This window comes from Amycolatopsis sp. CA-128772 (genome assembly GCF_002904295.1).
Taxonomy (GTDB): Bacteria; Actinomycetota; Actinomycetes; order Mycobacteriales; family Pseudonocardiaceae; genus Amycolatopsis.
In genome coordinates, this window is the sequence record NZ_PPHG01000048.1 from 1 (window position 1) to 102,996 (window position 102,996).

Sequence of the window (102,996 nt, forward strand, 5' to 3'; positions counted from 1 at the left end):
CACCGCGCCGGCGGAGGACACCCAGGTGTTCGCGGCCGTCGGGACCGAGGAACCGCAGGTCGACGCGCTCACCGGGGAGGCTCCGGCGCGGCCGGCGCCGCGGCGGAAGCAGCGGGACACCGGGATCGCGAAGCCGACGTCGGAAGCCGAGGTCGTCGAAGACCCGGAGCCGGCGGAGCAGGCCGCGGGTTCGAAGGTGCAGAAGCCGTACCTGGTGGCGGGCGCGCTGGTGCTGGTGGCGCTGATCCTGGGCGGGCTGGCGTACTGGTTCCACGCCAAGGAGCAGGAGATCTCCTCGGCGACGAGCAACACGGCGCTGCTGGACGTCGCGAAGACGGCCCAGGTCAAGGACGCGGTGTCGAAGGCGGCCGAGGCGCTGTTCTCCTACGACTACAACAACATCAAGAAGACCGAGGACGCGGCGAACGACCTGCTGGCCAACGACGACGTCAAGAACAAGTACAACTCGCTGATGGGCGAGGTGAAGCGGCTGGCCCCGCAGCAGAAGATGATCGTGACGTGCAAGGTGACGCGCGCGGCGGTGATCATGCTGAACGGCGACCTGGCGAAGGTGATGGTGTTCGTCGACCAGACGTCGACCCGCACGGACACTAAGAAGACGACCGCGGGGACGGCCCAGCTCCACCTGAACGCCCAGCTGCAGGGCGACAAGTGGAAGATCACCGACATGGACACGTACAACGCGCCCAAGGTTCCGGCGGCGCCTTCGCCTGCGCCTTCGCCGTCGAAGTAGGTCAGCTCGCGAATCGGAGGGTTTCCTCGGCCTGCGCGTAGGCGGCGATGGCGACCTCCAGCGCCACCCTCGCTTCGCGGAGCTGATGGCGGACCAGCCCGCCGCGGCGTGCGCAGCTGGGCTCGGGGATGCCACGCATTCGAGCTGGAGAGCTACGGCGGGAGCCGGTGCGCGAACGTCGACCGTCCCGAGGGGCTGTTCGGCACCGGGCTGGTACCGGACACCCTCGACGTGGACGCCACGCTGCGGAAGGTCCTGGATGAGGGCCTGCCGCCGAGGCTGTCCGGCGCGCGGTCGATGGCGATCGGCGGAGTCCCGCACGGCCTCCCGACCGGCCGCGGCACGACGGTCTTCGTCGTCGAGGACGCCTGCGTCCCGGCCGGCCCGATGGCGACGCCGGCGGAGCTGGACCTGCGCGGCTACCCCGTCCACGCCCCCGACGGAGTGGTGGTGGCGTTCCTGCTCGGCACGCTCCTGGCCGGGCAGCGGGACCGGCTCCTGGCCACCGTCCGGGTGAACGATTGAACTCGCCGGAACGACTGACTCACTCCGCGTCGTCTGATAAGTTGACCTGTTGACGCAGAGTGTGCAGGCACTCACGGGGACTTCGGGGAGGAAGTTCTGCAATGCCTGATTTCGCGCGAGAGGTGACGGGGTCGGCGGGCTACCGGGTCCCGGTGGACGACCCGTCGGTGAAGGGCGCCCACGCCCGGGACATGATCGTGCTCCAGGAACGGCTGCGCCAAGCCGACGAGGGAGGCGGTTCGGGTGGCGGGTTCAGGCTGGACGTGGAGCAGATGCAGACCCTGCTGCCCCAGTGGAAGGACCTCCGCGACACCCTCGGCAACCTCCGGGCGAGCGGTGAAGAACTCCGGGCGGTGAGGTCGCCGGCCGACGATGAAGCCAGTAGGGTAAACAACACCGCGGCGAAGACTCACGCCGAGCTGTATCGAAACAGCATCAAGCGGCAGTGGGAATATGCATCGCAGTATGTGCTATCGCTCGAGAAAATGATCGATAGATACCGGCGGGATGATGAATCGTCGGCCGACTCGTTCAACGTCATGGGGACTGATCTATGAAGCGGCGCGAGCTGACCATGGTGCTGTCGGTGGCGGTTCTGTTGACAGGTTGCTCGAGTGGGGTGACCGGCCACGCAACGCCGTCGACGAGCACGCTTACCTCGGTGCCTGCTCCGGGAGGCGATCCGGATGTTCCGAAGGTGGTGCAACCGCTCGACACTGCGCGGTACGAGCAGGACCCGTGTGCCGCACTCACAAAAGACCAGCTCGCCCAACTGCGCATTACGATTTCACCGGAGCCCGATCCGAGCAACCTGGGTCCGGGTTGTGACTGGAACGCGTTTGACGAGGTTGGATTCAGACTGGACTCCAAATTGTTGACCAGTGGCAGCAATCTCGCCAATATCTATAAGCTGCAGAAGCAGGGGGAATGGTCCTACTTCAAGGCTATTGCCGACGTATCGGGGTATCCCGGCGTGCTGGTGGATGACGATAACCCGCCGAAAAACACGTGTCAGTTGATGGTCGGCCTGCGAGACGACCTTGTCTACAGCGTTCAGATATCGGTGAGTCCGGACTCCCAGATCAACGGCGATCCCTGCCCGACCTTGCAGAAGGTCGGCGAGATGGCCGTTTCGACCATGAAGGCCGGTGCGTGATGACCGAATACACCGCGCAGCAGGTCGTCGACTTCCTCAAATCGGGCGATGGCCCCGGCAGCCTCTTCGAGTCGAGCCGGACCGCTGAGGAGATGGCCGCCAAGCACGTCGAAGCCCGGGACATGATGGCCCGCCTCCAGTCCGCCATGAGCGAGGCCTGGACCGGCAACGCCGCGGGCCAGGCCCAGGCCGGGGCGGGGCCGCTGCTCGCCGCGTCCGAAGTCAGCGCGGTGCACCTGAGCGCGGCGCGCGAGGCGCTCGTCACGCAGGGCAGTGACTACGCCGACCTGAAGAACAAGGTCGGGGACGGCCCCGGTCCGCAGCCGGGTGAAGACTTCCTCAGCCGTCACCTGCCGATGCTCACGAACAAGGACGAAGAAATCGCCGGCTGGAACGCCAAGGCTCAGGAGGTCGTCCAGCACTACGGCACGTACTTCGGGCAGAGCGGCGACAACACCGCGGGCCTGCCCAGCGACTACGGAGACCTCACCCTCCCGGCCGGCGGCGCCGACATCGAGCACGCCGGGAAGCCGCCCGCGGTCACGCCACCCGGCGGGCACGACGACCGGACCGCCGGCACGCGCCAGGTCCAGCCGGTCGACCACCGGGAGACCCCGATCCCCGGTCAGGACATCTCCTGGCAGCAGCAGCGCCCCGGCGCGACCGATCCGCACACCACGACCGGGTCCACCGGGCCCGGTCAGAACGACACGACGCACACCTCGGGACTGTCGCCGGTCGCGAGCACCGGCGACAGCCCGAATCGGCCGGGCTATCCGAGCCTCCCCGGCGGCGGCTTCGGCCGGGACGGGGGCTCCGGCGACATCAACGCCCGGCTCGGCACCGGTGTGCCCGGACTGCCGGGTACGGGCGGGCCGGGCACAGGCGGTCCCGGTCGCGTCGGCAGCGGCGGTGAGCCCGGCGGCGGACGCACCGGCACGGGCCCGGGGAGCCCCCGCGGTGGCGGCGGTGAGCCCGGCGGCGGACGCACCGGCACGGGCCCGGGGAGCCCCCGCGGTGGCGTCGGTGAGCCCGGCGGCGGACGCACCGGCACGGGTCCGGGAAGCCCACGCAGCGGGGTCGGTGAGCCCGGCGGCCGCAGCGGTACCGGGCGGTTCGGTGAACCGGGAATGTCGCGCGCCGGCGTGACCGGAGCTGCCGGCAAACCCGGCGCCGGTGGCCTGGGCGGGCCGCTGGGCCGGGGCGAGAAGGAAGAGGACAAGGAGCACAAGCGGCTGGACATCCTCCAGGAGCCCGACCCCGACGAGCTGTTCGGCGGCTTCCCCGACGGGATGAAGCCGGTGCCTCCGACCATCGGCGCCTGATGCCCGTTCGGCACGAAGCCGTCCTCAACGCGCGGAGCGTGCACTGGGCGGCCGAGCGGCTGGGGCTCGTGCTGCCCGCCGTCCTCGCGCCCGAACCGGTGTGGCGCAGCGCGGAGGCGGAGGCCGAACGCGCGGAGGCCGCCCGCGAGGAGCTGGCCGCGGAAGGCCTCCTCGACCGGGACGAGCCCGGGGAGGACCTCGAAGACAGCCTGCGGCTCCTCTGCCGGGCACCAGCCGAGGTGTCCGCGTACGTGCAGACCGAAGAGCTGACCTACCGGCTGCACGCCGCCGCCGGGAAGCGGTCCGGCGCGTTCGCGTGCTACCTCCCGCGTGAAAGCCGGCTTCTGCTGAGCCCGGCACGGCTCGAAGCCCTCGCCACGATCGTGGCCCGCGAACTGCCCGAGCACCCGCCCGCCCGGTCGGTCTCCTATTCGGTCCCGGTCACCGACCTGACCACCGGCGAACCCCACGGCCAAGCGGCCCGCGTCGCGGCGATCTTCGCCCAGGCCCGGTACGCGGGCGGGCAGCTGTCGGTCGGCGTCCGGGACCACCGCGGCCACCGGCGCGGCGAGCCGGTCACCTTCGTGGACACCGAGCAGGGCCGGTGGCTCAGCCATCTTTCGGCGGACGGCCGGTTCGTGACCACGGTCGGCGGTTCCGACGGCGTCCTGGTCGCCAAGCTGGAAGAGCAGCAGCGCGAGCTCGGCTGACGGCTCAGTTCCTGCGGAGGGCGAAGCGTGCTTTGCGGGCGTGCTTGGCGAGCTTGTGGTCCGGGTGCTCCTGGGCGATCACGTCGACCAGGTGAAGCCGGACCGGATGGTCCGCCGCGCCCCGAGTTCGTCCATCGCCGCGAGGTGATCGGTCATGCCCAGGCACATTTCTTCGGCGGTCAGCGTTTCGGCCGCTGTCTCGTCGCGCTCTACCAGCCAGGCCGCGGTGAGCGCACCGGCGATGCCGCCGTTCGCCCGGATGGCCTGCGCGCAGAGAACATCGAGTGGGGCGGTGGCGAGTTCGCCGAGGATCGGTGCGTCGGCACCCTCGGCGCGGAGCATCCGGTTCAGCGCCCGCAAAGCGAGGGGAGTCAAGCGCACGAGCGTCGGGTCGGGTCCGGGGCGGCCGGTCAGCTCGGCGAGCTTGGCCAGCACCAGCCCGCACGCTTCGGCTCATCGAGGAAGCAGGCCGAGCCCCCGTTCGGCGACGCCGTCCAGTTCCGCCACGTAGCGCCGCAGACCGGCCAGGGCTGCGCTGCGCTCGGCGGCGGCCAGTCCCTCGGCCGCAGAAGGCAGGCGCACAGGAGGAAGCTCGGGGAAGTCGTTGGCGTCGAGTTCGCAGTACTCGCACATGCGGACCACTCCGGCAGGCCCGGACTACCCACGTTGGTAATGGCTCCCACCGGGCGGCGTAGGTGAGTCTGGACAGGCCCGGTACGCGACGACGTCGGTGAGGAAACCATGCTCAAGGTGGCTCTGATCGGTGCGGGGCTGATTGCCCGGCTGCACCTGGAAGCCTGGCTCGGCGCCGGGGCCACCGTGCGGGTGCACTCCGACGACGGCCGGGCCGCCGGCCTGGCGGAGGAGTTCGGGGTCACGGCGGCAGGCTCGCTGGCCGAGGCGCTGGACGGCGCCGACGCCGTCGACATCTGCACACCGACCGGCAGCCACCACGAGATCGCCATGGCCGCCATCGCCGCCGGGGTCGGGGTCGTCTGCGAGAAGCCGCTGACCGCGGACGCCGCCGAGGCCGCCGAGATCGTGGCCGCCGCCGAACGGGCCGGGGTGCGCCTCTACCCCGCCCACGACGTGCGGTTCGCCGAGCCCTACGCGCGGCTGCACGAACTCGTCGCGAGCGGGCAGCTGGGGGACGTCGCTCTCGGGCGGTTCTCCTTCTCCGCCTACCACCCGCGGCCCTGGACCGGGACCGCCTCCGCGCGCTCGGGGGGCATCCTCACCGATCAGCTGCTGCACGGCGCCGATCTCGCCCACTGGGTCTTCGGGGACGTCGTCCGGGTGCACGCCTGCTACCAAGGGGACATCGCCACGCCCGCGCCGGAAGGCGCCGTCGCCACCGGGACCGTCGTGCTGACCCACGCCGGCGGGGCCATCAGCCAGGTCGTGAGCCGGTGGACCGCCACCCCGAAGCCGCCCGTGCGGGTGACGTTCCACGTCTCCGGGACCGGCGGGGCCGTCAGCTACGACTCCGAGTGGCCGCAGGAGGTCCGGGTCGTCGACGGCGAAACCACGAACTTCGGCTACTACGGGCCGTCCGTGTTCGCCACCGAGATGCGGGAGTTCGCCACCGCGTTCGCCGGTGGTCCCGAGCCGCGGATCGGGGCGAAGGACGCGCTGGCCGCGGTCCGGATCACCCAGGCCGCCGCCGAGTCCGCGTGGACCGGGCGGGCCGTCGAACTGCCCGTGGAGGGAGCAGCGTGAAGGTCGCCATCCTGTCGTCCGCGCCCGAGGTCTACGCCGAGGGCCTGCGGAACGTCGAAGTCATTGCCACGGCGGGCTGGGACGCGTTCGAGCCGGTTCTGCGGGCGGCCGAGGCGGGCGCCCGGGTGCTGTGCGAATACCCGTCGGCGGCCAAAGAAGCCGACCTGAAAGCCATCGTTGACGCCGGCGGCGACCGGCTCACCTTCGCGTCCCCGGCCTGCCACGGCGAGGCGTTCACCGTGGTGCGCAGGGGAATCGCGGACGGCGGCATCGGGGAACTGACGACGATCCTCGGCTCGCTGGCCACGAATGCGGACGGCGGGGTGCTGGGTGCCGCCGCGCCCCACCTGCTCGACCTGGCGGACGCCGTCCTCGGCGGCGAGCCCGCGCAGCAGGTGTACGCACAGACCAACACCGTCCTCAATGGACACGGCGCGGAAAGCGCGTCGGTGCTCACCGTCCGGTACCGGAGCGGGAAGGTCGCTTCGTTCGACCTCCGCCGGGACCCGGCTGGGACAGACCGGCCTGCCGTCACCTTCATCGGGGACAAGGCGAGCGTGCAGTACGACGCCGGCCCGAAGCTGCTCGACGGCGTCGGCCCCTTCGGTGGGGAGGATCTGGTTTCCCTGCTGCTGAGGGACTTCCTGAGCGAAGGGGACACACCGGGGCCGGACGGCGAGGCTGCGCTGCGGACGTTCCGGATCGTCCAGGCGGCCTACGAATCGGCGCAGACCGGGCAGCCCGTCGACCTGGCCTGAATACGGCTCCACGGGGGCTTCTTTCCTTTCCAGGGAAGGAAGTCCCCGTTTTCGTGCGCCCGCGGAGTGGCCCGGACTGCTCTACCAGAGTGAGGGATGCCGCCTAGGAGTGGCTCGCCTAGCCTGAATCGAGAATGAAGAGACCGGTCTGTGCTCGGAAAACCGGCGAACAGGTGGAGGCCGCGATGAGTGTTACGCAGGTGAAAATCGCGTTGAGCGGTGGACCGGCCGAACTGGCGGCGACGGAACGCAGCGTACTGGCGTCCGCGCTGGACCGCACGCTCAAGATCCGCCACGGGGCCGGCTACGAACACTTTGTGCACGGCGGGGAGTTCGAGGCCGGCGACATCGCGGTCTTCCGGTGGTCGCACCGCACGAAGATCGCCGAATAGCGCCCGAATCCCTCCCGGAAAGGTTTCCATGACCGACGCAATTTCCTTCGAGGAGCCGTGGGCGCGAATCGACAAGTTCGATCCGCCCGCGATATTCGACACCCTCCGCGAAGAACGGCCGCTCGCGAAGATGGTTTATCCGGACGGGCACGTCGGCTGGATCGTTTCCAGCTACGAGCTGGTGCGCGAAGTGCTCAGCGACCCGCGGTTCAGCCACAGCTGCGAGGTCGGCCACTTCCCGGTGACGCACCAGGGCCAGGTCATCCCGACCCACCCGCTGATCCCCGGGATGTTCATCCACATGGACCCCCCGGAGCACACCCGGTACCGCAAGCTGCTGACCGGTGAGTTCACCGTCCGCCGCACGAGCCGGCTCATCCCGCGCGTCGAAGCCGTGGCCGCCGAGCAGATCGAGGTCATGCGCGCGCACGGGGCGCCGGCGGACCTGGTGGCCGACTTCGCCAAGCCGCTCGTCCTGCGGATGCTGGGCGAGCTGGTCGGGCTGCCCTACGCCGAACGCGACCGGTACGTGCCCGCGGTGACGCTCCTGCACGACGCGGAAGCGGACCCGGCGGAGGCGGCGGAAGCGTACGGGCAGGCGCAGGCCTTCTTCGACGAGGTCATCGAGCGGCGGCGTCAGGAGCCGCAGGACGACCTCATCAGCTCCCTCGTCAACGAGGACCTGACCCTGGAAGAGCTGCGCAACATCGTCACCCTGCTGCTGTTCGCGGGCTACGAGACCACGGAAGGTGCGCTGTCCGTCGGCACCTTCGCGCTGCTGCACCACCCGGACCAGCTGGCGAAGCTGCGCGCGGAGCCGGCGAAGCTCGACGCCGCGATCGAGGAACTCCTGCGCTACATCACCGTCAACCAGTACCACACCTACCGCACCGCGCTGGAGGACCTGAAGCTCGACGGCGAGTTGATCAAGGAGGGCGACACGGTCACGGTGTCGCTGCCCGCCGCCAACCGGGACCCGGCCAAGTTCGGCTGTCCCGCGGAGCTGGACCTCGAGCGCGACACCTCCGGGCACGTCGCGTTCGGGTTCGGCATCCACCAGTGCCTCGGCCAGAACCTCGCCCGCATCGAACTCCGGGCCGGCTTCACCGCGCTCCTGCGGGCGTTCCCCGGCCTCCGCCTGGCCGTCCCGGCCGACGAGGTTCCGCTGCGGCTGAAGGGTTCCGTCTTCTCGGTGGAGAAGCTCCCGCTTTCCTGGTGAGCGTTCTTCCCCTCCGAACGTCCGAAAGGATCTGCGGCACGGTGCGCACCGATCTCATCAAGCCACTTCACGTCGCACTCCTGGAGAACGCGACCCGTCATGCCGGCAAGGTCGCCTTCGCCGACGACCACCGGGCGGTCAGCTACGGCGAGCTCGAGGCGCGGACGCGCCGGCTCGCCGGGCACTTGGCCGCTTTGGGCGTCCGGCACGGCGACCGGGTGGCGATCTGCCTCGGCAACCGCGTGTCCACTGTGGAGAGTTACTTCGCGGTGCTGCGCGCGGGCGCCATCGGCGTGCCGCTCAACCCCGGCGCGGCGACGGCCGAGCTGGAGTACCCGCTGGCCGACAGCGGGGCGGTCGCCGTCATCACCGACGCGACGCAGGTGGCGCGGCTGGAGTTCGCGCCGGACGTCCGGCTGCTCGTGACGGGCGACGACGTCCCGGCGGGCGCCCACGCCTACGACGAGCTCGCCGTCAGCGAACCGGCCGAGCCCGCGCCGGACGACCTCGGGCTCGACGAGCCGGCCTGGATGTTCTACACGTCCGGGACGACCGGCCGGCCCAAGGGCGTCCTGTCGACCCAGCGCAACTGCCTCTGGTCCGTCGCTTCCTGCTACGTCCCGTTCCCCGGACTGTCCGACGCGGACCGGGTGCTCTGGCCGCTCCCGCTGTTCCACAGCCTGTCCCACATCGCCTGCGTGCTGTCGGCGACCGTGGTCGGCGCCACCGTGCGGATCGCGGACGGCAGTTCCGCCGACGACGTCATCCGGCTGCTCCGCGCGGAGGACTCGACGTTCCTGGCCGGCGTGCCCACCACCTACCACCACCTGGTGCGGGCCGCCCGGCAGCGCGGGTTCACCGCGCCGGGCCTGCGGATCGGCCTGGCCGGGGGCGCGGTCCTCGGCGCCGGGCTGCGCAGCGAGTTCGAGGAGACCTTCGGCGTTCCGCTGATCGACGCCTACGGCAGCACCGAAACCTGCGGCGCCATCACGATGAACCCGCCGGACGGCGCCCGCGTCGACGGGTCCTGCGGCCGGCCGGTGCCGGGCGTCGGGGTGCGCGTCGTCGACCCCGACACCGGGATAGAGGTTCCCGCCGGCCAGGAGGGCGAGGTCTGGGTCAAGGGGCCGAACGTGATGGTCGGCTACCACAACAGCCCCGAGGCGACGGCCGCGGCGATGCGGGACGGCTGGTTCCGGACCGGCGACCTGGCCCGCCGCGACGACGCCGGGTACTTCACCATCTGCGGCCGGATCAAGGAGCTCATCATCCGGGGCGGGGCCAACATCCACCCCGGCGAGATCGAGGCGGTCCTGCGCACGGCCGACGGCGTCGCCGACGCGGCGGTCGCCGGTGCCCCGCACGACTCGCTCGGCGAGGTGCCGGTCGCGTACGTCATCCCCGCGCCGGCCGGGTTCGATCCCGCGGCGCTGATCGAAAAGTGCCGCGAACAGCTTTCCGCGTACAAGGTGCCGGAGCGGATCATCGAGGTCGCCCACCTCCCGCGGACCGCGTCGGGCAAGATCCGGCGGGGCCTCCTGGCCGGCGAGCCCGGCGAGCTGCGGTACGTCGCGGCCGAACACGCGGAGGAGGCGCGGCAGGCCGACGAGGCCGTCGCGGCGGCGCTGCGGGCGCGCCTGTCCGGTTTGGACGAACGCGGGCAGCGTGAACTTCTGGAAGAGCTCGTCCGCACCCAGGCCGCCGACGTGCTGGGGCAACCCGTCCCGGCCGGACGCGCGTTCCGCGAGCTGGGCTTCACCTCGCTGGCCGTCGTCGAGCTGCGCAACCGGCTGACCGAGCACACCGGGCTCTGGCTGCCCGCGAGCGCCGTCTTCGACCACCCGACGCCGTCGGCGCTGGCCGCCCGCGTCCGGGCCGAGCTGCTCGGGCTGACGCAGGCCGTCGCCGAGCCGGTGGTGGCGGCCGACCCGGACGAGCCGATCGCGATCGTCGGGATGGCCTGCCGGTTGCCGGGCGGGGTCGCTTCGCCGGAAGACCTGTGGCGGCTGGTGGCCGACGGCGTGGACGCCGTTTCCGGCTTCCCCGGCGACCGCGGCTGGGACCTGGACAACCTGATCGACCCCGACCGGGAACGCGCCGGGACGTCCTACGTCGGCCAAGGCGGGTTCCTGCACGACGCCGGGAACTTCGACGCGGGGTTCTTCGGGATCTCGCCGCGGGAAGCCGTCGCGATGGACCCGCAGCAGCGGCTCCTGCTGGAGACGTCGTGGGAGGCCCTGGAAAACGCCGGGGTCGACCCGATCACGTTGAAGGGCACCGACACCGGCGTGTTCTCCGGCCTGATGAACCAGGGCTACGGGGCCGGCGCGGCCGCCCCGGAGCTGGAGGGTTTCGTCACCACCGGCGTGGCGTCGAGCGTCGCGTCCGGGCGCGTGTCGTACGTGCTCGGGCTGGAAGGCCCGGCGGTCACCGTCGACACGGCGTGTTCGTCGTCGCTGGTCGCGATGCACCTGGCCGCGCAGGCCCTGCGGCAGGGCGAGTGCTCGATGGCCCTGGCCGGCGGGGTCACGGTGATGGCGACGCCGGTTTCGTTCGTGGAGTTCTCCCGCCAGCGGGCGCTGGCCCCCGACGGCCGGTGCAAGGCGTTCGCGGCGGCCGCCGACGGCACCGGCTGGTCCGAGGGTGTCGGCGTGGTCGCGCTGGAGCGGCTGTCGGTGGCGCGCGAGCGTGGTCACCGGGTGCTGGCCGTGCTGCGCGGCAGTGCGGTCAACTCCGACGGCGCGTCCAACGGGCTCACCGCCCCGAACGGCCTGTCGCAGCAGCGGGTCATCCGCCGCGCGCTGGCCGCGGCCGGGCTGGCCCCGTCCGAGGTGGACGCCGTCGAGGCGCACGGGACCGGGACGACCCTCGGTGACCCGATCGAGGCGCAGGCGTTGGTGGCGACCTACGGCCAGGAGCGGGAGACGCCGCTGTGGCTCGGCTCGCTGAAGTCGAACATCGGCCACGCGCAGGCGGCCGCCGGCGTCGCCGGGGTCATCAAGATGGTGCAGGCCCTGCGGCACGAGGTGCTGCCGCCGACGCTGCACGTCGACAAACCGACACAAGAGGTGGACTGGTCCGCCGGCGCCGTGGAACTGCTGACGGAAGCCCGCGAGTGGCCGCGGACCGGACGGCCGCGCCGGGCCGGCGTTTCGTCCTTCGGGGTCAGCGGGACCAACGCGCACCTGATCATCGAGGAAGCACCCGCCCGAGAGCCGGTGGCTGCGCCGGACGCCGCGGTGGTGCCGCTGGTGGTGTCGGCGCGGAGCAGGGAAGCGCTGTCCGGGCAGGCCGGGCGGCTGGCGGCCTTCCTCGAAGGCGATGTCTCGCTGACCGAGGTGGCCGGGGCGCTGGTGGCGCGTCGTGCGGTGCTGGACGAACGCGCGGTCGTCGTGGCCGGTTCGCGTGCGGAAGCCGTGGCCGGGCTGCGGGCGCTGAACCCGGCCGGTCCGGCGACGCCGGGCAAGGTCGTGTGGGTGTTCCCCGGGCAGGGGACGCAGTGGGCCGGGATGGGCCGCGAACTGCTGGACGACTCCCCGGTGTTCGCCGCGCGGATCGCCGAGTGCGCGGCCGCGCTGGAACCGTGGATCGACTGGTCGCTCATCGACGTGCTGCGCGGCGAGGGTGACCTGGACCGGGTCGACGTGCTGCAGCCCGCCTGTTTCGCGGTGATGGTGGGGCTGGCCGCGGTGTGGGAGTCCGTGGGCGTGCGCCCGGACGCCGTCGTCGGCCACTCGCAGGGCGAGATCGCCGCCGCGTGCGTGTCGGGTGCGCTGTCGCTGGAAGACGCGGCGAAGGTGGTTGCCCTGCGCAGCCAGGCCATCGCGGCGGAACTGTCCGGCCGCGGCGGGATGGCGTCGGTCGCACTGGGCGAGGACGACGTGCGCTCGTGGCTGGCGGACGGGGTCGAGGTGGCCGCGGTCAACGGCCCGGCGTCCGTGGTGATCGCCGGGGACGCCGACGCCCTCGACGCGACCTTGGAAACCCTGTCCGGTGAAGGAATCCGCGTGCGGCGGGTGGCGGTGGACTACGCGTCCCACACCCGGCACGTCGAAGACATCCGCGACACCCTCGCCGGGACCCTGGCCGGAATCCGCGCGCAGGCGCCGACAGCGCCGTTCTACTCGACCGTCACGAGCGAATGGGTGCGGGACGCCGGCGTGCTGGACGGCGGCTACTGGTACCGCAACCTGCGCAACCAGGTCCGGTTCGGCGCGGCCGCGAGCACCCTGATCGAGCAGGGCCACACGGTGTTCGTCGAGGTCAGCGCGCACCCGGTGACGGTGCAGCCGCTGAGCGAGCTGACCGGGGACGTCGTCGTCGCCGGGACGCTGCGGCGGGACGACGGTGGCCTGCGCCGGCTGCTGACGTCGATGGGCGAGCTGTTCGCCGCCGGCGTCGACGTGGACTGGACTCCGCTCGCGCCCGCCGGTGGCTGGGTCGACCTGCCGACCTACGCCTTCGACCACCGGCACTACTGGCTCGAGCCGGCCGAACCGGCGCCGGCCGGCGACCCGCTGCTGGGCACGATCGTCAGCACGCCCGGTGCGGACCGCCTCACGGCCGTGGCCCGGTGGACGCGCCGGACGCAGCCCTGGGCGGCGGCCGGCCTGGTCCCGAACGCGGCGCTGGTCGAGGCGGCCATCCGGCTCGGCGACCTGGCCGCGACCCCCGTCCTCGCCGAACTGACCATCGACGCGCCCGTGGTGCTGCCGGCCCGCGGTGGCCGGGACGTCCAGCTGCTCGCCGGCGAACCCGGCGAGCGGGGGCGGCGGCCGATCGAGGTCTTCTCCCGCGAGGCGGACGAACCGTGGACGCGGCACGCCCACGGCACCCTGGCCCCTCCCGCCGCCGCCGAGGCGGCCGGCCCGCCGGCGGCGGGAGACGCCACCGACGTCACCGTGGCCGGCCTGCGGGACGCGGACCGGTACGGGATCCACCCCGCGCTGCTGGACGCCGCCGTCCGCACGGTCGTCGGCGACGACCTGCTCGCGTCCACCTGGACCGGGGTGTCCCTGCTGGCCGCCGGGGCCACGGCCGTGACCGTGACACCGACGGCGACCGGCCTGCGGCTGACCGACCCGGCCGGGCAGCCCGTGCTGACCGTCGAATCCGTGCGCGGCACGCCGTTCGCCGCCGAACCGGGGACCACCGACGCGCTCTTCCGCGTCGGCTGGCCGGAAATCCCGCTGCCCGCCGCCACCGATGCCGGCTTCCTGACTTACGAGGCCACGTCGGTCGAGGAGACGCTGGCGGCGCTCCAGGCCTGGCTGGCCGATCCCGCGGAGACCCGGCTGGCCGTGGTCACCGGGGACTGCGCCGAACCCGAAGCGGCCGCGATCTGGGGCCTGGTGCGCTCGGCGCAGTCCGAGCACCCGGGCCGGATCGTGTTGGCCGACCTCGACGACCACGCCGTGCTGCCCGCCGTCGTGGCGAGCGGGGAACCGCAGGTCAGGGTGCGGGACGGCGTCGCGTCGGTGCCCCGGCTGGCCCGGGTCGCGCCCGAGCGGGACGCGCGGCCGCTCGACCCCGAGGGGACCGTGCTGATCACCGGCGGCACCGGCACGCTCGGCGCGCTGACCGCCCGGCACCTCGTCACCACCCACGGCGTCCGGCACCTGGTGCTGGTCAGCCGGCGCGGGGAAGCTCCCGAACTGCAGGAAGAGCTGACCGCGCTGGGCGCCTTCGTCACCGTCGCCGCCGGCGACGTGGCCGACCGGGCGCAGCTCGAAGCCGTGCTGCGGGCGATTCCGGCCGAGCACCCGCTCACCGCCGTGATCCACACCGCCGGCGTCCTCGCCGACGGCGTCATCACCGAGCTGACCCCGGACCGGATCGGCGCTGTGCGGCGGCCGAAGGTCGAAGCCGCCCGGCTGCTGGACGAGCTCACCCGGGACGCCGACCTGGCCGCGTTCGTGCTCTTCTCCTCGGCGGCGGGCGTGCTCGGCAACCCCGGCCAGGGCGGGTACGCGGCGGCCAACGCCGAGCTGGATGCGCTGGCACGCCGGCGGAACAGCTTCGGTCTGCCGGCCGTGTCCATCGCCTGGGGCTACTGGGCGACGGTCAGCGGGATGACCGAACACCTGGGGGCCGCCGACCTGCGGCGCAACCAGCGGATCGGCATGTCCGGCCTGCCCGCGGACGAGGGCATGGCCCTGCTGGACGCCGCCGTCGGCACCGGTGGCGCGCTGGTGGCGGCCAAGTTCGACGTCGCCGCGCTGCGGGCGACGGCGAAGTCCGGCGGCCCGGTCCCGCCGCTGCTGCGTGGCCTGGCGCCGCTGCCGCGCCGGACGGCCGCCCGGACCGCGTCGCTGACCGAGCGCCTGGCCGGGCTGGGCGAGACCGAGCAGGCCGCAACCCTGCTCGACCTCGTCCGGCGGCACGCCGCCGAGGTGCTCGGCCACGCCGGCGTCGAGTCCGTCCACACGGGACGGACGTTCAAGGACGCCGGCTTCGACTCGCTGACCGCGGTGGAACTCCGGAACCGCCTCGCGGCCGCGACCGGGCTCACGCTGTCCCCGGCGATGATCTTCGACTACCCGAAGCCGCCGGCGCTCGCGGAACACCTGCGGACCAAGCTCCTCGGCGACAGCGCACCGCGGCCGGCCGAGATCGGGACCGCCGCGGCGGCCGACGAGCCGATCGCCATCGTGGCCATGGCGTGCCGCTTCCCCGGCGGCGTGCACAGCCCGGAAGACCTGTGGCGGCTGGTGGCCGACGAGGTCGACGCGGTCACCGAGTTCCCCACCGACCGCGGCTGGGACACCGACCGCGTCTACCACGAGGACCCCGACCACGAGGGCACCACGTACGTCCGCCACGGCGCCTTCCTCGACGACGCGGCCGGGTTCGACGCCGCCTTCTTCGGCATCTCGCCGAACGAGGCCCTCGCCATGGACCCGCAGCAGCGGCTGCTGCTGGAGACGTCCTGGGAGCTGTTCGAGCGGGCCGCGATCGACCCGGCCACCCTGGCCGGGCAGGACGTCGGCGTCTTCGCCGGCGTCAACAGCCACGACTACAGCGTGCGGATGCACCGCGCCGCCGGCGTCGAGGGCTTCCGGCTCACCGGCGGCTCGGCCAGCGTCCTCTCCGGTCGCGTCGCCTACCACTTCGGCATGGAAGGCCCGGCCGTCACGGTCGACACGGCCTGCTCGTCTTCGCTGGTGGCGCTGCACATGGCGGTGCAGGCGCTGCAGCGCGGCGAGTGCTCGATGGCCCTGGCCGGCGGCGTGATGGTGATGGGCACGGTCGAGACGTTCGTCGAGTTCTCGCGGCAGCGCGGCCTGGCCCCCGACGGCCGGTGCAAGGCGTTCGCCGACGCCGCGGACGGCACCGGCTGGTCCGAGGGCGTCGGGCTGCTCCTGGTCGAGCGGCTGTCCGAGGCCCGGCGGAAGGGCCACCAGGTGCTGGCCGTGGTCCGCGGGTCCGCGGTCAACTCCGACGGCGCGTCCAACGGCCTGACCGCCCCGAACGGCCCGTCCCAGCAGCGCGTGATCCGCAAGGCACTGGCCGCCGCCGGACTGTCCACTTCGGACGTCGACGCGGTGGAGGCGCACGGCACCGGCACGACCCTCGGCGACCCGATCGAGGCCGAGGCGCTGCTCGCCACCTACGGCCAGGAGCGCGAGCAGCCCCTGTGGCTGGGGTCGGTGAAGTCGAACCTCGGGCACACGCAGGCCGCGGCGGGTGTCGCGGGCGTGATCAAGATGGTCATGGCCATGCGGCACGGCGTGCTGCCCCGGACGCTGCACGTCGACCGGCCGTCGTCCCACGTGGACTGGTCGGCCGGCGCGGTGGAGCTGCTGACCGAGGCCCGCGACTGGAAGCGCCACGGCCACCCGCGCCGCGCGGGCGTGTCCTCGTTCGGCATCGGCGGCACCAACGCGCACGTCGTCCTCGAAGAAGGTCCGGAACCGGCCGCGGTCGTGACGCCGGAGCCGGCCGAGTACCTCGTGCCGGTGCTCCTCTCCGCGCGTTCGGCGGCCGGGCTACGCGGGCAGGCCGCACGGCTCGCCGGCTTCCTCGGCGCTGACGTGCGCGTCCCCGACGTCGCCCACGCCCTGGCCACGACGCGTGCCCAGCTCGACCACCGCGCGGTCGTCCTCGCTTCCGACCGGGAACAGCTTCGCAGCGACCTCGCCGCCTTCGGTTCCGGTGTCGTGTCCGGAAAGCCGGTCGACGGCAAGCTGGCCGTCCTCTTCACCGGCCAGGGCAGCCAGTGGGCCGGCATGGGCCGCGCGCTCGCCGGGACCTTCCCCGTCTTCCGCGACGCCTTCGAGGCGGCCGGCCACGCCGTGGACGCGCACCTCGGCGGACGTCCGTTGCGCGAGGTCGTGTTCACCGACAGCACGTTGCTCGACCAGACGATGTACACGCAGGGCGCACTGTTCGCCGTGGAGACCGCGCTGTTCCGGCTCTTCGAATCCTGGGGCGTGCGGCCGGACCTGCTCGCCGGCCACTCGATCGGCGAACTCGCCGCCGCGCACGTGTCCGGCGTGCTGGACCTGGCCGACGCGGGCGAGCTGGTCGCCGCGCGCGGCCGGCTGATGCAGGCCCTGCCCGCGGGGGGCGCGATGGTCGCCGTCCAGGCGACCGAGGACGAAGCCGCGCCCCTGCTCGGCGCCGCCGTCTGCGTGGCCGCGATCAACGGCCCGGACTCCGTGGTGCTCTCCGGCACCGAAGACGCCGTGCTCGCGGTGGCGGCCGAACTGGCGGGTCGCGGCCGCAAGACCAAGCGGCTGACCGTCAGCCACGCCTTCCACTCACCGCTGATGGAACCGATGCTCGACGAGTTCCGCGCGGTCGCGGAAGGCCTGACCTACCGGGCCGGTTCGATCCCCGTCGTCTCGACGCTGACCGGGCAGCCGGCCGCGCTCGACACGCCGGACTACTGGGTCGGCCAGGTGCGCAACGCCGTGCGGTTCGGCGACGCCGTCACCACGCTGAGCGGCGAGGGCGCGACGACGTACCTGGAGCTCGGCCCGGGCGGCGCGCTCGCCGCCATGGCCCTCGGCACGCTCGGCGGCTCGGAGCAGAGCTGCGTCGCGACCCTGCGCAGGAACGGCGAGGAGGTCCCCGACGTCCTGACCGCGCTCGCCGAACTGCACGTGCGCGGGGTGGCCGTGGACTGGACGGCCGTCCTCGACCGGCCGGTCACGGCGGTCGGGACCGTGCTGCCCACCTACGCCTTCCAGCACCAGCGGTTCTGGGTCGGCACCGGCGAACCGGGGGAGAGCACGCCCCCGGCGGAGCCGGTCGTGGCCCGGCCGGTGGCGGACGTCCTGGAGCTGGTCCGGGAGAGCGCCGCGGTGGTGCTCGGGCACCGGGACGCGGACGCGTTCGACCTCGACCGGTCCTTCAAGGACCACGGGTTCGACTCCCTCAGCGCGGTCAAGCTGCGCAACCGCCTGCGCGACTTCACCGGCGTGGACCTGCCCAGCACGCTGATCTTCGACTACCCGAACCCGGCCGTTCTCGCGGAGCACCTGCGGGCCGAACTGTCCGGCGAGCGTCCGGCGGCGCCGGCGACGGTGACGCGGGACGTCTCCGACGAGCCGATCGCCATCGTCGGCATGAGCACCCGCCTGCCGGGCGGCGCCGACAGCCCCGAAGAACTGTGGAAACTCGTCGCCCAGGGCCGGGACGCGGTGTCCGGCTTCCCGGTCGACCGCGGCTGGGACCTGGACGGCCTCTACCACCCGGACCCCGCCCACCCGGGCACGAGCTATACGCGTTCGGGCGGCTTCCTGCACGACGCGGCCCAGTTCGACGCCGGGCTCTTCGGCATCTCGCCGCGTGAGGCGCTGGCCATGGACCCGCAGCAGCGGCTGCTGCTGGAGACGTCCTGGGAGGCCCTGGAACGCGCGGGCGTCGACCCGCTGTCCGCCCGGGGCAGCGACGTCGGCGTCTTCACCGGGATCGTCCACCACGACTACGTGACGCGGCTGCGCGAAGTGCCCGAGGACGTCCAGGGCTACACCATGACCGGCACGGCTTCGAGCGTCGCGTCCGGCCGGGTGGCCTACGTGTTCGGCTTCGAGGGCCCGGCGGTCACGGTGGACACGGCGTGTTCGTCGTCGCTGGTCGCGATGCACCTCGCGGCGCAGGCGCTGCGGCAGGGCGAGTGCTCGATGGCGCTGGCCGGTGGCGCGACCGTGATGGCCAGCCCGGACGCGTTCCTGGAGTTCTCGCGCCAGCGCGGCCTGTCCGCCGACGGCCGCTGCAAGGCGTACGCCGAAGGCGCGGACGGCACAGGCTGGGCCGAGGGCGTCGGTGTCGTGGTGCTGGAGCGGTTGTCGGTGGCGCGTGAACGCGGCCACCGGGTGCTGGCGGTGTTGCGCGGCAGTGCGGTCAACCAGGATGGCGCGTCGAACGGCCTGACCGCGCCGAACGGGCCGTCGCAGCAGCGGGTGATCCGCGGCGCGCTGGCTTCGGCCGGGCTCGCACCGTCCGATGTGGACGTCGTGGAGGGCCACGGGACCGGGACCGCGCTGGGTGACCCGATCGAGGTCCAGGCGCTGCTGGCCACCTACGGGCAGGAGCGGGACCAGCCGTTGTGGCTCGGCTCGCTGAAGTCCAACATCGGGCACACGCAGGCCGCGGCCGGGGTGGCCGGCGTGATCAAGATGGTCATGGCCATGCGGCACGGCGTCATGCCGGCCACGCTGCACGTTGACGAGCGCACGAGCCAGGTCGACTGGGCCGCGGGCGCGATCGAGGTGCTGACCGAGGCCCGCGAGTGGCCGCGCGACGGCCGTCCGCGCCGGGCGGCGGTGTCCTCCTTCGGGGCCAGCGGCACCAACGCGCACCTGATCATCGAGGAAGGCCCCGCCGAGGAACCCGTGGCGGGCGAAGAGCCGGCCTCCGTGGTGCCGCTGGTGGTGTCCGCGCGCAGCACCGGTTCGCTGGCCGGGCAGGCCGGCCGGCTGGCCGCGTTCCTCGACGACGAGTCGTTGGCCGGAGTGGCCGGGGCCCTGGTGTCGGGGCGCGCGACGCTGACCGAACGCGCGGTCGTCGTCGCGGGCTCGGCCGGCGAGGCCCAGGCCGGGCTGCAGGCGCTGGCCCGCGGCGAGAACGCGCCCGGCGTGGTGACCGGGACCGCGGGCAAGCCGGGCAAGGTCGTCTGGGTGTTCCCCGGCCAGGGTTCGCAGTGGGCCGGGATGGGCCGGGAGCTCCTGGACACCTCGCCGGTGTTCGCCGAGCGGATCGAGGCATGCGCCGCGGCCCTGGAGCAGTGGACCGGCTGGTCGCTGCTCGACGTGCTGCGCGGCGAGGCCGACCTGCTGGACCGGGTCGACGTGGTGCAGCCGGCGAGCTTCGCGATGATGGTCGGCCTCGCCGCGGTGTGGACCTCCCTGGGCGTGGTGCCGGACGCGGTGCTGGGCCACTCGCAGGGCGAGATCGCCGCCGCGTGCGTGTCCGGGGCGTTGTCATTGGACGACGCGGCGAAGGTGGTTGCGTTGCGCAGCCAGGCGATCGCCGCGGAACTGGCCGGCCGCGGGGGCATGGCCTCCGTTGCGTTGAGCGAAGAAGACGCGGCCGCGCGGCTGGTGCCGTGGGCGGACCGGGTCGAGGTGGCCGCGGTCAACAGCCCGTCCTCGGTCGTCGTCGCCGGCGACGCCGAAGCGCTCGACGAGGCCCTGGCCGCGCTGGCCGCCGACGGCGTCCGGGTGCGGCGGGTCGCGGTGGACTACGCCTCGCACACCCGGCACGTCGAGGCCATCGCCGAAACCCTGGACAAGGCCCTGGACGGGATCACCGCGCAGGCGCCGTCGATCCCGTTCTACTCCACCGTCCTCGGTGCGTGGATCGAGCAGGACGTCGTCGACGGCGGCTACTGGTACCGGAACCTGCGCCGTCAGGTGCGGTTCGGCCCGTCGGTGGCCGAGCTGGCCGGGCTCGGGCACACGGTGTTCGTCGAGATCAGCGCCCACCCGGTGCTGGTGCAGCCGCTGAGCGAGATCAGCGACGACGCCGTGGTGACCGGGTCGCTGCGCCGCGACGACGGTGGCCTTCGCCGCCTGCTGGCTTCGGCCGCCGAGCTGTACGTCCGCGGGGTAGCCGTGGACTGGACGGCCGCGGTGCCCGCGGCCGGCTGGGTCGACCTGCCGACGTACGCCTTCGACCGGCGGCACTTCTGGCTTCACGAGGCCGAAACCACCGAGACCGAAGCCGCCGGAGGCGCGGACGGCGAGTTCTGGACGGCGATCGAACAGTCCGATGTGGACAGCCTGGCCGAGCTGCTCGACCTGGTGCCGGAGCAGCGCGGGGCGCTCAGCACCGTGGTGCCCGTGCTCGCGGGGTGGCGGGACCGGCGCCGCGAACGCTCGACCGCGGAGAAGCTGCGGTACCAGGTCACCTGGCAGCCCCTGGAGCGTGACGTCGCCGGGGTGCCGGGCGGCCGCTGGCTGGCCGTCGTCCCGGCCGGCACCGCCGACGCGCTGCTGACCGAGCTGACCGGCCAGGGACTCGACGTCGTCCGGCTGGAGATCGAGGAAGCTTCGCGGGCGCACCTTGCCGAGCGGTTGCGCGGTGTCCTGGCGGAGCACGACCTCACCGGGGTGCTGTCGCTGCTCGCGCTCGACGGCGGCCCGGCGGACGCCACCGAGATCACCGCTTCGACGCTCGCGCTGGTCCAGGCCCTGGGCGACACGAACGTCGCTGCGCCCCTGTGGTGCCTCACCTCCGGCGCGGTCAACATCGGCATCCAGGACGCCGTCACCGCACCGGCCCAGGCGGCCGTCTGGGGGCTCGGCCGCGCGGTCGCGCTGGAGCGCCTCGACCGGTGGGGCGGCCTGGCCGACCTGCCCGCGGCGATCGACGCGCGCACGGCTCAGGCCCTGCTCGGCGTGCTGAACGGCACCGGCGGGGAGGATCAGCTCGCGGTCCGGCGCTCCGGCGTCTACAGCAGGCGGCTGGTCCGCAAGCCGGTGGCGGAGTCCGCAACGGGCAAGTGGGAACCCCGTGGCACGGTCCTGGTCACCGGCGGTGCCGAAGGGCTCGGGCGGCACGCCTCAGTCTGGCTCGCGAACGCCGGCGTCGAACGGCTCATCGTCACCGGCACCGACGGCGGCGACGAACTGAAGGCCGAGCTGGCCGAGCTCGGCACGACGGTCGACTTCTGCGCCGGCACCGACCGGGACGCGATCGCCGCGCTGGTGGCGGACGCGGAGGTCACCGCCGTGGTGCACGCCGCGGACATCGCGCAGACCAGCTCCGTCGACGACACCGGGCCGGCCGACCTCGACGAGGTGTTCACCGCCAAGGTGACCACCGCGGTGTGGCTGGACCAGCTCTTCGAGGACACCCCGCTCGACGCCTTCGTCGTGTTCTCCTCGATCGCCGGCATCTGGGGCGGTGGCGGGCAGGGCCCGGCGGGCGCGGCGAACGCCGTGCTCGACGCCCTGGTGGAGTGGCGCCGGGCCCGCGGCCTCAAGGCGACGTCGATCGCCTGGGGCGCCCTCGACCAGATCGGCATCGGCATGGACGAGGCCGCCCTCGCCCAGCTGCGCCGCCGCGGGGTCATCCCGATGGCGCCGCCGCTGGCCGTCACCGCGATGGTGCAGGCCGTTGCGGGCAACGAGAAGGCCGTGGCGGTGGCCGACATGGACTGGGGTGCCTTCATCCCGGCGTTCACGTCGGTCCGGCCCAGCCCGCTGTTCGCCGACCTGCCCGAGGCGAAGGCGATCCTGCAGGCCACTCAGGGCGACAGCGAAGACGGCGACACGGCGTCGTCGCTCGCAGACTCGCTGCGGGCGGTCCCGGACGCCGAGCAGAACCGCATCCTGCTGAAGCTGGTCCGCGGGCACGCCTCGACCGTCCTCGGCCACAGCGGCGCCGAGGGCATCGGCCCGCGGCAGGCGTTCCAGGAGGTCGGCTTCGACTCCCTGGCCGCGGTCAACCTCCGCAACAGCCTGCACGCGGCCACCGGGCTGCGGCTGCCCGCGACGCTGATCTTCGACTACCCGACGCCGGAGGCGCTGGTCGGCTACCTGCGCGTCGAGCTCCTCCGGGAGGCCGACGACGGCCTGGAGGGGCGCGAAGACGACCTCCGGCGGGTCCTCGCGGCCGTGCCGTTCGCCCGGTTCAAGGAGGCGGGCGTGCTGGACACCCTGCTCGGCCTGGCCGACACCGGCACCGACGTGGAAACGGCGGCGGAGGCCCCCGAACCGGCCGCCGACGACGCAGAACTGATCGACGCACTGGACATCTCCGGTCTCGTGCAACGGGCCCTCGGGCAGACGAGCTGACCGCCGATGGCGAACGAATCGTGGAGGAAGAACATGTCCGCGCCGAACGAGCAGATCGTTGACGCACTGCGCGCCTCGCTGAAGGAGAACGTCCGCCTCCAGCAGGAGAACGCCGCACTCGCCGCGGCCGCCGCGGAGCCCATCGCGATCGTCTCCATGGCCTGCCGCTACGCCGGCGGGATCCGCGGCCCGGAGGACTTCTGGAAGGTCGTGTCCGAGGGCGCCGACGTCTACACCGGCTTCCCGGCCGACCGCGGCTGGGACGTCGAGGGCCTCTACCACCCGGACCCCGACAACCCGGGGACGACGTACGTGCGGGAGGGTGCCTTCCTGCACGACGCGGCCCAGTTCGACGCGGGTTTCTTCGGCATCTCGCCGCGCGAGGCCCTGGCCATGGACCCGCAGCAGCGGCAGCTGCTGGAAGTGTCCTGGGAGACCCTCGAACGCGCGGGCATCGACCCGCATTCGGTGCGCGGCAGCGACATCGGCGTCTACGCCGGGGTCGTGCACCAGGACTACGCCCCCGACCTCAGCGGGTTCGAAGGGTTCATGAGCCTGGAGCGGGCCCTGGGCACCGCGGGCGGCGTCGCGTCCGGCCGGGTCGCCTACACGCTCGGGCTCGAAGGCCCCGCCGTCACCGTCGACACGATGTGCTCGTCGTCGCTGGTCGCGATCCACCTCGCCTCGCAGGCCCTTCGCCGCGGCGAGTGCTCGATGGCCCTGGCCGGCGGCTCGACCGTGATGGCCACGCCGGGCGGGTTCGTCGGCTTCGCGCGGCAGCGGGCGCTGGCCTTCGACGGGCGCTGCAAGTCCTACGCCGCGGCCGCGGACGGCTCCGGCTGGGCCGAGGGCGTCGGCGTCCTGCTGCTGGAGCGCCTTTCGGTGGCGCGCGAGCGCGGGCACCAGGTCCTCGCCGTCATCCGCGGCAGCGCGGTGAACCAGGACGGCGCGTCCAACGGCCTCACCGCGCCGAACGGCCCGGCCCAGCAGCGGGTCATCCGCAAGGCCCTCGCCGGCGCCGGCCTGTCACCGTCCGATGTGGACACCGTGGAGGGGCACGGCACCGGCACGGTCCTCGGCGACCCGATCGAGGTGCAGGCGCTGCTGGCCACCTACGGGCAGGGCCGCGACCCGCGGCAGCCGCTGCTGCTCGGCTCGGTGAAGTCGATCGTCGGGCACACCCAAGGCGCGTCCGGCGTGGCCGGCGTGATCAAGATGGTCCAGTCGCTGCGGCACGGGAAGCTGCCGGCGACGCTGCACGTGGACGCGCCCACGCCGCAGGTCGACTGGTCGGCCGGCGCCGTCGAGCTGCTGACCGAGACCCGGGAGTGGCCGCGGGGCGACCACCCGCGCCGCGGCGGCATCTCGTCGTTCGGCGCCAGCGGCACCAACGCGCACATGATCCTGGAAGAGGCGCCCGAGGAAGAGCCGGCCGCCGGAGAACCGGCGCCCGCGGGCGTGGTCCCGCTGGTGGTGTCGGCGGCGACGGCGGCTTCGCTGGCCGCGCAGGCCGGTCGCCTGGCTGAGGTCGACGGCGTCCCCTTGGCGGACGTCGCCGGGACGCTGGTGTCCGGCCGCGCGATGCTCAGCGAGCGCGCGGTCGTCGTGGCCGAATCCCACGAGGAGGCCGTGACCGGGCTGCAGGCGCTGTCCCGCGGCGAAAGCGCGCCCGGCCTGCTCGTCGGCCGCGGCTCCGGTGCCCCGGGCAAGGTCGTGTGGGTCTTCCCCGGCCAGGGGACCCAGTGGGCCGGCATGGGCCGGGAGCTGCTGGACGCCTCGCCGGTGTTCGCCGCGCGGATCGCCGAGTGCGAGGCCGCGCTCGGGCGCTGGGCCGACTGGTCGCTGACCGACGTCCTGCGCGGCGACGCCGACCTGCTGGACCGCGTCGACGTGGTGCAGCCGGCGAGCTTCGCCGTGATGGTCGGGCTCGCGGCGGTGTGGGCGTCGCTCGGCGTCGAGCCCGAGGCCGTGGTGGGCCACTCGCAGGGCGAGATCGCGGCCGCGTGCGTGTCCGGGGCACTGACCCTGGAAGACGCGGCGAAGGTGGTCGCGTTGCGCAGCCAGGCGATCGCCGCCCAGCTGGCCGGCCGCGGCGGCATGGCCTCCGTGGCGTTGAGCGAAGAGGACGCGGCCGCGCGGATCGAGCCGTGGGCGGGCCGGGTCGAGGTCGCGGCGGTCAACGGACCGCGGTCGGTGGTGATCGCGGGCGACGCCGAGGCGCTGGACGAAGCCCTCGACGCCCTCGACGACCAGGGGGTCCGGATCCGGCGGGTGGCGGTGGACTACGCGTCCCACACCCGGCACGTCGAAGCCGCCCGCGACGCACTGGCCGAGATGCTCGGCGGAATCCGCGCGCAGGCCCCGGAAGTGCCGTTCTACTCGACCGTCACCGGCGGCTGGGTCGAAGACGCCGGCGTGCTGGACGGCGGCTACTGGTACCGGAACCTCCGCCGTCAGGTGCGGTTCGGCCCGGCCGTGGCCGCGCTGATCGAGCAGGGGCACCGGGTGTTCGTCGAGGTCAGCGCGCACCCCGTGCTGGTCCAGCCGATCAACGAGCTCGTCGACGACTCCGAAGCCGTCGTGACCGGGACGCTGCGGCGCGAGGACGGCGGCCTCCGGCGCCTGCTGGCCTCGGCGGCCGAGCTGTTCGTGCGCGGGGTGACCGTGGACTGGTCCGGCGTGCTGCCGCCGTCCCGGCGCGTCGAGCTGCCGACGTACGCCTTCGACCACCAGCACTACTGGCTGCAGCTGGGTGATTCGGCGACCGACGCCGTGTCGCTCGGCCTGGCCGGCGCCGACCACCCGCTGCTGGGTGCAGTCGTCCCGCTGCCGCAGTCCGACGGGCTCGTCTTCACCTCCCGGCTGTCGCTGCGGACGCACCCCTGGCTGGCCGGGCACGCGATCGGCGGGGTGGTGCTGATCCCGGGCACGGTGTACGTCGACCTCGCCCTGCGTGCCGGCGACGAGCTCGGCTTCGGCGTCCTGGAAGAGCTCGTGATCGAGGCGCCGCTGGTGCTGGCCGAGCGCGGCGGGGTCCGCGTCCAGGTTGCGGTGAGCGGGCCGAACGAGACCGGCTCGCGCGCGGTGGACGTCTTCTCCCAGCGGGACGACGCCGACGAGTGGACCCGGCACGCCACCGGTCTGCTCGGCGCGTCGACGTCCCGGGAACCGGGGCAGAGCTTCGACTTCGCCGCCTGGCCGCCCGCCGGGGCGGAGCCGATCGACGTCGGGACCTTCTACGCCGACCTGGTCGAGCGCGGGTACGCCTACAGCGGCGCGTTCCAGGGCATGCGGGCGGTGTGGCGGCGCGGCGACGAGGTGTTCGCCGAGGTCGCGCTGCCCGACGACCACCGCGAGGACGCCGGCAAGTTCGGCCTCCACCCGGCCCTGCTGGACGCGGCCCTGCACACGAACGCCTTCGCCAACCCCGGCGACGAGCGCAGCGTGCTGCCGTTCGCGTGGAACGGCCTGGTCCTGCACGCCGTCGGGGCGTCGGCGCTGCGGGTGCGGGTCGCCCCGGGCGGACCGGACGCGCTGACGTTCCAGGCCGCCGACGAGACCGGTGGCCTGGTCGTCACCATGGATTCGCTGGTGTCCCGCGAGGTCTCCACCGAGCAGCTGGAGACGGCGGCCGGCGAAGAGCGCGACTCGCTGTTCCAGGTCGACTGGGTCGGCGTGCCCGCGGCCGAAAGCGTGGCCGCGGACCACGCCGAGGTGCTCGAAGCCGCCGGCGGGGAGCCCTTGGAGCTGACCGGCCGGGTGCTGGAAGGCGTGCAGGCGTGGCTCGACAGCGCGGCCGAGGACGCCCGGCTCGTCGTGGTGACCCGCGGCGCCGTCCGCGAAGTGACCGACCCGGCCGGTGCCGCCGTGTGGGGCCTGGTGCGGGCCGCGCAGGCGGAGAACCCGGGCCGGATCATCCTGGTCGACACCGACGGTGACGTGCCGCTGGGTGCCGTGCTGGGCACCGGTGAGCCGCAGATCGCCGTGCGGGGCAACGCTTTCTCCGTCCCGCGGCTGTCCCGCGCGGCCGGCGAAGTGCCGGCCGCGCCCGCCGTGTTCAGTCCGGAAGGGACGGTGCTGCTCACCGGCGGCACCGGCTCGCTGGGCGGACTGGTGGCCAAGCACCTGGTCGCCCGGCACGGCGTCCGGCGCCTGGTGCTCGCGAGCCGTCGAGGGGTGGCCGCCGAAGACCTCCTCACGGAGCTGACCGGGCAGGGCGCGAGCGTGGCCGTGGTGGCTTGCGACGTCTCCGACCGCGACCAGGTGGCCGCGCTGCTGGCCGAACACCGCCCGACCGGCATCGTGCACCTGGCGGGCCTGCTGGACGACGGCGTCATCGGCGCCCTGAACCGGGACCGGCTGGCGGGCGTGTTCGCGCCCAAAGTCACGGCCGCCCTCCACCTCGACGAACTGACCCGCGACACCGATCTCGACGCCTTCGTCGTGTTCTCGTCCGCGGCCGCGCTGATGGGCTCGGCCGGCCAGGGCAACTACGCGGCGGCCAACGCCTTCCTCGACGGCCTGATGGCCGGCCGCCGCGCGGCGGGCCTGCCGGGCGTGTCACTGGCGTGGGGCCTGTGGGAGCAGGCCGACGGCCTGACCGCGCACCTCAGCGCGACCGACCAGGCCCGGATGAGCCGCGGCGGCGTGCTGCCGCTGACCCCGGCCGAGGCCCTGGACATCTTCGACATCGGCCTGGCCGCCGAGCAGGCGCTGCTGGTGCCGATCAAGCTCGACCTGCGAACCCTGCGCAGCCAGGCCACGGCCGGCGGCGAGGTCCCGCACCTGCTGCGCGGCCTGGTCCGCGCGAGCCGCCGCGTCGCGCGGTCCGCCGCCGCGAGCGGCGGCGGGGGCCTGGTCCGCAAGCTCGCCGGCCTGCCCGCGGCGGAGCAGGAAGGCGTGCTGCTGGGCATCGTCCAGGCCGAGGCGGCCGCCGTGCTCGGCTTCAACGCGCCCGAGCTGGCCCAGGGCACCCGCGGGTTCAGCGACCTCGGCTTCGACTCGCTGACCGCGGTCGAGCTGCGGAACCGGCTGAGCGCGGCGACGAGCGTCAAGCTGCCCGCCACGCTCGTCTTCGACTACCCGACGCCGGTCGCGCTCGCCCGGCACCTGCGTGAAGAGCTCGGCGAGACGGTCTCCGGCGCGCCCGCCGCACCGGTGACGACCACCGTCGCGGACGCGGGCGAGCCGATCGCCATCGTCGGGATGGCCTGCCGGCTGCCGGGCGGCGTGATGAGCCCTGACGACCTCTGGCGGATGGTCGCCGAAGGCCGTGACGGCATGTCGGCCTTCCCCGAGGACCGGGGCTGGGACCTGGAGGGCCTGTTCGACTCCGACCCGGAAACCCCGGGCACGGCCTACATCCGCCAGGGCGGGTTCCTGCACGAAGCCGCGCTGTTCGACCCCGGCTTCTTCGGCATCTCCCCGCGTGAGGCGCTGGCCATGGACCCGCAGCAGCGGCTGCTGCTGGAAGCGTCCTGGGAGGCCCTGGAGCGCGCGGGCATCGACCCGACGAAGGCCCGCGGCGACGCCGTCGGCGTGTTCTCCGGCGTCTCCATCCACGACTACCTCGAGTCCCTGAGCAACATGCCCGCGGAACTCGAAGGGTTCGTCACCACGGCTACCGCGGGCAGCGTCGCCTCGGGCCGCGTCTCGTACACCTTCGGCTTCGAGGGACCGGCGGTCACCGTGGACACGGCGTGCTCGTCGTCGCTGGTGGCGATCCACCTCGCGGCACAGGCGCTTCGGCAGGGCGAGTGCTCGATGGCCCTGGCCGGCGGGGTCGCCGTGATGGGGTCGCCGATCGGCGTCATCGGCATGTCGCGGCAGCGCGGGATGGCCGAGGACGGCCGGGTCAAGGCGTTCGCCGACGGCGCGGACGGGACCGTGCTGTCCGAAGGTGTCGGCATCGTCGTCCTCGAACGGCTTTCGGTGGCGCGCGAGCGCGGTCACCGGGTGCTGGCGGTCCTGCGCGGCAGCGCGGTCAACCAGGACGGCGCGTCCAACGGCCTGACCGCCCCGAACGGGCCGTCGCAGCAGCGGGTGATCCGCGCCGCGCTGGCCGGCGCCGGGCTGGCACCGTCCGAGGTGGACGCCGTGGAGGCGCACGGCACCGGGACCGCGCTGGGCGACCCGATCGAGGCGCAGGCGCTGCTGGCGACCTACGGCAAGAACCGCGAGACGCCGTTGTGGCTCGGGTCGCTGAAGTCGAACATCGGCCACACCCAGGCGGCCGCCGGTGTCGCGGCCGTCATCAAGATGGTCCAGGCGCTGCGGCACGACACGCTGCCGCCGACCCTGCACGTCCAGGAACCCACCAAGCAGGTGGACTGGACCGCGGGCGCGGTCGAGCTGCTGACCGAGGGCCGCGAGTGGGCGCGTAACGGCCACCCGCGCCGGGCCGGCGTCTCGTCGTTCGGCATCAGCGGCACCAACGCGCACCTCATCCTCGAAGAGGCCCCCGCCGGCGAGACCGCCGAAGCGGACGTGCCCGACGACGTGGTGCCCGTGGTGGTTTCCGCGCGCAGCACCGGTTCCCTGGCGGGCCAGGCCGGCCGGCTGGCGGCGTTCCTCGACGAGGACGTCCCGCTGACCCGCGTGGCCGGGGCGCTGCTGGCGACCCGCGCGACGCTGACCGACCGGGCCGTCGTCGTGGCGGGCTCGGCCGAGGAGGCCCGGGCCGGGCTGACCGCGCTGGCCCGTGGCGAGAGCGCGACCGGGCTGGTGACCGGCACGGCCGGGCTGCCCGGCAAGACCGTGTGGGTGTTCCCCGGCCAGGGGACGCAGTGGGCCGGGATGGGCCGGGAGCTCCTGGACGCGTCCCCGGTGTTCGCCGAGCGGATCTCCGAGTGCGCGGCCGCGCTGGAGCCGTGGATCGACTGGTCCCTTTTGGACGTGCTGCGCGGCGAGGGTGACCTGGATCGGGTCGACGTGCTCCAGCCGGCGTGTTTCGCGGTGATGGTGGGGCTGGCCGCCGTGTGGGCCTCGGTCGGCGTCGTGCCGGACGCCGTCCTGGGGCACTCCCAGGGCGAGATCGCCGCGGCCTGCGTGTCCGGTGCACTGTCCCTTGAGGACGCCGCGAAGGTGGTGGCGTTGCGCAGCCAGGCGATCGCGGCGGAGCTGTCCGGCCGCGGGGGCATGGCGTCCGTCCAGCTGAGCCACGACGAGGTCGCCGCGCGGCTCGCGCCGTGGGAGGGCCGCGTCGAGATCGCCGCCGTCAACGGCCCGTCGTCGGTGGTGATCGCGGGCGACGCCGAAGCGCTCACCGAGGCCGTCGAAGCCCTCGGCGGCCGGCGGGTGGCGGTGGACTACGCGTCCCACACCCGGCACGTCGAGGACATCCGCGACACGCTCGCCGAGACCCTCGCCGGGATCACCGCGCAGGCGCCGGTGGTGCCGTTCTGCTCGACCGTCTCCGGCGAGTGGATCACCGAAGCCGGGGTCGTCGACGGCGGCTACTGGTACCGGAACCTGCGCAACCGGGTCGGCTTCGGCCCGGCCGTCGCCGAGCTGATCGAGCAGGGCCACGGCGTGTTCGTCGAGGTCAGCGCCCACCCGGTGCTGGTCCAGCCGATCAGCGAACTCAGCGACGACGTCGTGGTCACCGGGACGCTGCGGCGCCAGGACGGCGGCCGGCGGCGGCTGCTGACCTCGATGGCCGAGCTGTTCGTGCGCGGTGTCCCGGTCGACTGGGCCACGATGGCGCCGCCCGCGCGCGTCGAGCTGCCGACCTACGCCTTCGACCACCAGCACTTCTGGCTCAGCCCGCCCGCCGCGGCCGACGCGCCCGCGCTCGGCCTGGCCGGGGCCAGCCACCCGCTGCTGGGGGCGGTGCTCCCGCTCCCGCAGTCCGATGGCCTGGTCTTCACCTCGCGGCTGTCGGTGCGGTCGCACCCGTGGCTGGCCGATGGCGTCCCGAGTGCCGCCCTCGTGGAGCTGGCCGTGCGGGCCGGTGACGAAGCCGGCTGCCCGGTCCTCGAGGACCTGACCGTCGAGACGCCGTTGGAGCTGCCCGGAACCGGTGGCTTGCGGGTGCAGGTCGTGGTGAGCGGCGAGCGCACGGTCGAGGTGTACTCGCAGCGCGAGGGCGACGAGGACTGGACCCGGAACGCCACCGGCCACCTGTCCGCCACGGCCCCGGCGCGCGAGCCCTTCGACTTCACCGTGTGGCCGCCGGCCGGCGCCCGGCAGGTCGATGGCACCTGGCGGCGCGGCGAGGAGATCTTCGCCGAGGTCGCCGTGCCGGAGGACGCCGGCGCGTTCGGCATCCACCCCCTGCTGCTGGACGCGGCCGTGCGTCCGGTCCTCACGGACGACGAACAGCCGGCGGAGTGGCACGGCCTGGTTCTGCACGCCGCGGGCGCCTCGGCCCTGCGGGTGCGGCTCGTGCCCGGGGTGTCCTTCGAAGCGGCGGACGAAACGGGTGGCCTGGTCCTCACCGCGGGTCCGGTGGTGGGCCGGGAACTCTCGGCCGGGAAGACCCGCGCCGGCTCGCTGTACCGGGTCGGCTGGACCGAGGTGTCCAGTGCGGACAGTGCGGTGCCGGCCGGGGTCGAGGTGCTCGAAGCCTTCGGCGGGGAACCCCTGGACCTGACCGCGCGGGTGCTCGAAGCCGTGCAGACGTTCCTCGCCGACGCAGGGGAGGAAGCCCGGCTGGTCGTGGTGACCCGCGGTGCCGTCCGCGACGTGACCGACCCGGCCGGAGCGGCCGTGTGGGGTCTGGTCCGGGCCGCGCAGGCGGAGAACCCCGACCGGATCGTCCTGCTCGACACGGACGGTGAAGTGCCGCTCGGCGCGGTCCTGGCGAGTGACGAGCCGCAGGTCGCGGTGCGCGGCGGGAAGTTCTTCGTGCCCCGCATCGCCCGTGCGGAGCACAGCGGGGAGCCCGTGTTCCGCCCGGACGGGACGGTCCTGATCTCGGGCGCCGGCGCGCTCGGCGGCCTGGTGGCCCGGCGTCTCGTGGAGCGCCACGGCGTGCGGAAGCTGGTGCTGGCGAGTCGTCGGGGGCCGGCCGCCGACGGCGTGGCCGACCTGGTCGCCGAGCTGGCCGCGGAAGTTTCGGTGGTGGCGTGTGACGTCTCCGACCGCGCTCAGGTGGCGGCCCTGCTCGACGAGCACCGGCCCACCGCCGTGGTGCACACCGCCGGCGTCATCGACGCGGGCGTCATCGGGACGCTCGACCGCGAGCGGCTGGCCACGGTGTTCGCCCCGAAGGTCGACGCGGTCCGCCACCTCGACGAACTCACCCGGGACCGGGACCTCGACGCCTTTGTCGTCTATTCCTCGGTGTCCGCGGTGTTCATGGGCGCGGGCAGTGGCAGCTACGCCGCGGCGAACGCGTTCCTGGACGGCCTGATGGCCCACCGCCGGGCGGCGGGCCTGCCGGGCCTGTCGCTGGCGTGGGGCCTCTGGGACCAGAGCACCGGCATGGCGGCCGGCACCGACGAGGCCACCCGGGCCCGGATGAGCCGCCGCGGCGGCCTGCAGATCATGACGCAGGCCGAGGGCATGGACCTGTTCGACGCCGCTCTGGGCTCGAGCGAGCCGCTGCTGGTACCGGCCAAGCTGGACCTGCGCGGGGTGCGCGCCGACGCCGCCGCGGGCGGGGCCGTGCCGCACATGCTGCGCGGCCTGGTCCGGGCCGGCCGGGCGCAGGCCCGCACGGCGTCCACTGTGGACGGCGGGCTGGCCGGCCGGCTGGCCGGGCTGAGCGCGGGCGACCAGCTCACCCTGCTCCTGGACCTGGTCCGCGCGGAGGTCGCGGCCGTGCTCGGGCACGCCGACGCGAACGCCGTCCGCGTCGACACGGCGTTCAAGGACGCCGGCTTCGACTCGCTGACCGCGGTCGAGCTGCGCAACCGGATGCGGACGGCCACCGGCCTGAAGCTGCCCGCGACGCTGGTCTTCGACTACCCGAACCCCCAGGCCCTGGCCCGGTTCCTGCGCGAGGAACTCGGCGGTGCGGCGGAGACGCCGGTGACCGCGACGGCCGCGCCGGCCGACCTCGGCGAGCCGATCGCCATCGTCGGCATGGCCTGCCGCCTGCCCGGCGGCGTCGCCGGGCCCGAGGACCTGTGGCGGCTGGTGTCCGAACGCCGGGACGCGGTGTCGGATTTCCCCACCGACCGCGGCTGGGACCTGGAGAAGATCTACGACCCGGACCCGGCGCGCCCGGGCAAGACCTACACCCGGCACGGCGGCTTCCTGCACGAGGCGGGCCTCTTCGACGCGGGCTTCTTCGGCATCTCGCCGCGCGAGGCGGTCGCCATGGACCCGCAGCAGCGGCTGCTGCTGGAGACGTCCTGGGAGGCGATGGAAGACGCCGGCGTCGACCCGCTCGCGTTGAAGGGCAACGACGTCGGGGTGTTCACCGGCATGTTCGGCCAGGGTTACGTCGCCCCCGGCGACAGCGTCGTCACCCCGGAGCTGGAGGGCTTCGCGGGCACCGGCGGCTCGTCGAGCGTGGCGTCCGGCCGCGTGTCGTACGTGTTCGGCTTCGAGGGCCCGGCCGTGACGATCGACTCGGCGTGCTCGTCTTCGCTGGTCGCGATGCACCTGGCCGCCCAGTCGCTGCGGCAGGGCGAATGCTCGATGGCGCTGGCCGGCGGCGCGACCGTGATGGCGAACCCCGGCGCGTTCGTGGAGTTCTCGCGGCAGCGCGGCCTCGCCGTCGACGGGCGCTGCAAGGCGTTCGCCGCGGCGGCCGACGGCACCGGCTGGGCCGAGGGCGTCGGCGTGGTCGTCCTGGAGCGGCTGTCGGTGGCGCGCGAACGCGGCCACCGGATCCTGGCCGTGCTCAGCGGCAGCGCGGTCAACTCCGACGGCGCGTCCAACGGCCTCACCGCGCCGAACGGTCCCTCGCAGCAGCGGGTGATCCGCCGGGCGCTGGTGAACGCCGGGCTGGCACCGTCCGATGTGGACGTCGTCGAGGGCCACGGCACCGGGACCACCCTGGGTGACCCGATCGAGGCGCAGGCCCTGCTGGCCACCTACGGCAAGGACCGCGACCCGGAGAAGCCGTTGTGGCTCGGTTCGCTGAAGTCGAACATCGGTCACGCGCAGGCCGCGGCGGGGGTCGCGGGCGTGATCAAGATGGTCCAGGCGCTCCGGCACGAGGTGCTGCCGCCGACCCTGCACGTCGACCAGCCGACGCCCGAGGTGGACTGGTCGGCCGGGGCGGTCGAACTGCTGACGGAGGCCCGTGAGTGGCCGCGCAACGGCCGTCCGCGCCGGGCCGGGGTGTCCGCGTTCGGCGTCAGCGGCACGAACGCGCACCTCATCCTGGAGGAGGCCCCCGCCGAAGAGCCGGTGCCCACGCCCGAGGTGCCCGTGGTGCCGGTGGTGGTTTCCGCGCGGAGCACGACAGCGCTGGCCGGTCAGGCCGGCCGCCTCGCCGGGTTCGTGGCGGGCGACGCGCCCCTGGCCGGGGTGGCCCGGGCGCTGGTGACCAACCGGGCCGCGTTGACCGAGCGCGCGGTCGTGGTGGCCAGCTCCCGCGAGGAAGCCGTGACGGGCCTGGAAGCGCTGGCCCGCGGGGAAGACACCGCCGCGGTGGTCACCGGCCGGGCCGGCTCGCCCGGCAAGGTCGTGTGGGTGTTCCCGGGCCAGGGCGCGCAGTGGGCCGGCATGGGCCGCGAGCTCCTGGAGGCTTCGCCGGTGTTCGCCGAGCGGGTCGCCGAATGCGCGGCCGCGCTGGAACCGTGGGTCGACTGGTCGCTGCTCGACGTGCTGCGCGGCGAGGCCGACCTGCTGGACCGGGTCGACGTGGTGCAGCCCGCGAGCTTCGCGGTGATGGTCGGCCTCGCCGCGGTGTGGCAGTCGGTCGGCGTCCGGCCGGATGCCGTGGTCGGGCACTCGCAGGGCGAGATCGCGGCGGCGTGCGTGTCGGGGGCGTTGTCGCTGCAGGACGCGGCGAAGGTCGTCGCGTTGCGCAGCCAGGCGATCGCCACCCGGCTGGCCGGCCGCGGCGGCATGGCGTCGGTCGCGTTGACCGAAGAAGACGCCACCGCGTGGCTGGCGCCGTGGGCCGACCGGGTTCAGGTGGCCGCGGTCAACAGCCCGTCCTCCGTGGTGATCGCCGGGGAAGCCCGGGCCCTCGACGAGGTCGTCGAAGCGCTGTCCGGTCAGGACGTCCGCGTCCGGCGGGTGGCCGTGGACTACGGGTCCCACACCAACCAGGTCGAAGCCATCGAGGACCTCCTCGCCGAGACCCTGGCCGGCGTCGAGGCGCAGGCGCCGGCGGTGCCGTTCTACTCCACGGTCAACGGCGGCTGGATCACCGGAGCCGGGGTCGTCGACGGCGGCTACTGGTACCGGAACCTGCGCAACCGGGTCGGCTTCGGCCCGGCCGTCGCCGCCCTCGCCGAGCAGGGTCACGGCGTGTTCGTCGAGGTCAGCGCCCACCCGGTGCTGGTCCAGCCGCTCAGCGAACTCAGCGACGACGCGGTGGTGACCGGGTCGCTGCGGCGGGACGACGGCGGCCTGCGCCGCCTGCTGACGTCGATGGCCGAGCTGTTCGTGCGGGGCGTCCCGCTCGACTGGACGGCGGTCCTGCCGACCGCGGCCGGCCGGGTCGACCTGCCCAAGTACGCCTTCGAGCATCGGCACTACTGGCTCCGGCCCGCCGAGTCCGCGACCGACGCGGCTTCGCTGGGCCAGGCGGCCGCCGACCACCCGCTGCTGGGCGCGGTCGTCGAGCTGCCGCAGTCCGACGGTCTCGTCTTCACCTCGCGGCTTTCGGTGCGGACGCACCCGTGGCTCGCCGACCACGCGGTCGGCGGCGTGGTGCTCCTGCCCGGCTCCGGGCTGGCCGAACTGGCCGTGCGGGCCGGTGACGAGGCCGGGTGCACCGCGCTCGACGAACTGGTCATCGAGGCCCCGCTGGTCGTGCCCGCCCAGGGTGGTGTCCGGGTGCAGGTCGCGCTGAGCGGCCCGGACGAGACCGGCGTGCGCACGGTGAACGTCTACTCCCAGCGCGACGGCGGCACCGGGAGCTGGACGCGGCACGCCACCGGCCTGCTGTCGTCGGCGCCCGCCGAGGACACCGGCTTCGACTTCCACGCCTGGCCGCCCGCGGGTGCCGAACGCGTCGACGTCGAGACGTTCTACGCCGACCTGGCCGAGCGTGGCTACGGCTACGGGCCGGCCTTCCGGGGCCTGCGTGCGGTGTGGCGGCGAGACGAGGAAATCTTCGCCGAAGCCGCCCTGCCCGAGGACGTCGGCAAGGAGGCGGGCCGGTTCGGCGTCCACCCGGCGCTGCTCGACGCGGCCCTGCAGGCGGCGACGGTCGGTGGCGGGGACGAGCCCGGCGAACCGGTGCTCGCGTTCGCCTGGAACGGCCTGGTCCTGCACGCCGCGGGTGCTTCCGCGCTGCGGGTCCGGCTCGCGCCGAGCGGCCCGGACGCGCTGGCCGTGGCCGCCGCCGACGAGACCGGCGGGCTGGTGCTGACCATGGAATCGCTGGTGTCGCGGCCGGTCTCGGCCGGGCAGCTGGGTGCCGCGGCCGACGCGGGCCACGACGCGATGTTCCGCGTCGACTGGACCGAGCTGCCTTCGGTGCCCCGCGCGGAGCAGCCGGCGTGGGCGCAGGTGGACACCGCCGACGACGTCGTGGCCCTGGCGGAGAAGGCGGACGCGCCACCGGTGGTGGTCTGGGAAGCCACCGGAGACACGGCGCTGGCCGTCAGCTCCCGGGCCCTCGAAATCGTGCAGGTGTGGCTGGCCGCGGCCGCGCTCGAGGAGTCGCAGCTGGTCGTGACGACCCGTGGTGCGGTACCCGCCGGGGGCGACCACACGCTGACCGACCCGGCCGCGGCGGCGGTGTGGGGCCTGGTCCGGTCCGCCCAGGCGGAACACCCGGACCGGATCGTCCTGCTGGACACCGACGGCGAGGTTCCGCTGGATGTGGTGCTGGCCTCCGGTGAACCGCAGCTCGCGGTGCGCGGCCCGGCGGTCTTCGTGCCCCGGCTGGCCCGCGCCACCCGGACCGCGGACGCGCCCGTCGCGTTCGGCCCGGACGGGACGGTGCTGGTGTCCGGCGCCGGCTCGCTGGGCGCGCTGGTGGCCCGGCACCTGGTGACGCAGCACGGCGTGCGCCGGCTGGTGCTCGCCAGCCGCCGGGGCCCGGCCGCCGAGGGCGCGGCCGACCTGGTCGAGGAACTGGCCGAGGCCGACGTGTCCGTCGTGGCCTGTGACGTCTCCGACCGCGAGCAGGTGGCGGCGTTGCTCGCGGCCGTGCCCGACCTGACCGCGGTGGTGCACACGGCCGGCGTCTTCGAGGACGGCGTGATCGACGCGCTGACCCCGGAGCAGCTGGCGCACGTGTACGCGGCGAAGGTCGACGCGGTCCGCCACCTCGACGAGCTGACCCGCGACCGCGACCTCGGCGCGTTCGTCGTGTTCTCCTCGGTCGCCGGCGTCATGGGCGGCGGTGGCCAGGGCCCGTACGCGGCGGCCAACGCCTTCCTGGACGCGGCGATGGCGAACCGCCGGGCCGCCGGCCTGCCGGGCCTCTCCCTGGCCTGGGGCCTCTGGGAACGCAGCAGCGGCATGGCCGCCCACCTCAGCGAGATCGACCACGCGCGGGCCGGCCGCAACGGCGTGCTCGAACTGAGCCGGGCCGAGGGCCTGGCCCTGTTCGACCTCGCCCTGCGGACGGACGAGGCCCTGCTCGTGCCAATCAAGCTCGACCTGGCGGCGATGCGCTCGGGCCCGGTCGGCGTCCTGTTCCGCGGCCTGGTCCGGCCGAGCCGGACGCAGGCGCGCCAGGCGTCCACTGTGGACACCGGACTGGCCGCCCGGCTGGCCGGGCTCGACCCGGCCGACCGCGAGGCGCTGCTCGTCGACCTGGTCCGCGGCCAGGTCGCGGTGGTGCTCGGCTACGACGGGCCGGCGGCGGTCCGCCCGGACACGGCGTTCAAGGACACCGGCTTCGACTCGCTGACGTCGGTGGAACTGCGCAACCGGCTGCGCGAGGCGACCGGGCTGAAGCTGCCCGCCACGCTCGTCTTCGACTACCCCAACCCGCTGTCCGTCGCCCGCTACCTGGGCGCGCGGCTGGTCCCGGAAAGCAACGGGCACAACGGGAACGGGCACGGGGACGGCCGGCTGCGGCAGGTGTTCGCGGCCGAGGACGCGGGCGAGGAGCGGTCGATCGCCGACCTGGGCGTCGACGACCTCGTGCAACTGGCTTTCGGCGACGAGTGATTGGGGCAAGTGGTGAGTGCGTCGTATGAAAAGGTCGTCGAGGCGCTGCGGAAGTCGCTCGAAGAGGTCGGCACGCTGAAGAAGCGGAACCGCCGCCTGGAAGGCGCGTCCCGCGAGCCGATCGCCATCGTCGGCATGGCCTGCCGGCTGCCCGGCGGCATCAGCGGTCCCGCGGATCTGTGGCGGCTGGTCTCCGAAGGCGGCGACGCGGTTTCGGGCTTCCCCACCGACCGCGGCTGGGACCTGGACACCCTGTTCGACCCGGACCCGGACCACCCGGGCACGTCCTACGTCAGCCAGGGCGGCTTCGTGCACGACGCCGGGCTGTTCGACGCGGGGTTCTTCGGCATCTCGCCGCGGGAGGCCCTCGCCATGGACCCGCAGCAGCGGCTCCTGCTGGAGACCTCGTGGGAGGCGTTCGAGAACGCCGCCGTCGACCCGACGTCGCTGAAGGGCGCCGACGTCGGCGTGTTCGTCGGCGCCGCCCCGCAGGGGTACGGCTCCGGGCCGATCGGGCCGGAGATGCAGAGCTTCGCGGGCACCGGGGTGGCGTCGAGCGTCGCCTCGGGCCGGCTGTCCTACGTGTTCGGCTTCGAGGGGCCGGCGGTCACCATCGACACCGCGTGCTCCTCGTCGCTGGTGACGATGCACCTGGCCGCGCAGGCCCTGCGGCAGGGCGACTGCTCGATGGCGCTGGCCGGCGGCGCGATGGTCATGTCGAGCACCAACTCCTTCGTCGTGTTCTCGCGGCAGCGCGGCCTGGCGGCGGACGGCCGGTGCAAGGCGTTCGCCGACGCCGCCGACGGGATGGGCATGGCCGAGGGCGTCGGCCTGGTGGTCCTCGAACGGCTTTCGGTGGCGCGGGAACGCGGGCACCGGGTGCTGGCCGTGCTGCGCGGCAGCGCGGTGAACCAGGACGGTGCTTCGAACGGCCTGACCGCGCCGAACGGCCCCTCACAGCAGCGGGTGATCCACAGCGCGCTCGCCGGGGCCGGCCTGGCACCGTCCGATGTGGACGTCGTGGAAGGCCACGGGACCGGCACCGCGCTGGGTGACCCGATCGAGGCGCAGGCGCTGCTCGCCACCTACGGGCAGGACCGCGAGCCGGACCGCCCGCTGTGGCTGGGCTCGCTGAAGTCGAACATCGGCCACGCGCAGGCCGCGGCGGGTGTCGCGAGCGTGATCAAGGTGGTGCAGGCGCTGCGGCACGGCGTCCTGCCGGCCACCCTGCACGTCGACGCGCCCAGTTCGGCGGTGGACTGGTCCGAGGGCGCGGTGGAACTGCTGACCCAGGCGCGGGCGTGGCCGCGGACGGACCGGCCGCGCCGGGCCGGCGTGTCGTCGTTCGGCGTCAGCGGGACGAACGCGCACCTGATCCTCGAAGAAGCACCCGAAGAAGCACCCGAAGAACCCGCCGGCGAGGTGGCGCCCGACGGCCTGGTGCCGCTCGTGGTTTCGGCCCGCAGCACCGGTTCCCTGGCCGGGCAGGCGGCTCGCCTGGCCGGGTACCTCGAGGAGTCCGGGACGCCGCTGGCCGCGGTCGCCGGGGCGGCGGTGGCGGGCCGGGCGGTCCTGGACGAGCGGGCCGTCGTGGTGGCGGACACCCGGGACGAGGCCGTCTCGGGGCTGACCGCGCTGGCCCGCGGGGAAGACACGGCCGGGGTGGTCACCGGCCGGGCGGGCGCGCCGGGGAAGGTCGTGTGGGTGTTCCCCGGGCAGGGGACCCAGTGGGCCGGCATGGGCCGGGAACTCCTAAACGCCTCGCCGGTGTTCGCCGCGCGGATCGACGAGTGCGCGGCCGCGCTGGACCCGTGGACCGACTGGTCGCTGCTGGACGTCCTGCGCGGCGAGGCCGATCTGCTCGACCGGGTCGACGTGCTGCAGCCCGCGTGCTTCGCGGTGATGGTCGGGCTGGCCGCGGTGTGGCGGTCGGTGGGTGTCCGCCCGAACGCCGTGGTCGGGCACTCCCAGGGCGAGATCGCGGCCGCGTGTGTGTCGGGCGCGCTGTCGCTGGAGGACGCCGCGAAGGTCGTGGCGCTGCGCAGCCAGGCCATCGCGGCCCGGCTGTCCGGCCGGGGCGGGATGGCGTCGGTCGCGTTGAGCGAAGAAGACGCGGCCGCCCGGGTGGCGCTGTGGGACGGCCGGGTCGAGGTGGCCGCGGTCAACGGACCCGCTTCGGTCGTCATCGCCGGTGAGGCCCAGGCCCTGAACGAATGCCTGGAGGTACTGGCCGGCGACGGCGTCCGGGTCCGCCAGGTCGCGGTGGACTACGCCTCGCACACCCGGCACGTCGAAGACATCGAGGAGACCCTCGCCGAGGCGCTCGACGGGATCCGGGCGCAGGCGCCGGCCATCCCGTTCCACTCGACCGTCACCGGTGAGCCGATCACCGAAGCCGGGGTGCTGGACGGCGGGTACTGGTACCGGAACCTGCGCAACCAGGTCCGGTTCGGCCCGGCCGTCGCCGCCCTCGTCGAGCAGGGCCACGGCGTGTTCGTCGAGGTCAGCGCGCACCCGGTGCTGGTGCAGCCGATCAGCGAACTCACCGACGCGGTCGTCACCGGAACCCTGCGGCGCGACGACGGCGGCCGGCGGCGGCTGCTCACGTCGATGGCCGGGCTGTTCGTCCACGGGGTGCCCGTCGACTGGGCCACGATGGCGCCGCCCGCGCGGGCCGACCTGCCGACCTACGCCTTCGACCACCAGCACTACTGGCTCCCGTCCACCGAAACGGCGTCCGACGCGACGGCACTGGGCCAGGCGAAGGCGGACCACCCGCTGCTGAGCGCGGCGGTGCGGCTGCCGCAGTCGGACGGGCTGGTCTTCACGTCGTTGCTGTCGCTGCGGTCGCACCCGTGGCTGGCCGACCACGCGATCGGCGAGGTGGTGCTGTTCCCGGGCACCGGCCTGGTCGAGCTGGCCGTGCGGGCCGGGGACGAGGTCGGCTGCCCGGTGCTGGAGGAGCTCGCGACGCAGACCCCGGTCGTCGTGCCCGGACACGGCGGGGTGCGGATCCAGGTCGCGGTGGGCGGGCCCGGCGAAACCGGCGCCCGCACGGTCGAGATCTACTCCCAGCCCGAGGACGGCGGGGAGGAGTGGACGCGGCACGCCACCGGCACCCTGTCCGCGACGCCGGTCGCGGCCGCGGGCTTCGACTTCACCGCGTGGCCGCCGCCGGACGCGGAACCGGTCGAGGTCGGGGACTTCTACACCGGCCTGATCGAGCGCGGATACGCGTACGGGCCGGCTTTCCAGGGTGTCCGCAACGTGTGGCAGCGCGGTGAAGAGGTCTTCGCCGAAGTCGCCCTGCCCGAGGAGCTGCGGGAAGACGCCGCCGCGTACGGCCTGCACCCCGCGCTGCTGGACGCGGCCCTCCAGACCGGAACCATCGCCGCCGCGGCGGCCGGGGAACCCGGGCGGTCGGTGATGCCGTTCGCGTGGACCGGGCTCGCACTGCACGCGGTGGGCGCGGCGGCGCTGCGGGTCCGGCTCGTGGCCGGCCCGGCGTCGATGACCGTCGAGGCGGCCGACGAAACCGGCGGCCCGGTGCTGTCGATGGATTCCCTGGTCCTGCGGGAGGTCTCCACCGAACAGCCGGCGACGCACGCCGGTTCGCTGTACGAGGTGGTCTGGACCGAGCTGCCCGCGGTCGCCGCCGGGCCGGCGCCGTCGTGGGCGGCGGTCGCCACCGCCGGCGACGTGACGGCCCTGACCGACGTCCCCGCGGCCGCGGTGCTGGCGGCGGCCGGCGACGGCGACGCACTGACCCTGACCTCGCGGGTCCTGTCGGTCGTGCAGGAGTGGCTGCAGGCCGAACACGACGAGTCCCGGCTGGTGGTCGTCACGCGGGGGGCGATGCCCGCGGGCGACGGCGTGGTGACCGACCCGGCCGCGTCGGCGGTGTGGGGCCTGGTGCGGGCCGCGCAGACCGAGAACCCGGACCGGATCGTGCTGCTGGACCTCGATCCCGCGGACGGCGCCGGGCCGGAAGCGGTGCTGGGCGCGGTGCTGGCGACCGGCGAACCGCAGATCGCGGTGCGCGGGACGACGTTCTCCGTGCCCCGCCTGGCCCGGGTCACCGTCCCGGCGGCGGACCCGCCGGCCGGGTTCGGCCCGGACTCGACGGTGCTGGTTTCCGGCGGCGGGACGCTCGGCGCGCTCGCGGCCCGCCACCTGGCCGGCCGGCACGGGGTGCGCCGCCTGGTGCTGGCCAGCCGCCGGGGCCGGGAGGCCGACGGGGTGGCGGAGCTGGTCGCCGAGCTCGCCGGGCTGGGCGCCGACGTGGCCGTGGCCGCCTGCGACGTCTCCGACCGGGAACAGACGGCGACCCTGCTCAAGGAGCACCGGCCGACCGCGATCGTGCACACGGCGGGCGTGTTCGACGCCGGCGTCGTCGGGGCGCTGACCCCGGAGAAGCTGGCCAAGGTGTTCGCCCCGAAGGTCGACGCGGCGGCCAACCTCGACGAGCTGACCCGCGACCTCGACCTCGACGCCTTCGTCGTCTACTCGTCCGCCTCCTCGATCTTCATGGGCGCGGGCAGCGGCGGCTACGCGGCCGCGAACGCGTTCCTGGACGGGCTGATGGCGAGCCGGCGGGCGGCGGGCCGGCCGGGCCAGTCGCTGGCCTGGGGACCGTGGCAGCAGCTGACCGGCATAGCCGGCACGATCGACGACCTCACGCTGAGCCGGATGAGCCGGCGCGAGGGCCGCGGCGGTGTCGGCGGGCTCGGCGCCGAGGACGGCATGGAGCTGTTCGACGCCGCCCTCGTGTCGGGCCGGGCGTTGCTCGTGCCGGTCGAACTGGACCTGCGGGAGGTCCGCGCCGACGCGGCGACCGGCACCTCGGTGCCGCCGCTGCTGCGGGGGCTGGTCCGGGCGGGCCGGCAGCAGGCCCGGGCGGCGGCCGGCGGCGGCGACGGCTTGGCCGGCCGGCTGGCCAAGCTCGCTCCGGCGCAGCAGGAAGCGCTGCTGCTGGACGTGGTGCGCACCCAGGTCGCGGTCGTGCTCGGGCACGCCGGCGCCGGGGCCGTCCGGGCGGACACGGCGTTCAAGGACTCCGGGTTCGACTCGCTGACGTCGGTGGAACTGCGCAACCGGCTGCGGGACGCGACCGGCTTGAAACTGCCCGCGACGCTGGTGTTCGACCACCCGACGCCGCAGGCGCTCGCCCGGCACCTGCGTGCCGGACTCGCCGTCGGCGAGGTGTCCGCGACCGATTCGGTGCTGGCCGGGCTCGCCGGTCTGGACGCGGTGATCGGGGCGGCCGCCGGCGACGCGGCGGCGCGGGACCGGATCACCGTCCGCCTGAAGGAGCTGCTGACCGCGGCGGAGACGGCGGGCCGGGACGCGGGTGCGGCCGACGAGGACCTCGACACCGCCAGCGACGAGGAGCTCTTCGCGCTCGTCGACGGGCTCAACTGACAGACATCTTCCAGGGAGCTGAGTTCAGTGGCCGATGAGACACAACTCCGCGATTACCTCAAGCGGGCGATCGCGGACGCCCGCGACGCCCGCAAGCGGCTGCGTGAGGTCGAGGACGACGCCCGCGAGCCGATCGCCATCGTCTCCATGGCGTGCCGGTACCCCGGCGGCGTGTCGACGCCCGAACAGCTGTGGCAGCTGGTGGCCGACGGCGTCGACGCCGTCGCCGACTTCCCCGCCGACCGCGGCTGGGACCTGGACAGCCTGTTCGACTCGGACCCCGACCGCGCCGGGACGTCGTACACGAGCCAGGGCGGGTTCCTGCAGGGCGCCGGGCTGTTCGACGCGGGGCTGTTCGGCATTTCGCCGCGCGAGGCCGTCACCATGGACCCGCAGCAGCGGCTGCTGCTGGAGACGTCCTGGGAGGCCCTCGAACGCGCCGGCGCCGACCCGCTTTCCCTGAAGGGCAGCGAAGTCGGGGTGTTCTCCGGCCTGTCCACGCAGGGCTACGGCGCCGGCGGCGGCGTGGTCCCGCCGGAGGCGGAAGGCTTCGCGGGAACGGGCGCGGCGACGTGCATCGCGTCCGGCCGGGTGTCCTACACCTTCGGGTTCGAGGGACCGGCCGTCACGATCGACACCGGGTGCTCGTCGTCGCTGGTCGCCATGCACCTCGCGGTGCAGGCCCTCCGGCAGGGTGACTGCTCGATGGCCCTGGCCGGCGGCGCGATGGTGATGGCGACGCCCGGCTCGTTCCGCTCGTTTTCGCGGCAGCGGGCGCTCGCTGCGGACGGCCGCTGCAAGGCGTACGCCGAAGGCGCGGACGGCACCGGGCTGGCCGAAGGCGTCGGCGTGGTCGTGCTGGAGCGGCTGTCGGTGGCCCGCGAGCGCGGGCACCGGGTGCTCGCGGTGATCCGCGGCAGCGCGGTCAACCAGGACGGCGCGTCCAACGGCCTGACTGCGCCGAGCGGCCCGGCGCAGCAGCGGGTGATCCGCAGCGCGCTGGCGAACGCCGGGCTGGCACCGTCCGAAGTGGACGTCGTGGAGGGCCACGGGACCGGCACCGCGCTGGGCGACCCGATCGAGGCCAACGCCCTGCTGGCCACCTACGGCAAGGACCGCGACCCGGCGAAGCCGCTGTGGCTGGGGTCGCTGAAGTCGAACATCGGCCACACGCAGGCGGCGGCCGGCGTCGGCGGCGTGATCAAGATGGTGCAGGCGCTGCGGCACGGCGTGCTGCCCCCGACGCTGCACGCGGACGAGCCCACCAAGGAAGTGGACTGGTCGGCGGGCGCGGTCGAGCTGCTGACCGAGGCCCGGGAATGGTCGGCCGACGGCCGCCCGCGCCGGGCCGCGATCTCCTCCTTCGGGATCAGCGGGACCAACGCGCACGTCATCCTGGAAGAGGTCGCCGAAGAGCTCGAAACCACGGAGACGGCCCCCGAGGGGCTGGTGCCGCTGGTGGTTTCGGCGCGCACCACCGCGTCCCTGACCGCACAGGCCGGGCGGCTCGCCGAGTACCTCGCCCAGGCCGACGTACCCCTGCCCGACGTGGCCGGGGCGCTGGCCGCGGGCCGGGCGGTGCTGGACAAGCGCGGTGTCGTGGTGGCCGGCGACCGCGAGGAAGCTATCGCGGGCCTGCGGGAAATCGCCGACGGCCACGGCGTCGCGGGCGACGGCGCCCGCGACGGCGGGATCGTCTTCGTGTTTCCCGGCCAGGGCACGCAGTGGGTCGGGATGGGCCGTGAGCTACTGGCCGAGTCGCCGGTGTTCGCGGCCCGGATGGCCGACTGCGACAAGGAAGTCGCCGCCTTGACCGGCTGGTCCGTGCTCGACGTCCTGCGCGGTGACGAGGGCCTGGAGCGCATCGAGGTCCTGCAGCCGGTGCTGTTCGCGGTGATGGTGTCGCTGGCCGCGGTGTGGGAAGCGGCCGGCGTCCGGCCCGATGCCGTGGTGGGTCACTCGCAGGGCGAGGTCGCGGCCGCGCACATCGCCGGGGTGCTGAGCCTGGCCGACGCGGCGCGCGTGGTCGTGCTGCGCAGCGACCTGTTCGCGCGGCGGCTGGTCGGCCACGGCGCGATCGCCTCCGTGGCGCTGTCCGCCGACGACGTCCGGGACCGGCTGGCCGGGTACCCGGGGCTGGGCATCGCCGGGCGCAACGGCCCCGGCGCGTGCACCGTGGCGGGCGACGACGAATCCCTGCACCGGTTCCTGGCCGAGTGCGCGGCCGCCGACGTGCGCGCCCGGATCGTGCCGAGCACGGTCGGTTCGCACACCGCCCAGGTCGAGCCGCTGCGGGACGAGCTGCTGGACCTGTTGAAGGACGTCCGGCCCGAGCCGGGCACGGTGCCGTTCTACTCGACCGTCAAGCCCGGCGTGCTCGACGGCGAACGCCTGGACGCCACGTACTGGTACGAAAACTGCCGGCAGATGGTCGATCTGCACGGCGCGGCCGACGCGCTCCTGGACGACGGGCACCGGTTCTTCGTCGAGGTCAGCCCGCACCCGGTGATGGTGCAGCCGATCACCGGCATCGTCGACGACGCCGGCGTGGACGCTGTCGTCGGCGGCTCGGTGCGGCGGCAGGACGGTGGCCTGCGCCGGTTCCTGACCTCGGCCGCGGAGCTGTTCGTCCGCGGGGTCGCGGTGGACTGGCGCGGCCTGCTGCCGGCCGTCGCGCCCGGCCGCGTCCCGCTGCCGACGTACGCGTTCGACCAGCAGCACTACTGGCTGGAGGCCGCCGGCGCGGACACCGACGCCGCCTCGCTGGGACAGGCGGCGGCCGAGCACCCGATGCTGGGCGCGGTCGTGTCGCTGCCGCGGTCCGCGGAAATCGTGTTCACCTCCCGGCTGTCGGTGCGGACGCACCCGTGGCTGGCCGGCCACGCGATCGGCGGGGCCGCGAGCGTGCCCGGCAGCGGCCTGGCCGAGCTGGCCGTGCGCGCCGGCGACGAGGCCGGCTGCTCGGTCCTCGAGGACCTGACGATCGAGACGCCGCTGGGCCTGCCCGAGGGCGGCGGGGTCCGGGTCCAGGTCGTGCTAAGCGGACCGGACGACCGCGGTGCCCGCACGGTGGAGATCTACTCCCGGGGCGACGGCGACGCGGACGAGTGGACCCGGCACGCCACCGGCACCCTGTCCGCGACGCCGGTGGCGGCCGCGGGCTTCGACTTCGCCGCGTGGCCGCCGTCGGGTGCGCAGCCGGTCGAGGTGGACCCCGGCCTGCTCTACGAGGACCTGGCCGAGCGCGGGTTCGGCTACGGGCCGGCGTTCCGGGGCCTGCGGGCGGTCTGGCGGCGGGGCGACGAGGTGTTCGCCGAACTCGCGCTGCCCGAGGACCTGCGGGAAGACGCCGCCGCGTTCGGCGTCCACCCGGCGTTGCTGGACGCGGCCCTGCACCCGGCCATGCTGACCGCCGACGGCGACCTGGACGACCAGGCCCTGCGGCAGGCGACCGGGTGGCGCGGGCTGGTGCTGCACGCCGCCGGTGCTTCGGCGCTGCGCGTGCGGCTGACGCCCGGTCCGGACGGCGTGTCGCTGGAGGCCGCGGACGGGACCGGGACCCCGGTCGTGTCGGTGGACTCCCTGGAACTGCGGCCGGTGTCCGGCGAGCACCTCCCGGCGGCTCCGGCGCGCGCGGGCTCGTTGTTCGAGGTCGGCTGGACCCCGCTGGCCGCGCCCGCCGGCCTGCCCGCCCCGCTGTGGGTGGAGGTGGCCGACGCGGACGCCGTTACGGCGTTCGCCGAAGACGTGCCGCCGGGTGCGGTGGCGGTCCTCGAAGCCACCGGCGGGTCCGGCGCGGGTGCCGTGCTGGAGCTGACCACCCGGGTGCTGGCCGTCACGCAGGCGTGGCTGGCCGCCCCGGACGCGGACTCGCGGCTGGTCGTGGTGACGCGCGGGGCGGTGGCGGCCGGCGGGAGCGCGGTGACCGACCCGGTGGCGTCGGCGGTCTGGGGCCTGGTGCGGGCCGCCCAGTCCGAGAACCCGGACCGGATCGTGCTGCTGGACCTCGACCCCGCGGTCGGCGACGGACTGGAGGCGGTGCTGGGTGGCGTGCTGATGACCGGGGAACCGCAGCTCGCGGTGCGTGAGGGAACCCTGTCCGTGCCGCGGCTGGCCCGGACCGGCGCGCAGCCGGCGGCGCCCGCGGTGTTCGGCCCGGACGGGACCGTGCTGGTCTCCGGGGCCGGGACACTGGGCGGGCTGGTGGCCCGGCACCTGGTCGAGCGGCACGGCGTGCGGCACCTGGTGCTGGCCAGCCGGCGCGGTCTCGACGCCGACGGCGCGAAGGACCTGGTCGCCGACCTCACCGCCCTGGGCGCCGACGTCTCGATGGCGGCCTGTGACGTGTCCGACCGCGACCAGGTGGCGGCCCTGCTGGCCGCCGTGCCGGCCGAGCACCCGCTGACCGGCGTGGTGCACACGGCGGGCGTGCTGGACGACGGCGTGATCGGGACGCTGACCGAGGACAAGCTGGCCCGGGTGTTCGCCCCGAAGGTCGACGCGGTGCGCCACCTCGACGAGCTGACCCGGGACATGGACCTCGGCGCGTTCGTCGTCTACTCGTCCGCCTCGGGCGTGCTGGGCGCGGCCGGGCAGGGCAACTACGCGGCGGCGAACGCCTTCCTGGACGGCCTGATGGCGAGCCGCCAGGCGGCCGGCCTCCCGGGCGTCTCGCTGGCCTGGGGCCTGTGGGAGCTGGCCACCGAGATGATCGCCCACCTCGGCGGGGTCGACAAGGCGCGGATGAGCCGCGGCGGCGTCCTGCCGATCACCGCGACCGAAGGCATGGACCTGTTCGACGCCGCGCTGGCGTCAGGGCAGCCGCAGCTGGTCCCGGTCAAGCTGGACCTGCGGGAGGTCCGGGCCGGCGCGAAGCACGGCGGCGCGATCCCGCCGCTGCTGCGCGGCCTGGTCCGGGCGGGCCGGCAGCAGGCGCGCACGGCGTCGGCCGGCGACGGCGAGCTGGTCCAGCGGCTGGCCGGGCTGGCCGCCGCGGAGCAGGAAGCCCTGCTCGTGGATCTGGTCCGTGAACGGGCGGCGGCCGTGCTCGGGCACGGCGGGTCCGAGGGTGTGCCGGCCGAGATGGCGTTCAAGGACGCCGGCTTCGACTCGCTGACGTCGGTGGAGCTGCGCAACCGGCTGCGTGAAGGCACCGGCTTGAAGCTGCCCGCCACGCTGGTCTTCGACTACCCGACCCCGCTGGTCCTCGCCCGGCACCTGCGGGCCGAACTCGGCGTCAGCGAAGACGCGCTGTCCCTGGTGCAGGCGAAGATCGAGGACGTCGAGTCCCTGATCAGCGGCCTGCGCCTCGACGAATCCATGAAGTCGAGCATCACGCTCCGCCTGCAGGGCCTGGTGGCGAAGTGCAACGGCGTGCTCGAAGAGGCGGGCGCCGCCACGGCGGCGGACCACCTGGAAGCCGCCTCCGCCGACGAGGTCCTCGAATTCATCCACGACGAGCTCGGGCTCGTCTGACCCCGGTTCGAGACGTCGCGTCCCGGCAACCCCTCCGTGAGGAATCGAAGAAATGGCAACGGACGAGAAACTCCTCAAATACCTCAAGCGCGTCACGGCCGAACTGCACGACCTGCGCAAGCAGGGCTCGCGGCACGCTGACGAGCCGCTCGCCATCGTGGGGATGGCGTGCCGGCTGCCGGGTGGGGTGTCCTCGCCCGAGGAATTCTGGCGGCTGGTGGTCGACGGGGTCGACGCCCTGTCCGAGTTCCCCGACGACCGCGGCTGGGACCTGGACGGCTTCTTCGACCCGGACCCCGACCACCCGGGCACGTCGTACGCCAGCCAGGGCGGCTTCCTCGACGGGGCCGGGCAGTTCGACGCCGGCTTCTTTGGCATCTCGCCGCGCGAGGCGCTGATGATGGACCCGCAGCAGCGGATGCTGCTGGAAGCGTCGTGGGAGGCGTTCGAGGACGCGGGCGTCGACCCGGCCACGCTGAAGGGCACCGATGTCGGGGTGTTCTCCGGCCTGTTCACCCAGGGCTACGGCACCGGCGCCGGGACGATCCCGCCGGAGCTGGAGGGGTACGCGGGTACCGGCAGCGCGTCGAGCGTGGCGTCCGGGCGCGTCTCCTACACCTTCGGCTTCGAGGGACCCGCGGTCACGATCGACACGGCGTGCTCGTCGTCCCTGGTGGCGATCCACCTCGCGGCGCAGGCGTTGCGGCTCGGCGAGTGCTCGATGGCGCTGGCCGGCGGGGCGACGGTGATGCCGACACCGGGCACCTTCGTGGCGTACTCGCGGCAGCGGGTGATGGCCCGTGACGGGCGCAGCAAGGCGTTTTCCTCGACGGCGGACGGCACCGGCTGGGCCGAGGGCGTCGGAGTCGTGCTGCTGGAACGGTTGTCGGTGGCGCGCGAACGCGGGCACCGGGTGCTGGCCGTGCTGCGGGGATCCGCGGTCAACCAGGACGGTGCCTCCAACGGCCTGACCGCGCCGAACGGGCCGTCGCAGCAGCGGGTGATCCGCAAGGCGCTGTCCGGGGCCGGGCTGGTTCCGTCCGATGTGGACATCGTGGAGGCGCACGGCACCGGCACCGCGCTGGGCGACCCGATCGAGGCGCAGGCGCTGCTGGCCACCTACGGGAAGAACCGCGACCCGCAGCAGCCGTTGTGGCTGGGTTCGGTGAAGTCGAACGTCGGGCACACCCAGGCGGCCGCCGGCGTGGTCGGGCTGATCAAGATGGTCAAGGCGCTGGAACACGGCGTCATGCCGCCGACCCTGCACGTCGAAGAGCCGACGCCGCAGGTGGACTGGTCGGCCGGTGCGGTCGAGCTGCTGACCGCGGCCCGGGACTGGCCGGCCAACGGCCGGCCGCGGCGGGCCGGCGTGTCGGCGTTCGGGATCAGCGGGACGAACGCGCACGTGATCATCGAGGAGGCACCGCCGCAGCCCGCGGAACCGGACGTCGCCGAGCCGGTGCCGGCCGGCGCGGTGCCGCTGGTCGTGTCGGCGAAGAACCCCGGTTCCCTGGCCGCCCAGGCGGGCCGGCTCGCGTCCCTGCTGGCTTCCGGCGACGACGTGCCGGTGGCGCGGGTGGCCCGGGCGCTGGTTTCGGACCGGGCGACGTTCGGCGAGCGGGCGGTGGTGGTGGCCGGCTCGGCGGAACAGGCGATCGCCGGGCTGACCGCGCTGGCCGGGGGTGCGGGGGCGGCCGGTCTGGTGACCGGCCGCGCGGGCGCGCCGGGGCAGGTCGTGTGGGTGTTCCCCGGCCAGGGTTCGCAGCGGTCCGGGATGGGCCGGGCGCTGTACGAGCGGTACCCGGTGTTCGCGGCGGCGTTCGACGAGGCGTGCGCGCGGCTGGACGAGCACCTGGCCGGCTGGGTCGACCACCCGGTGCGGGAGGTCGTGCTCGGCACCGCGGCCGGCAGCGCCGAGCTGCTCGACCTGACGGTGTTCACGCAGGCGGGCCTGTTCGCCGTGGAGACGGCGTTGTTCCGGTTGGCCGAATCCTGGGGCGTGCGGCCGGACGTCGTCGCCGGGCATTCGATCGGGGAGCTTTCCGCCGCCCACGCGGCCGGCGTGCTATCGCTGGACGACGCGGCACGCGTGGTCGCGGCCCGCGGCCGGCTGATGCAGGCGCTGCCGCCGGGCGGCGTGATGGTCGCGGTGGCGGCCGGCGAGGACGAAGTCGCCGAGCTGCTGGGCGACGGCGTGGAACTCGCGGCGGTCAACGGCCCGGCCGCCGTCGTGCTCTCGGGTGAGCGCGACGCGGTCCTCGCCGCGGCCGACCGGATGCGGGAGCGGGGGCACAAGACCAAGCAGCTGACGGTGTCCCACGCCTTCCACTCCGCGCGGATGGAACCGATGCTGGCCGCGTTCACCGCCGAGATCGCCGGCGTCACCTGGCACGAGCCGCAGATCCCGGTGATCTCCAACGTGACGGGCCGGCCGGCCGGACCCGGTGAGCTGACGAACCCGCAGTACTGGGCCGAGCACGTGCGCCGGCCGGTCCGGTTCGCCGAGGGGATCGCGGCCGCGGCCGAGCGCGGCGGCACGGTCTTCGTGGAACTCGGCCCCGGCGCGGCCCTGACCGCCCTCGTCGAGGAGTCCGCCGGCGGCGCGTCCTGCGTCGCGGCGTTGCGCGACGACCGCCCGGAGGAACAGACGCTGCTGGCCTCGGTCGCCGAGCTGTTCGTGCGCGGGGTGGCTGTCGACTGGGACGCCGTCCTGCCGCCCGCGGCGGGCCGGGTGGACCTGCCGACCTACGCCTTCGACCGGCGGAACTACTGGCTTTCCGGCACCGGCACGGCGACCGATGCGACGTCGCTCGGGCAGGCCGCGGCCGGCCACCCGCTGCTGGGCGCGGTGGTGCGGCTGCCGCGCTTCGACGGCCTGGTCTTCACGTCACGGCTGTCGCTGCGGACGCACCCCTGGCTCGCCGACCACGCCATCGGCGGGGCCGTGCTCGTCGCGGGCACCGGCCTGGTCGAGCTGGCCGTGCGGGCCGGCGACGAGGCCGGCTGCCCGGTGCTCGAAGAGCTCGTGATCGAGGCGCCGCTGGTGGTCCCGGAACAAGGCGGCGTGCGGGTGCAGGTCGCGGTCGGCGCGCCGGGGGAGACCGGCGTCCGCACCGTCGACGTCTACTCCCTGCGCGAGGACCAGGCCGGCGACGAGACCTGGATGCGGCACGCGACCGGCACCCTGACCCCGGCCGCGCCGGCCCCGCGCCCGGGCTACGACTTCACCGCGTGGCCGCCGCCCGGCGCGCAGCGGATCGAGGTCGGCGGCTTCTACGCCGACCTGGCCGACCGCGGGTACGCGTACGGGCCGGTGTTCCAGGGCCTGCACGCAGTCTGGCAGCGCGGCGACGAGGTCTTCGCCGAAGTGGCGCTGCCCGAGGACCAGCGCGAAGACGCCGGCCGGTTCGGGATCCACCCCGGCCTGCTGGACTCCGGCCTGCACGCCGGCATGCTCAAGGTCGCGGCCACCCCGGAGGACGAACTCGGCCCGCCCGCGCTGCCCTTCGCGTGGAACGGCCTGGTGCTGCACGCCGCCGGCGCGTCGGCACTGCGGGTGCGGCTGGCGTTCGGCGGTCCGAACACCGTCTCGCTGGAGGCGGCCGACGAGACCGGCGGCCTCGTGGTGACGGCGGACTCGCTGGTGTCCCGCCCGGTGTCCGCCGAGCACCTGGACACCACGCCGTCGGTGACGCGCGACGCGCTGTTCCGCGTGGCGTGGACCGAACTCCCGCCGGTCGCGGCCGGCGCGGCGGACGTCCCGGCCACCGCGGTCTTCGAGGTGCCCGGCGGTGCCGATGCCCTCGACGTGACGGCGCGCGCCCTGGAAGCGGTGCAGGCGTGGCTCGCGGCCGCGCCGGGCGGGGATCCGCGGCTCGTGGTCGTGACCCGGGGTGCGGTGCCCGCCGTCGACGGCACGGTGCTCGACCCGGCCGCGGCCGCGGTCTGGGGCCTGGTCCGGTCCGCACAGGCGGAAAACCCGGACCGGTTCGTGCTGCTGGACCTCGATCCCGGCACCGAGGTGACTTCGGTGCTCGGACCGGTGCTGGCCGGCGGCGAGCCGCAGGTCGCCGTCCGGGGCACCACGTTCATGGTCCCCCGTCTCGCCCGGGCCGGGGCCACCGCGGCCTCGGCGCGGTTCGACCGGGACTCGACGGTCCTGGTGTCCGGCGCGGGTTCCCTCGGCGCACTGGTGGCCCGGCACCTGGTGGCCCGGCACGACGTCCGGCGGCTGGTGCTCGCCAGCCGGCGCGGTTCCGGCGCCGAGGGCGTGGCCGAGCTGGTCGCCGAGCTCACCGGCGCGGGCGCCGCGGTGTCCGTCGTGGCGTGCGACCTCGCCGACCGCGAGCAGGTCGCGGCGCTGCTCGAGGCCCACCGGCCCACCGGCGTCGTGCACACGGCGGGCGTGCTGGACGACGGCGTGATCGAAGCGCTGACCCCCGAGCGGCTGGCGAAGGTGTTCGCGCCCAAGGTGGCCGCCGTGCGGCACCTGGACGAGCTGACCCGCGACCCGGCCGTCACGACCTTCGCCGTGTTCTCCTCGGCCTCGGGCGTCTTCGGGTCCGCCGGCCAGGGCAACTACGCCGCCGCGAACGCCTACCTGGACGCGGTGGTGGCCAACCGGCACGCCGCGGGGCTGCCGGGCACGTCGCTCGCCTGGGGCATGTGGCAGCAGGACGACGGCATGACCGCGCACCTCGGCCAGTCGGACCAGGCGCGCGCGAGCCGCGGCGGCGTCCTGGCCATCACGCCGGTCGAAGGCATGGAGCTGTTCGACGCGGCCGTGGGCTCCGGCCAGGCGTTGCTGGTCCCGGTCAAGCTGGACCTCAAGAGCACCCGTGCGGAGGTGCCGCCCCTCCTGCGCGGCCTGGTCCGCGCGGGCCGGCAGCAGGCGCGTGCCGCGGCCGCGAGCACCGGCGGCGTGCTGCCGGGCCTGGCCGGGCGCACCCCGGCCGAGCAGGAGACGCTGCTGCTCGACCTGGTCCGCACGCAGGTCGCGCTCGTGCTCGGGCACACCGGGCCGGAGAGCGTCCTGGAGAGCACCGTGTTCTCCGACGCCGGGTTCGACTCCCTGACCGCGGTGGAACTGCGCAACCGGCTGCGGGAGACGACCGGGCTGAAGCTGCCCGCGACGCTGGTGTTCGACTACCCGACCCCGCTGGCGCTGGCCCGGCACCTGCGTGACGAACTGGGTGACACCCTCGCCGGCACCGAGGTGAACCGCGCGGCGCCGGTGGTGGCCGCGGCGGCGAACGAGCCGATCGCGATCGTCGGCATGGCCTGCCGGCTGCCCGGCGGTGTCTCGGACCCCGAAGACCTGTGGCAGCTGCTGGTCGAGGGCCGCGAGGGGCTGTCTCCCTTCCCCGAGGACCGGGGCTGGAACCTGGAAAACCTGTTCGACGCGGACCCGGACAGCTCCGGCACGACGTACACCAGCCAGGGCGGGTTCCTCGAAGGCGCCGCGCTGTTCGACGCGGCCTTCTTCGGGATTTCGCCGCGCGAGGCCGTCGCCATGGACCCGCAGCAGCGGCTGCTGCTGGAGGCGTCCTGGGAGGCCCTGGAGAGCGCGGGCCTCGACCCGCACGCCTTGAAGGGCACCGACGTCGGCGTCTTCGCCGGGGTGTCCAACCAGGGCTACGGCATGGGCGCGGACGCCTCGGAAATGGAGGGCTACGCGAGCACGGCCGGCGCTTCGAGCGTCGTGTCGGGCCGGGTGTCCTACGTCTTCGGCTTCGAAGGCCCGGCGGTCACGATCGACACGGCCTGTTCGTCCTCCCTGGTGGCGATGCACCTGGCCGGGCAGTCGCTGCGGCAGGGCGAGTGCTCGATGGCGCTGGCCGGCGGCGTGACGGTGATGGGCACGCCCGGCACCTTCGTCGAGTTCTCGCGGCAGCGCGGGCTGGCCGGCGACGGGCGTTGCAAGGCGTACGCCGACGGCGCGGACGGCACCGGCTGGGCCGAGGGCGTCGGCATCGTCGTGCTGGAACGGCTTTCGGTGGCGCGCGAACGCGGGCACCGGGTGCTGGCCGTGCTGCGGGGTTCCGCGGTGAACCAGGACGGCGCTTCGAACGGCTTGACCGCGCCGAACGGTCCGTCGCAGCAGCGGGTGATCCGTCGCGCGCTGGCCGGGGCCGGACTCGAACCGTCCGATGTGGACGCCGTGGAAGGGCACGGCACCGGGACGCCGCTGGGCGACCCGATCGAGGCGCAGGCCCTGCTGGCCACCTACGGCAAGGACCGGGAGCCGGAAAAGCCGTTGTGGCTCGGGTCGCTGAAGTCGAACTTCGGCCACACCCAGTCGGCCGCCGGAGTCGCGAGCGTGATCAAGGTGGTGCAGGCGCTGCGGCACGGCCTGCTGCCGCGCACCCTGCACGTCGACCGGCCCACCACCCAGGTCGACTGGTCCGCCGGTGCGGTCGAGCTGCTGACCGAGGCGCGGGAGTGGCCGTCGGACGGCCGGCCGCGCCGGGCCGGGGTCTCCTCGTTCGGGATCAGCGGGACGAACGCGCACCTCATCATCGAAGAGGCACCCCTCGAACTCCGGCCGCCCGCCGAGGCGCCGGCCGACGCGGTCGTGCCGGTGGTGCCGGTGGTGCTGTCCGCACGCAGCGCCGGCTCCCTGGCCGGTCAGGCCGGCCGGCTGGCGGAATTCGCCGAAGGGTCCGGCGAGCCGCTGGTGGACGTGGCCGGAGCGCTGGCCACCCGGGCCCTGTTCGGCGAGCGGGCGGTCGTCGTGGCGGGCTCGGCCGAGGAAGCCCGCGACAGCCTGGCGGCGCTGGCCCGTGGCGAGGACGCGCCCGGCCTGGTGACCGGCCGGGTGCCCGCTTCCGGACGGCCGGGCAAGGTCGTCTGGGTGTTCCCGGGCCAGGGGACGCAGTGGGCCGGCATGGGCCGCGAGCTCCTGGACGCGTCCCCGGTGTTCGCCGAGCGCATCACCGAGTGCGCGGCCGCGCTGGAGCCGTGGATCGACTGGTCCCTTTTGGACGTTCTGCGCGGCGACGCCGATCCCGCGCTGATGGACCGCGTCGACGTGCTCCAGCCCGCGAGCTTCGCGATGATGGTCGGCCTCGCGGCGGTGTGGTCCTCGATCGGCGTGGTGCCGGACGCGGTGCTCGGGCACTCCCAGGGCGAGATCGCCGCGGCCTGCGTGTCCGGGGCACTGTCCCTTGAGGACGCGGCGAAGGTGGTCGCCCTGCGCAGCCAGGCCATCGCCGCGAAGCTCTCCGGGCGCGGCGGCATGGCGTCGGTCGCCCTCAGCGAGGACGAAGCCGTCATGCGGCTGGTGCCCTGGGCGGGCTGGGTCGAGGTGGCGGCCGTCAACGGTCCCTCGTCCGTGGTCATCGCCGGGGACGCCGAAGCGCTCGGCGAAGCGCTGGAATGCTTGGCGCGTCAGGGAATTCGCGTGCGGCGGGTGGCCGTGGACTACGCCTCGCACACCTGGCACGTGGAAGACATCCGCGACACCCTGGCCGAGGCACTGGCCGGGATCGAGGCGCAGGCACCGCTGGTGCCGTTCCGCTCGACGGTGACGGGGGAGTGGATCACCGAAGCCGGCGTCCTGGACGGCGGGTACTGGTACCGGAACCTGCGTCACCAGGTCGGCTTCGGCGCGGCCGTGACCGAGCTGCTCGGCCGGGACCACGGCGTGTTCGTCGAGGTCAGCGCCCACCCGGTGCTGGTCCAGCCGATCACCGAGCTGATCGACGACACCGCCGCGGTGGTGGCCGGGTCGGTCCGGCGCGGCGACGGCGGCCCGCGGCGGCTGCTCACCTCCGCGGCCGAGCTGTTCGTCCGCGGGGTCGCGGTGGACTGGACCGGAACGCTGCCCGCGCCCGCCGGGCCGGTGGACCTCCCGGCCTACGCCTTCGACCACCAGCACTACTGGCTGCGCGCGGCCGAGCCGGCCACCGACGCCGTCTCGCTCGGCCTGGCCGGGGCGGACCACCCGCTGCTCGGCGCGGTCGTGCCGCTCCCGCAGTCCGACGGGCTCGTCTGCACCTCGCGGCTGTCGCTGCGGACGCACCCGTGGCTGGCCGACCACCTGGTCCGGGACGTCGTGATCGTCCCCGGCACCGGCCTGGTCGAGCTGGCCGTGCGGGCCGGCGACGAAGCCGGCTGCCCGGTGCTCGACGAGCTCGTGATCGAGGCGCCGCTCGTGGTGCCCCGCCGCGGCGGGGTGCGCGTGCAGGTCGCGCTGAGCGGGCCGGGGGAGGACGGGTCGCGCACGGTGGACGTCTACTCCCTGCGCGAAGACGCGGACACCTGGACGCGGCACGCGACCGGGGTGCTCGTCCCGGCCGGCCGCCGGAGCGCCGGGTTCGACTTCGCCGCCTGGCCGCCGCCCGGCGCGCAGCCCGTCGACATCGCCGGCGCCTACGACGTGCTGGCGGACGTCGGCTACGGCTACGGGCCGGTGTTCCGGGCCGTGCGGGCGGTGTGGCGGCGTGGCGACGAGACCTTCGCCGAGATCGCGCTGCCCGAGGAGCACCGCGAGGAGGCCGGCCGGTTCGGCATCCACCCCGCGCTGCTGGACGCGGCCCTGCACTCGACGATGGTGGCTGCCGCCTCCGGCGAAGCCGGGTCCTACGGCGACGAGGTGCGGCTGCCGTTCGCGTGGAACGGCCTGCGGCTGCACGCGGCGGGCGCCTCGGCGCTGCGGGTGCGGGTCGCCAAGGGCGCCGGCGAGGACCTGTCCCTCGAGGCCGTGGACGCGGCCGGCGGCCTGGTCGTGACGCTGGACGCCCTGGTCGGCCGTCCGGTGTCCGACGAGCAGCTGGCCACGGCCGACGGCACCGGCTCGCTGTTCCGGGTCGGCTGGACCGCCTTGTCCACTGTGGACAGTTCGGCGCCGGTGCCGTCGTGGGTTCCGGTGGCCACCGCGGAGGACGTGGCGAACCTGGCCGACGACGTGCTGACCGGCGTGGCGGACGCCCCGGAGGTGGCCGTCATGGAAGCCGGCGGTGGTTCGGCGCTGGAGCTGACCGTCCGGGTGCTCGACGTCGTGCAGTGCTGGCTGGGCGGGGCCGGCCTGGAGGCCGCGAAACTCGCGATCGTGACCCGGGGCGCGGTGCCCGCCGGCGACGGCGTGGTGACCGACCCGGCCGCGTCGGCCGTGTGGGGCCTGGTCCGGGCCGCCCAGGCGGAGAACCCGGACCGGATCGTCCTGGTGGACACCGATACCGCGGTGGAACCGGTGCTGGCTTCGGTGCTGGACAGCGGGGAACCGCAGGTCGCGGTGCGCGGCACCACCCTGTCGATCCCGCGCCTCGCCCGCGTCGCCCAGCCGGGCGCGCCCGCGGCGTTCCCGGCCCGGGGGCCGGTGCTGGTCACCGGCGGCACCGGGTCCCTGGGCGGCCTGGTGGCCCGGCACCTCGTCGAGCGCCACGGCGTCCGGCAGCTGCTGCTGGCGAGCCGCCGGGGGCTCGACGCCGAAGGCGCGAAGGACCTGGTCACCGACCTCACCGGGCTGGGCGCGGACGTCACGGTCGTCGCCTGCGACGTCGCCGAGCGGGACCAGGTGGCGGCGCTGCTCGAAGCGCACCGGCCGACGGCTGTGGTGCACACGGCCGGCGTGCCGGCCGCCGGGGTGATCGGGACGGTGACGCCGGACCAGCTGGCCGAGGTGTTCGCGCCCAAGGTCACGGCCGCCGATCACCTGGACGAGCTGACCCGCGGGACGGACCTCGACGCGTTCGTCGTCTACTCCTCGGTCTCGGCGGTGTTCATGGGAGCCGGAAGCGGCGGCTACGCGGCGGCGAACGCGTACCTGGACGGGCTGATGGCCCAGCGGCGCGCGGCGGGCCTGCCCGGCCAGTCGCTGGCGTGGGGCCTGTGGGACCAGACCTCCGGCGGCATGGCGGCCGGCTCCGACGAGGCCGCCCGGGCCCGGATGAACCGGCGCGGCGGGCTGGTGGCCATGCAACCCGGCGAAGGCATGGACCTCTTCGACGCGGCCATCGCGTCCGGGCAGGCGCAGCTCGTGCCCGCCCGGCTCGACCTGCGTGGCCTGCGGGCCGCCGGCACGCCGGTGCCGCAGCTGCTGCGCGGCCTGGTCCGGCCGGCCCGGCAGCAGGCGCACACGGTGTCCACTGTGGACAAGGGACTGGCCGACCGGCTGGCCGGGCTGACTCCGGACCAGCGGCGCTCGGTCCTGCTCGACGCGGTGCGCACCCAGGTGGCCGGGGTGCTGGGGTTCCGCGCCGCCGACCAGATCGACGAGGACCAGGGGCTGTTCGAGATCGGCTTCGACTCCCTGACCGCGATCGAGCTCCGCAACCGGCTGCGCGCGCTGACCGAACGAAAGATCTCGCCCAGCGTCGTGTTCGACCACCCGACGCCGAAACTGCTCGCCGCGCACCTGCACGAACTGGTCTGAAAGAAGGTGGTGAACGTGTTCGACGTGAGTACCTACCTGCGGCGGATCGGCTGCGCCGGAGTCACCGGCGCCGACCTGGAAACGCTGCGGAGGCTGCAGAAGAGCCACCTCATGGCGATTCCGTACAGCAGTGTCGCCTACGGGCTGCGGGACGCGACCGACGTCGTCGACCTGGACGAGGACGCCGTCTTCGAAACCAGCATCGTCCAGGGGAAGGGGGGTGCCTGCTACCACCTGAACCGGCTGTTCCACCGACTGCTGACCGAGCTGGGCTACGACGTCTCGCCGCTCGCCGGCAGCACCACCGAGGGCCGCGAGACCTTCGGGACCGACGTCGAGCACATGTTCAACCTGGTCACCCTGGACGGCCGCGAATGGCTGGCCGACGTCGGCTACCCCGGCCCGACCTACCTCGAGCCGCTGCCGGTCGGCGCGGGCGTGCAGACCCAGTACGGGAGCCAGTTCCGGCTGGTGGAACGGGATTCCGGGTACGCGCTGCAACGCCGGGGCGCGGTCACCCGCTGGAGCGTCGTCTACACGTTCACGACGCAGCCCCGCCAGTGGAGCGACTGGAAGGAGCTGGAGGACAACTTCCGGGCCCTCGTCGGGGACACCGCCCGAACCGACCTGCAGGAGGTCCTGTGCGGCCGGGCGTTCGCGAACGGCCAGGTGTTCCTGCGGCAGCGCCGGTACCTGACGGTCCGGGACGGCCGCGAGCAGGTGCGCACGATCACCGACGACGACGAGCACCGGACGCTGATCGACCGCGTGCTGTCCGGCGAGCTCGGCTGAACCGGGGAAGGGACGACGATGACGGACAGGAACGGCCTGCTGGCGAAGTTCGCCGGCCTCTGCAGGGCCGCGTACGCGCACCACTACATCCCGTACCTCAATTTCTTCTACGGCGGCGAATACCTCCACCACGGCAGCGAGCCGGTGGCCCGGATCGCCGACCTGCCGTACCGGACCGTGCCGGAGCCGCGGGAGAAGGCACCGTGAGCACCACCACGATTCCGGTCCGCCTCGGCGAGCGGTCCTACGACGTGCTCGTCGGTCCCGGCGTGCGGCACTCGCTGGCCGGGGTCGTCCGGCGGCTCGGCGCCCGGCGGGCGGCGGTCGTGTCGGCCCGGCCGGCCGGCTGGGTGCCGGACACCGGCGTCGAGACGCTGCTGCTGCCCGCGCGCGACGGCGAGCCGGACAAGCGGCTGTCCACAGTAGAGGACCTGTGCGGCGAGTTCGCGCGGTTCGGGCTGACCCGCTCTGACGTCGTCGTCTCCTGCGGCGGCGGCACGACCACGGACGTCGCCGGGCTCGCCGCCGCGCTGTACCACCGGGGCGTCGCCGTGGTCCACCTGCCGACGACCCTGCTCGCCCAGGTGGACGCCAGCGTCGGCGGGAAGACCGCGGTGAACCTGCCGGCGGGCAAGAACCTCGTCGGCGCGTACTGGCAGCCCAGCGCGGTTCTGTGCGACACGGACTACCTGAGCACCCTGCCGCGGCGGGAGGTGCTCAACGGCCTCGGCGAGATCGCCCGCTGCCACTTCATCGGCGCGCCGGACCTGCGCGGGCGGACGCTGCCGGAGCAGATCGCCGCCAGCGTCACGCTCAAGGCGGGGATCGTGGCCCAGGACGAGCGGGACACCGGGCTGCGGCACCTGCTCAACTACGGCCACACCCTCGGGCACGCCCTGGAGATCGCGACGGACTTCGCGCTGCGGCACGGCGAGGCGGTGGCCATCGGCACCGTCTTCGCCGGCCGGCTGGCGGGTGCGCTCGGCCGCATCGACCAGTCCGGAGTGGACGAACACCGGGCCGTCGTCGAGCACTACGGGCTGCCCACCGCGCTGCCCGAAGGCGTCGATCCGGCGGTCCTGATCCGGCAGATGCACCGGGACAAGAAGGCGGTCACCGGGCTCGCCTTCGTGCTGGACGGGCCCCGGGGCGCGGAGCTGGTCAGCGACGTGTCGCCGGAACTCGTGGCGCGCGTCCTCGGCGAGCTGCCCCGCGCCCGGCTGACGGACCTGGTCCCGGCCACCGATTCGGCGCCGGCATGAGGCGGCTGCTGCACGGACCTGCCGAGCCCGGCGGCCCGATCCACCGCCGCGCGGTGGACCGGGCGCTGGGCCGCAGGCTGGACGAGGCACTGGCGCGGCCCGCCGCGCAGCAGCCGAGCTGGCCGGACCCGGTGCGGGCGGCCCGGGTGGCCGGGCTGCTGCACGAGGCCGAGCCGATCGTCGCGCCGGAGGAGACGGCCCGGCTGGCGGCGCAGCTCGCGTCGGTCGCCCGCGGCGAGGCGTTCCTGCTGCAGGGCGGCGACTGCGCGGAGACGTTCGCGGGCAACACCGAGACCCACCTGCGCGCCAACCTGCTGCTGCTGGCGGAGATGGCCGACGTGCTCGCGGACACGGCCGGCCTGCCGGTGGTCAAGATCGCCCGGATGGCCGGGCAGTACGCCAAACCCCGGTCGAACACGGTCGACGCACTGGGGCTGCCGGTCTACCGCGGCGACATCGTCAACGCACCGGACCCGACACCCGCCGCCCGGACCCCCGACCCTCGCCGGATGCTCCGCGCCCACGGCCACGCGCTCGAAGCGATGGACCTGGTCCGCAAGTTCGGCGCGGACGACGTCCACGTCAGCCACGAGCTGCTCCTGCTCGACTACGAGCGGGCCGTGCTGTGGGCGGACGAAGGTGGCCCGGAGCTGCGGGTGTCGAGCGGGCTGGCGCACTTCCTGTGGATCGGGGAGCGCACCCGCCAGCTCGACGGGGCCCACCTCGCCTTCGCGGAGCTGCTGTCCAACCCGATCGGCCTCAAGCTCGGGCCGAGCGTCACGCCCGAGCTGGCCGTCGAGTACGTGGAGCGGCTCGACCCGCACCGCACGCCGGGCCGGCTGACGCTGGTCAGCCGGATGGGGCACGACCTGGTACGGGACGTGCTGCCGCCGCTCGTGGAGAAGGTGGCCGCCTCCGGGCACGAGGTGATCTGGCAGTGCGACCCGATGCACGGCAACACCCGCCGGTCGGGCAACGGGTACAAGACCCGGCACTTCGACGACGTGCTCGACGAGCTCGCCGGCTTCTTCGAGGTGCACCGCGACCTCGGCACCCACCCCGGCGGCATCCACGTCGAGGTGACCGGCGAGGACGTGACCGAATGCCTCGGCGGCGCCCCGGGCGTCGCCGAGGCCGACCTGCCCGCCCGCTACCGGACGGCCTGCGACCCGCGGCTCAACGCCGGCCAGTCGATCCAGCTCGCCCACCTGGTCGCGGACCTGTTGTGCGGCAAGCGGGTGGAGGTCCGGTGATCAGCGGGACCACCCGGCTGTACGTCGTGCTGGGCGATCCGGTCACCCAGGTCCAGTCGCCGGGGCTGCTGAACCCGCTGTTCGCGCGGCTGGGCGTCGACGCGGTCCTCGTGCCGGTGCACGCGAAACCCGCGGACCTAGCCCGGGTCGTCGGCGGCCTGCAGGCCATCGGCAACCTCGACGGCATCTTCGTCACGGTGCCGCACAAGGCGGCCGCCGCCGGGCTCGCCGGCCGCCGCAGCCCGATGGTGGAGATCACCGGCAGCGCCAACGCGCTGCGGCGGGAAGCGGACGGCAGCTGGTACGCGGAGAACTTCGACGGCCTCGGCTTCGTGGCCGGGCTCGCGGGGGCGGGCCACGACCCCGCCGGCGAACGGGTGGCGCTCGTCGGCGCGGGCGGCGCGGGCAGTGCGATCGCGGCCGCCCTGCTCGACGCCGGCGTCGAGCGGCTTTCCGTGTGCGACCCGGACACCGCGAAGCTGCACGCCCTGCGCGACCGCCTGGACGCGCACTGGCCGGGCCGGACCGCCACCTCGGCCGAACCGGACACCGGCGGGGCCGCCATCGTCGTGAACGCCACCCCGCTCGGGCTGGCCCCGGGCGATCCGCTGCCGGTCCGGCCGGACCGCCTGCCACCGGGCTGCGTGGTGGCCGACATCATCATGAAACCCCGGGAAACGCGGCTGTTGCGCGAAGCGGCGGAACGCGGCCATCCCGTCCATTACGGAATGCACATGCTCGACGGGCAACTGGACTCCTACCGGGCCTTTTTCGGTTTGCCGTGACCGGCCGGACTACTACCAGGCCGGGGGATGCGGCCCGGCTGGGCGCCGCCATATTTTGGGAACCGGGCGAAGATTCGGAGAAATATGGATGCGCGACAGCCTGCAGAACTCCCGCAGCCGGTCGAGTACGACGAAGCCGCGTGGAATGCACTGGTGAAACACCTGGAAAGCGACTTCGGCGACCGCCGTGTCGCCGAGCGGACGCCCGTGGCCGGTACGAATGCGGTGGACCTCGTTCTGCAATGCCTCTTGGACTCGTACCGCGCTTTGTTCGGTCTTTGGTGAAGAGGTTCGACTGATGGAGAATCGGAGAGACATGAACGCGCGACAGGCACCGGTGTTCCCCCAGTGGCCGCACTACGACGAGGCCGAGCGGGAAGGCCTGATCCGGGCGCTGGAGCAGGGCCTGTGGTGGCGGATGGGCGGCGACGAGGTCAACTCCTTCGAGCGTGAGTTCGCCGACCACCACGGTGCCGAGCACGCGCTCGCGGTCACCAACGGCACGCACGCGCTCGAGCTCGCCCTCCAGTGCATGGACGTCGGGCCGGGCACCGAGGTCATCGTGCCCGCCTTCACCTTCATCTCCTCGTCCCAGGCCGCCCAGCGGCTCGGCGCGGTCGCGGTCCCGGTCGACGTCGACCCGGACACCTACTGCATCGACGTCGCGGCCGCCGCGGACGCGATCACCCCGCGCACCAAGGTGATCATGCCGGTGCACATGGCCGGCCTGATGGCCGACATGGACGCGCTGGCGAAGCTGTCGGCCGACACCGGCGTGCAGATCCTCCAGGACGCCGCGCACGCGCACGGCGCCCGCTGGCAGGGCAAGCGCGTCGGCGAGCTCGGCACGGTGGCGACGTTCAGCTTCCAGAACGGCAAGCTGATGACGGCGGGCGAAGGCGGTGCCGTGCTCTTCCCGGAGAAGGAGATGCACGAGCGCGCGTTCCTCCGGCACAGCTGCGGCCGTCCGAAGAACGACACCCGGTACCTGCACCTGATCGCCGGCTCCAACATGCGGCTCAACGAGTTCTCGGCGTCCGTGCTGCGCGCGCAGCTGAGCCGCCTCGACGACCAGATCGCGCTCCGCGACGAGCGCTGGGCCCTGCTGTCCCGGCTGCTCGGGCAGATCGACGGCGTCGTCCCGCAGGGCGACGACCCGCGCGCCGACCGCAACTCGCACTACATGGCCATGTTCCGCATTCCCGGGATCACCGAGGAGCGGCGCAACGCGCTGGTCGCCCGGCTCGTCGAGGCCGGCCTGCCCGCGTTCGCCGGCTTCCGCGCGATCTACCGCACGGACGCGTTCTGGGAGATCGGCGCGCCGGACGAGAGCCTCGACGCGGTCGCGAAGCGCTGCCCCAACACCGAAGCCATCAGCCAGGACTGCGTGTGGCTGCACCACCGCACCCTGCTGGCCGGGGAGGCCGAGATGCACGCGACGGCCGAGATCATCGCCGAGGCGGTGGCGTTGGCATGAGCGAGCCTGCGCGTGAATCATTCAACACTGCGTTCGCCGCTCAGGCCGCGTCGAGCGTCGGCGAGGCGTGCGCATGAGTGTCCGGGTCGCCGTGGTCGGGCTCGGCTGGGCCGGCCGGGAACTGTGGCTGCCGCTGCTGCGCGAGCACGCGGACTTCGAGGTGGTCGCCGCCGTCGACGCCGACCCGGCGTCGCGGGCGGCCTTCGCCAAGACGGCCGGTGTCGTCGTGCACGCGGGCGTGGAAGCGCTCAGTGCCCGGGACGTCGACCTGGCGGTCGTCGCGGTCCCCAACCACCTGCACGCCGAGGTCGCCGGGGCCCTGATGGCCACCGGGATCCCGGTCTTCCTCGAGAAACCCGTGTGCCTGACCTCGGCCGAGGTCGACGTCCTGGCCGCCGCCGAGCGCAGCGGCGGGATGCTGCTGGCCGGCAGCGCCGCCCGCTACCGCGCCGACGTCCGGACGCTCGCGCAGCTCGTGCCGGACCTCGGCGACGTCCGGCACGTCGACCTGGCCTGGGTCCGCTCGCGCGGCGTGCCGCGGGCCGGCTGGTTCACCCAGCGCGACAAGGCCGGCGGCGGGGTGCTGTTCGACCTCGGCTGGCACCTGCTCGACACACTCGCGCACCTGCTCGGCCCCGGCCGGTTCACGCAGGTGACCGGGGCGACGTCGGACGACTTCGTCAACGTCGGCTCGTGGAGCGCGGCCTGGCGCAAGGACTCCACCGGCGCCGATGCCGCCGACGTCGAGGACACCGCCCGCGGGTTCCTCGTGCGGGACGACGGCGTCTCCGTTTCGCTGCGGGCCAGCTGGGCCTCGCACGAGGCCCGGGACGTCACCCTGATCCGCGTCGAAGGCAGCGCCGGCGTCGCGGAACTGCGGTGCACGTTCGGCTTCAGCCCCAACCGGCAGCCCGCCCCCGAGCTGGTGCTGACCAGCGAGGGCACCACCACCCCCATCACGCTGCCCGCGGAGCCGATCGGCGCCGAGTACCGGCGGCAGCTGGACGGGCTCGCCGCGCGGCTGGCCGACCCCGGCAACCGCGGCGTCGCCGTGGCCGAGGCCCGGCCGATCGTCCGGATGATCGAAAACTTCTACGCCTCGGCCCGGTCGGCGCGCGATCCGCGCCCGGTGCCCGCGTACCAGTAGAGAGGGTGCTCCATGGCTTTCCCGATCGTCGAACGGCCGGACACCGAGGCCGATCCCTCGGTGCCGGCCCGGCACGCGGTCATCTTCGACCTCGACGGGGTCGTCGTCGACAGCTTCGCGGTGATGAGTGAAGCCTTCGCCATCGCCTACGCCGAAGTCGTCGGGGACGGACCGGCGCCGTTCGAGGAGTACCGGCGCCACCTCGGCCGCTACTTCCCCGACATCATGCGGATCATGGACCTGCCGCTCGCGATGGAGGAACCGTTCGTCCGCGAGAGCTACCGCCTCGCCGACCAGGTGACGGTCTTCGACGGTGTCGTCGAACTGCTGCTGACCCTGCGCACGCGCGGGCTGAAACTGGCCATCGCCACCGGCAAGAGCGGCCCGCGGGCGCGTTCGCTGCTCGACAGCCTCGGCCTGCTCCCGTTCTTCGCGCACGTGATCGGCTCCGACGAGGTCGCCCGGCCCAAGCCGGCGCCGGACATGGTGCTGGAGGCGCTGCGGCTGCTGGACGTGCCGGCCGAGCGGGCCATCATGGTCGGCGACGCGCCGACCGACCTGGCCAGCGCGCAGGGCGCGGGAGTCGCTTCGGCCGCCGCCCTGTGGGCGCCCCCGGACGACGTGGGCGAGCTGCTTGCGGCCGGTCCCGACGTGGTGCTGCGGCGCCCGGCCGACCTGCTCGCCATGTGCCCCTCGCTGGCCGTTCGCTGAGGCCCGTGTACCTCGGGATCGACGTCGGCGGCACGAAGGTCGCCTTCCGGGCCGAGACCGACGGCGGGCCGGCCGACGAATCGGCGTTCGGCTGGGCGCCGCGGCACAGCGTCGCCCGGGACCTCGTCCAGCTCGCCGGGCACGTGGCCGAGCTGCGGGCCCGGCTGCCCGCGCCGCTGCGCGCGGTGGGTGTCGCCATGCCCGGCACGATCGGGCCGGACGGCCGGATCGCCGCGTGGCCCAGCCGTCCGGAATGGACGGGTCTGGCCCTGGATCCGGCGCTGCGGGGGCTGTTTCCCGAAGCGGCCGTCGCCTGGGCGGACGACGGCGACCTCGGCGCGCTCGCCGAGGCCCGCGCCGCGGAGTGCGACAACCTGCTCTACGTCGGGGTGGGCACGGGCGTGGGCGGCGGCCTGGTCCTGCACGGCGAACCGTGCCCCGGCTCCGCCCGCGGCTCGTTCGAGCTCGGCCACGTCGTCGTCGAGCTGGACGGGCCGCCCTGCGTCTGCGGCCGCCGAGGCTGCCTGCAGGCCATCGCTTCGGGACCGGCCACTTTGGACAGTGCCGCTCGTCTGCGTGGCGCGGCGGTGTCGTTCGACGACCTCCGGCACGCCTTGGGTGACGGGCAGCCGTGGGCCGTGAGCGCGGTCCGCCGGACCGCCCGCGCCCTGGCCGCCGCGGTGACGAGCGTCCAGGAGCTGGTGCACCCGGACCGCGTCATCCTGGGCGGCGGGTTCGCGGCGGGCATCCCCGAGCTCGTGGGCTGGGTCTCCGAGCACCTCACCGAGTTCGCCCGGCCTGGTCAGCGGCCGTTGCCGGCGGCACCGGCCGCGCTGGGAGGACTGTCTTCCCTGCGCGGCGCGGTGTCCCTCGCCCGCCTGATCGCTACCAGGTGACCGGCAGCTTGAGCATGCCCTGAACCGCCGCACCCGGCCGGAACGGGATTTCCTCCGCCGCGGTCGCCAGGCGCAGGTCCGGCAGGCGGTCGAACAGGTCCTGCAGCGCGACTTCCTGGATGATGCGGGCCAGGTTCTGGCCGAGGCACTGGTGCGCGCCGAAGCCGAACGCGATGTGGTTGCGGGTCGGGCGGTGCCAGTCCAGGACGTCGGGGTCTTCGCGGACGTCCTCGTGGCGGTTGAGCACCGACGTCAGGAAGATGATGCCGTCGTCCTTGCGGATGGTGACCCCGCCGATCTCGATGTCCTCGGTGGCCACGCGCGTGATGCCGTCGGTGATAGAGGTGTAGCGCAGCAGCTCCTCGCCGGCCGCGCCCCACAGCGACGGGTCCGCACGCAGCTCCGCGAGCCGCTCCGGGTTGTCCAGCAACGTGAAGATGCCGAGGGAAAGCATGCTGGCCGTGGTTTCGAAGCCGGCGCCGAGGATGACCACCGTCAGGTCGACCAGGTCGGCGCGGGACACCTCGCCCTCCGGCGCCTCGACGAGGTCGCCGAACAACCCCTCGTTCAGCTTGTGCCGGTTCTCGCCGGCCAGTGCGAGCAGGTAGGTCCGGAGTTCCCCCATCGCGATCGCCGGGTTTTCGCCCGACAGCATCCGGGTCGTGCACGCTTCGAAGTGGTCGTGGTCCTCGTACGGCACGCCCAGCAGGTGGCACATCACCATCGACGGCAGCGGCTGCGCGAAGTCGGTGACCAGGTCCCCGGGCGGCCCCTTCTCGACGAGCGTGTCGAGCACCCGCCCGGCGATCTCGTGGATGCGGGGGCGCAGGGCGGTGATCCGCCGGTGCGTGAAGCTCGGGATCAGCCGACCGCGCTGCACCTTGTGCACCGGGTCGTCCACGCCCACCAGCGGCGGGGTGAGCCGGTTGCGGATGCGGCCGACCACCTCGGTCGTCGCCGGAAAAGCCGGGTTCCGGCGGTCGGTGGACAGGCGGGCGTCGGCCAGCAGCCGGCGCGCCTCGAGGTGGCCGGTGACCCCCCAGACCACCCGGCCGTCGTACAGCTCCAGCTGGGAAACCGGGCCGTGCCCGGCCGCGGCCCGGTAGCCCGACGGCGGCTGGTACGGGCAGGTCCGGTCCTGGGGGAAGGCGGCGATCTCGGTCACGGGTTCCTCGGTGGCGGTCATGGGCCGTCCCTTCCGGGCGGAAAAGCGCGCGCTGGGTCGTGTTTCGCGCCCACGTTAGGGAAGCGGCGCCGCGCCGAGCATCCTGCAAGCTGGTAGGCGTGGGCGCTATCAGATCGAGGGATGCCCGCGCGATCACGTCTGCCCTAGCGTGCCGGAGGTGACTGCTGACACTTACCTGAGGCACCCCCACGTTGCCGGTGACGTGCTGACCTTCGTGGCCGAGGATCGGGTGTGGCTGACGTCGGTGGCGGAGGCCCTCGCGGGGACCGCGACGGCGCGGTGCGTGGTCGAGGACGCCGGTCCGGGTGGCGCGCGCGTGTCGCTGCCGCGGCTGAACCCCTCGGCGACGCGGCTCGCGTGGACGTCGGTGACGGGTGGCAACACGGTGGCGTTGCGCGGCGGCTCGCGCGAGGTCTGGTACACCGAGCTCGACGGCGGGCGTCCGCAGCAGTTGACGCACTGGGCCGACCGCAACACCGCCACCTGCGGCTGGCTGTCCGACACCGAGGTGCTGGCCCGGTCCGGCTACGGCCGCGCGGCCGACCGCCGCGCCTGGATGTTCGCCGTGCCGGTGGCGGGGCCGCCGCGCGAGGTGCCGTGCGGGCCCGCCGCGGAGCTCGCGGTGCGCGCCGACGGCGCCCAGCTGGTCGGCACGATGACGGTGTTCGAGCCCGTCTACTGGAAGCGCTACCGCGGCGGTTGCGCCGGGAAGCTGTGGTTCTCGCCGGACGGCAAGACCTTCGAGCCGGTGCTGCGGTCCCTCGGCGGCAACGTGACCAACCCGGTCTGGGCCGGCTCGCGGATGGCGTTCCTGTCCGACCACGAGGGCGTCGGCGCGCTCTACTCCGCCGAGGTCGACGGCTCGGACCTGCGGCGGCACGGCGAACTCGGCGAGTTCTACGCGCGCAACGCGACTTCGGACGGCAGTCACGTCGTCTACGAGCAGTCCGGCCGCCTCTTCCTGCTGGCGCCGGGCGAGGCAAACCCCGTCGAGCTGCAGATCCGGCTGGCGGACGCGGGCCGCGGCCGGCTCCCGCGCACCTGGTCCGGGGCGCAGGCGACGGGCGGCTTCGCGCTCGACCCGGCGGGCCGGCACCTGGTCGCCGAGGTGCGCGGCACCCTGCACCTGCTGCCGGCCGGGGGCGGCGAGCCCCGGCCGGTGCTCGACGTCCCGGGCGCGCGGGCGCGGCTGCCCGTCGTCACCGCGGACGCCGCGACCGTCGTCTGCGTCAGCGACCAGGGCGGCGAAGAGGGCATCGACGTCCTCGCCCAGGACGGTTCCCCGGCCCGGCGGCTGGCCCACGGGCAGCTGGGCCGGGTCCGCGAACTCGCCGTCGCGCCCGACGGGCGGACCGCCGCCGTCGTCACCGATGTGCGGGTGCTGACCGTGGACCTGGCCACCGGCGCGCTCACCGAGCTGGCCCGCACCGACCACGACCACGGCCCCGGCGCCGGCCTCGCCTTCTCGCCCGGTTCCGACCTGCTCGCCTGGGCGCAGCCGGCGGCGTCCCGTGGCGGTGGGCGCACCCGGATCCGGCTCGCCCGGCTGGCGGACGGCCGGATCGCCGACGTCACCCGCGGCCGGTTCCAGGACGGCTCTCCGGTCTTCACCCGGGACGGCCGCTACCTCGCTTTCCTGTCCGCCGGCACGCTCGACCCGACCGGCCCGAACCTCAACGGGCAGCTGCAGCAGTCCGGGTTCGTCCCGGGCGTGCGGCCGCACCTGGTGCCGCTCGACGGGCGGGCGCCGTCGCCGTTCGACGCGAGCCACGGCGGCTGGCCGGAGGACGTACCGGCCGCGAGCAACCCCGTCGCGGTGGACCTCGACGGCCTGCCCGAGCGGGTGGTGCCCTTCCCGGTCGAGGCGGGCACGTACGAATCCCTGGTCGCGATCGACGGCGGCGTGGCCTGGCTGGACCGGCCCACCCACGGCGTGCTCGGGGAAGCGACCCGGCACGCACCCGGCCCGCCCCCGCAGCCGCGGCTGGTGGGCTACCGGCTCGCGGACGCGAGCCGCCCGACGCTGCTCGACAAGGCCGCCGGCGGGTACTCGGTCACCGCGGACGGCGGCCGGCTGGCGTACCGGGCCGGTGGCACCGTGCACGTGAAGCCGCTCGGCGGCGGCGACGAACTCGTCGTCGACCTCGACGCGATCCGGGTGGAGACCGACCCGGCCGCCGAGTGGGGCCAGATGTTCGACGAGTCCTGGCGGCTGATGCGGGACCGGTACTGGCGCGCCGACGTCGACGGCGTCGACTGGCCATCGATCGGGGCCCGGTACCGGAAGCTGCTGGACCGGATCGGCTGCAGCCACGACCTGTTCGACGTCATCATGGAGATGCACGGCGAGCTGAGCGTCTCGCACGTCGGCGTGTTCTTCATCGGCGGCCAGGGCCGGCCCGCGCCGCCGCCCGGCTACCTCGGCGCGGACCTCGCGCCGACGGCCGGCGACGGCTGGCGGATCGAGCGGCTGCTCACCGGGGACACCTCCTCGATCATGCACCGCACCCCGCTGACCGGACCCGGCATGACGGCCCGGCCCGGCGACGTCATCACCGCCGTCGACGGCGTGCCCGTGGACCCGGCGTACGGGCCGATGCCGCAGCTGGCCGGGAAAGCCGGCAAGCAGGTCAAGCTGACCGTGCGCCGCGACGACGCCGAGTTCCGCCTGGTCGTCGTGCCGACCCCCCACGAGGGCCGGCTGCGCCACCACGACCTGACCGTCCGCCGCCGCGCCCGGGTGGCCGAGCGGACCGGCGGGCGCGCCGGCTACCTGCGGATCATCGACATGGTGGCGGCCGGGTGGGCGGACCTCAACCGCGACCTGGGCGTCGAGCTCGACCGGACCGGCCTGATCCTGGACCTGCGGGGCAACCACGGCGGTGACCTCCACCCGCTGCTCGACCTGCTCACCCGGCGGGTCACCGGCTGGCACCACCCGCGGTTCGCCCAGCCCTACACCTGGCCGTACGACACGGTCCGCGGCCCGGTCGTGGTGCTCGTCGACGAGTTCACCACCTGCGGCCCGGAAAACCTCGTCGTTTCGCTGCAGCTGCTGGGCGCCGCGACACTCGTGGGCACCCGGACGCACGGCTCGATGACCGGCTCGATCCCGCCCGATCAGGCCCTCCTGGACGGCTCGCGGGTCTCTCAGCCGACGGTGTCGAAGTGGTGGGACGGGCCCGGCTGGCTGGACGGCCACGGCGTGACACCCGACGTCGAAGTGGAGATCACGCCGCAGGACTGGGCCGCGGACCGCGATCCGCAGCTCGACACGGCGATCGACCTCGTCCTCGAATCCCTGCAGCGCGACGGCTACCCGGTACCGCCGGCCGCCGGCCCGCCCACCGGCGGCCGCCTGCCGCGGGCCGCCGGGACGAAGGAGCCCTGATGGAGGTCGTCGGAAGCGGCTTCCTCGCCCGCAGCTTCGCGGCGCTCGCGGACTCCCACCCGGGGGTCGTCGTCGCCGCGTTCGGCGTGTCGGTCGCGGCCGGGATCCCCGAAGCGGATTTCGCCAGGGAAGCCACCCGGCTGTACGAGCTGATCGACCGCTGCGAGCGGCGGCAGGAGCGGCTCGTGTTCTTCTCCACCGCTTCGGCGGCGATGTACGCGGTGCCCGGGGAACCGGGCCGGGAAGACGGGCCGGTGTTCCCCTCGACCGCCTACGGCCGGCACAACCTGGCGCTGGAAGCGGTGCTCGCCGCCTCCCGCGCCGACTACCTCGCCCTCCGGCTGGCGCACGTCGTCGGCCCGGCCCAGCACGCCCGGATGCTGGTGCCCAGCCTCGTGCGGCAGCTCGAGTCGGGGGCGGTCCGGCTCTACCGCGGCGCGCGGCGCGACCTCATCGACGTCGACGACTTGGTCGACGTCGTGGACCGGCTGCTCGCCACCGGGGCCGTCCGCACGGTCGTCAACGTCGCCACCGGGACGGCCGCGCCGATCGAGCGGATCGTGGACCACCTCGAAGCCGACCTCGGGCTGCGGGCGGAACGCGAATACGTCAGCGAGGTGGCGAGCCAGCCGGTGTCCGTGGACCGGCTGCGCCGGCTCGTGCCGGAAGCCGCCCGGCTCGGCGGCGAGGACTACGTCCGGCGCGTGCTGGCCAAGTACGGCCGGGAGTACGCCGGCACGCCGGCCGCGACCGGCTGAGCACCCACCCCCGACCCCCAGGGACGTTCCCCATGACATTCGTCGTCGAAGCCCAGCGACAGCCCGGTGAAATCCTCCTGGACCGGCTCGGCACGCCGGGCGAACCCGACCGGTTCTACACGCAGCTCGGCCGGACCGGCCTGCGGGTCAGCCGGCTCGCACTGGGAACGGTGAACTTCGGCGGCCGGGTCGAGGAGCTGGAATCGCACCGGCTGCTGGACCACGCGTTCGCCCGGGGCATCAACTTCGTGGACACCGCGAACATGTACGGCTGGCGTGTCTACAAAGGATACACCGAGGAGGTCATCGGCCGGTGGCTGGCGGCGAGCCCGTCCCGGCGCGACGACGTCGTGCTGGCCACCAAGGTCGGCAACGAAATGGGCCCCGGCCCCAACGAACGCGGCCTGTCCGCCCGGCACATCGTGGCCGCCTGCGAGGCGTCGCTGCGGCGGCTGGGCACGGACTGGATCGACCTGTACCAGATGCACCTGGCCGACGCCACGAGCAGCTGGGACGAGGTTTGGCAGGCGATGGAGCAGCTCGTCGGCCAAGGCAAGGTCCGGTACGTGGGCTCGTCCAACTTCGCGGGCTGGAACCTCGCGGCGGCCCAGGAAACGGCCCGCAGCCGGCAGTTCCTCGGCGTGGTGGCCGAGCAGTGCGGCTACAACCTGGTGACCCGGTTCCCGGAACTGGAGGTGCTGCCCGCGGCGCAGGCGTACGGCATCGCGGTGTACGCCTGGTCCCCGCTGCACGGCGGGCTGCTCAGCGGCGTCCTCCGGAAACTGGCCGACGGCACCGCGGTGAAGTCCGCGCAGGGCCGCGCGGTCCCCGCACTGGACGAGTGGCGCGACACCATCGCCGAGTACGAGCGGTTCTGCCGCGAGATCGGCCGCGAGCCGTCCGAGGTGGGGGTGTCGTGGGTGCTGTCCCGCCCCGGGGTGACCGGCGTGGTCATCGGCCCCCGCACGGAAGACCACATCGACGGCGCGATCGACGCACTGGGCGCACCCCTGTCCGAGCCGGAGACCGCCCGCCTCGACGCCCTGTTCCCCCCGGCCGGCAAGGGCGGACCCGCGCCGCAAGCCTGGATGTCCTGACGCTCGAGAGGAAAGACGATGTCCGAACACAAGAACCCGCGGATCCTGCCGCACGAGTCCCCGGTGGAGAAGGAGGTCCGCGAGCGCCTCACGAAGCTGCTGACCGAGACGCCGATGCCGCCGGTGTACCTGATCGACAACCTCCCGGTGTACCTGCGCCGCCACCAGCTCGCCGACCTGCTGACGATGGACGCGCTCTACCGCGAGCTCGTCGACCTCCCCGGCGTGATCATGGAGTTCGGTGTCCTGCACGGCCGGCACCTGGCGACCCTGGCGGCGTTGCGCGGCATCCACGAGCCGTACAACTCCTTCCGCCGGATCATCGGTTTCGACACGTTCACGGGATTCCCGGACCTGTCCGAAGTGGACGAAGTCAGCCCGAGCGCGGCGGTGGGTCGCTTCGCCGTCCCCGAGGACGAGGTGGACCACCTGCGCGAGGTGCTCGCCGCGCACGAAGCAGGCGACCCGGTTTCGCACGTCCAGCGCACGTTCGTGGTCCAGGGCGACGTCCGCGAGACGGTACCGCGGTACCTGGAGGAGAACCCCGAAACGGTGATCGGGATGGCGTTCTTCGACCTGGACCTCTACGAGCCGACGCGCGACGTGTTCGAAGCGATCCGGCCGCACCTGACCCGAGGCAGCATCCTGGCGTTCGACGAGCTCGGCCACCCGCGGTGGCCTGGAGTGACGAAGGCGCTGCGCGAGACGCTGGGATTGGAGAACCTGAAGCTGCGGCAGCTGCCGCACCGCGAGCAGCCGGTGATCTACGCCAAGTGGGGCGAGTAGCCACCGAAACGCCGAAAGGGCGCGCCGCGAGCAATCGCGGCGCGCCCTTTCGGCGTGGGACTCAGCGGCTCAACGTCCCCCGGTAAGTCCGGTTCACATCCACCGCCGACACGCTCACGTACCCGTCCAGCAGCGCCTTCGTGTCACTGCCCGGCTCGAGGACCGGCGGCGGCGTCACCGCGTTGTACCCGATCTGGTACGTCCCGTCGCCGTTGGGCGTGTACGCGATCCGGCCCTGGACCACCTGGCCCACCGACGTCCAGCGCACCGGCGACGGTCCCGCGCCCGGCTGGACGTCCGGCTGGTTGACGTTCACCAAAGCCATGTCCTTCACGAACGTCCACGTCCGGGGCGAAGCCAGCAGCCGGACCACGACGTCGGCCGCGGCCGCGTACGTGTCGTTCGACGGCGGGGGCGAGACCTGCGTGCCCGCGCTGACCGCCACCGCGGGCACACCGCGCTCGACCGCGACCGTCGCCGCGCCGATCGTGCCGGAGCCGTTGACCGCGATGTCCGTGTTCGGGCCGGAGTTGATGCCCGAGACGACCAGGTCCGGGCCGCTCGTCCAGCCGAGGCGCTGCGGGAGCACGCCGGTCAGCGCGATGTCGACCGAATCCGCCGGCGTGACCGACGGGCTGTCCGCCACGCACGGGGCCGTGCCCTGGCAGACGCCCAGCACCAGGCCGTGGCCGGGCGCGCTCGCGCAGTCGGCCGCGAACTCGGCCGGCACGGCCAGTGGCGGGGCCACGGCGACGAAGGGCGCCCCCGACACCGCCCGGCTCTTGCCGCTCTGCTGCGCCCACGGCCCGACGACCGCCACGTTCGCGCCGGCGCGGCACAGGGCCTGCCGGAGCACGTAGAGCCCGCGGCCGTCGGATCCGTTGGCCTTCGCGGCCTGCACGCCGTCGTCGTTGACCAGCACGATCTTCTTGCCGGCCAGCGACACCCCGTCTTCCCGCGCGCTGGCCTGTGCGGGTACCGCCACCGCCGTGATTACCGCCGCGGCGGCCGCGACCCGCAGAACTTTGGACAGCATCGTCCTCCTCTTCCGATCAGTTGTGTGCGTGCACGAGCCATTCGATGCGCCGGACCACTTCGGACGGCAGGGGCAGCGCGGCGATCTCGCGCGCCAGGCCCGCCGCGGCCGCGGCGTAACGGGGGTCGGAAATGATCTCCTGGCACTTTTCGGCGATCGCCTCGGTCGTGGCCTGCTCGTGCGTGAGCAGCACCGCGGCGCCGGCTTCGACGAGCCGGCGGGCCATGTCCATCTGGCGGAACTGCCCGGCGTCCGGCAGCAGCACCTGCGGCACGCCGAAGCTCAGCGCCGTCATCATGGTGCTGCCGCCGCTCTGGTGCACGAGGACGTCGCAGGTCGGCGCGAGGATGTCGAGCGGGATCCAGCCCACCTCGACGTTCTTGTCGTCCAGACGCTCCCGCAGCGTCGGAACGGCCTCCTCGGGCACCGCCACCGCCGCCTCCACGTCGAGCGTGGTGACGTTCTTGACGATGCCCTGGACGAAGTCGTACTGGTGGTAGTCCGCCACGCCCGTCCCGACGGTGATGCCGACCCGGGTGGCCGCGCCCTTGGTGTACATCCACGGTTCCAGGCGGCACTGCGAGTTGCCCGCGATCCACCGCATCATCTGCCCGTGCTTCGACCCCGGTTCCCGCAGGCTCGGCGGCATGACCTCGACCAGCAGGTCGGGTTCGGGCAGCGCGTCCAGCCCCAGCTCGGCCAGCTCCGTGCGCAGCTGGGCCGTCGCCCCGGCGTCGAACAGCTTCGGGTCGTGGATGTCCCACGCCTGCCGGACGTACGGGACGCCGAGCCGCGCGGCCAGCAGGGGAGCGCCGTAGGCCAGCATGCCGCCGATGACCACGTCCGGGCGCCAGCTTTCGCCGAACGCCACCAGGCTGTCCATCGGCAGGGTTTCGATCACCGCGAACAACCGGCCCGCCCAGTGCTCGCGCTCGACGGCGTCCGCCGGCACCTCCGCCAGGCCGTGTTCGGCGCGGATCTGCTCGCGGGTCAGGTTCGGCTGCATGACCGGCACGGCGGGCAGGCCGGCCGCGGCGATGGCCGGGACGACGTCGTCGGCGGCCGCGGTCACCATCACCTGGTGCCCCGCGTCGCGCAGGGCCGTGGCGAGCGAAACGTGGGCGAAGAACGTCGACGGGGTGATCCCGGCGAGCACGATGACCTTCAAGTGTCCTCCTGGCTACAATCCGTCCGCAATGGACGGTGGCGTGTTCACCACAGCGTGTGCAGGCCCGTCAGCAGGCTGCGCGCCTCGACGTTGAAGTAGTTGCTGTACCGCACCAGGTTCGTGGCCTGCCGCGCGGTCATCCAGATGTAGTCCGGCGGCACCTCGACCGGAAACTCCTCGCCCACTTCGACCACCAGGTAGCGGTTCTCCGCGTGGTGGAAGCGCCCGCCCTCCTCCGAGTGCACGACGTCGTGCATGACCGCCTCGGGCGGGGCGTCGAGGACGTTGCGCAGGTACCGCGGCGGCTCGGCGCCGGCGTAGTTCTCCGGCGTGCAGTGCACGGTCGGGGCCATCTCGATGACGTCGAACGTGCCCGCCTGGGTGCGCGCCTGCACGAGCACGTGCAGCACGCCGCCGATCCGCTTGGCCAGGAAGGCGAGCAGTCCGCGGCCGACCGGCGCCAGCATCGGCTGCGTCCAGTGCGCCACCTCGCGGTTGCTCGCCTGGACGTCGACGCCGATCACCGAGAAGTACTTGCCCTCGTCGTGGCTGATGTGCTTTTCCGCGGAGTGCCAGCCGTTCACCTGGTTGAGCGGGATCCGCTGCTGGTCCAGGCTGTGCTTCGTCTTGGCCTCGGTGAACCAGCTGAGCACCGACGGCAGCTCGTGCAGCGCGCCCTTGCGCTCGGCCAGCGACCGCAGGAGCGAGCCGCGGAACGAGTCCTCGTCGAGGACCGACGGCCGGTCGACCGGCGCGGCGAACGGAATGCCCGAAAGCACGGTCCGCGAGTCCATGTTGACCAGGTTGTCGACCTGCAGCAGCTCGTGCAGCTGCGCCAGGGTCAGCCAGCAGAAGTCCTCGAGCACCGGGATGTCGTCGGTGACCTCGATGACCATGTTGCGGTTGCGCTTGTGCAGGAACCACGCGCCCTGCTCGGACTGCAGCACGTCGACCAGCACCCGGCCGCGCCACGGGGCGGTGAAGTACTCCAGGTACGGGATGGGCTTTCCCTTGTGCACCCGGGTGTAGTTGCTGCGGGTGGCCTGCAGCGTGGGGGAGAGCTGGGTCAGGTTGACGTTGCCCGGCTCCATCTTGGCCTGCATCAGGCAGTGCAGGACGCCGTTGAACTCCTTGACGAGGATGCCGAGGATGCCGGTCTCCGGCTGCCGGATGATCGGCTGCGTCCAGTGCGCGCGCTCGCTGTGGTCGGTGTGCACCGCGAGTCCTTCGACCGCGAAGAACCGGCCGCTGTCGTGCACGAGGTTCCCGGAGTCCGGCTGGAACCGCCAGCCGGCCAGCTCTTCGAACGGGACCTGGGTGACCTGGTAGCTGTTGGCCGCCTGGCGTTCGGCGAACCACTCGTGGAACGCGGGGGTCGGGACCACGACCCGGTCGTGGGTGTTGGCCGACTCGGTGAACCGGCGCAGCAGGTCGTCGTCGGTCGTGGTCAGCAGCCCGGCAGTGGACATCGGCGCGCGCCCTCTTTTCCTTCGACCGTGGGATCAAGCCGCTGTCGGCCCGCATGAGTCGTCCGTAGGCTAGGGCGGCCGTCTCCGGCCGGACATCCCCCGTTCTGATAGCGGCACCCGGTTGCGGAGAGCGAACGACCAGCCTGAGGGATTCCGCGGTCACCGGTGCTCCCGGTAAGTAACTGTCAGGCCGAGCACAACCGCGCGAACCTAGGGAGACCGGTGTTCGAGACACACGAGCAGCACGTCTGGATGCGCGGGGAAGTGCCGCCCGCGAAGGTCCGGTACGACGAGGAAACGCGTATCCACCACGTGTACGGGTACGACGACGCGCTGACGGTCATGATGGATCCGGCGACGTTTTCCAGCAATTCCCAGCGCCTGATGCCGACCAAGTTCAAGTTCGCGACGGAACTGACCGACGGGAACATGGTGCGGCTCGACCCGCCCGAGCACACCCAGCTGCGCAGCATCGTCAACCGCGGGTTCACCCCGCGGATGATCGACAACCTGGACGGGCGCATCGAAGCGCTGACCCACCAGCTGCTCGACGAGGGCGAGAACGGCGACCGGATGGACCTGGTCGAGGCGCTCGCCTACCCGCTGCCGGTGATCGTGATCGCCGAGATGCTCGGCGTGCCGGGGTCGGACCGGGTCTGGTTCAAGCAGCTGATGACCAAGCACCTCAACAGCGACAAGGATGCGCTGGAGGACGTGGCGGCCGCGATGGAACAGCGGGTCGCCGACATCCAGCAGCTGCGGGCCTACCTGGCCGAGCACACCGCCGAACGCCGGCGCACCCCGCGGGAGGACCTGCTCACCGCGCTGGTCCAGGCCGAGGTGGACGGCGAGCGGCTCACCGACGCCCAGGTGGTCAACTTCGCCAACCTGCTGCTGATCGCCGGGCACGTCACCACCGCGTCGATGCTCGCCAACACCGTGCTGGCGCTGGACATCAACCCGGTGCAGGCCAAGCGGATCCGCGAGGACCGCGAGCTGGTGCCGGGCGCGATCGAGGAGTCGCTGCGGATGTACCCGCCGTTCCAGCGCATCATCCGGGCGACCATGACCGACACCGAACTCAGCGGCCACAAGATCCCGAAGGACCGCTTGGTGTCGGTGTGGATCGGCGCGGCCAACCGCGAGGAACGCATCTTCGCCGACCCGCACGCCTTCGACCCGACCCGCGACTACAAGCTGCACCTGTCGTGGGGCCACGGCGTGCACTTCTGCCTGGGGACGCCGCTGAGCCGGCTGGAGGGCCGGATCGCGCAGAACATCCTGTTCGACCGCTACCCGGAACTGCGCACGGACCCGGAACACCCGCCGGTTTCCCAGCCCTCGCCCGATTTCACCGGCCTGCAGTCGCTGCCGGTCATCCTTCGCTAGTTGTTCCGGGGCAACACAGCTTGCCCACGCCGGAAAAGCCGCTTGCACCGCAGCGGCCCTATCAGGTTGGGGGATGTTCGCCGGGTGCCGTCTCCCTATGTTCGAAAACGGGCCTCGGCGCGTTCCGGCCCCGGGCCGGCGAACCGCCCGCATTCCGACTCGAGGAGAGGTTCATGACCAGCACCGCCGAGACTTCGGCCGAAAAGGTGGATCTGTTCGCCCCCGACGTGATTGCCGACCCGTGGGGCGCGCACGCCCGGGTGCGTGAGGCGCCGACCCTGCAGATCGGCGGGTTCATGGGCGGGCCGCCGATGTTCCTGGCCGCCCGCTACGAACACGTCAAGAGCGTCCTCACCGACCCGCGGTTCCTCACCAACCCGCCCGAGGACGCGGACATCGAGGACATCCGCAACGGCGTGTTCGAGCACCTGGAGATGCCGGAGGAGCTGATCCCCTGGCTGAAGAACCTCATCAACGCCTCCGACGGCGACGACCACTCGCGGCTGCGCAAGCTGGTCTCCTACGCGCTCACCAACCACCGGGTGAGCAAGTTCCGGCCCCGCGTCGAGGAAATCGCCGCGAAGCTGCTCGACAAGCTCGCCGAGGCGACGAAGGACGGCTCGCCGATCGACCTCGTCCAGGCGTACTGCTACCCGCTGCCGATCCAGGTGATCTGCGAGCTGGTCGGCGTCGACGAGGAGGACCGGCCGATCTGGAAGACGTGGAGCGACGCGATGGCGACGCTCGACGGCAAGCGGCTGCCCGGCGCGGTCCGCGCGGCGCTCGACGGCGCCCGCGCCCTGATCGCCCGCCGGCGCGCCGAGCCGAAGGACGACCTGGTCACCGCGCTCGTCCAGGCGCAGACGAAGGACCCGGGCATCGTCACCGACGACGAGCTGGTCGGGATCCTGTTCAGCCTGGTCACGGCCGGGCACCAGACGACGACCTACCTGATCGGGAACTCGGTGCTCGCCCTGCTGGAGCACCCGGACCAGCTCGCCCGGCTGCAGGCGGACCCGTCGATGTGGGCGCAGGCCGTGCGTGAACTGCAGCGCCTCGGCCCGATCCAGTTCGGGCAGCCGCGGTTCGGCACCGAGGACATCGAGCTGGGCGGGGTGCTGATCCCGCGCGGGATGCCCGTCGTGCCGATGATCATGGGCGCGAACAGCGACCCGCGGAAGTTCCCCGAGCCGGAGAAGCTGATCGTCGACCGGCTGGGCGTCGGCAGCGAAAGCCACCTCGGTTTCGGCAAGGGCATCCACCGCTGCCTCGGCCAGCACGTCGCCTACCTCGAAGCGGAGGTGGCGCTGCGCGGCCTGTTCACCCGGTTCCCGGACCTGTCGCTGGCCGTGCCCCGCGACGAGGTCCCGTGGATCCTGCGGCCCGGGTTCACCCGCACCAAGGACCTCCCGGTGCGGCTCGGTACGCCGTCGTCCTGAAGCCGCGGCCCCGAGCCGCGCAGCTCGCCGGGGGCGGGTGCCCCGGGGCACCCGCCCCCGTGGCCGTCCCGGGGCGCCACGTTCTGAGGAGGCATCATGGATTCCGGACCGGGCACCGGCTTCGCCGCGCCGACCACCACCGCCGACCGGCTCAAGGAACTGCGCCGCCGCACCGAAGAAGTGGTGGCGCACGGCTCCGTCCGGGCGGCCGAGCGCCAGCACCCCCGCGGCCGGCTGACCGCGCGGGAACGCATCGACCTGCTGCTCGACCCCGGCACGTTCGTGGAGCTCGACGCGTTCGTCCGGCACCGGTCGGTCAACTTCGGCCTGGAGCACAACCGCCCGCTGGGCGACGGCGTCGTCACCGGGTACGGCGAGGTGGACGGGCGGCCGGTCTGCGTCTACAGCCAGGACGCCAGCGTGTTCGGCGGCTCGCTGGGCGAGGCGCACGGCAGCAAGATCGTCAAGGTGATGGACCTGGCGGTCAAGACCGGCCGGCCGATCGTGGGCATCAACGACGGCGCGGGCGGCCGGCTGCAGGAAGGCGTGGTCGCGCAGGCGATCTACGGCGAGATCTTCCGCCGTAACGTGCGCACGTCGGGCATCGTGCCGCAGATTTCGCTGATCCTCGGCTCCTGCGCCGGCGGCGCCTGCTATTCACCCGCACTGACCGACTTCGTGGTGATGGTGGACGGCAACTCGCACATGTTCCTCACCGGCCCGGACGTCATCCGCGGCGCGACCGGCGAGCAGGTGGGCATGGAGGAGCTGAGCGGCGGCCTGACCAACAACACGCGCTCGGGCAACGCTCACTACCTCGGCGCCAGCGACGAAGACGCGATCGGGTACGTCCAGCAGCTGCTGTCGTACCTGCCGTCCAACAACCTGGCCGACCCGCCGACGTTCGCACCCGGCGGCGTGTCCGTGGCGGCCGCCGACCTCGACGCCCTGGTCCCGAACCTGGCGACGCAGCCCTACGACATGCGGGAAGTCCTGCGTTCGGTGGTCGACGAGGGCGAGCTCGACGAGGTGCAGGAGCTGTACGCACCGAACGTCATCGTCGGCTTCGCCCGGATCGAAGGGCAGAGCGTCGGTGTCGTGGCCAACCAGCCGCTGCAGCTGGCCGGCTGCCTGGACATCAACGCGTCCGAGAAGGCGGCCCGGTTCGTGCGCACCTGCGACGCGTTCAACGTCCCGGTGGTGACCTTCGTCGACGTGCCCGGTTTCCTGCCCGGCACCGAGCAGGAGTGGAACGGCATCATCCGGCGGGGCGCCAAGCTCATCTACGCCTACGCCGAGGCGTCGATCCCGCTGGTCACGGTGGTGATCCGCAAGGCGTACGGCGGCGCCTACGACGTGATGGGCTCCAAGCACCTCGGCGCCGACCTCAACTTCGCCTGGCCCACCGCCCAGATCGCGGTCATGGGCGCGAGCAACGCGACGGACGTGCTGTACCGCAAGACGATCGCCGAGGCGGCCCGCCAGTCCGCCGACGTGGAGGCGCTGCGCGCCAAGCTGGCCAAGGAGTACGAGGAAACCCTCCTGACCCCGTACCTGGCGGCCGAACACGGCTACGTCGACGCCGTCATCGAGCCGTCACAGACCCGGGAGTACGTGGCGACGGCGCTGAAGAGCCTGCGGGGGAAGCGGGACCTCCGGCTGCCCCGCAAGCACGGCAACATCCCGCTCTGAGAAACCCCGATGTGGCGTTGGTTGCGTCCAGCGCACCCAATGTGGCGTTGGTTGCGTCCAGCGCACCCAATGTGGCGTTCGGTGCGTCCAACGCACCGAACGCCACATTGGGGCGCATCAGCCGCCCCGGCCCACCCGCGGCCGTCAAGCCTCGGAAGGTGCCGGGCTCGCCGAGAACTGGGCCGCGTGCAGCCGGGCATAAGCGCCGCCGGCCTTGAGCAGTTCCTGGTGGCTGCCCTGCTCCACGATCCGGCCCGCCTCCATCACCAGGATCACGTCCGCGTCGCGGATCGTCGAGAGGCGGTGGGCGATCACGAAGCTCGTCCGGCCCTCGCGCAGCGCCGCCAGGCCCTGCTGGACCAGCATTTCGGTGCGGGTGTCCACCGCGCTCGTCGCTTCGTCGAGGACCAGGATCGCCGGTTCCACCAGGAACGCGCGGGCGATCGTGATCAGCTGGCGTTCACCCGCTGAGAGGCCGTCGCCTTCGGCGGCGAGGACCGTGTCGTAGCCGTCGGGCAGGGTGCGGATCAGGCGGTCCGCGTGCACCGCCGTCGCCGCCGCGACGACTTCCTCGCGGGTGGCGTCCGGGCGGCCGTAGGCGATGTTGTCCGCGATCGTGCCGCCGTAGAGCCAGGTGTCCTGGAGGACCATGCCGATCCGGCGGCGGAGGTCGTCGCGGGTCATGTCCGTGATGTCCACGCCGTCGACCGCGATCGTGCCCGCGTCCGTGTCGTAGAACCGCAGCAGCAGGTTGACCAGGGTCGTCTTGCCGGCGCCCGTCGGGCCGACGATCGCCACCGTCTGTCCCGGTTGGACGGTCAGGGACAGGTCGTCGATCAGCGGGCGGTCCGGCACGTACCGGAACGACACGCCGGTGAAGACGACCCGGCCGGTGAAGGACGCCGGACGTTGCGGCTGCGCCGGGTCCGGTCGCTGCGGCTCGGCGTCGTGCAGCTCGAAGACGCGCTCGGCCGAGGCGAGCGCGGACTGGATCGGGCCGATCAGCGACGCGATCAGGGAGATCGGCTGGTTGAACCGCAGGACGTACTGGATGAACGCCTGGAGCGAGCCGATCGTCAGTGCGCCGCCCGCGACGCGGACCCCGCCGACCACCGCGATCAGCACGAAACCGACGTTGCCGAGAAACGTCAGCGCCGGAGCGACCAGCCCGGACCGGAACTGGGCTTCGGCGCCGGCCGCGCGCACGTCGTCGTTGTACGCGGCGAACTTCTCCCGCGACTGCCCCCAGCGCCCGAACGCGGTGACCAGGTCGTGGCCGGTGTAGACGTCCTCGAGGTGGCCGCCGAGGGCTCCGGTGGCCTTCCACTGCCGGGCGAACTGCGGCTTCGCGCGGCGGGCGAGCACCTTGGCGGCCCACAGCGTCACCGGGAGGACGACCAGCGCGACCACGGTCAGCAGCAGCGAGATGCGCAGCATCATCACCAGCGACCCGATGAACAGGAACACCGACGTCAGTAGCAGGCTGGCCGTCTGCTGGACGGACTGCGAGACGTTGTCGATGTCGTTCGTGGTGCGGGACAGCAGGTCGCCGCGGGACTGGGTGTCAAAATAGGACAGTGGCAGCCGGGACAGCGTCACGTTGGTGCGTTCGCGCAGCCGGAACGCCATCCGCTGGACGACGGTGGCCGTCAGCCGGCCCTGGGCCACCGTGCTCGTGCCGGACAGCACGGCCAGCACGCCCGCCCACAGCAGGAACCGGTTGACCGCGGCGAAATCGACGCCGCCGTGGCGGATGCCGTCCACGATCGTGTCGGTCGCGTCCCCGAGCAGGGACGGAATGGTCACCAGGGTGGCGTTGCTGACGATGGCCAGCAGAGCCATCGCGGTGATCCGCGCCCAGTCCGGGCGCATGGTGGCGAGCAGCCGCACCGCGGTGCCGCGGCTGGTGGCCGTCTTGGCGGGTACCTGTGCGGTGCTCATCAGGCCGCCTCCGCCACGGTCAGCTGCGAGTCGACGATCTGCGCGTAGGTGGCGCTGGTGGCCAGCAGTTCGTCGTGGGTGCCGGTGGCCTCGACCCGGCCGGCTTCGAGGACCACGATCGTCTCCGCGGTGCGGATGGTAGACACGCGCTGGGCGACGATCACCTGGGTGGCATCCCCGATTTCGCGGGCGAGCGCGGTGCGCACCGCCACTTCGGTCGCGTTGTCCAGCGCGGAAAACGCGTCGTCGAACAGGTAGATCCGCGGCCGGGCCAGCAGCACCCGGGCGATCGCGAGCCGCTGCCGCTGCCCGCCGGACACCGTGCTGCCGCCCTGCCCGATCACCGTGTCCAGCCCCTCGGGCATGGCCCGGACGAACTCGGCGGCCTGCGCGACCTCCAGCGCGTGCCACAGCTGGGCTTCGTCGGCGGCCGGGTTGCCGAAGCGGAGGTTGTCCGCGACCGTCCCGGCGAACAGGTAGGCGCGCTGCGGCACCAGCCCGATCTGTGCGGACAGGTCGCGCCGGGCCACCGCGCGGACGTCGGCGCCGTCGAGGCGCACCGCGCCTTCGTCCACGTCGAGCAGCCGCGCCATCACGTTGACCAGGGTCGTCTTGCCGCTGCCGGTCGAGCCGATGATCGCGGTGGTCCGGCCGGGCCGCGCGGCCAGGCTCACCCCGCGCAGGACGGGGACTTCGGCGCCCGGGTAGCCGAACGTGACGTCGGCGAGGTCCAGGTCCCCGCGCCACTTCTCCACGGCGACGGGCGTGGCGGGCTCGGCGATGCTCGGCTCGGTGGTCAGGACCTCGGTGATCCGGCCGGCGCTCACCTTCGCCCGCGGCGCCATCATGAAGACGCTCAGGCCCTGCGTGACCGCGCCCAGGGTCAGCGTCAGGTAGGTCAGGAACGCGATCAGCGTGCCCAGCTGCAGGTCGCCACCGACGACCCGGTGCCCGCCGATGGCGAGCACCGCGACCGCGGCCAGGTTGGAGATCAGCAGCGAAGTCGCGCCGAAGAACGCCTGCACGCGGCCCAGCCGGATGCCCACGTCCATCAGGTCGGTGTTCGCCTCGGCGAACCGGCGCTTTTCGTTCGCGTCCCGGACGAACGCGCGGATCACGCGGATGCCGGTGATCTGCTCGCGCATCACGCGGTTGACCGCGTCCACGAACCGCTGCAGCAGCCGGGACGCCGGCACCATCTGCCGGATGAGCAGCCCGATCGTCACCACCCCGACCGGCACCGCGACCAGCAGCACCAGCGAGGACGGCGCGTCCTGCCGCACGGCCAGCACGATGCCGCCGGTCGCCACGAACGGCGCGGTCAGCAGCATCGCCAGCGTGGTGTAGCAGATCAGCTGCACCTGCTGGACGTCGTTGGTGCTGCGGGTCAGCAGCGACGAGGCGCCGAACCGGGCCATTTCCCGCGCGGAAAAACCGGACACGCGGTCGAACAACGCGGCCCGCAGGTCCGCGCCCAGTCCCATCGCGACTCGCGCGCCGAGGTACACCGCGCCGCCCGCGCAGGCGATCTGCGCCAGCGTCGCGGCCAGCATGATCCCGCCGTGCCCGAGGATGTAACCGGTGTTGCCGGTGAGCACGCCGTAATCCACGACGTCGGCGTTCAGCGTCGGCAAATACAGCAACGCCACGGCCTGCGCCACCTGCAGCAGGACGATCACCAGCAATTGACGGCGGTATCTGCCCAACCGCGGTTTCAGGAGGGCCAGCAACGAGGACGGCGGCGACGCCGGTTCGGCGGGTGCGGTCATGGCGCCACCATAGCCAGGTCTACGGCGGTGTTTCCCGCCGCCGTTGACAGCACGGTCGGGAACAGAGCCGTTGGCACGGAAAAGCCCTCCAGTCAGCGTGCGATGCCACGCGCCCCGCCAGGATTTCGGACGCCGCGGCGCGGAGCCACTACCAACCTTGGTAGTTCCCTTTTCGCGCCCCCTATTACCCTGGCAAAACGGGCATCCGGTGGCTCATGATGCCCGCGTGAACGATGCTTATCCGTTGGATGATCCTGACGGCGCGCCGGAAGAACCGGTCGGCCGCCGGACGTTCCTCACCTCCGCCATGCTCGGCTCGGCGGGTCTGGTGGTGGGCGTCAACGTGTTCGGCCCGAGCCTGTTCGGCTCGGGCGCACCCGAGGCGGCGGCCGCTTTGCCGGCCCAGCCGCTCGGGCCTGGGGCCCCGAATTTCGGTCTGACCAAGTTCCTCGACCCGTTGCGGATCCCGCCGGTGCTGCGGCCGCAACAGGATCTGCTCACCGTCCGGATGACGAACGCCCGCGTCCGGCTGCATTCCCAGCTCCCCGAAACGGCACTGTGGACCTTCGAGGGCCAATACCCCGGCCCCACCATCGAAGTGCGCAGCGGGCGGCGCCTGCGCGTCGCGTGGAGCAACGAACTCACCGGCAAAATTCCCCTGGTGGCGGCGCGCGTGCCGTTCGCGAAGCCGTCACCGGCGTACACCCCCGGCTACCGCAACGCCGACGGCAGCCTGCCCGCCGGCGTCGGGCTGATCGACGGCGTCGCCGACCTGCCGCCGTGGAACGTGGTCCACCTGCACGGCGCGGTGACCGGCGCGCACAACGACGGCTGGGCGCACAACGGGACGCCGTCGGGCGACGCGCAGCTGACGCAGTACCCGAACCGCCAGGCGGCGACGGCGCTCTGGTACCACGACCACGCCATGGCCGTCACGCGGTTCACCGTCTACTCCGGGCTGGCGGGCATGTATCTGGTGCGCGACGCCGAAGAGGACGCGGCCGGGCTGCCGCGCGGCGAGCGGGAGATCCCGCTGATCATCGCCGACCGCAACCTCGACACCGACCCGGCCACCGGCGCGCTCACCGGGCAGCTGCTGTACAAGCTGCCCTACGTGCCGGCGACCGGCACGACGGCCCCGGTCACCGGTCCCTTCCAGCTCGTCAACGGCGTCATCTGGCCGCACCTCGACGTGGCCGCGGGCCTGTACCGCTTCCGCGTGCTGAACGCGGCGAACTCGCGGTTCTTCCGCCTCGACCTGATCGACGAAGCGGGCGTCCTGCACAACGACGCGGTCCGCATCGCGGGCACCGACGCCGGCCTGCTGCCGGCTCCGGCGCCGGTGCCGGCGGGCGGCCTGACCATCAGCCCGGCCGAACGCGTCGACCTGCTGGTCGACTTCAGCCGGTTCCCGGGCCAGCGCCTGCGGCTGTCCAACACCGGCAGCGTCGGCGAACCGGACATCATGGAGTTCCGGGTCGCATCGGGCGCCCGGCGCGAACCGGTCGCGATCCCCCCACGGCTCTCGAAGTCCTACGTGCGGCTCGTGCCGGGCACCACCGTCCCGGCCGACCACGACGAGATCTTCGTGGCGCTGCTGCCGGGAACCGTGGCCGGCGAACCGGACCCGACGATGTGGGAACTGCGGGAGATCACCGACCCGGCCGAGCTGCCGGCGCAGTTCCCGGCGGCCGGGATCATCCAGCTCACCGACCCGGCCACGGGGCAGGTGCGGACGTTCAAGAAGGTCGCCGGCCTGTTCGACGACACGAGAACGATCTTCATCAACCGCGACCGGTGGGCGGTCTGGCACTTCCTCCAGCTCGGCGGCTCACCGCACCCGATGCACATCCACATGACACGGCTGCAGCTGCTGTCCCGCTCGACGTGGACCGACCTGACCGCGTTCAACGTCCCGGTGGGCGGCACGAGCCGCCCGCTGCCGGCGCCGAACGCGGGCCCGGCGATCGAGAAGTGGGAGGAGGGCTGGAAGGACACCTTCCAGGCCCGGCAAGGGGAATGGATCACGGTGGCCGGCCAGTTCGACGGCGCCACCGGCGAGTTCATGTACCACTGCCACATCCTCGAGCACGAGGACATGGGCATGATGCGCCCGTTCGTCGTGCACCCGCCGGAGATCGCCCGGTTCCACATGCACCCGCACGTCGGCGTCCACAGTGGACAAAAAGCGACGGGGCACAGCGGGCACTAGACCACCGCGAGCCGGGCGGGAGATCCCGCCCGGCTCGCTGGGGTTTTCCGAGTAGCGGTCGTTCATCGGGGCGCTGGGACGCCCGGCACGGCGGAACTACCAACGATTGGTATGGGGCTTCCGCCCCGCCTCTCCTAGCGTGGTGAGCGATGAGCGACAGCATGCGCACCCCGTCCGGCATCCCCGTGCGGGCGGTCTACGGGCCGGCGGACCGGCCGGCCGATCCGCCGGGTCCGGGCACGTTCCCGTTCACGCGCGGGAACTTCGCCACCGGCTACCGCAAGAAGCTGTGGACCTTCCGGCAGTACTCCGGGTTCGGCACCGCCGAGGAGTCCAACCGCCGGTACCGGTACCTGCTGGACCAGGGGGGCACCGGCCTGTCCGTCGCGCTCGACCTGCCCACCCAGTGCGGGTACGACTCCGATGATCCCGAGGTGAGCGAGGAGGTCGGGCGGGTCGGCGTGGCCATCGACACGCTCGCCGACGCCGAGGTGCTGTTCGCCGGCATCCCGCTCGACCGGATCAGCACCAGCTTCACCATCAACGGCACCGCCGCCATCCTGCTGGCGTTCTACGTCGCCGCCGCCGAACGGGCCGGGGTGCCGCGGGCGAAGCTGACCGGCACCATCCAGAACGACATCCTCAAGGAGTACGCCTCCCGGGGGACCTGGATCTGGCCGCCGGAGCCGTCGCTGCGGCTGATCGCCGACACCATCGAGTTCTGCGCGGCCGAGGTGCCGAAGTTCAACGCGATTTCCGTCGCCGGCGCGCACTTCCGGGACGCCGGGGCGACCGCCGTCCAGGAAATGGCCTTCACCCTCGCCGACGGCGTCACCTACTGCGACACCGTGCTGGCGCGCGGCCGGATGACGATCGACGAGTTCGCCCCGCAGATCTCTTTCTTCTTCTACACCCACGGCGACTTCTTCGAGGAGATCGCCAAGTACCGGGCGGGCCGGCGCCGCTGGGCGACGATCGTGCGCGAGCGGTACGGCGCGAAGACCGACAAGGCGGCGATGTTCCGGTTCGGCTGCGTCGCCGGCGGCGCCTCGCTGTACGCGCCGCAAGCGCAGAACAACACGGTCCGCGTCGCCTACGAAGCCATGGCGTCCGTGCTCGGCGGGGTGCAGTCGATGTTCACCGCCGCCTGGGACGAGCCGTTCGCCCTGCCGAGCGAGGAGTCGGCGACGCTCGCCCTGCGCACGCAGCAGATCCTCGCGCACGAGACCGGCGTGGCCCGGGTCGTGGACCCGCTCGGCGGCTCCTACTTCGTCGAGGCGCTCACCGATGCGACCGAGGAACGCGTCATCGAGATCATGGCGGACCTCGACGCGCACGGCGGCATGGTCCAGGCCATCGAGGACGGCTACCTCCAGGGCCTGATCGCCGACGAGGCGTACCGGCTGCACCGGGACGTCGAGGCGGGTGTGCGCCCGGTCGTCGGGGTCAACCGGTTCATGTCGGCGGCGGAACCGCCCGAAATCTCGATGTACGAACTCGACGCCGAAGGCCGGGACCTGCAGCTGAAGCGCCTGGCGCGGGTGAAGGCCGAGCGTGACGGGGCGGCGGTGCGCAGCACCCTCGCCGCGCTGGCGAAGACCGCGGAGGGCGAGGGGAACCTGATGGGACCGCTGATCGACTGCGCCGGCGCCTACTGCACAGTCGGCGAGATCGTCGCCGAGCTCAAGCGGGTCTGGGGCGAGTTCCGGCAGCCGGTGGTGTTCTGATGCCGGCCCGGGTGCTGATCGCCAAGCCGGGCCTGGACGGTCACGACCGCGGCGCGAAGATCGTCGCCCGGACGCTGCGGGACGCCGGGTTCGAGGTGATCTTCACCGGGATCCGCAAGCGGATCGAAGAGATCGTGACGATGGCGCTGCAGGAGGACGTCGCCGTGGTCGGCCTGAGCATCCTGTCCGGCGCGCACCTGTCGCTGACCACCCGCACCGTCGACGCGCTGCGGGCCGCCGGCGCCGGCGACATCGCGGTGATCGTCGGCGGCACGATCCCGCCGTCGGACGTGCCCCGGCTCGAGGCCGCGGGCGCGGCCGCGGTCTTCCCGACCGGGACGGCGCTGGACGTGCTGGTGGCCGAGGTCGGCAAGCTGACGGCGAGCCCCCGGTGACCGCCGGCCCGCTCGCGGGCATCCGCGTGCTCGAGGCCGGGCACATCCTCGCCGGCCCGTACGCGACGATGCTGCTGGCCGACCTGGGGGCCGAGGTCATCAAGATCGAGCCGCCGACCGGCGACCTCTCGCGCCAGGTGGGCGACGCCTACTTCGCCAGCATCAACCGCAACAAGCGCAGCATCTGCCTCGACCTCCACACCGCGGACGGCCGCCGGCGCCTGGGCGAGCTGGTCGCCGGATCGCACGCGCTGCTGGTGAACCTCAAGCCGTCGGTGATCCACCGCCTCGGCCTGACCTACGCATCGCTGCGGCGCTGGAACGAGCGGATCGTCTGCGTCGCGGTCACCGGCTACGGCCTGGACGCGGGCGACGAGCCGGCCTTCGACTACGTGGTCCAGGCGGCGACGGGCGTCGCGGCCCTCACCGGCGACCCGGCCGGCCCCCCGACCCTGCCGGGCTATTCGGCGGCGGACAACTCGGCGGGCCTGGCCGCGGCCCTCGGCCTGCTGGCCCAGATCGTGTCCGGCCGCGGCGGCCAGGTCGAGGTGACGCTGCGGGACGTGATGCTGTCCCAGCTCAACTACCGCGCCTCGGCGTACCTCAACGAAGGCACGGAACCCCACCGCCGTCCGTTCGGCGCGCACTCGTTCTACGTACCCGCCCAGCTCTTCGCCACGGCCGAGGGCTACCTGGCGCTGTTCATCACCCACGACGGCTTCTGGAAGTCGTTCGCCACGGAGGCGGCCATCGCGGGCTTCGAGACGATGGCAGAGCGCGTCGCGCGGCGGGCGGAGGTGCTGGCGGTGGTGTCGGAGGTCCTGGCGACGGACACGGCGAAGTCGTGGGAAGCCCGCCTGCGCCCGCTCGGGGTACCGGCGTCGGCGGTCCGGACGCTGCCGGAGGCCCTGGCGGAAACCCCGGAAGCCATCGTGACGGCCGGGGACTTCCGGCTGGTCGGCAGCCCGGTCCGGGTCGCCGGGTACGAGCCGCAGCACCGGCCGCCGCCCTCGCTGGGCGAGTACGCCTAACGGGCCGGGACCGCGGCCCCAAGCCGGTGCTGGAGGTCGTCGACCAGCGCTTCGAGCTCCGCCACGCCGGTCGCCGTCCCGAAGACGTGGTAGTCCGGCCGCATCAGCACCGAAGTAGCCCCGTACCGCGCCAGGAACGGCCGGAGGACGTCGTCCGGCCGCACCACGCGGGTATCGAGCGAGGCGAGGAACGGCGAGTCGTACTCCTCGGAAGTCAGCAGCACGAAACCCGGCTCGACGCCGGGCCCGTGCGGCACGACCACACCCGCGCCCGGGCTTTCGTGCACCAGCCCGCCGGTGAGCGGCGAAGCCGGTTCCGGACGCCCGGCCGGCTTGCCACGGCGGTTGGCCAGCACCGTCTCGTCCCGCGCGGCCGCCGCGGCCGGGTCCGTCACGCAGATCACCCGGCCCAGCTGGACCGACGCGAGGATCGCCTCCTTCGCCGCCGCCCGGCGTTCCTCCTCGTAACTGTCCAAAAGAGACGGACCGGCCAGGCCGCCGAGCACCAGATCCAGCTTCCACGCCAGGTTCGTGACGTCGCGGATACCGGAACACATGCCCTGGCCGGCGAACGGCGGCATCAGGTGCGCCGCGTCGCCGGCGAGCAGGACGTGGCCCACCCGCCAGCGGTCGGCCCACCGGGCCTGGAAGATGTACGTCGTGCTGCGCAGCAGGGTCGCCGTATCCGGGGTGACGCCGAAGGGCGCCATCAGCCGCCACGCCGTTTCGTCTTTGTTCAGCTCCGCCGCGCTTTCCCCCGGCAGCCGCATGAACTCCCAGCGCCGGCGGCCCGGCCCGCTGCCCACGAGCGTCGTGGGCCGGGCCGGGTCGCAGATCTGGACGTTCGTCGGCACGAACTCGCGCGGCTCGTTCAGCCGGACGTCGCAGAGCAGCCACTCGTACGAGAAGCCGAGGTCGGTCACCGGCACGTCGAGGTGCTCGCGGACGAAGCTGTTCGCGCCGTCGCAACCCACCACCCACCGCGCCGAGATCGTCCGCGGCACCTCGTCTTCGTCGACGGCGGTGACCTCGACGCCCGATTCGCCGTCGGCGATGGCCACCACCTCGTGCCCGCGCAGGACCGTGAGCCCGGGAAGCGCCTGCGCCCGGGCCGCGAGCAGCTCCTCCAGGGCCGGCTGGTGCATGGTGTTCGCGTCCGGCCGGCCGTAGCGGCCGGTGGTGGAAAAGGCGATGTCCAGCAGGGTCCGGCCGTCGGCGGTCTGCCACTGGTAGCCGTTGGCCGGGGCGGTGATCGCGGCGAGGTCGCCGCCGATGCCGGTGGCGGCCAGCAGCCGGGCGGTCTCGCCGTCGAAGCTGGTCGCGCGGGGCAGCTTGTACGGCCGGGGACGGCGTTCGAGCACCGTCACCCGCCGGCCGCGCTGCGCCAGCAGCACCGCGAGGGTCGCGCCGATCGGGCCGTTGCCGACGATGACGACGTCCGTGTCCGTCACGGCAGCTCGCCACGGAGCACGTGGTTCACCCGCTCGCGGACGCAGGCGACGCGGTCGGGCAGCGACGGGTCGCCTTCGGGCCACACCAGGTCGATCCCGACCCGGCCGCCGAACGTGCTCAGCACGTAGCCGCCGAGGGCGAGGGTCTCGCGCATCCGGGACGCGGAGTGCAGGTTGGTCAGCCGCAGGCCGGCCGGGGTGCGCATCGGCGGCGCCACCCCCCAGTTCATGATGCTGACCACGGCGAGCGCGAGGCTCGGGTCCCACGGCTTCGCGGCGGCGGGCCGCGCCAACATGTCCAGGATGCTGCGCTGCACGGAACCATCGGTCAGCCCGGCCCGCAGCTGTTCGCCGATCGCCTGGCCGATCACCACGGCGTCGGGGGCCATCCCGGCGGTCACCTTGAACCCGACGCCGCCGAGCACGTTGGTGCCCTCGGTCGCGCCGACCGGGGGAGCCAGCCGGTTGCGCAGGTTCACCGAGTACCGGTACACCAGGTCGGTCAGCGGCATGTCCCGGAGTTCGGCCTCGGCGAGCAGGATCGCGCCCGACACCAGGCCGTTGATCGTCACCTTCTCGCGGTGCCCGAGGTCGGCCAGCGCCGCCGTTTCCGCCTCGGAAAGCCGGTGCTGGACGACGTGCCGCACGACCGGTTCCGCGGGGGACACCGCGGGCGGCGGCCCGGCGGCCGGGGGACCGTCGGCGTGGATGCCGCGCTCGGCCAGCAGGTCCTCCAGCGACCGGGGGTACGGCTGCCGGGGCAGGTCGAGGGCCACGCCTTCGACGACGTCGGTGTAGCACGACCAGAGCGTCGAGAGGATCGCGGTGGCGTGGTGCGCGTCGGCCACGCTGTGCTGGACCGCCAGGCAGACGCCGGCCTCATCGCCGTCGCGGACGACGTTGAGCGCGCTCAACGCCCGGCTCTGGTCGAGGTCGAGCCCGGCCAGCGGCCGGCCGGGGTCGCCGTCGGCGAATCGGATCTCCGGCCGCGAATCCGACTCGGTGAGCACGACGCCGTCTTCGGTGACCTCCACCCGGGCCGCGAGGTGCGGGTAGGCGCGGTACACCGCTTCGAACGCGGTGGTCAGCGCCTCGGGATCCAGCCGGCCGGTCGCGCGCACCGTGTAACCGATGTACGCCTCCTTGACGGCGTGGATCCGTTCGCTGGGCGCCAACGCACGCCGGACACCAGCTCGCGTCACGTGTTCCTCCAGTGCATCCGCGGTCACGGCCGGCTCAGCACGGCGCCGGCCAGCTTTTCGGTCATCGTCGCGATCATCGGGGCGGCCTGCTCGACCAGGAAGAAGTGCCCGCCCGGCAGCACCCGCAGGTCCGCCGGCCCGGTCGTGTGCTCCGCCCAGGCGCGGGCTTCGCCGACCGACACCCGCGGATCGCGGTCGCCGGTGAACGCCGTCACCGGGCAGTCCAGCCGGCGCCCGGGTTCGTGCCGGTAGTCCTTGACCGCCCGGTAGTCGCTGCGGATGGCGGGCAGGACCATCGCGAGCAGTTCGGGGTCGGCGAGCATGGCCGCGTCGGAACCGCCCAGTTTCCGCAGCTCGGACACGAGCCGCTCGTCCGACGCGCCGTGCACGTCGTCGTCGCGGTAGCACGACGGCGCCCGGCGGCCGGACGCGAAGAGGTGCACCGGCGCGGGCAGCCCGGCTTCGGGCATCCGCAACGCGATCTCGTAGCCGATGATCGCGCCCATGCTGTGCCCGAAGAGGGCCAGCGGCCGGTCGTCGAACGGGCGCAGCACGTCCAGGATCCGGCTCGCCAGCCCGGAAATGCTGCCGACGGGTGGTTCGTGCCGCCGGTCCTGGCGCCCTGGGTACTGGACCGCCAGCACCTCCACCGCGGGCGCGAGGGCCTTGGCCAGCGGGAAGAAGAAGCTGGCCGAGCCGCCGGCGTGCGGCAGGCACACCAGGCGGACCCGCGCGTCGGGGGCGCGTTCGAACCGGCGCAACCACTTCTCGGCGTCTGGTCGGTGCACGAGCGAACTGCCTTTCGCCTGCCCTGTGCTCAGGCGAGCTTCAGGGGGAGGGTCTTGGTCCGGGTGAACGCGGGCCGCAGGATCCACGGGAGCTCGTCGCGCGGGACGGCCAGCGACAGGTCCGGGAACCGGGTGAACAGCGCGTGCAGCGCCACCTCCGCCTCCTGGTAGGCCAGGTGCTGGCCCAGGCAGCGGTGGATGCCCTTGCCGAAGGACAGGTGCATCTCGTTGGCGACGGTCAGCCGGTCGACGATCAGCTTGTCCGGCTCGGAGAACTTGCGCGGGTCGGTGTTGGCCGCCAGCAGCAGCGGCGCGACCGGCGCCCCCTTGGGGATCGTGACGCCACCGAGCTCGACGTCCTCCGACGGGAAGCGCACCTGGGTGAACTGGAGCGGGCCCAGCCGCTGCAGTTCCCGCACGGCCTGCGCCCACAGCTGCGGTTCGGCCTTCAGCCGCGCGAACTGCTCGGGGTGTTCGAGCAGGAAGAGCACGGAGTTGCCGATCAGGTACGTCGTCGTCTGGTGCCCGGCCGTGACGAGGCTGAACAGGATGCCGACGATCTCGTCGTCGGAGACGCGGGCCGGGTCCTCGGCCTGCGCCTGCACGAGCGCGGTGACCAGGTCGTCCTTCGGCTCGACGCGGCGGCGGGCCATCAGCTCCCGCGAGAGGGCGATGCACTTGCGCAGCGCGGGCGGGATGTTCGGCGCGTCCATGGTCGCCATCGCGTTGCCCCAGGCGTGCCAGGCGGCGCGGTCCTCCTCGTCGATGCCGACCAGCTCGCAGATCACCGTGACCGGCAGCGGGAAGCAGAACTCCTCGACGAGGTCGACCGGCGAGCCGTCCGCGCCCAGCTCCGCGATCCGGTCGAGCAGGTCCTCGGTGATCTTCTCGACGCGGGACCGCAGCGCGTTGACCCGGCGCGCGGTCAGCAGGTACGAGACCAGCTTGCGCAGCCGCGTGTGCTCCTCGCCGTCGGCGGAGTTGAGCTTGTTGGCCATCCACGGGATGAGGTCCTCGGGGAAGTTCATCCGCTTGAAGATGCCGTCGCGGATGTCCGCCATCGGCGAGTCCGCCGGCGGGTTCGTGAGGAACCGCGGATCGGTGAGCACCTGCAGCACGTCGTCGTAGCGGGTGGCCAGCCACATGTCCGGGCCACCCATCATGGTGCCGAGGTTCAGCGTCCCGTGCCCGGCCAGGGGTTCTTCGCGCAACCGCGCGTACCAGCCGAACGGGTCGGCGACGACCTCCGGCGAAAGCAGGTCGACCGGTTCGGCCTTCGGCCCGGCAGTGGCGGTCATGGACCTCCCCTTTCCTGGTGACGGACGTTCGGAGCGTAGGAAAGCGCCGGCCGGTTGAGCATCCCCCAACCTGACAGTGCTCGGCATGTCCTTTGTGGACAGAAGGGGCCGGGCGCTATCAGAACGGGGGATGCCCGGCGGTCCGCGGACGACCTAGCCTGCGACAGGACTCGTGCCCGAAGCGACCGAGGAAGCGCGAATGCTGACGACAGAAGAGACGATAAAAGGCCTGTTCGCCAGGTTGACCGGGGACGACAAGCACCTGGCGGCCGCGACATCAACGCTGGACGTCCTCTGGGTGCTCTACGACCGCGTGCTGAACGTGTCGCCGGAGACCATCGACGACCCCGGCCGGGACCGGTTCTACCTCTCCAAGGGACACGGGCCGATGGCCTACTACACGATGCTCGCCGCGAAGGGCTTCATCGACCCGGAAACGCTGGACACCTGGCGGACGTTCGGCTCGCCGCTCGGCATGCACCCGGACCGCAACCTGGCGCCCGGCGTGGAGATCAGCGCCGGTTCCCTCGGCCACGGGCTCCCGCTCGGCGTCGGCACCACGCTCGCGCTGCGCGCGCAGGGCCACCACGACACCCGGGTGTTCGTGCTGATGGGCGACGGCGAGTTCGACGAGGGCAGCAACCACGAGACGATGGCGATCGCCGGCCGGCTCGGCCTGGACCGGCTCACCGCGATCGTCATCGACAACAAGACGGCGAGCCTCGGCTGGCCGGGCGGGATCGCCGCCCGCTTCGCCGGCGAGGACTGGCGGGCGAGCACGGTGAACGGCCGTGACCACGACGCCCTGTACGAGGCCTTGACCAGGGAGCCCGACGGGCGGCCGCAGGTCGTCGTGGCGGAGATCCTCCCGTTCGCGGAAGGGAGCGCGGCATGACCGCCCAGCTGACCAGGAAGCAGATGCGGACCGTCTGGGCGGAAACGGTGGTCGAGTCGCTCGACACCGACCCGCGCCTGGTCGTGCTGACCGCGGACATCTCGTCGTGGTTCTTCTGGGAAGCCAAGAAGGAGCACCCGGACCGGGTGGTCAACCTCGGCATCCGCGAGCAGGCGATGATCGACATCGCCGGTGGCTTCGCGCTGGCCGGGATGCGCCCGATGGTGCACACCTACGGGCCGTTCCTGATCGAGCGGCCGTTCGAGCAGATCAAGATCGGCCTCGGCCACCAGGACGTCGGCGCGGTGCTGGTCAGCGTGGGCGCCTCCTACGACGACCCGTCGTGGGGCCGGACCCACCAGGCGCCCGGCGACGTGGCGCTGCTGGACACCCTGCCGGGCTGGACCGTGCACGTGCCGGGCCACGAGGACGAGGTCGCCCCGCTGCTGCGCCAGGCGATCGCCGGCAGCGGGCGGGTCTACGTGCGGCTCTCCGAGCGCGCCAACGCCGAGGCGGTGCCGGTGTCCGACGGGTTCACCGTGCTGCGCCGGGGCAGCCGCGGCGTGGTGCTCGCGGTCGGCCCGGTGCTGGACCAGGTGCTCGCGGCGACGGCCACCCTGGACGTCACCGTGCTGTACGCCTCGACGATCCGCCCGTTCGACCGCGCGGGCCTGCGCGCCGCGGTGGGCGCGGCCCGGCCGGACGTGGTCCTGGTCGAGCCGTACCTGCAGGGCACCTCGGCGTTCGAGGTGAACGAGGCCCTCGGCGACGTCCCGCACCGGCTGCGGGCGTTCGGCACCTGGCGTGATCGCGAGGCCCGCGTGTACGGCACGGCCGCGGAGCACGACCGGCTGCTCGGCGTGGACGCGGAAAGCCTGGCCGCGTCGATCGGCGACTTCCTCGGCTGACCCTGCTCCACCGGCTCCGCACCCGCTGTTCGCCACGGTGGGTGCGGAGCCGTCGTGCGTCCGGGGGTGTGTTCCGGATGCCGAAAGGCCGGCCCGGGCGCTTGCCCGGACCGGCCCTTTCGGCAGCCGGCAGTATTACCGCGTCAGGGCGTGTCCCAGACGACCGGCAGGGTGTGCACGCCGAAGGTCAGCATGTCGTTGCGCAAGGTGATCTCCCCGGGCGGCACGGCGAGCCGGAGGCCGGGCAGCCGGCGCAGCAGCTCGGGGTAACCGATCTGCAGTTCCATCCGGGCCAGCTGCTGGCCGAGGCACTGGTGCACGCCGTGGCCGAAGGCCAGGTGCGGGCCGCGGGGCCGGGTCACGTCCAGCTCCTGGGCGGCCGGCCGGTGCCGGTCGTTGCGGTTGGTGGCCAGCACGGACACCACCACCGTCGAGCCGGCCGGGATCCGCTCGCCGCCGAGCTCCAGGTCCTCCGTGGCGAACCGGAAGAGGCCGGGGTTGATGACGGACAGGTAGCGCAGCATCTCCTCGACGGCGTCCTCGGTGCGGGAGGGGTCGTCGCGCAGCGCGGCCAGCTGGTCCGGGCGCTGCAGCAGCACGAAGATGCCCAGCCCCAGCATGCTCGCCGTGGTGTCGTAGCCGGCCAGGAGCAGCAGGTTGGCGATGTTGACGAGCTCGTCGTCGGTGAGCGCCGGGTCGGCGCCGGCGTGGTGGATCAAGCCGGAGAGGATGTCGTCGGCCGGGTTCTCCCGCTTCTCCGTGATCAGGCGCTGGATGAACGCGCGCAGGGCCTCGAAGTTCTCCATGCCCTCCTTGACCGGCAGGTCCATCCGCAGCAGGAGCTTGGCGCGTTCCTGGAACTCGTCGCGGTCGGCGTAAGGGACGCCGAGCAGCTCGCAGATCATCAGCGAGGGGACCGGGAACGCGAATTCGGTCATCAGGTCGGCGGTGTTGCCCTTGGCCAGCATGGCGTCGAGCTGCCCGGCGACGATCTCCTCGATCCGGGCGCCCAGCTCGCGGATCCGGCGGACGGTGAACTGCCCGGTGAGCAGCTTCCGGTACCGGGTGTGCTCCGGCGGGTCCATGTTGATGAACGACCCGGCCCGCGCCTTGTCGTTGCGCAGCCGGTCCCGGACCTCTTCGGGCAGCTCCTTGAACCGGGGGTGGTAGCTGAACCGGTCGGAGGAGAACCGCGGGTCCGACAGCACCGCGCGGGCCTCCTCGAACCCGGACACCAGCCAGAACGGGTCGCCGCCGGCCAGCTGCGCCTTGGCGATCGGCCCTTCCCCGGCCGCCGCCACCAGGGCGGCCGGCACCGTGAACGGGTCCTCGCGCCGGACGTACTGCTCGGGAAGGGGCGAGCGCATCGATTCGTTGCCGGATTCGGTCACCTTGGTCGTCACTGCGGCGGAACTCCATTCCCGGTCTCGCGCGGGCCGGACGGCGATCGACGGGAGCAGGCGATCCCGCGACCGGCCTGGTCACCTCGGAGCCTAGGTCGGGTCGCGCGGGCCGGGCATCCCTCGGTCTGATAGGTCTGCCGGGTGCGGTAAGGGTGACTGTCAAAGTAGGGGTGTTCGCGGCCGGAGGGCGCCGACAGCATGGGGTGGTCCGACCGACCGCCGGCTGTGTGAGGTGTCCCGTGAGCGTCGTCCTGTTGCTGAACGGTCCGAACCTGGGTGTGCTGGGCCGGCGTGAGCCGGAGATCTACGGCACCGACACGCTCGCCGACATCGAAAAGGCCGTCGCCGAAGAGGTGAGCGCCCGCGGCTGGGAAGTGCTGTCCATCCAGCGCGAGGGCGAGGGCGAGCTGGTCGCCGCCATCCACGAGCACCACGACCGCACGGTGGGTGCCATCGTCAACCCCGGCGCGCTGATGATCGCCGGCTGGAGCCTGCGTGACGCGCTGGCGAGCTACCAGCCGCCGTGGATCGAGGTGCACCTGAGCAACGTGTGGGCGCGCGAGCAGTTCCGGCACGAGTCGGTCATCGCCCCCCTCGCCAGCGGTGTGGTGGTGGGTTTGGGGGCCTTCGGTTACCGCTTGGCGGCGCAGGCGCTGCTGCATCTGGTTGCGGGTAATCAGTGACCGGGTGGGTGCCCACGGCGGCCGGGTAACGACACAAGGCGGCCATTGGGACATAGCGTCGACCGATGGTTGGTTGACTACTAACCGAATACACCCTAGGCCAGTAGGCTGATTCGACCTCCGGTGCAGCAGACAATCTTGTTGGTACGCAAGGGAGAACGCACGTATAAGGCATTCTGGAGGAATGTGACTGTCGTCACAGTGGTACGGAGGGAAGCTTGGGCCGAAGCTATCGTGGGTGAGGCAAAGAGGTTAATCTTTCACAAGCCAACTGGGAGGTGGCTGTGGCGCGCTCATTTTGTCTTCGCCAACGCGCCGCCGTTCGTTGATCATCTGCAGCGCCTCGAACAGCGACTTAACGCGGTGCGCATTATCCTGGCTTGACTGGACGGCCTCTGCGGCCATGCCGTCCATGGCCTCGGTTGCGAATTCCGCTGAAGCGCGGCGCGCCGCAAGATCGATTCTGCTGCGTCTATTTCTGGGGATGGCCGATCGATGTTGGACGTACCAAGCTTGCATGTGCCGAAAAATCCATTCACCGGATTCGGCGACGATTTGATGCGAAGGTCCTGCGATACCGCGGGATTCCTCCGGAGGTCCGCTTCTTCGTGGTTCGACGGGCGGCTCGACCAGGGTCTGCAGTGCGCCAAGGCGGCCGCCGCGGGCAGCCGCCAGGACGCTCCCGAGCTCTACGACCTGGCCCAGTTCTGGTATGTCGGGCTGCTCGTCAAGGCCCGCAAGCTCGAGTCGGGCCGCCGGGTGCTCGACGCCGTCGAGGCGACCCGGGGCGGGTCCTCGTCCGAGCGGATGACCGCCGTGTCGCACAACGTCCGGGGCAGCCTGCTGTTCGCCATGGGCAGCGTCGACGGGGCGATGGCCGAGATCAGCACGGGGCTGCAGATCGCCGAGGGCTGCGGTGACCGGTCCCTGCGGCCGCCCAGCTACGTCGTGCTGGCGCTGGGTGCGCTGCGCCGCGCGGACATGCGGGCGTGCCGGCACTTCGTGGACAAGCTGGCCGACGAAGCCCTGCTGGGGTACTTCGGCCAGGCGCCGGGGGCGTGGGTGGCCGCGCAGGCGGTGGAGGCCCGCAGCGGGGTGGAGAGCGCGGCGAGCCTCATCGCCGGCATCGTCACCAACCCGGTGGTCCTCCGCCAGCTCCTGGTTTCGGAGCCGGCGGCGGCGTCCTGGCTGGTCCGCGTCTGCCTGAAGCTGGGCGCGGACGACCTGGCGAAGCTCACCGTGGAAGCGGCCACCGCGGTGGCCGCCGAGCAACCGGAATTCAGCGTCATCCGCGGCTCCGCCCTGCACGCGGCCGGTTTGCTGGAACAGGACGCGGCCAAATTGCGCGAGGCGGCCGAAATCCACCCCGACCGCTGGTGCGCGGCTTCCGCGCGCGAAGACCTGGCCACCCTGCTGGCCACCCGGCCGGCGGAACGCGAGCGCACCATTCGCATTCTCGAATCGGTGTCCGACACGTATGCGGCGGTGAGCGCAACCAGGGACGCGGCCCGCGTGGTGAACAAACTCCGCGAATACGGCGTCCGGCGGCGGACTACCCGCAATGTGGAATGCGAAGGTGTGGTACCCCACGGCCTGACGAGCACGGAGTTCGCGGTGGCCGAACTGGTCAGCCAGGGCAACACCAACAACGAGGTGGGCCGGCAGCTGTTCATTTCCCGGCACACGGTGGCGTTCCACCTGAAGAAGGTTTTCCAGAAGATGAACATCACGTCCCGGGTCGAGCTGGCGGCCGCGTGGAACATGGTCACCTGACGCGCTGACTGCTGATGGGTTGGATGCGGTGTTCCGTGGGAACACTGCGAGGGTCGCAACGGCGTCGCGACGGGCAGCGCAGCCCGCGACGCCGACGGTGACACGCTCGACGTGACGCGCTCGGTGCGCGCCGCTGCCCCGGTGCCGTGGCAGCGGTGGTCACCGAGGTGCTCGCGGTGGGTGGTGCGGGCGGATGGTTCGGGCGGGGTGGCGAGGTCGCTGGTGGCTCCGGCAGCCTCTCGCCGCTTCTCCTTATGTACTTGTGCCGCGCCGCGCGGTCCGGCTGCTCCGGGTCTTCGGGCGCGCAGGCCCAGCACCGATGCGCTCCGTCACCGCACGGCTCCGGTGGGTGTGCGAGCGGTCCCTTGCCTCCTCGGCGCCGGCTGCCGCAGCGGGCGGGCCGCTGTTGCCGCCCGGCCCCTCAAGCGCCGGCCGTCGCAGCGAGCGGGTCACCGCGGCCGCCCGGCCCCGCGACCGCCGTATGCCGCCCCTCACCGGCGCCCG

Annotated in this window: 52 protein-coding genes; 39 read left to right on the forward strand and 13 right to left on the reverse strand. The window is 73.2% G+C overall.

The features are described from left to right. The 6 genes from C2L59_RS17820 to C2L59_RS17845 all read left to right on the forward strand — a co-directional run. Nucleotides 1–754 (forward strand): hypothetical protein (locus C2L59_RS17820; RefSeq protein WP_233223539.1); only part of this gene is annotated, 754 nt, incomplete at its 5' end. Nucleotides 755–862: 108 nt separating this feature from the next. Continuing rightward, entirely contained in the window at nucleotides 863–1,279 is a 417-nt protein-coding gene (locus C2L59_RS17825) for a hypothetical protein (RefSeq protein ID WP_103350644.1), read from the forward strand. A 101-nt stretch (nucleotides 1,280–1,380) separates the two neighbouring features. Next, the gene (locus C2L59_RS17830) at nucleotides 1,381–1,836 is read left to right on the forward strand and encodes a hypothetical protein (protein ID WP_103350645.1); all 456 of its coding nucleotides are present in this window, start codon (nucleotides 1,381–1,383) and stop codon (nucleotides 1,834–1,836) included. Beyond that, the gene (locus C2L59_RS17835; protein ID WP_103350646.1) at nucleotides 1,833–2,435 is read left to right on the forward strand and encodes a DUF3558 domain-containing protein; all 603 of its coding nucleotides are present in this window, start codon (nucleotides 1,833–1,835) and stop codon (nucleotides 2,433–2,435) included. The genes C2L59_RS17830 and C2L59_RS17835 overlap by 4 nt, the downstream gene beginning before the upstream one ends. Next, entirely contained in the window at nucleotides 2,435–3,760 is a 1,326-nt protein-coding gene (locus tag C2L59_RS17840) for a hypothetical protein (protein ID WP_103350647.1), read from the forward strand. The genes C2L59_RS17835 and C2L59_RS17840 overlap by 1 nt, the downstream gene beginning before the upstream one ends. Further along, nucleotides 3,760–4,470: an ESX secretion-associated protein EspG gene (locus C2L59_RS17845; protein ID WP_103350648.1), complete on the forward strand. Its 711-nt coding sequence runs from the start codon at nucleotides 3,760–3,762 to the stop codon at nucleotides 4,468–4,470. The genes C2L59_RS17840 and C2L59_RS17845 overlap by 1 nt, the downstream gene beginning before the upstream one ends. 78 nt (nucleotides 4,471–4,548) lie before the next feature. On the opposite strand, the gene C2L59_RS49000 is transcribed toward C2L59_RS17845, so the two are convergent. Next, complete coding sequence (locus tag C2L59_RS49000; protein ID WP_233223540.1) at nucleotides 4,549–4,905, reverse strand: hypothetical protein; 357 nt, start codon at nucleotides 4,903–4,905, stop codon at nucleotides 4,549–4,551. An 18-nt stretch (nucleotides 4,906–4,923) separates the two neighbouring features. Beyond that, complete coding sequence (locus C2L59_RS49005; RefSeq protein WP_233223541.1) at nucleotides 4,924–5,103, reverse strand: hypothetical protein; 180 nt, start codon at nucleotides 5,101–5,103, stop codon at nucleotides 4,924–4,926. Nucleotides 5,104–5,211: 108 nt separating this feature from the next. On the opposite strand from C2L59_RS49005, the gene C2L59_RS17855 reads away from it, so the two are divergent. From C2L59_RS17855 to C2L59_RS17940, 18 genes are all read left to right on the forward strand, one after another. Continuing rightward, nucleotides 5,212–6,189 (forward strand): Gfo/Idh/MocA family protein, encoded by a 978-nt coding sequence (locus C2L59_RS17855; protein WP_103350649.1) that lies wholly within the window; start codon nucleotides 5,212–5,214, stop codon nucleotides 6,187–6,189. Next, entirely contained in the window at nucleotides 6,186–6,947 is a 762-nt protein-coding gene (locus C2L59_RS17860) for a Gfo/Idh/MocA family protein (protein ID WP_103350650.1), read from the forward strand. Before C2L59_RS17855 ends, C2L59_RS17860 begins: the two co-directional genes overlap by 4 nt. Nucleotides 6,948–7,132: 185 nt before the next feature. Further along, nucleotides 7,133–7,339 (forward strand): DUF5988 family protein, encoded by a 207-nt coding sequence (locus C2L59_RS17865; RefSeq protein WP_233223542.1) that lies wholly within the window; start codon nucleotides 7,133–7,135, stop codon nucleotides 7,337–7,339. Between the two features lie 28 nt (nucleotides 7,340–7,367). Next, entirely contained in the window at nucleotides 7,368–8,558 is a 1,191-nt protein-coding gene (locus tag C2L59_RS17870) for a cytochrome P450 (protein WP_103350652.1), read from the forward strand. Between the two features lie 41 nt (nucleotides 8,559–8,599). Then, entirely contained in the window at nucleotides 8,600–22,807 is a 14,208-nt protein-coding gene (locus C2L59_RS17875; RefSeq protein ID WP_103350653.1) for a type I polyketide synthase, read from the forward strand. A 33-nt stretch (nucleotides 22,808–22,840) separates the two neighbouring features. Then, nucleotides 22,841–38,011: a type I polyketide synthase gene (locus C2L59_RS17880; RefSeq protein ID WP_103350690.1), complete on the forward strand. Its 15,171-nt coding sequence runs from the start codon at nucleotides 22,841–22,843 to the stop codon at nucleotides 38,009–38,011. A 9-nt stretch (nucleotides 38,012–38,020) separates the two neighbouring features. Continuing rightward, nucleotides 38,021–43,432: a type I polyketide synthase gene (locus C2L59_RS17885; RefSeq protein WP_103350654.1), complete on the forward strand. Its 5,412-nt coding sequence runs from the start codon at nucleotides 38,021–38,023 to the stop codon at nucleotides 43,430–43,432. A 27-nt stretch (nucleotides 43,433–43,459) separates the two neighbouring features. Then, nucleotides 43,460–48,907 carry a type I polyketide synthase gene (locus tag C2L59_RS17890; protein WP_103350655.1) on the forward strand — a complete coding sequence of 1,816 codons (5,448 nt, stop codon included), beginning with the start codon at nucleotides 43,460–43,462 and terminating at the stop codon, nucleotides 48,905–48,907. A gap of 52 nt (nucleotides 48,908–48,959) precedes the next feature. Next, nucleotides 48,960–59,282 (forward strand): type I polyketide synthase, encoded by a 10,323-nt coding sequence (locus C2L59_RS17895; protein WP_103350656.1) that lies wholly within the window; start codon nucleotides 48,960–48,962, stop codon nucleotides 59,280–59,282. Nucleotides 59,283–59,291: 9 nt separating this feature from the next. Then, entirely contained in the window at nucleotides 59,292–60,074 is a 783-nt protein-coding gene (locus tag C2L59_RS17900) for an arylamine N-acetyltransferase (RefSeq protein ID WP_103350657.1), read from the forward strand. Nucleotides 60,075–60,092: 18 nt separating this feature from the next. Further along, on the forward strand, nucleotides 60,093–60,281 hold the full coding sequence (locus tag C2L59_RS17905; protein WP_103350658.1) for a hypothetical protein: 189 nt from the start codon (nucleotides 60,093–60,095) through the stop codon (nucleotides 60,279–60,281). After that, complete coding sequence (locus C2L59_RS17910; RefSeq protein ID WP_103350659.1) at nucleotides 60,278–61,336, forward strand: 3-dehydroquinate synthase; 1,059 nt, start codon at nucleotides 60,278–60,280, stop codon at nucleotides 61,334–61,336. The genes C2L59_RS17905 and C2L59_RS17910 overlap by 4 nt, the downstream gene beginning before the upstream one ends. Beyond that, entirely contained in the window at nucleotides 61,333–62,589 is a 1,257-nt protein-coding gene (locus tag C2L59_RS17915; protein ID WP_103350660.1) for a 3-deoxy-7-phosphoheptulonate synthase, read from the forward strand. The genes C2L59_RS17910 and C2L59_RS17915 overlap by 4 nt, the downstream gene beginning before the upstream one ends. Next, complete coding sequence (locus C2L59_RS17920) at nucleotides 62,586–63,374, forward strand: shikimate dehydrogenase (RefSeq protein ID WP_103350661.1); 789 nt, start codon at nucleotides 62,586–62,588, stop codon at nucleotides 63,372–63,374. Before C2L59_RS17915 ends, C2L59_RS17920 begins: the two co-directional genes overlap by 4 nt. A gap of 316 nt (nucleotides 63,375–63,690) precedes the next feature. Beyond that, complete coding sequence (gene rifK / locus C2L59_RS17925) at nucleotides 63,691–64,851, forward strand: 3-amino-5-hydroxybenzoate synthase (protein ID WP_103350662.1); 1,161 nt, start codon at nucleotides 63,691–63,693, stop codon at nucleotides 64,849–64,851. Between the two features lie 73 nt (nucleotides 64,852–64,924). Beyond that, the gene (locus C2L59_RS17930) at nucleotides 64,925–65,998 is read left to right on the forward strand and encodes a Gfo/Idh/MocA family protein (RefSeq protein ID WP_103350663.1); all 1,074 of its coding nucleotides are present in this window, start codon (nucleotides 64,925–64,927) and stop codon (nucleotides 65,996–65,998) included. A gap of 12 nt (nucleotides 65,999–66,010) precedes the next feature. Beyond that, the gene (locus tag C2L59_RS17935; RefSeq protein WP_103350664.1) at nucleotides 66,011–66,709 is read left to right on the forward strand and encodes an HAD-IA family hydrolase; all 699 of its coding nucleotides are present in this window, start codon (nucleotides 66,011–66,013) and stop codon (nucleotides 66,707–66,709) included. A 5-nt stretch (nucleotides 66,710–66,714) separates the two neighbouring features. Beyond that, the gene (locus C2L59_RS17940) at nucleotides 66,715–67,605 is read left to right on the forward strand and encodes an ROK family protein (protein ID WP_103350665.1); all 891 of its coding nucleotides are present in this window, start codon (nucleotides 66,715–66,717) and stop codon (nucleotides 67,603–67,605) included. On the opposite strand, the gene C2L59_RS17945 is transcribed toward C2L59_RS17940, so the two are convergent. Beyond that, a complete protein-coding gene (locus tag C2L59_RS17945; RefSeq protein WP_103350666.1) occupies nucleotides 67,595–68,791 on the reverse strand; it encodes a cytochrome P450 in 1,197 nt (398 codons plus the stop codon). The genes C2L59_RS17940 and C2L59_RS17945 overlap by 11 nt on opposite strands. A 157-nt stretch (nucleotides 68,792–68,948) precedes the next feature. On the opposite strand from C2L59_RS17945, the gene C2L59_RS17950 reads away from it, so the two are divergent. Genes C2L59_RS17950 through C2L59_RS17965 form a run of 4 tightly spaced genes read left to right on the forward strand, consistent with a single transcriptional unit; the run spans nucleotide 68,949 to nucleotide 74,823 of the window. Continuing rightward, nucleotides 68,949–72,182 carry a S41 family peptidase gene (locus C2L59_RS17950; RefSeq protein ID WP_146060397.1) on the forward strand — a complete coding sequence of 1,078 codons (3,234 nt, stop codon included), beginning with the start codon at nucleotides 68,949–68,951 and terminating at the stop codon, nucleotides 72,180–72,182. Next, nucleotides 72,182–72,940, forward strand: coding sequence for an NAD-dependent epimerase/dehydratase family protein (locus C2L59_RS17955; RefSeq protein WP_103350668.1), 759 nt, complete (start codon nucleotides 72,182–72,184; stop codon nucleotides 72,938–72,940). The genes C2L59_RS17950 and C2L59_RS17955 overlap by 1 nt, the downstream gene beginning before the upstream one ends. Nucleotides 72,941–72,972: 32 nt before the next feature. Beyond that, complete coding sequence (locus C2L59_RS17960) at nucleotides 72,973–74,037, forward strand: aldo/keto reductase (protein WP_233223543.1); 1,065 nt, start codon at nucleotides 72,973–72,975, stop codon at nucleotides 74,035–74,037. Nucleotides 74,038–74,055: 18 nt separating this feature from the next. Then, nucleotides 74,056–74,823: a class I SAM-dependent methyltransferase gene (locus C2L59_RS17965; RefSeq protein ID WP_103350669.1), complete on the forward strand. Its 768-nt coding sequence runs from the start codon at nucleotides 74,056–74,058 to the stop codon at nucleotides 74,821–74,823. A gap of 61 nt (nucleotides 74,824–74,884) precedes the next feature. Here C2L59_RS17965 and surE read toward each other — a convergent pair whose 3' ends face one another. Genes surE through C2L59_RS17980 form a run of 3 tightly spaced genes read right to left on the reverse strand, consistent with a single transcriptional unit; the run spans nucleotide 74,885 to nucleotide 78,496 of the window. After that, nucleotides 74,885–75,859, reverse strand: a complete 975-nt coding sequence (surE, locus tag C2L59_RS17970; protein WP_103350670.1) for a 5'/3'-nucleotidase SurE — start codon at nucleotides 75,857–75,859, stop codon at nucleotides 74,885–74,887. A 16-nt stretch (nucleotides 75,860–75,875) separates the two neighbouring features. After that, nucleotides 75,876–77,027: a glycosyltransferase gene (locus C2L59_RS17975; protein ID WP_103350671.1), complete on the reverse strand. Its 1,152-nt coding sequence runs from the start codon at nucleotides 77,025–77,027 to the stop codon at nucleotides 75,876–75,878. Between the two features lie 44 nt (nucleotides 77,028–77,071). Further along, nucleotides 77,072–78,496, reverse strand: coding sequence for an NDP-hexose 2,3-dehydratase family protein (locus C2L59_RS17980; protein WP_103350672.1), 1,425 nt, complete (start codon nucleotides 78,494–78,496; stop codon nucleotides 77,072–77,074). A gap of 222 nt (nucleotides 78,497–78,718) precedes the next feature. Here C2L59_RS17980 and C2L59_RS17985 point away from each other — a divergent pair, with 222 nt between their 5' ends. From C2L59_RS17985 to C2L59_RS17995, 3 genes are all read left to right on the forward strand, one after another. Beyond that, nucleotides 78,719–79,885 carry a cytochrome P450 gene (locus C2L59_RS17985; protein WP_103350673.1) on the forward strand — a complete coding sequence of 389 codons (1,167 nt, stop codon included), beginning with the start codon at nucleotides 78,719–78,721 and terminating at the stop codon, nucleotides 79,883–79,885. Nucleotides 79,886–80,058: 173 nt separating this feature from the next. Beyond that, nucleotides 80,059–81,324 carry a cytochrome P450 gene (locus C2L59_RS17990; RefSeq protein ID WP_103350674.1) on the forward strand — a complete coding sequence of 422 codons (1,266 nt, stop codon included), beginning with the start codon at nucleotides 80,059–80,061 and terminating at the stop codon, nucleotides 81,322–81,324. A 96-nt stretch (nucleotides 81,325–81,420) separates the two neighbouring features. Further along, complete coding sequence (locus C2L59_RS17995) at nucleotides 81,421–83,016, forward strand: acyl-CoA carboxylase subunit beta (RefSeq protein WP_103350675.1); 1,596 nt, start codon at nucleotides 81,421–81,423, stop codon at nucleotides 83,014–83,016. 144 nt (nucleotides 83,017–83,160) lie between these two features. Here C2L59_RS17995 and C2L59_RS18000 read toward each other — a convergent pair whose 3' ends face one another. Continuing rightward, the gene (locus tag C2L59_RS18000; RefSeq protein ID WP_103350676.1) at nucleotides 83,161–84,957 is read right to left on the reverse strand and encodes an ABC transporter ATP-binding protein; all 1,797 of its coding nucleotides are present in this window, start codon (nucleotides 84,955–84,957) and stop codon (nucleotides 83,161–83,163) included. After that, nucleotides 84,957–86,726, reverse strand: coding sequence for an ABC transporter ATP-binding protein (locus tag C2L59_RS18005; protein ID WP_103350677.1), 1,770 nt, complete (start codon nucleotides 86,724–86,726; stop codon nucleotides 84,957–84,959). Before C2L59_RS18005 ends, C2L59_RS18000 begins: the two co-directional genes overlap by 1 nt. Before the next feature lie 307 nt (nucleotides 86,727–87,033). Between C2L59_RS18005 and C2L59_RS18010 the strand changes: the two genes are divergently transcribed. The 4 genes from C2L59_RS18010 to C2L59_RS18025 all read left to right on the forward strand — a co-directional run bounded on the left by C2L59_RS18010 (nucleotide 87,034) and on the right by C2L59_RS18025 (nucleotide 92,091). Then, the gene (locus C2L59_RS18010; RefSeq protein WP_233223545.1) at nucleotides 87,034–88,938 is read left to right on the forward strand and encodes a multicopper oxidase family protein; all 1,905 of its coding nucleotides are present in this window, start codon (nucleotides 87,034–87,036) and stop codon (nucleotides 88,936–88,938) included. A gap of 149 nt (nucleotides 88,939–89,087) precedes the next feature. Further along, entirely contained in the window at nucleotides 89,088–90,665 is a 1,578-nt protein-coding gene (locus C2L59_RS18015; protein WP_103350678.1) for a methylmalonyl-CoA mutase family protein, read from the forward strand. Then, on the forward strand, nucleotides 90,665–91,060 hold the full coding sequence (locus tag C2L59_RS18020; RefSeq protein ID WP_103350679.1) for a cobalamin B12-binding domain-containing protein: 396 nt from the start codon (nucleotides 90,665–90,667) through the stop codon (nucleotides 91,058–91,060). The genes C2L59_RS18015 and C2L59_RS18020 overlap by 1 nt, the downstream gene beginning before the upstream one ends. Next, entirely contained in the window at nucleotides 91,057–92,091 is a 1,035-nt protein-coding gene (locus C2L59_RS18025; protein ID WP_103350680.1) for a CaiB/BaiF CoA-transferase family protein, read from the forward strand. Before C2L59_RS18020 ends, C2L59_RS18025 begins: the two co-directional genes overlap by 4 nt. Here the strand turns inward: C2L59_RS18025 and C2L59_RS18030 are convergent. Genes C2L59_RS18030 through C2L59_RS18045 form a run of 4 tightly spaced genes read right to left on the reverse strand, consistent with a single transcriptional unit; the run spans nucleotide 92,088 to nucleotide 96,830 of the window. Beyond that, nucleotides 92,088–93,542, reverse strand: coding sequence for a bifunctional 3-(3-hydroxy-phenyl)propionate/3-hydroxycinnamic acid hydroxylase (locus C2L59_RS18030; RefSeq protein ID WP_103350681.1), 1,455 nt, complete (start codon nucleotides 93,540–93,542; stop codon nucleotides 92,088–92,090). The two genes, C2L59_RS18025 and C2L59_RS18030, sit on opposite strands and share 4 nt — an antisense overlap. After that, complete coding sequence (locus tag C2L59_RS18035; RefSeq protein WP_103350693.1) at nucleotides 93,539–94,744, reverse strand: acyltransferase; 1,206 nt, start codon at nucleotides 94,742–94,744, stop codon at nucleotides 93,539–93,541. The genes C2L59_RS18030 and C2L59_RS18035 overlap by 4 nt, the downstream gene beginning before the upstream one ends. 23 nt (nucleotides 94,745–94,767) lie before the next feature. Then, nucleotides 94,768–95,505 carry a thioesterase II family protein gene (locus C2L59_RS18040; protein WP_103350682.1) on the reverse strand — a complete coding sequence of 246 codons (738 nt, stop codon included), beginning with the start codon at nucleotides 95,503–95,505 and terminating at the stop codon, nucleotides 94,768–94,770. A gap of 56 nt (nucleotides 95,506–95,561) precedes the next feature. Beyond that, nucleotides 95,562–96,830, reverse strand: coding sequence for a cytochrome P450 (locus C2L59_RS18045; RefSeq protein WP_103350683.1), 1,269 nt, complete (start codon nucleotides 96,828–96,830; stop codon nucleotides 95,562–95,564). Nucleotides 96,831–97,029: 199 nt separating this feature from the next. On the opposite strand from C2L59_RS18045, the gene C2L59_RS18050 reads away from it, so the two are divergent. Both C2L59_RS18050 and C2L59_RS18055 read left to right on the forward strand, forming a co-directional pair. Then, nucleotides 97,030–97,725 carry a thiamine pyrophosphate-dependent enzyme gene (locus C2L59_RS18050; protein WP_103350684.1) on the forward strand — a complete coding sequence of 232 codons (696 nt, stop codon included), beginning with the start codon at nucleotides 97,030–97,032 and terminating at the stop codon, nucleotides 97,723–97,725. After that, a complete protein-coding gene (locus C2L59_RS18055; protein WP_103350685.1) occupies nucleotides 97,722–98,633 on the forward strand; it encodes a transketolase family protein in 912 nt (303 codons plus the stop codon). The genes C2L59_RS18050 and C2L59_RS18055 overlap by 4 nt, the downstream gene beginning before the upstream one ends. Before the next feature lie 143 nt (nucleotides 98,634–98,776). Here C2L59_RS18055 and C2L59_RS18060 read toward each other — a convergent pair whose 3' ends face one another. Then, nucleotides 98,777–100,036 (reverse strand): cytochrome P450, encoded by a 1,260-nt coding sequence (locus tag C2L59_RS18060; protein ID WP_103350686.1) that lies wholly within the window; start codon nucleotides 100,034–100,036, stop codon nucleotides 98,777–98,779. A 239-nt stretch (nucleotides 100,037–100,275) separates the two neighbouring features. On the opposite strand from C2L59_RS18060, the gene C2L59_RS18065 reads away from it, so the two are divergent. Both C2L59_RS18065 and C2L59_RS18070 read left to right on the forward strand, forming a co-directional pair. Continuing rightward, a complete protein-coding gene (locus C2L59_RS18065; RefSeq protein ID WP_103350687.1) occupies nucleotides 100,276–100,719 on the forward strand; it encodes a type II 3-dehydroquinate dehydratase in 444 nt (147 codons plus the stop codon). A 558-nt stretch (nucleotides 100,720–101,277) separates the two neighbouring features. Then, entirely contained in the window at nucleotides 101,278–102,492 is a 1,215-nt protein-coding gene (locus tag C2L59_RS18070) for a helix-turn-helix transcriptional regulator (protein ID WP_103350688.1), read from the forward strand. Nucleotides 102,493–102,996 lie beyond the last annotated feature (504 nt).

Coding starts and splice junctions, on each gene's coding strand:
- C2L59_RS17830 (WP_103350645.1), top strand. CDS start 1,381: ATGCCTGATTTCGCGCGAGAGGTGACGGGGTCGGCGGGCTACCGGGTC.
- C2L59_RS17835 (WP_103350646.1), top strand. CDS start 1,833: ATGAAGCGGCGCGAGCTGACCATGGTGCTGTCGGTGGCGGTTCTGTTG.
- C2L59_RS17840 (WP_103350647.1), top strand. CDS start 2,435: ATGACCGAATACACCGCGCAGCAGGTCGTCGACTTCCTCAAATCGGGC.
- C2L59_RS17845 (WP_103350648.1), top strand. CDS start 3,760: ATGCCCGTTCGGCACGAAGCCGTCCTCAACGCGCGGAGCGTGCACTGG.
- C2L59_RS49005 (WP_233223541.1), bottom strand. CDS start 5,103: ATGTGCGAGTACTGCGAACTCGACGCCAACGACTTCCCCGAGCTTCCT.
- C2L59_RS17855 (WP_103350649.1), top strand. CDS start 5,212: ATGCTCAAGGTGGCTCTGATCGGTGCGGGGCTGATTGCCCGGCTGCAC.
- C2L59_RS17865 (WP_233223542.1), top strand. CDS start 7,133: ATGAGTGTTACGCAGGTGAAAATCGCGTTGAGCGGTGGACCGGCCGAA.
- C2L59_RS17870 (WP_103350652.1), top strand. CDS start 7,368: ATGACCGACGCAATTTCCTTCGAGGAGCCGTGGGCGCGAATCGACAAG.
- C2L59_RS17880 (WP_103350690.1), top strand. CDS start 22,841: ATGTCCGCGCCGAACGAGCAGATCGTTGACGCACTGCGCGCCTCGCTG.
- C2L59_RS17895 (WP_103350656.1), top strand. CDS start 48,960: ATGGCAACGGACGAGAAACTCCTCAAATACCTCAAGCGCGTCACGGCC.
- C2L59_RS17905 (WP_103350658.1), top strand. CDS start 60,093: ATGACGGACAGGAACGGCCTGCTGGCGAAGTTCGCCGGCCTCTGCAGG.
- C2L59_RS17915 (WP_103350660.1), top strand. CDS start 61,333: ATGAGGCGGCTGCTGCACGGACCTGCCGAGCCCGGCGGCCCGATCCAC.
- rifK (WP_103350662.1), top strand. CDS start 63,691: ATGAACGCGCGACAGGCACCGGTGTTCCCCCAGTGGCCGCACTACGAC.
- C2L59_RS17930 (WP_103350663.1), top strand. CDS start 64,925: ATGAGTGTCCGGGTCGCCGTGGTCGGGCTCGGCTGGGCCGGCCGGGAA.
- C2L59_RS17935 (WP_103350664.1), top strand. CDS start 66,011: ATGGCTTTCCCGATCGTCGAACGGCCGGACACCGAGGCCGATCCCTCG.
- C2L59_RS17945 (WP_103350666.1), bottom strand. CDS start 68,791: ATGACCGCCACCGAGGAACCCGTGACCGAGATCGCCGCCTTCCCCCAG.
- C2L59_RS17955 (WP_103350668.1), top strand. CDS start 72,182: ATGGAGGTCGTCGGAAGCGGCTTCCTCGCCCGCAGCTTCGCGGCGCTC.
- C2L59_RS17960 (WP_233223543.1), top strand. CDS start 72,973: ATGACATTCGTCGTCGAAGCCCAGCGACAGCCCGGTGAAATCCTCCTG.
- C2L59_RS17965 (WP_103350669.1), top strand. CDS start 74,056: ATGTCCGAACACAAGAACCCGCGGATCCTGCCGCACGAGTCCCCGGTG.
- surE (WP_103350670.1), bottom strand. CDS start 75,859: ATGCTGTCCAAAGTTCTGCGGGTCGCGGCCGCCGCGGCGGTAATCACG.
- C2L59_RS17980 (WP_103350672.1), bottom strand. CDS start 78,496: ATGTCCACTGCCGGGCTGCTGACCACGACCGACGACGACCTGCTGCGC.
- C2L59_RS17990 (WP_103350674.1), top strand. CDS start 80,059: ATGACCAGCACCGCCGAGACTTCGGCCGAAAAGGTGGATCTGTTCGCC.
- C2L59_RS17995 (WP_103350675.1), top strand. CDS start 81,421: ATGGATTCCGGACCGGGCACCGGCTTCGCCGCGCCGACCACCACCGCC.
- C2L59_RS18000 (WP_103350676.1), bottom strand. CDS start 84,957: ATGAGCACCGCACAGGTACCCGCCAAGACGGCCACCAGCCGCGGCACC.
- C2L59_RS18005 (WP_103350677.1), bottom strand. CDS start 86,726: ATGACCGCACCCGCCGAACCGGCGTCGCCGCCGTCCTCGTTGCTGGCC.
- C2L59_RS18010 (WP_233223545.1), top strand. CDS start 87,034: ATGCTCGGCTCGGCGGGTCTGGTGGTGGGCGTCAACGTGTTCGGCCCG.
- C2L59_RS18015 (WP_103350678.1), top strand. CDS start 89,088: ATGAGCGACAGCATGCGCACCCCGTCCGGCATCCCCGTGCGGGCGGTC.
- C2L59_RS18020 (WP_103350679.1), top strand. CDS start 90,665: ATGCCGGCCCGGGTGCTGATCGCCAAGCCGGGCCTGGACGGTCACGAC.
- C2L59_RS18045 (WP_103350683.1), bottom strand. CDS start 96,830: ATGACCGCCACTGCCGGGCCGAAGGCCGAACCGGTCGACCTGCTTTCG.
- C2L59_RS18050 (WP_103350684.1), top strand. CDS start 97,030: ATGCTGACGACAGAAGAGACGATAAAAGGCCTGTTCGCCAGGTTGACC.
- C2L59_RS18055 (WP_103350685.1), top strand. CDS start 97,722: ATGACCGCCCAGCTGACCAGGAAGCAGATGCGGACCGTCTGGGCGGAA.
- C2L59_RS18070 (WP_103350688.1), top strand. CDS start 101,278: ATGCGAAGGTCCTGCGATACCGCGGGATTCCTCCGGAGGTCCGCTTCT.